105 protein-coding genes (1 of these 105 only partly in view) are annotated in these 112,527 nt (G+C 71.7%); 61 read left to right on the forward strand and 44 right to left on the reverse strand.

The annotated features are described in order from the left end of the window. The 5 genes from FLW16_RS28080 to FLW16_RS28100 all read left to right on the forward strand — a co-directional run. The coding region (locus FLW16_RS28080) for an AAA family ATPase (protein ID WP_142563143.1) at nt 1-606 on the forward strand (606 nt) is incomplete at its 5' end. 9 nt (nt 607-615) lie between these two features. Next, nucleotides 616-1,200, forward strand: a complete 585-nt coding sequence (locus FLW16_RS28085) for a hypothetical protein (RefSeq protein ID WP_142563144.1) — start codon at nt 616-618, stop codon at nt 1,198-1,200. A 160-nt stretch (nt 1,201-1,360) separates the two neighbouring features. Next, nucleotides 1,361-2,446, forward strand: coding sequence for an S-(hydroxymethyl)mycothiol dehydrogenase (locus FLW16_RS28090; protein WP_142563145.1), 1,086 nt, complete (start codon nt 1,361-1,363; stop codon nt 2,444-2,446). Nucleotides 2,447-2,582: 136 nt separating this feature from the next. Further along, nucleotides 2,583-3,674, forward strand: coding sequence for an aromatic ring-hydroxylating dioxygenase subunit alpha (locus FLW16_RS28095; RefSeq protein WP_221891332.1), 1,092 nt, complete (start codon nt 2,583-2,585; stop codon nt 3,672-3,674). An 18-nt stretch (nt 3,675-3,692) separates the two neighbouring features. Continuing rightward, the gene (locus FLW16_RS28100; protein WP_142563147.1) at nt 3,693-6,026 is read left to right on the forward strand and encodes an FdhF/YdeP family oxidoreductase; all 2,334 of its coding nucleotides are present in this window, start codon (nt 3,693-3,695) and stop codon (nt 6,024-6,026) included. On the opposite strand, the gene FLW16_RS28105 is transcribed toward FLW16_RS28100, so the two are convergent. Together FLW16_RS28105 and purU are read right to left on the reverse strand one after the other, a co-directional pair. After that, a complete protein-coding gene (locus FLW16_RS28105) occupies nt 6,004-6,792 on the reverse strand; it encodes an IclR family transcriptional regulator (RefSeq protein ID WP_221891325.1) in 789 nt (262 codons plus the stop codon). The genes FLW16_RS28100 and FLW16_RS28105 overlap by 23 nt on opposite strands. A 108-nt stretch (nt 6,793-6,900) precedes the next feature. Then, complete coding sequence (purU, locus tag FLW16_RS28110) at nt 6,901-7,767, reverse strand: formyltetrahydrofolate deformylase (RefSeq protein ID WP_142563148.1); 867 nt, start codon at nt 7,765-7,767, stop codon at nt 6,901-6,903. 109 nt (nt 7,768-7,876) lie between these two features. Between purU and FLW16_RS28115 the strand changes: the two genes are divergently transcribed. The 11 genes from FLW16_RS28115 (at nt 7,877) to panD (ending at nt 22,674) form a co-directional block, all read left to right on the forward strand. Beyond that, complete coding sequence (locus FLW16_RS28115) at nt 7,877-8,659, forward strand: IclR family transcriptional regulator (protein ID WP_142563149.1); 783 nt, start codon at nt 7,877-7,879, stop codon at nt 8,657-8,659. 447 nt (nt 8,660-9,106) lie between these two features. Next, nucleotides 9,107-10,192 carry a glycine betaine/L-proline ABC transporter ATP-binding protein gene (locus tag FLW16_RS28125; RefSeq protein ID WP_142563151.1) on the forward strand — a complete coding sequence of 362 codons (1,086 nt, stop codon included), beginning with the start codon at nt 9,107-9,109 and terminating at the stop codon, nt 10,190-10,192. Beyond that, nucleotides 10,192-12,171: a proline/glycine betaine ABC transporter permease gene (locus FLW16_RS28130; protein WP_142563152.1), complete on the forward strand. Its 1,980-nt coding sequence runs from the start codon at nt 10,192-10,194 to the stop codon at nt 12,169-12,171. The genes FLW16_RS28125 and FLW16_RS28130 overlap by 1 nt, the downstream gene beginning before the upstream one ends. A 34-nt stretch (nt 12,172-12,205) precedes the next feature. After that, nucleotides 12,206-13,177 (forward strand): ABC transporter substrate-binding protein, encoded by a 972-nt coding sequence (locus FLW16_RS28135; protein ID WP_221891326.1) that lies wholly within the window; start codon nt 12,206-12,208, stop codon nt 13,175-13,177. Between the two features lie 261 nt (nt 13,178-13,438). Beyond that, on the forward strand, nt 13,439-15,877 hold the full coding sequence (locus FLW16_RS28140) for an FAD-dependent oxidoreductase (RefSeq protein ID WP_142563154.1): 2,439 nt from the start codon (nt 13,439-13,441) through the stop codon (nt 15,875-15,877). 23 nt (nt 15,878-15,900) lie between these two features. Then, on the forward strand, nt 15,901-17,178 hold the full coding sequence (gene glyA, locus FLW16_RS28145) for a serine hydroxymethyltransferase (protein ID WP_142563155.1): 1,278 nt from the start codon (nt 15,901-15,903) through the stop codon (nt 17,176-17,178). Beyond that, nucleotides 17,175-18,407 carry a sarcosine oxidase subunit beta family protein gene (locus tag FLW16_RS28150; protein WP_142563156.1) on the forward strand — a complete coding sequence of 411 codons (1,233 nt, stop codon included), beginning with the start codon at nt 17,175-17,177 and terminating at the stop codon, nt 18,405-18,407. Before glyA ends, FLW16_RS28150 begins: the two co-directional genes overlap by 4 nt. A 16-nt stretch (nt 18,408-18,423) precedes the next feature. After that, nucleotides 18,424-18,702 (forward strand): sarcosine oxidase subunit delta, encoded by a 279-nt coding sequence (locus tag FLW16_RS44655; RefSeq protein WP_220506537.1) that lies wholly within the window; start codon nt 18,424-18,426, stop codon nt 18,700-18,702. Further along, nucleotides 18,699-21,524 carry a 2Fe-2S iron-sulfur cluster-binding protein gene (locus FLW16_RS28155; protein WP_221891327.1) on the forward strand — a complete coding sequence of 942 codons (2,826 nt, stop codon included), beginning with the start codon at nt 18,699-18,701 and terminating at the stop codon, nt 21,522-21,524. The genes FLW16_RS44655 and FLW16_RS28155 overlap by 4 nt, the downstream gene beginning before the upstream one ends. Then, nucleotides 21,517-22,095 carry a sarcosine oxidase subunit gamma gene (locus tag FLW16_RS28160; protein WP_142563157.1) on the forward strand — a complete coding sequence of 193 codons (579 nt, stop codon included), beginning with the start codon at nt 21,517-21,519 and terminating at the stop codon, nt 22,093-22,095. Before FLW16_RS28155 ends, FLW16_RS28160 begins: the two co-directional genes overlap by 8 nt. 153 nt (nt 22,096-22,248) lie before the next feature. Continuing rightward, nucleotides 22,249-22,674, forward strand: a complete 426-nt coding sequence (panD, locus tag FLW16_RS28165; RefSeq protein ID WP_142563158.1) for an aspartate 1-decarboxylase — start codon at nt 22,249-22,251, stop codon at nt 22,672-22,674. A gap of 69 nt (nt 22,675-22,743) precedes the next feature. Here the strand turns inward: panD and FLW16_RS28170 are convergent, their stop codons facing one another. Further along, nucleotides 22,744-23,166 (reverse strand): DoxX family protein, encoded by a 423-nt coding sequence (locus FLW16_RS28170; protein ID WP_142563159.1) that lies wholly within the window; start codon nt 23,164-23,166, stop codon nt 22,744-22,746. A gap of 82 nt (nt 23,167-23,248) precedes the next feature. Here FLW16_RS28170 and FLW16_RS28175 point away from each other — a divergent pair, with 82 nt between their 5' ends. The 14 genes from FLW16_RS28175 to FLW16_RS28240 all read left to right on the forward strand — a co-directional run bounded on the left by FLW16_RS28175 (nt 23,249) and on the right by FLW16_RS28240 (nt 38,813). Beyond that, nucleotides 23,249-24,133 (forward strand): sigma-70 family RNA polymerase sigma factor, encoded by an 885-nt coding sequence (locus tag FLW16_RS28175; protein ID WP_142563160.1) that lies wholly within the window; start codon nt 23,249-23,251, stop codon nt 24,131-24,133. An 83-nt stretch (nt 24,134-24,216) separates the two neighbouring features. Further along, on the forward strand, nt 24,217-25,989 hold the full coding sequence (locus FLW16_RS28180) for an aldehyde ferredoxin oxidoreductase C-terminal domain-containing protein (protein WP_185949622.1): 1,773 nt from the start codon (nt 24,217-24,219) through the stop codon (nt 25,987-25,989). 159 nt (nt 25,990-26,148) lie between these two features. Next, entirely contained in the window at nt 26,149-27,198 is a 1,050-nt protein-coding gene (locus FLW16_RS28185; RefSeq protein ID WP_142563162.1) for a serine protease, read from the forward strand. Between the two features lie 255 nt (nt 27,199-27,453). After that, nucleotides 27,454-28,212: an SDR family NAD(P)-dependent oxidoreductase gene (locus tag FLW16_RS28190; protein ID WP_142563163.1), complete on the forward strand. Its 759-nt coding sequence runs from the start codon at nt 27,454-27,456 to the stop codon at nt 28,210-28,212. 2 nt (nt 28,213-28,214) lie between these two features. Next, on the forward strand, nt 28,215-29,585 hold the full coding sequence (locus FLW16_RS28195; RefSeq protein WP_221891328.1) for a lyase family protein: 1,371 nt from the start codon (nt 28,215-28,217) through the stop codon (nt 29,583-29,585). Further along, nucleotides 29,582-30,529 (forward strand): thiamine pyrophosphate-dependent dehydrogenase E1 component subunit alpha, encoded by a 948-nt coding sequence (locus FLW16_RS28200; protein ID WP_142563164.1) that lies wholly within the window; start codon nt 29,582-29,584, stop codon nt 30,527-30,529. Before FLW16_RS28195 ends, FLW16_RS28200 begins: the two co-directional genes overlap by 4 nt. After that, entirely contained in the window at nt 30,522-31,505 is a 984-nt protein-coding gene (locus FLW16_RS28205) for an alpha-ketoacid dehydrogenase subunit beta (RefSeq protein ID WP_142563165.1), read from the forward strand. The genes FLW16_RS28200 and FLW16_RS28205 overlap by 8 nt, the downstream gene beginning before the upstream one ends. A gap of 78 nt (nt 31,506-31,583) precedes the next feature. Continuing rightward, on the forward strand, nt 31,584-32,567 hold the full coding sequence (locus tag FLW16_RS28210) for a sugar ABC transporter substrate-binding protein (protein ID WP_142563166.1): 984 nt from the start codon (nt 31,584-31,586) through the stop codon (nt 32,565-32,567). Further along, nucleotides 32,561-34,072: a sugar ABC transporter ATP-binding protein gene (locus FLW16_RS28215; protein ID WP_142563167.1), complete on the forward strand. Its 1,512-nt coding sequence runs from the start codon at nt 32,561-32,563 to the stop codon at nt 34,070-34,072. Before FLW16_RS28210 ends, FLW16_RS28215 begins: the two co-directional genes overlap by 7 nt. Continuing rightward, nucleotides 34,062-35,357 carry an ABC transporter permease gene (locus FLW16_RS28220; protein WP_142563168.1) on the forward strand — a complete coding sequence of 432 codons (1,296 nt, stop codon included), beginning with the start codon at nt 34,062-34,064 and terminating at the stop codon, nt 35,355-35,357. The genes FLW16_RS28215 and FLW16_RS28220 overlap by 11 nt, the downstream gene beginning before the upstream one ends. Beyond that, a complete protein-coding gene (locus tag FLW16_RS28225; protein ID WP_142563169.1) occupies nt 35,354-35,818 on the forward strand; it encodes a VOC family protein in 465 nt (154 codons plus the stop codon). The genes FLW16_RS28220 and FLW16_RS28225 overlap by 4 nt, the downstream gene beginning before the upstream one ends. Before the next feature lie 49 nt (nt 35,819-35,867). Continuing rightward, nucleotides 35,868-36,710, forward strand: coding sequence for an amidohydrolase (locus FLW16_RS28230; protein WP_142563170.1), 843 nt, complete (start codon nt 35,868-35,870; stop codon nt 36,708-36,710). A 1-nt stretch (nt 36,711) separates the two neighbouring features. Beyond that, nucleotides 36,712-37,797: a Gfo/Idh/MocA family protein gene (locus FLW16_RS28235; protein ID WP_142563171.1), complete on the forward strand. Its 1,086-nt coding sequence runs from the start codon at nt 36,712-36,714 to the stop codon at nt 37,795-37,797. Further along, entirely contained in the window at nt 37,794-38,813 is a 1,020-nt protein-coding gene (locus FLW16_RS28240) for a LacI family DNA-binding transcriptional regulator (RefSeq protein ID WP_142563172.1), read from the forward strand. The genes FLW16_RS28235 and FLW16_RS28240 overlap by 4 nt, the downstream gene beginning before the upstream one ends. A 55-nt stretch (nt 38,814-38,868) precedes the next feature. Here FLW16_RS28240 and FLW16_RS28245 read toward each other — a convergent pair whose 3' ends face one another. The 8 genes from FLW16_RS28245 to FLW16_RS28280 form a co-directional block, all read right to left on the reverse strand. Then, entirely contained in the window at nt 38,869-39,624 is a 756-nt protein-coding gene (locus tag FLW16_RS28245) for a ribonuclease HII (protein ID WP_142563173.1), read from the reverse strand. 68 nt (nt 39,625-39,692) lie between these two features. Beyond that, nucleotides 39,693-41,117, reverse strand: coding sequence for a cellulose binding domain-containing protein (locus tag FLW16_RS28250; protein WP_142563174.1), 1,425 nt, complete (start codon nt 41,115-41,117; stop codon nt 39,693-39,695). A 63-nt stretch (nt 41,118-41,180) separates the two neighbouring features. Then, nucleotides 41,181-43,919 (reverse strand): glycoside hydrolase family 9 protein, encoded by a 2,739-nt coding sequence (locus FLW16_RS28255; protein WP_142563175.1) that lies wholly within the window; start codon nt 43,917-43,919, stop codon nt 41,181-41,183. A 13-nt stretch (nt 43,920-43,932) separates the two neighbouring features. Further along, nucleotides 43,933-46,395, reverse strand: a complete 2,463-nt coding sequence (locus FLW16_RS28260) for a glycoside hydrolase family 9 protein (protein WP_142563176.1) — start codon at nt 46,393-46,395, stop codon at nt 43,933-43,935. Between the two features lie 265 nt (nt 46,396-46,660). After that, entirely contained in the window at nt 46,661-47,104 is a 444-nt protein-coding gene (locus FLW16_RS28265; protein ID WP_142563177.1) for a DoxX family protein, read from the reverse strand. Between the two features lie 556 nt (nt 47,105-47,660). Beyond that, nucleotides 47,661-48,557, reverse strand: coding sequence for a LysR family transcriptional regulator (locus FLW16_RS28270; protein WP_185949623.1), 897 nt, complete (start codon nt 48,555-48,557; stop codon nt 47,661-47,663). 17 nt (nt 48,558-48,574) lie between these two features. Further along, complete coding sequence (locus FLW16_RS28275) at nt 48,575-49,012, reverse strand: ester cyclase (RefSeq protein WP_142563179.1); 438 nt, start codon at nt 49,010-49,012, stop codon at nt 48,575-48,577. Between the two features lie 91 nt (nt 49,013-49,103). Then, nucleotides 49,104-49,925 (reverse strand): SAM-dependent methyltransferase, encoded by an 822-nt coding sequence (locus tag FLW16_RS28280; protein WP_142563180.1) that lies wholly within the window; start codon nt 49,923-49,925, stop codon nt 49,104-49,106. A gap of 116 nt (nt 49,926-50,041) precedes the next feature. Between FLW16_RS28280 and FLW16_RS28285 the strand changes: the two genes are divergently transcribed. From FLW16_RS28285 to FLW16_RS28295, 3 genes are all read left to right on the forward strand, one after another. Then, entirely contained in the window at nt 50,042-50,947 is a 906-nt protein-coding gene (locus tag FLW16_RS28285; RefSeq protein WP_142563181.1) for a MerR family transcriptional regulator, read from the forward strand. A 159-nt stretch (nt 50,948-51,106) separates the two neighbouring features. Further along, nucleotides 51,107-51,655 carry an NADPH-dependent FMN reductase gene (locus tag FLW16_RS28290; protein WP_142563182.1) on the forward strand — a complete coding sequence of 183 codons (549 nt, stop codon included), beginning with the start codon at nt 51,107-51,109 and terminating at the stop codon, nt 51,653-51,655. A gap of 213 nt (nt 51,656-51,868) precedes the next feature. Further along, complete coding sequence (locus FLW16_RS28295; RefSeq protein ID WP_260615649.1) at nt 51,869-53,290, forward strand: MFS transporter; 1,422 nt, start codon at nt 51,869-51,871, stop codon at nt 53,288-53,290. Nucleotides 53,291-53,299: 9 nt separating this feature from the next. Here the strand turns inward: FLW16_RS28295 and FLW16_RS28300 are convergent, their stop codons facing one another. Next, nucleotides 53,300-53,728, reverse strand: a complete 429-nt coding sequence (locus FLW16_RS28300) for a MerR family transcriptional regulator (RefSeq protein WP_142563183.1) — start codon at nt 53,726-53,728, stop codon at nt 53,300-53,302. A 28-nt stretch (nt 53,729-53,756) separates the two neighbouring features. Between FLW16_RS28300 and FLW16_RS28305 the strand changes: the two genes are divergently transcribed. The 3 genes from FLW16_RS28305 to FLW16_RS28315 all read left to right on the forward strand — a co-directional run bounded on the left by FLW16_RS28305 (nt 53,757) and on the right by FLW16_RS28315 (nt 55,526). Continuing rightward, on the forward strand, nt 53,757-54,497 hold the full coding sequence (locus FLW16_RS28305) for a methyltransferase domain-containing protein (RefSeq protein ID WP_142563184.1): 741 nt from the start codon (nt 53,757-53,759) through the stop codon (nt 54,495-54,497). A 147-nt stretch (nt 54,498-54,644) separates the two neighbouring features. Further along, a complete protein-coding gene (locus FLW16_RS28310) occupies nt 54,645-54,986 on the forward strand; it encodes an MmcQ/YjbR family DNA-binding protein (RefSeq protein ID WP_185949625.1) in 342 nt (113 codons plus the stop codon). Between the two features lie 150 nt (nt 54,987-55,136). Next, nucleotides 55,137-55,526 (forward strand): DUF6247 family protein, encoded by a 390-nt coding sequence (locus FLW16_RS28315; protein ID WP_142563185.1) that lies wholly within the window; start codon nt 55,137-55,139, stop codon nt 55,524-55,526. Nucleotides 55,527-56,057: 531 nt separating this feature from the next. On the opposite strand, the gene FLW16_RS28320 is transcribed toward FLW16_RS28315, so the two are convergent. Further along, nucleotides 56,058-56,858, reverse strand: a complete 801-nt coding sequence (locus FLW16_RS28320) for an SDR family NAD(P)-dependent oxidoreductase (RefSeq protein WP_142563186.1) — start codon at nt 56,856-56,858, stop codon at nt 56,058-56,060. A gap of 85 nt (nt 56,859-56,943) precedes the next feature. Between FLW16_RS28320 and FLW16_RS28325 the strand changes: the two genes are divergently transcribed. Then, nucleotides 56,944-57,795, forward strand: a complete 852-nt coding sequence (locus tag FLW16_RS28325; protein ID WP_142563187.1) for a helix-turn-helix transcriptional regulator — start codon at nt 56,944-56,946, stop codon at nt 57,793-57,795. Between the two features lie 108 nt (nt 57,796-57,903). After that, on the forward strand, nt 57,904-60,117 hold the full coding sequence (gene metE, locus FLW16_RS28330) for a 5-methyltetrahydropteroyltriglutamate--homocysteine S-methyltransferase (protein WP_142563188.1): 2,214 nt from the start codon (nt 57,904-57,906) through the stop codon (nt 60,115-60,117). A 53-nt stretch (nt 60,118-60,170) separates the two neighbouring features. Here the strand turns inward: metE and FLW16_RS43945 are convergent, their stop codons facing one another. The 3 genes from FLW16_RS43945 to FLW16_RS28340 form a co-directional block, all read right to left on the reverse strand. Next, nucleotides 60,171-60,317, reverse strand: a complete 147-nt coding sequence (locus FLW16_RS43945; protein ID WP_185949626.1) for a hypothetical protein — start codon at nt 60,315-60,317, stop codon at nt 60,171-60,173. Nucleotides 60,318-60,456: 139 nt separating this feature from the next. After that, nucleotides 60,457-61,131 (reverse strand): response regulator transcription factor, encoded by a 675-nt coding sequence (locus FLW16_RS28335; protein ID WP_185949627.1) that lies wholly within the window; start codon nt 61,129-61,131, stop codon nt 60,457-60,459. After that, a complete protein-coding gene (locus FLW16_RS28340; protein WP_142563189.1) occupies nt 61,128-62,513 on the reverse strand; it encodes a sensor histidine kinase in 1,386 nt (461 codons plus the stop codon). The genes FLW16_RS28335 and FLW16_RS28340 overlap by 4 nt, the downstream gene beginning before the upstream one ends. Before the next feature lie 95 nt (nt 62,514-62,608). On the opposite strand from FLW16_RS28340, the gene FLW16_RS28345 reads away from it, so the two are divergent. After that, nucleotides 62,609-63,718 (forward strand): carboxymuconolactone decarboxylase family protein, encoded by a 1,110-nt coding sequence (locus FLW16_RS28345; RefSeq protein ID WP_260615651.1) that lies wholly within the window; start codon nt 62,609-62,611, stop codon nt 63,716-63,718. Nucleotides 63,719-63,731: 13 nt separating this feature from the next. Here the strand turns inward: FLW16_RS28345 and FLW16_RS28350 are convergent, their stop codons facing one another. Continuing rightward, nucleotides 63,732-64,667 (reverse strand): AraC family transcriptional regulator, encoded by a 936-nt coding sequence (locus tag FLW16_RS28350; protein ID WP_142563190.1) that lies wholly within the window; start codon nt 64,665-64,667, stop codon nt 63,732-63,734. A gap of 145 nt (nt 64,668-64,812) precedes the next feature. On the opposite strand from FLW16_RS28350, the gene FLW16_RS28355 reads away from it, so the two are divergent. After that, the gene (locus FLW16_RS28355; RefSeq protein ID WP_142563191.1) at nt 64,813-65,370 is read left to right on the forward strand and encodes an NADPH-dependent FMN reductase; all 558 of its coding nucleotides are present in this window, start codon (nt 64,813-64,815) and stop codon (nt 65,368-65,370) included. 27 nt (nt 65,371-65,397) lie between these two features. On the opposite strand, the gene FLW16_RS28360 is transcribed toward FLW16_RS28355, so the two are convergent. The 3 genes from FLW16_RS28360 to FLW16_RS28370 all read right to left on the reverse strand — a co-directional run bounded on the left by FLW16_RS28360 (nt 65,398) and on the right by FLW16_RS28370 (nt 68,159). Then, complete coding sequence (locus FLW16_RS28360) at nt 65,398-66,180, reverse strand: PhzF family phenazine biosynthesis protein (RefSeq protein WP_142563192.1); 783 nt, start codon at nt 66,178-66,180, stop codon at nt 65,398-65,400. Between the two features lie 11 nt (nt 66,181-66,191). Continuing rightward, complete coding sequence (locus FLW16_RS28365) at nt 66,192-67,310, reverse strand: acetate/propionate family kinase (RefSeq protein WP_142563193.1); 1,119 nt, start codon at nt 67,308-67,310, stop codon at nt 66,192-66,194. An 84-nt stretch (nt 67,311-67,394) separates the two neighbouring features. Then, on the reverse strand, nt 67,395-68,159 hold the full coding sequence (locus FLW16_RS28370) for a trans-aconitate 2-methyltransferase (protein WP_142563194.1): 765 nt from the start codon (nt 68,157-68,159) through the stop codon (nt 67,395-67,397). A 98-nt stretch (nt 68,160-68,257) separates the two neighbouring features. Here FLW16_RS28370 and FLW16_RS28375 point away from each other — a divergent pair, with 98 nt between their 5' ends. Together FLW16_RS28375 and FLW16_RS28380 are read left to right on the forward strand one after the other, a co-directional pair. Next, nucleotides 68,258-68,800 carry a CGNR zinc finger domain-containing protein gene (locus FLW16_RS28375; protein ID WP_260615653.1) on the forward strand — a complete coding sequence of 181 codons (543 nt, stop codon included), beginning with the start codon at nt 68,258-68,260 and terminating at the stop codon, nt 68,798-68,800. Between the two features lie 92 nt (nt 68,801-68,892). After that, a complete protein-coding gene (locus FLW16_RS28380; RefSeq protein WP_142563196.1) occupies nt 68,893-69,642 on the forward strand; it encodes an SDR family NAD(P)-dependent oxidoreductase in 750 nt (249 codons plus the stop codon). A 71-nt stretch (nt 69,643-69,713) separates the two neighbouring features. Here the strand turns inward: FLW16_RS28380 and FLW16_RS28385 are convergent, their stop codons facing one another. After that, nucleotides 69,714-70,448 carry a PP2C family serine/threonine-protein phosphatase gene (locus FLW16_RS28385; RefSeq protein ID WP_142563197.1) on the reverse strand — a complete coding sequence of 245 codons (735 nt, stop codon included), beginning with the start codon at nt 70,446-70,448 and terminating at the stop codon, nt 69,714-69,716. 58 nt (nt 70,449-70,506) lie between these two features. On the opposite strand from FLW16_RS28385, the gene FLW16_RS28390 reads away from it, so the two are divergent. Both FLW16_RS28390 and FLW16_RS28395 read left to right on the forward strand, forming a co-directional pair. After that, nucleotides 70,507-72,606 (forward strand): N-6 DNA methylase, encoded by a 2,100-nt coding sequence (locus FLW16_RS28390; RefSeq protein WP_142563198.1) that lies wholly within the window; start codon nt 70,507-70,509, stop codon nt 72,604-72,606. Between the two features lie 110 nt (nt 72,607-72,716). Next, the gene (locus tag FLW16_RS28395; protein WP_142563199.1) at nt 72,717-73,619 is read left to right on the forward strand and encodes a serine/threonine-protein kinase; all 903 of its coding nucleotides are present in this window, start codon (nt 72,717-72,719) and stop codon (nt 73,617-73,619) included. A gap of 18 nt (nt 73,620-73,637) precedes the next feature. Here FLW16_RS28395 and FLW16_RS28400 read toward each other — a convergent pair whose 3' ends face one another. The 14 genes from FLW16_RS28400 to FLW16_RS28460 form a co-directional block, all read right to left on the reverse strand. Beyond that, nucleotides 73,638-74,681: a DUF2293 domain-containing protein gene (locus FLW16_RS28400; protein WP_142563200.1), complete on the reverse strand. Its 1,044-nt coding sequence runs from the start codon at nt 74,679-74,681 to the stop codon at nt 73,638-73,640. Between the two features lie 15 nt (nt 74,682-74,696). Beyond that, complete coding sequence (gene rodA / locus FLW16_RS28405; protein ID WP_142563201.1) at nt 74,697-75,863, reverse strand: rod shape-determining protein RodA; 1,167 nt, start codon at nt 75,861-75,863, stop codon at nt 74,697-74,699. A 46-nt stretch (nt 75,864-75,909) separates the two neighbouring features. Further along, entirely contained in the window at nt 75,910-77,937 is a 2,028-nt protein-coding gene (mrdA, locus tag FLW16_RS28410; RefSeq protein WP_260615655.1) for a penicillin-binding protein 2, read from the reverse strand. A 61-nt stretch (nt 77,938-77,998) separates the two neighbouring features. Then, nucleotides 77,999-78,580, reverse strand: a complete 582-nt coding sequence (locus FLW16_RS28415; protein ID WP_142563202.1) for a hypothetical protein — start codon at nt 78,578-78,580, stop codon at nt 77,999-78,001. After that, complete coding sequence (gene mreC, locus FLW16_RS28420) at nt 78,580-79,440, reverse strand: rod shape-determining protein MreC (RefSeq protein ID WP_142563203.1); 861 nt, start codon at nt 79,438-79,440, stop codon at nt 78,580-78,582. The genes FLW16_RS28415 and mreC overlap by 1 nt, the downstream gene beginning before the upstream one ends. Beyond that, on the reverse strand, nt 79,437-80,471 hold the full coding sequence (locus tag FLW16_RS28425; protein ID WP_260615657.1) for a rod shape-determining protein: 1,035 nt from the start codon (nt 80,469-80,471) through the stop codon (nt 79,437-79,439). The genes mreC and FLW16_RS28425 overlap by 4 nt, the downstream gene beginning before the upstream one ends. Nucleotides 80,472-80,567: 96 nt before the next feature. Further along, a complete protein-coding gene (locus FLW16_RS28430) occupies nt 80,568-81,674 on the reverse strand; it encodes a class A beta-lactamase-related serine hydrolase (RefSeq protein ID WP_221891330.1) in 1,107 nt (368 codons plus the stop codon). A 73-nt stretch (nt 81,675-81,747) separates the two neighbouring features. Then, the gene (gene speB, locus FLW16_RS28435; protein WP_142563204.1) at nt 81,748-82,761 is read right to left on the reverse strand and encodes an agmatinase; all 1,014 of its coding nucleotides are present in this window, start codon (nt 82,759-82,761) and stop codon (nt 81,748-81,750) included. 45 nt (nt 82,762-82,806) lie between these two features. Further along, nucleotides 82,807-84,390 (reverse strand): PH domain-containing protein, encoded by a 1,584-nt coding sequence (locus FLW16_RS28440; protein ID WP_142563205.1) that lies wholly within the window; start codon nt 84,388-84,390, stop codon nt 82,807-82,809. Next, nucleotides 84,387-84,890, reverse strand: a complete 504-nt coding sequence (locus tag FLW16_RS28445; protein ID WP_142563206.1) for a PH domain-containing protein — start codon at nt 84,888-84,890, stop codon at nt 84,387-84,389. The genes FLW16_RS28440 and FLW16_RS28445 overlap by 4 nt, the downstream gene beginning before the upstream one ends. Nucleotides 84,891-84,986: 96 nt before the next feature. Further along, nucleotides 84,987-85,826 carry an LLM class flavin-dependent oxidoreductase gene (locus FLW16_RS28450; RefSeq protein ID WP_142563207.1) on the reverse strand — a complete coding sequence of 280 codons (840 nt, stop codon included), beginning with the start codon at nt 85,824-85,826 and terminating at the stop codon, nt 84,987-84,989. Nucleotides 85,827-85,988: 162 nt separating this feature from the next. Beyond that, nucleotides 85,989-86,120, reverse strand: coding sequence for a hypothetical protein (locus FLW16_RS45420; RefSeq protein WP_256863183.1), 132 nt, complete (start codon nt 86,118-86,120; stop codon nt 85,989-85,991). 128 nt (nt 86,121-86,248) lie between these two features. Continuing rightward, nucleotides 86,249-87,688 carry an MFS transporter gene (locus FLW16_RS28455; RefSeq protein ID WP_185949629.1) on the reverse strand — a complete coding sequence of 480 codons (1,440 nt, stop codon included), beginning with the start codon at nt 87,686-87,688 and terminating at the stop codon, nt 86,249-86,251. A gap of 103 nt (nt 87,689-87,791) precedes the next feature. Further along, complete coding sequence (locus FLW16_RS28460; RefSeq protein ID WP_142563208.1) at nt 87,792-88,235, reverse strand: ATP-binding protein; 444 nt, start codon at nt 88,233-88,235, stop codon at nt 87,792-87,794. Nucleotides 88,236-88,386: 151 nt separating this feature from the next. Between FLW16_RS28460 and FLW16_RS28465 the strand changes: the two genes are divergently transcribed. The 5 genes from FLW16_RS28465 to FLW16_RS28480 all read left to right on the forward strand — a co-directional run bounded on the left by FLW16_RS28465 (nt 88,387) and on the right by FLW16_RS28480 (nt 90,200). Continuing rightward, nucleotides 88,387-89,238 carry a helix-turn-helix transcriptional regulator gene (locus FLW16_RS28465; RefSeq protein WP_142563209.1) on the forward strand — a complete coding sequence of 284 codons (852 nt, stop codon included), beginning with the start codon at nt 88,387-88,389 and terminating at the stop codon, nt 89,236-89,238. Then, nucleotides 89,235-89,456 (forward strand): DUF397 domain-containing protein, encoded by a 222-nt coding sequence (locus FLW16_RS28470; RefSeq protein WP_142563210.1) that lies wholly within the window; start codon nt 89,235-89,237, stop codon nt 89,454-89,456. Before FLW16_RS28465 ends, FLW16_RS28470 begins: the two co-directional genes overlap by 4 nt. Before the next feature lie 119 nt (nt 89,457-89,575). After that, nucleotides 89,576-89,722 carry a hypothetical protein gene (locus FLW16_RS43950; protein WP_159454895.1) on the forward strand — a complete coding sequence of 49 codons (147 nt, stop codon included), beginning with the start codon at nt 89,576-89,578 and terminating at the stop codon, nt 89,720-89,722. Between the two features lie 12 nt (nt 89,723-89,734). Next, nucleotides 89,735-89,962 carry a DUF6158 family protein gene (locus FLW16_RS28475; protein ID WP_142563211.1) on the forward strand — a complete coding sequence of 76 codons (228 nt, stop codon included), beginning with the start codon at nt 89,735-89,737 and terminating at the stop codon, nt 89,960-89,962. Further along, entirely contained in the window at nt 89,955-90,200 is a 246-nt protein-coding gene (locus tag FLW16_RS28480; protein WP_142563212.1) for a helix-turn-helix domain-containing protein, read from the forward strand. The genes FLW16_RS28475 and FLW16_RS28480 overlap by 8 nt, the downstream gene beginning before the upstream one ends. Nucleotides 90,201-90,650: 450 nt before the next feature. Here the strand turns inward: FLW16_RS28480 and FLW16_RS28485 are convergent, their stop codons facing one another. Further along, on the reverse strand, nt 90,651-91,022 hold the full coding sequence (locus FLW16_RS28485; RefSeq protein WP_139575795.1) for a hypothetical protein: 372 nt from the start codon (nt 91,020-91,022) through the stop codon (nt 90,651-90,653). A gap of 130 nt (nt 91,023-91,152) precedes the next feature. Between FLW16_RS28485 and FLW16_RS28490 the strand changes: the two genes are divergently transcribed. Next, nucleotides 91,153-92,145: a LacI family DNA-binding transcriptional regulator gene (locus FLW16_RS28490; protein WP_142563213.1), complete on the forward strand. Its 993-nt coding sequence runs from the start codon at nt 91,153-91,155 to the stop codon at nt 92,143-92,145. Nucleotides 92,146-92,226: 81 nt separating this feature from the next. Here FLW16_RS28490 and FLW16_RS28495 read toward each other — a convergent pair whose 3' ends face one another. Further along, a complete protein-coding gene (locus tag FLW16_RS28495) occupies nt 92,227-95,067 on the reverse strand; it encodes a discoidin domain-containing protein (RefSeq protein ID WP_142563214.1) in 2,841 nt (946 codons plus the stop codon). A gap of 355 nt (nt 95,068-95,422) precedes the next feature. Here FLW16_RS28495 and FLW16_RS28500 point away from each other — a divergent pair, with 355 nt between their 5' ends. The 6 genes from FLW16_RS28500 (at nt 95,423) to FLW16_RS28525 (ending at nt 103,910) form a co-directional block, all read left to right on the forward strand. Then, nucleotides 95,423-96,433: a LacI family DNA-binding transcriptional regulator gene (locus FLW16_RS28500; RefSeq protein WP_142563215.1), complete on the forward strand. Its 1,011-nt coding sequence runs from the start codon at nt 95,423-95,425 to the stop codon at nt 96,431-96,433. Between the two features lie 503 nt (nt 96,434-96,936). Continuing rightward, nucleotides 96,937-98,316 (forward strand): extracellular solute-binding protein, encoded by a 1,380-nt coding sequence (locus tag FLW16_RS28505; protein ID WP_142563216.1) that lies wholly within the window; start codon nt 96,937-96,939, stop codon nt 98,314-98,316. A 99-nt stretch (nt 98,317-98,415) separates the two neighbouring features. Further along, nucleotides 98,416-99,339 (forward strand): carbohydrate ABC transporter permease, encoded by a 924-nt coding sequence (locus FLW16_RS28510; protein WP_142563217.1) that lies wholly within the window; start codon nt 98,416-98,418, stop codon nt 99,337-99,339. Nucleotides 99,340-99,350: 11 nt separating this feature from the next. Then, nucleotides 99,351-100,328, forward strand: a complete 978-nt coding sequence (locus FLW16_RS28515) for a carbohydrate ABC transporter permease (RefSeq protein ID WP_142563218.1) — start codon at nt 99,351-99,353, stop codon at nt 100,326-100,328. 40 nt (nt 100,329-100,368) lie between these two features. Further along, nucleotides 100,369-101,937 carry a glycoside hydrolase family 13 protein gene (locus tag FLW16_RS28520; RefSeq protein WP_142563219.1) on the forward strand — a complete coding sequence of 523 codons (1,569 nt, stop codon included), beginning with the start codon at nt 100,369-100,371 and terminating at the stop codon, nt 101,935-101,937. Next, complete coding sequence (locus FLW16_RS28525; protein WP_142563220.1) at nt 101,934-103,910, forward strand: glycosyl hydrolase family 28-related protein; 1,977 nt, start codon at nt 101,934-101,936, stop codon at nt 103,908-103,910. Before FLW16_RS28520 ends, FLW16_RS28525 begins: the two co-directional genes overlap by 4 nt. 72 nt (nt 103,911-103,982) lie before the next feature. Here FLW16_RS28525 and FLW16_RS28530 read toward each other — a convergent pair whose 3' ends face one another. The 3 genes from FLW16_RS28530 to FLW16_RS28540 all read right to left on the reverse strand — a co-directional run bounded on the left by FLW16_RS28530 (nt 103,983) and on the right by FLW16_RS28540 (nt 105,445). Beyond that, the gene (locus FLW16_RS28530) at nt 103,983-104,186 is read right to left on the reverse strand and encodes a DUF397 domain-containing protein (RefSeq protein WP_142563221.1); all 204 of its coding nucleotides are present in this window, start codon (nt 104,184-104,186) and stop codon (nt 103,983-103,985) included. A gap of 124 nt (nt 104,187-104,310) precedes the next feature. Beyond that, on the reverse strand, nt 104,311-104,526 hold the full coding sequence (locus FLW16_RS28535) for a DUF397 domain-containing protein (protein WP_142563222.1): 216 nt from the start codon (nt 104,524-104,526) through the stop codon (nt 104,311-104,313). Nucleotides 104,527-104,545: 19 nt separating this feature from the next. Further along, complete coding sequence (locus FLW16_RS28540; protein WP_142563223.1) at nt 104,546-105,445, reverse strand: helix-turn-helix transcriptional regulator; 900 nt, start codon at nt 105,443-105,445, stop codon at nt 104,546-104,548. 362 nt (nt 105,446-105,807) lie between these two features. Between FLW16_RS28540 and FLW16_RS28545 the strand changes: the two genes are divergently transcribed. After that, nucleotides 105,808-106,086, forward strand: coding sequence for a hypothetical protein (locus FLW16_RS28545; protein WP_142563224.1), 279 nt, complete (start codon nt 105,808-105,810; stop codon nt 106,084-106,086). Beyond that, nucleotides 106,083-106,676: a hypothetical protein gene (locus FLW16_RS28550; protein WP_142563225.1), complete on the forward strand. Its 594-nt coding sequence runs from the start codon at nt 106,083-106,085 to the stop codon at nt 106,674-106,676. The genes FLW16_RS28545 and FLW16_RS28550 overlap by 4 nt, the downstream gene beginning before the upstream one ends. Before the next feature lie 27 nt (nt 106,677-106,703). On the opposite strand, the gene mscL is transcribed toward FLW16_RS28550, so the two are convergent. Further along, nucleotides 106,704-107,132: a large conductance mechanosensitive channel protein MscL gene (gene mscL, locus FLW16_RS28555; RefSeq protein ID WP_142563226.1), complete on the reverse strand. Its 429-nt coding sequence runs from the start codon at nt 107,130-107,132 to the stop codon at nt 106,704-106,706. 160 nt (nt 107,133-107,292) lie between these two features. Between mscL and FLW16_RS28560 the strand changes: the two genes are divergently transcribed. Next, the gene (locus tag FLW16_RS28560) at nt 107,293-107,883 is read left to right on the forward strand and encodes a class I SAM-dependent methyltransferase (protein WP_142563227.1); all 591 of its coding nucleotides are present in this window, start codon (nt 107,293-107,295) and stop codon (nt 107,881-107,883) included. A gap of 152 nt (nt 107,884-108,035) precedes the next feature. Here FLW16_RS28560 and FLW16_RS28565 read toward each other — a convergent pair whose 3' ends face one another. Together FLW16_RS28565 and FLW16_RS28570 are read right to left on the reverse strand one after the other, a co-directional pair. Further along, the gene (locus FLW16_RS28565) at nt 108,036-109,508 is read right to left on the reverse strand and encodes a serine/threonine-protein kinase (RefSeq protein WP_142563228.1); all 1,473 of its coding nucleotides are present in this window, start codon (nt 109,506-109,508) and stop codon (nt 108,036-108,038) included. After that, complete coding sequence (locus tag FLW16_RS28570) at nt 109,495-110,499, reverse strand: LacI family DNA-binding transcriptional regulator (RefSeq protein WP_030510556.1); 1,005 nt, start codon at nt 110,497-110,499, stop codon at nt 109,495-109,497. Before FLW16_RS28570 ends, FLW16_RS28565 begins: the two co-directional genes overlap by 14 nt. Before the next feature lie 435 nt (nt 110,500-110,934). Between FLW16_RS28570 and FLW16_RS28575 the strand changes: the two genes are divergently transcribed. Then, the gene (locus FLW16_RS28575) at nt 110,935-111,591 is read left to right on the forward strand and encodes a DUF305 domain-containing protein (RefSeq protein ID WP_142563229.1); all 657 of its coding nucleotides are present in this window, start codon (nt 110,935-110,937) and stop codon (nt 111,589-111,591) included. A gap of 27 nt (nt 111,592-111,618) precedes the next feature. Here FLW16_RS28575 and FLW16_RS28580 read toward each other — a convergent pair whose 3' ends face one another. Then, a complete protein-coding gene (locus tag FLW16_RS28580) occupies nt 111,619-112,260 on the reverse strand; it encodes a hypothetical protein (RefSeq protein ID WP_142563230.1) in 642 nt (213 codons plus the stop codon). A gap of 156 nt (nt 112,261-112,416) precedes the next feature. Here FLW16_RS28580 and FLW16_RS28585 point away from each other — a divergent pair, with 156 nt between their 5' ends. Further along, nucleotides 112,417-112,527: the beginning of a response regulator transcription factor gene (locus tag FLW16_RS28585; protein WP_142563231.1), read on the forward strand. 573 nt of this gene lie beyond the right edge of the window; the window shows 111 of its 684 coding nt (coding positions 1-111); it begins with the start codon at nt 112,417-112,419; its stop codon lies off the right edge, out of view.

Genomic DNA, 112,527 nt, shown 5'->3' on the forward strand with positions numbered 1-112,527 from the left:
ATCTTCAACTCGCTGCTGCAGATCCTGGAGGACGGTCGCCTGACCGACGCCCAGGGCCGGGTGGTGGACTTCAAGAACACCGTCATCATCATGACGACCAACCTCGGCACCCGGGACATCTCCAAGGCGGTGGGGCTGGGCTTCGCGAAGTCCAACGACGAGGAGAGCACCTACGAGCGGATGAAGGTCAAGGTGCAGGAGGAGCTCAAGCAGCACTTCCGGCCGGAGTTCCTCAACCGCGTCGACGACATCGTGGTCTTCCACCAGCTCACGCCCAAGGAGATCATCCAGATCGTGGACCTGATGCTCGCCCAGGTGGCCGAGCGGCTCAAGGACCGCGACATGGGCCTGGAGGTGTCTCCGGCGGCCAAGCAGGTGCTGGCCGACCGCGGGTACGACCCGGTGATGGGCGCCCGTCCGCTGCGCCGTACGATCCAGCGGGAGCTGGAGGACACGCTGTCGGAGAAGATCCTCTACGGCGAGCTGCGGCCCGGCCAGGTCGTCAAGATCGACATCGAGGGCGAGGGCGACGCCGCGAAGTTCACCTTCACCGGCGAAACCGCGCCCGCCGTCGCCGCGCCGACCACCGCCGCGTCGAACGGCTGATCCCGGCGTATGGCCGGCCAGCAGGCGTTCTGGATCGACGGCCGATCCGACCGGGAGCGCGTCCGCTACAGCGGCGTCAGCCACTACTCGGAGCGTGTGTGGGAGAACATCGGCGAGTTCGAGGGGGTGTGGGGTGACATCGCCCCGGTCGCGTTCGCGTGCGCGGCCTGGCGGATCGCCACCCCGCCCCTGACCTCGCCGGGGTTCGTGCGCTGGCACCGGCGGATCCTGTCCGCCTCCTGCGAGCGCAACACCTGGGACGGGTCGCTGACGGCGCGCGTCACGATCGTCTCTCCGCCGCCGGCCGCGCTGACGGTGTCGCGTGACTGGTGGCGCGACCGCGGCTGGCGGGACTGGCCGGAGATCTTCGGCCAGTTCGTCGAGCCCGCCGAGCAGGACCTCGCGAAGGTTCCCTATCTGCGTCCGACCCTGCTCGTGGACGCCCCGGTGCCGCTGGACGACCTGCCCGCCGCGCCGGACGGGCCCGCCCACGACCTGGCAGAGACGGCGCACCGCGCCCTCGCCGTCCTCGTACGGGAGCTGAACGACCTGCTCTCCCCGGTCGTCACCCAACTGGAGCAGGGCCTGCGCTGACCGGCACCGGCAGGCCGCCGCGTGCCGCCTGACCGGGAGGGGACAACCCTCACTTCACCCCTTGACAGTGGCCCTGCACGGCCTCAGTCTGTTGCGCATAGTGCTATGTGTTTCGTCTTGCACAACTAACGCACGCCGACTGATCGAGGGAAAGAGAGACATGGCGCACGAAGTCCGCGGGGTCGTCGCGAGGGGCAAGGGACAGCCGGTCAGCCTGGAGACCGTCGTCGTCCCCGACCCCGGCCCGGGTGAGGCACTCGTGGCGGTGCAGGCCTGCGGGGTGTGCCACACCGACCTGCACTACCGCGAGGGCGGCATCAACGACGACTTCCCGTTCCTCCTCGGGCACGAGGCGGCCGGTGTGGTCGAGGCCGTCGGCGAGGGGGTGACCGACGTCGCCCCCGGCGACTTCGTCATCCTCAACTGGCGCGCGGTCTGCGGCGCCTGCCGCGCCTGCCTGCGCGGACGCCCGCAGTACTGCTTCGCCACCCACAACGCCACCCAGAAGATGACGCTGGCCGACGGCACCCCGCTGTCCCCGGCGCTCGGGATCGGCGCGTTCGCCGACAAGACGCTCGTCGCGGCCGGCCAGTGCACCAAGGTCGACCCGAGCGCGTCGCCGGTCGCGGTCGGCCTGCTCGGCTGCGGGATCATGGCGGGGCTCGGCGCGGCCATCAACACCGGCGGGGTGACCCGCGGCGACTCGGTCGCCGTCATCGGCTGCGGCGGCGTGGGCGACGCGGCCGTCGCGGGCGCGCACCTGGCCGGCGCGACCACGATCATCGCGGTGGACGTGGACGACACCAAGCTCGAATGGGCCCGCCGTTTCGGCGCCACGCACACCGTGAACTCCCGCGAGACCGACGCGGTGGAGGCCGTCCGCGAGCTGACCGGCGGGTTCGGCGCCGACGTCGTGATCGAGGCGGTCGGGCGTCCGGAGACGTACAAGCAGGCCTTCTACGCCCGCGACCTGGCCGGGACCGTCGTGCTCGTCGGCGTGCCGACGCCGGAGATGACGCTGGAACTGCCGCTGCTCGACGTCTTCGGCCGCGGTGGCGCGCTCAAGTCCTCCTGGTATGGCGACTGCCTGCCCAGCCGCGACTTCCCCATGCTCGTGTCTCTCTACCAGCAGGGCAGGCTCGACCTGGACGCGTTCGTCACCGAGACGATCGCGATCGAGGACGTCGAGGCGGCCTTCGAGAAGATGCACCGCGGCGAGGTGCTGCGCTCCGTCGTGGTGCTCTGATCGCTCTCGACACCGGCCGGCTCTCCGGCGTGACCGGCTTCCCCTGACCATCTCAGATCCGCGACGCGCTACGCACGATCACTGTGCACGACCACCAGGAGCCCAAGTGAGCACCACGAGCCTGCCCCCCAGCCTGATGGCCACGCTGCCGGGCGAGCACTACACCGATCCCCAGGTCTTCGCGTTGGAGCAGAAGCACATCTTCGAGTCGATGTGGTTCTGCGCGGTCCGGGCCGCCGACCTGCCCAAGCCCGGGGCGTTCAAGACGGTCCAGGTCGGCACGGAGAGCATCCTGATCACGAGGGCGCGGGACAACTCCATCCGCGCGTTCTACAACGTCTGCCGCCACCGCGGCGCCCGGATCTGCACGGAGGACTCCGGCGAGGTCAAGCGGGCCTTCCAGTGCCCCTACCACGCCTGGACGTACGACCTGGAGGGCAAGCTCATCGCCGCCCCCAACCTCACCAAGATGCCTGACCTCGACCGGGTCGAATACGGCCTGGTCAACGTGGCGGTGCGGGAGTGGCTGGGCTACGTGTGGGTCTGCCTGGCAGACGAGCCGCCCTCGTTCGAGGACACGGTGCTCGGCGAGGTGCGCACGCGCCTCGGCGACGTGGCCTCCCTCGACAACTACGACGTCGCCAACCTGGCGCTCGGCCGCCGGATCGTGTACGACGTTAAGGCGAACTGGAAGCTCATCGTCGAGAACTTTATGGAGTGCTACCACTGCGCGACCATCCACCCCGAGCTGACCGAGGTGCTGCCGGAGTTCGCCGACGGCTACGCGGCGCAGTACTACGTGGGCCACGGCGCCCTGTTCGGCGAGGAGATCCAGGGGTTCACGGTCGACGGCTCCGAGGGGCTCGACCGCATCCCGACGATCAGCGAGGATCAGGACCGGCGCTACTACGCGATCACGATCAAGCCGCAGGTGTTCGTCAACATGGTGCCCGACCATGTGATCATCCACCGGATGTTCCCGCTGGCCGTCGACCGCACGGTGGTGGAGTGCGACTGGCTCTACCTGCCGGAGGTCGTGGCCTCGGGCAAGGACATCAGCCGGTCGGTGGAGCTGTTCCACCGGGTGAACGAGCAGGACTTCGACGCCTGCGAGCGCACCCAGCCCTCGATGAGCTCCCGCACGTACGCCAAGGGCGGCGTGCTGGTGCCGAGCGAGCACCACATCGGCCTGTTCCATGATTGGGTGCGTGGCAGGCTCGGCGAGTGAGTTCGGAGGAGATGCGGCGTGACACGTGAGGCCCCTCGGGAGGACGTCGGAGACGAACGTCTGGAGATCCGCCCGCCCAAGACCTGGGCGGGCGGGATCCCGGCGGTCGGCCACGCGCTCGGCACTGCGTACCGGCAGATGGGCGCGGGGCGGACGGTGCTGACCCTGCTGCGGGTCAACCAGAAGTCCGGCTTCGACTGCCCGGGATGCGCCTGGCCCGAGGGCGACGGCCACCGCAGTCCCGCCGAGTTCTGCGAGAACGGCGCGAAGGCGGTGGCCGAGGAGGCGACGGTCCGCAGGGTCACCCGCGGCTTCTTCGCCGAGCATCCGGTGGACGAGCTGGCCCGGCGCAGCGACTACTGGCTGGGCCAGCAGGGCCGGCTCACCGAGCCGATGTACAAGCCGGCGGGCTCGGACCACTACGAGCCGATCTCGTGGGAGGACGCCTTCGGCGTCGTCGCGCGCGAACTGCGCGCGCTCGGCCACCCCGGACAGGCCGTCTTCTACACCTCCGGCCGCACCTCCAACGAGGCCGCCTTCGCCTACCAGCTTCTCGTCCGCCGTTTCGGCACCAACAACCTGCCCGACTGCTCCAACATGTGCCACGAGTCGAGCGGCTCGGCGCTGACCGAGACGCTCGGCATCGGCAAGGGGACGGTGCTGCTGGAGGACCTGCACCGGGCCGACCTCGTCTTCGTGGTCGGCCAGAACCCCGGCACCAACCACCCGCGCATGCTCACCGCGCTGGAGCGCGCGAAGCGCAACGGGGCGCGGATCGTGGCGGTCAACCCGCTGCCGGAGGCGGGGCTGATGCGCTTTCGCAACCCGCAGCGGCCGTCCGGAGTCGTGGGCGGCGGCACGGCGCTGTCCGACCGGTTCCTGCAGATCCGCCTCGGCGGCGACCTGGCGCTGTTCCAGGCGCTGTCGCTGCTCCTGCTGGAGGCCGAGGACGCCGCGCCCGGCACGGTGGTGGACCGCGAGTTCGTCGAGGCGCACACGCACGGGTTCGACGCCTGGGCCGAGCACGTGCGCGGGCTCGACTGGACCGAGGTGCTGGAGGCGACCGGGCTGACCCGCGCCGAGATCGAGGAGACGGCCCGCGACGTGCTGGCCGCCCGCTCGGTCGTGGTCTGCTGGGCCATGGGCCTCACCCAGCACCGCAAGTCGGTCCCGACGATCAGGGAGGTCGTCAACTTCCTGCTGCTGCGCGGCAACGTGGGGCGGCCCGGCGCGGGCGTGTGTCCCGTACGCGGGCACTCCAACGTGCAGGGCGACCGGACGATGGGCATCTACGAGAAGCCCAAACCGGAGTTCCTCGACGCGTTGGAGAAGGAGTTCGGCTTCCCGCCGCCGCGCGAGCACGGCCACGACACCGTGGAGGCCATCCGCGCCATGCGCGACGGGGATGCCAGGGTGTTCTTCGCCATGGGCGGCAACTTCGTGTCCGCGACGCCGGACACCGCCGCGACGGAGGCGGCCCTGCGGCGCTGCCGGCTCACCGTGCAGGTGTCGACCAAGCTGAACCGGTCGCACGCCGTGTGCGGCGAGCAGGCGCTCATCCTGCCCGCGCTCGGCCGCACCGAGCGGGACGTCCAGGCCGGCGGCGAGCAGTTCGTCACGGTCGAGGACTCGATGGGCGCGGTGCACGCCTCGCGCGGTCGGCTGCGCCCGGCGTCGGACGCGCTGCTGTCCGAGGTGGCCATCGTGTGCCGGCTGGCCCGTGAGCTGTTCGGCGACGACCCGCACGTGCCGTGGGCCGAGTTCGAGGCCGGGTACGACGCGATCAGGGAGCGCATCGAGCGGGTGGTGCCCGGGTTCGGCGACTTCAACGCGAGAGTGCGCAGGCCGGGCGGCTTCCTGCTGCCGAACGCGCCGCGCGACGAGCGCCGCTTCCCCACGGCCACGGGAAAGGCGAACTTCACGGTCAACCCGCTGGAGGTGCTGCGCGTGCCCCCGGGCCGCCTCCTGCTGCAGACCGTGCGCAGCCACGACCAGTACAACACCACGATCTACGGGCTGAACGACCGCTACCGCGGCATCGCCAACGGGCGGCGGGTGGTGTTCGTCCACCCCGACGACCTGGCCGAGCGCGGTCTCGCCGACGGCGACATGCTCGACCTCATCAGCGAGTGGCCGGACGGTGAGCGCGTGGCCGAGGGGTTCCGGGCCGTCGCCTATCCGACGGCGCGGGGCTGCTGCGCGGCCTACTTCCCGGAGACCAACGTGCTGGTGCCCCTGGACTCGGTGGCGGAGACGTCCAACACGCCCACGTCCAAGAGCGTCGTCGTACGGCTGCGCCGTGCGGCGGAAAGCGCGGCCGAGGCGACGGCTAACCGCCCAGGCGGTGACTGATCTCCTCGGCTCCCTTGACGAGGGCGGGGGCCAGCGCGCGCATGCGGCTCTCGCTGAACCGGTAGGCGGGCCCTGACGCGCTGACCGCCGCCACGACCTCCCCGCCGAAGGAGCGGACGGGGGCGGCGAGCGCGTTCAGGCCCACCTCGAGCTCCTCCAGCGTCAGTGCGTAGCCGCGCTCGCGCACCTCCGCCAGCTCGCGCTCCAGGTCCTCCACCGAGGTCACCGTGTTCGGCGTGTAGCGCTGGAGGCCGGCGGCGCGCAGCAGGTCGTCGCGGCGCTGCCGGTCCACGTGTGCCAGCAGGACCTTGCCGCTCGACGTCGCGTGCAGGGGCGTGAGCTGACCCACCCAGTTGTAGGCGGTGACGGCGGAGGGGCCGCGCACCTGGTCGAGGTTGACCGCGTAGTGCGAACGCAGGACGGCGATGTTCACCGTCTCGCCGATCTCCTCCGCCAGGCGCTGGCAGACGGGCCTGCTCTGCTGGGTGACGTCCATCCGCATGGAGACGCTGCCGGCGAGGCGGACGAGCCCGAAGCCGAGGCGATACTTGCCTCGGTCCTCGGTCTGCTCCACGAGCCCGCGGGCCTCCAGGGCGCCCAGCAGGCGGAACGCGGTCGACTTGTGGACCTCGATCTCGGCGGCGATCTCGGTGACCCCGGCCTCCCCGCGGCCGGCGAGGATCTCCATGATGCTGATCGCCCGGTCCACGGACTGCACGCCGCCGCCGTTGGCCTCGGCCCTGGCGGCGGAAGCGTCGTTGCTCATAGCGGGACTGTAGCGCTTGACGCAACGCTGAGCTGGGGCGTCATGCGATTCCCAGGGAGATCCCACGTTCGCGTCGTACACCGAATAATCGGCCTCAAAGAGGCGACGTCAGCGGAAGACGACGGTGCGGTCGCCGTTGAGGAGCACGCGGTTCTCGCTGTGCCAGCGTACGGCCCTGGCCAGCACCTGCGCCTCCACGTCGCGGCCCACGGTGACGAGCTCGCCCGGGTCGAGCGAGTGGTCCACGCGCGCCACGTCCTGCTCGATGATCGGTCCCTCGTCGAGGTCGGCGGTGACGTAGTGCGCGGTCGCGCCGATCAGCTTGACGCCGCGCTCGTGCGCCTGGTGGTACGGCTTGGCGCCCTTGAACCCTGGCAGGAACGAGTGGTGGATGTTGATCGCCCGGCCCTCCAGGCGCTTGCACATGTCGTCGCTCAGGATCTGCATGTAGCGGGCGAGCACGACCAGATCGGTGTCGAACTCCTCGGCCAGCTCAAGGATCCGCTGCTCGGCCTCGGGCTTGGTGCCGGGCGTGACGGGCACGTGGTGGAACGGCACGCCGTAGAACTCGGCCAGCGGTTCGAGGTCTCGGTGGTTGGAGACGATCGCGGGGATCTCGACGTTCAGCGCGCCGACCCGCTGGCGGTAGAGCAGGTCGTTCACGCAGTGGCCGAACTTCGAGACGAGCACGAGGGTCCTCGTCGGCGTCACGGCGTCCTTGAGCTGCCAGGTCATGTGGAAGGAGTCGCCGACGTAGGAGAAGCCGCGGCGCAGCTCCTCGATGTCGCCGCGGCCCTCGGGCACCGCGAAGTGGACCCGCATGAAGAAGTGGCCGTTCGTCCGGTCGTTGAACTCCTGGCTCTGCAGGATGTCGCCCGCGTGCTGGACGAGGAAGCCGCTCACCGCGTAGACGATCCCCGGCCGGTCGACGCAGGAGAACGTGAGGACGAACTCGCGACCCGGGCGAGCGGACATGGAGCCTCCTGAGTGCGCCATACGCAACATGGTGACGTATACGCAACAGAGTGACCCGTCGGGTGGGACAGGTCAAGAGCTTGATGCGTAATCCGCGTAGAGTTGTGCCATGAGCAACGGGTCGGGTGACGGGGCGGCCGTACAGTCCGTCGACCGCGCGCTCACCATCCTGAAGTTGCTCGCCCGGGACGGCGAGCTCGGCGTCAGCGAGCTCGCGGCCAGCCTCGGCGTGCACAGGTCCACCGCGTTCCGCCTGGTGGCGACGCTGGAGAGCCACGATCTGGTCGAGCAGGACAGCGAGCGCGGCAGATATCGGCTCGGCGTGGGCATGGTCAGGCTCGCCGGGGCGACCAGTGCCCGGCTCGACCTGGTGCGCGAGAGCCGCGCCGTCACGCCGGCGCTCGCCCGAGCGGTGGGGGAGACCGTCAACGTGGCCGTCCTCGCCGATCGGGAGGCCCTGTACGTCGACCAGGTCGCCGGGCCGTCGGCGCTCCAGCTGCACCACTGGGTGGGCCAGCGGATCCCCCTGCACGCCACGTCGAACGGCAAGGTGCTGCTCGCGCACGCGCCCGCCGCGCTGTGCGAGGAGGTGATCGCGGCCGGGCTGCCCGTCCTCGCCGTCCGGACCGTCACCGATCCCGGCCGGCTGCGTGCGGAACTCGCCGAGGTGCGCCTCCGCGGGTACGCGACGGCGGTGGACGAACTGGAGGACGGCCTGAGCGCGGTCGCGGCGCCCGTCCTCGGCGCGGACGGTTCCGTCATCGCCTCGCTCAGCGCGTCAGGCCCCACCTTCCGGATGCCCGAAACGGCGATCGCCGCGGTAGCCGAGCAGGTCATGGCGGCAGCCCGAGAGGTATCTGCCCGAATGGGATGGTTTGGGGCGGGAGTGTAAAAAAGGCGAAGAAGCCTTGACTGTTCGCGAGTGCCGGGTCGATTCTGTTCCTCGATAAGCAAACAGGTGCGTAATACGCAACTACTGCGCGCTTGCTTTGTCGTGGCGACCGGAAGGCACTGCCTGTGGCAGACCTCTTCATCGGTGGCGCCTGGATCGACGCTGTCGCAGGCGAACGCCGTACGACCAGACGCCCGGCCCACTGCGCGGCCGAGGCGGGGATGCAGGCGGTCGCGGGCGCCCACGAGGACTCCACCCGGCCAGAACGGCCTGGACGAGTGCCGCGAGCGCGTCTGGCAGAACACCGATCCCCGTCCCCGGCACCGGTCCCGGCCGCGCGACGAGCCCCCAGACGAGCCCCCAGACGAGCGGCACGACGAGCGGCACGACGAGCGGCACGACAAGCGGCGTGACGAGCAGGGCGACGACCAAGGAGTGCGAGGTGTCATGACCGTACCCTCAGTGGCCGAGCAGGAGAGGCCGGCGACCGCGCCGGGCGGTGACAGACCCACGGTCCTCGACGTACGCGGCCTGTGGAAGGTCTTCGGGCAGCGGGCCGACCGCGTCGTCGGCACGCCGCTGGCCACGCTCGACCGTGCCGAGCTGAAACGGACGACCGGGTGCGTGGCCGCGGTGCGGGACGTCTCCTTCTCGGTGTGCCGGGGTGAGGTCTTCGTCGTCATGGGCCTGTCGGGTTCGGGCAAGTCGACGCTCGTACGCTGCCTGAACCGGCTGGTCGAGCCGACGGCGGGCGAGGTCCTGCTCGACGGTGAGGACGTGCTCGGCTACGCCGGCCGGCGGCTGCGCGAGCTGCGCCGTCACCGCTTCGGGATGGTGTTCCAGCACTTCGGCCTGCTGCCGCACCGGCGGGTCCTCGACAACGTGGCCTTCGGCCTGGAGATCAGGGGCGTGAAGAAGGCCGACCGCCTCGCCCGGGCGCGGGAGGTGCTCGAACTGGTGGGCCTCGCCGGGTTCGAGGGCTCCTACCCCGACCAGCTCTCCGGCGGCATGCAGCAGCGGGTCGGCCTGGCCCGGGCTCTCGCTGTGGACCCGGAGGTGCTGTTCTTCGACGAGCCGTTCTCCGCGCTCGACCCGCTGATCAGGCGCGAGATGCAGAACGAGGTCATCCGCCTGCACCACGAGGTGGGCAAGACCATGATCTTCATCACCCACGATCTCAGCGAGGCGCTCAAACTCGGCGACCGCATCCTCATCATGCGCGACGGCGAACTCGTGCAGACGGGCACACCGGACGAGGTGGTCGGCGCTCCGGCCGACGACTACGTGCGCGACTTCGTCAGCGACGTGCCCCGCTCCGACGTGCTCACGCTGCGCTGGATCATGCGGGACGCCGCCCCCGACGACCCTCTCGACGGGCCGGAGCTGAGCCCGGACACCGTCATCCGCGACGCGGCGCGCACCGTCCTGTCCGCCGGGCGCCCGGTCAAGGTGGTGGGCGACGGCGAACTGCTCGGCGTGGTCACCACGGCGGAGGTGCTCGAAGTCATCGCCGGCGACGGCGGGCAGAGCTGATGGTGGCGCTCAGCGCGCCGGTGACGCGCCGGTTCCCCGCCCGGTCGTACGTCACGGGCGCCGTGGTCGTCGCCTGGATCGTGCTGTGGGTGTTCCTGAACGGCCGCGACACCCTCCCGCTGGGCGGCGCGCAGCTCACGCCCCTGCACACCCGGCTCGGCGAGGCCGCCGACGCGATCGACGCGAACCGCGACAGCAACCCGCTGTTCCTGTACTTCGTCAACTACATCCGGCTCTTCCTCGACGCCGCGGTGACGTTCGTGCAGGCGCTGATCAGCCGGCCGTCCTTCGGGCGTCCCGTGCCGCTCGTCGGCTGGCTCGGGGTGACCGGCCTCGCCACCGCGATCGCCTACCTCTACGGCAACCGCAAGGTCGCCGTGCTGACGGCGGCCGGGTTCGCGTCGTTCGGCCTGCTCGGGCTGTGGGAGGAGAGCATGGACACGCTCGCCCTCACCCTGACGGCCGTCGCGCTGTCGCTCGCGGTCGGCATCCCCCTCGGCATCTGGGCCGGGCTCAGCGACCGGTTCAACCGGATCGTCACGCCGGTGCTGGACTTCATGCAGACCATGCCGACGTTCGTCTACCTGGCGCCGCTCACGCTCTTCTTCCTGATCGGGCCGGCCAGCGCCACCGTCGCGACGATGATCTACGCGATCCCGCCCGCGATCCGGCTCACCGCGCACGGCATCAGGCAGACCCCGCCGGCGACGCTGGAGGCCGCCGACTCCCTCGGCGTCACGGGCGGCCAGTCGCTGCGCAAGGTGCGGCTGCCGCTGGCCAAGCGGACGATCGTCGTCGGGATCAACCAGACCATCATGGCGGCCCTGTCCATGGCGACGATCGCCGCCCTGATCGACGCGCCCGGCCTCGGCAAGACCGTGCTCAAGGCGCTGCAGACGCTCGACGTGGGCACCGCGTTCAACGCCGGGCTGGCCATCGTGATCATGGCGATCGTGCTCGACCGGGTGACCTCGGCCGCCGGCCGCCGCGTGGAGACCGCCCATCGCACCGGGCGTTCGAGCCGGTCACTGCTGCGGCGGGTGGAGACCGCGGTGACCGTGGCCGTCGCCGCCGTGCTCGTCTACCTCTCCTACACCTACGTCTGGGCCGCGGAGTTCCCTGGCGACGCCGACCTCGGCTCGTACGTCCGGCGCGGCGCCGACGCCGCGAGCGGCTGGGCCCAGGACACGCTGGTCGCGTACACGAACGGGTTGAAGAACCTCATCACCTACGCCCTGCTCAACCCGTTCGAGGCGCTGCTCGGCGGGTCGCCGTGGTGGCTGGTCGCCCTGGTGGCGGCCGCCCTCGCGCTGCTGGTCGCGGGCGTGCGCGCGGCGCTCACCGCCGCGGTGGGCTGCGCGCTGCTCGTCGCGCTCGGCCTGTGGCACGACAGCATGGTCACGCTGGCCTCCACGCTGGTCGCGACCCTCCTCGTGATGGCACTCGGGGTGGTCCTCGGGGTGTGGATGGGGCGCAGCGACCGGGCCGACCGCGTGCTGCGGCCGGTGCTCGACGCCGGCCAGACCATGCCGGCGTTCGTCTACCTGGTGCCGATCCTCGGGCTGTTCGGCGCCACCCGGTTCACCGCCATCATCGCGGCCGTCGTGTTCGCCGCGCCGGTGTCGGTGAAGCTGGTCGCCGAGGGGGTGCGCGGGGTGCCGCAGACCGTCGTGGAGGCGGCCACCGCGGGCGGCGCCGGGACCTGGCAGCTCATCTCCAAGGTGCAGCTGCCCATGGCCCGCGCCGCGATCACGCTCGCGGCCAGCCAGGGCCTCGTCTACGTGCTGTCGATGGTCGTCGTCGGCGGCCTCGTCGGCGCGGGGGCGCTGGGCTACGACGTCGTCGCCGGTTTCTCCCAGTATCAGTTGCGCGGCAAGGGCCTGGCCGCCGGCCTCGCGATCGTCGTGCTCGGAATCATGCTCGACCGGATCATGCGGGCCGCCGCCGCGCGGGCCGGGAGTTCGCCGTCTTCCCGGTGAACCCGCACCACCCCTCAGGAGGACCATCGTGGCAGTGACAAGGAACTATGGGCCGCGCGCGCTCGCGCTCGTGGCCGGCGCAGGACTCCTGCTCTCCGGCTGCGGAGGCGCGAAGGTCGGGGAGACGCAGGCGGCGTCCGGGGGCAAGGGCGGCTGCGGCACCGTGAACCTGGCCGTCAACCCGTGGGTCGGCTACGAGGCCAACGCCGCCGTGATCGCGTACGTGGCGGAGAAGGACCTGGGGTGCACGGTCGTCAAGAAGGACCTCAAGGAGGAGGTCGCCTGGCAGGGCTTCGGCACCGGCGAGGTGGACGCCATCGTGGAGAACTGGGGCCACGACGACCTGAAGAAGAAGTACATCGACGGACAGAAGACCGCCGTGCCGGCGGGCGTGACCGGCAACAAGGGCGTCATCGGCTGGTTCGTGCCGCCGTGGATGGCGGAGAAGTACCCCGACATCACCGACTGGAAGAACCTCGACAAGTACGCCGGCCTGTTCAAGACCTCCGAGTCGGGCGGCAAGGGGCAGTTGCTCGACGGCGACCCCAGCTACGTCACCAACGACGAGGCGCTGGTCAAGAACCTCGGCCTGAACTACAAGGTGGTCTACGCGGGCAGCGAGGCCGCCCTCATCACGGCCTTCCGGCAGGCGGAGAAGCAGAAGACGCCGCTGCTCGGGTACTTCTACGATCCGCAGTGGTTCATGTCCGAGGTGAAGCTGGTCAAGGTGAACCTGCCGGAGTGGAAGGACGGCTGCGACGCGGACGCCGAGAAGGTGGCCTGCGACTACCCGGTCTACGACCTCGACAAGATCGTGAGCGAGAAGTTCGCCGACTCCGGCAGCCCGGCCTACCAGCTCGTCAAGAACTTCACCTGGACGAACGACGACCAGAACGTCGTGGCCAAGTACATCTCCGAGGACAAGATGTCCGCCGAGGACGCGGCAGCCAAATGGGTCAAGGACAACCCCGACAAGGTGAAGGCCTGGCTGCCGTCGCAGGGCTGAGCCCCGAGCCCCCGGCACCCCTTGTGCGGCTGATCCTCTCCGGGACCCTCCCCGCCCGGGAGAGGCGCCGTCGCCGGAGGTCCCGGCCGTGTCCGGGACCTCACCCCAGTGCCCGGCGCCGATCTTCCCCCTGATCGGCGCCGGGCACGGTTTTGTCCTGTTTTTGGTGCTTGACACCCGCAATACGACGCGTCACGCTTGTTGCGTTAAACGCATAACGTTGCGAATTACGCAACAATATATGCAACAACGGAGGTGGGAATGACGGGCCCGCGCGTCGTCATCATCGGAGCAGGCGTCGTCGGTGCGGCGCTCGCCGACGAACTGTCGGTCCGGGGCTGGACGGACGTCACCGTGGTCGATCAGGGCCCGGTGCCCGCGACCGGGGGCTCCTCCTCGCACGCCCCGGGACTGGTCTTCCAGATCAACGGGTCGAAGACCATGACCGAGATGGCGCGCTACACCGTCGAGAAGCTCTGCTCGCTCGACCTCGACGGCGAGCCCTGTTTCCTCCAGGTCGGCGGGCTCGAGGTCGCGACCACCCCGGAGCGGCTCGCCGAGCTGCACCGGCGGCACGGCTGGGCCACGTCCTGGGGCGTCGAGTCGCGCCTGCTCACCCCCGCCGAGTGCGCCGAGCACCACCCCCTGGTCGACCCCGGCGCCGTCCTCGGCGGCCTGCTCATCCCCACCGACGGCCTCGCCAAGGCCGTACGCGCGGTCGACGCCCAGCTGCGGCTGGCGCGGTCGCGTGGCGTGCGGGTGCTGGAGCGGCACGAGGTGCTCGACATCCGCACCGAGGACGGCCGGGTGGCGGGCGTGGTGACCGACCAGGGCGAGATCCCCGCGGACGTCGTGGTCTGCTGCGCCGGCATCTGGGGCCCGAAGGTCGCCGGGATGGTCGGCATGCCGCTGCCGCTGACCCCGCTCGCGCACCAGCTCGCCTGGACCGGCCAGGTGCCCGACCTCGCGGGGCGCGAGGAGGAGGCGACGCTGCCGATCCTGCGCCACCAGGACGCCGACCTCTACTACCGCCAGCGGTTCGACGGCATCGGCATCGGCTACTACGGCCACCGGCCGATGCCGGTCAGCCCCGAGGACCTGCTGTCCGTGGACGAGGCCGAGGTCATGCCGTCTGTCCTCACGTTCACGCCGGAGGACTTCGAGGACGCCTGGACCGAGACTCAGCGGCTGCTGCCCGGCACCCGCGCGGCGAAGATCGACGAGGGCATCAACGGACTGTTCTCCTTCACCCAGGACCACATGCCCCTCATGGGCGAGTCCCCCGAGGTGAAGGGCTTCTGGGTCGCCGAGGCGGTCTGGGTGACCCACTCCGCCGGCGTCGGCAAGGCGATGGCCGAATGGCTGGTCGACGGCCACTGCACTTCGTTTGATCTGCACGAGTGCGACGTCAACCGGTTCGAGCCGCACCAGCTCGCGCCCGAGTATGTGCTGGCCCGCGACTGTCAGAACTTCGTCGAGGTCTACGACATCATCCACCCGCTCCAGCCGATGGAGGAGCCGCGGCCGGTGCGCCTCAGCCCCTTCCACACCCGGCAGCGCGAGCTGGACGCCTTCTTCCTGGAGGCCGTCGGCTACGAGCGGCCGCAGTGGTACGGCGCCAACGCCCGCCTGCTTGAGGGCCGCGACATCCCCACGCCCAACGACTGGGCGGCGCGCTACTGGTCGCCGATCGTCGGCGCGGAGGCCCAGGCGTCCCGCGAGTCCGTCGCGCTGTACGACATGACCGCGCTGAAGCGGCTGGAGGTCGCGGGTCCCGGTGCCCTCGCCTTCCTCCAGCGGCTGACGACCGGCCAGATGGACAAGTCGGTCGGCTCGGTGACCTACTGCCTGCTGCTCGACGAGGACGGCGGCATCCGCAGCGACGTGACCGTCGCCCGGCTGGGCCGCGACGTCTTCCAGGTCGGCGCCAACGGCAACCTCGACCTCGACTGGTTCCACCGCCACCTGCCCGCGGACGGCTCGGTCATGGTCCGCGACATCACGGCCGGCACCTGCTGTCTCGGCGTCTGGGGCCCCCGCGCCCGCGACCTCGTCCAGCCGCTGACCGACGCCGACTTCTCCAACCAGGGCTTCCGCTACTTCCGGGCGAAGAAGGCGTACATCGGCACCGTGCCGGTCACCGCGCTGCGGCTGTCGTACATCGGCGAGCTGGGCTGGGAGCTCTACACCACCGCCGACCTGGGCGCCAAGCTGTGGGACACGCTCTGGGAGGCCGGGCAGCAGCACGGCATCCTCGCCGGTGGGCGCGGCGCCTTCGCGAGCCTGCGGCTGGAGAAGGGCTACCGGTCCTTCGGCACCGACATGACCTTCGAGCACGACCCGTACGAGGCCGGGCTCGGGTTCGCGGTGAAGACGGACAAGGGCGACTTCATCGGCCGCGAGGCGCTGGAGCGGCGCAAGGAGAACGTGCGCCGTCGCCTCACCTGCCTGACCGTCGACGACCCCACGCAGGTGGTCATGGGCAGGGAGCCGGTCTACGACGGCGACACGAGCGTCGGCTACGTCACCAGCGCGGCCTTCGGCTACACGATCGGCAAGGGCATCGCCTACGCCTGGCTGCCCGCCGAGCTCGCGACCCCGGGACGGACGCTGGAGATCGGCTACTTCGACCGGCGGGTGACCGCCGTGGTCGCCGAGGAGCCCCTGTTCGACCCCGCCATGGAACGGCTGCGCAGCTAGTGGCACCCGAAAGGACTGAAGAAGTGCACGAATCGGTGCTGAACGCGCCGCTCGCCGAAGCCGACCCGGAGGTCGCGGCGGCGATCGGCGCGGAGACGGAACGCCAGCGGTCCACGCTGGAGATGATCGCGTCGGAGAACTTCGCGCCCGTCTCGGTCATGCAGGCCCAGGGGTCGGTGCTGACGAACAAGTACGCCGAGGGCTACCCCGGCAGGCGCTACTACGGCGGCTGCGAGCACGTCGACGTGATCGAGCAGCTGGCGATCGACCGGGTGAAGGCGCTGTTCGGCGCGGAGGCCGCCAACGTGCAGCCCCACTCGGGGGCGCAGGCCAACGCGGCGGCCATGTCCGCGCTGCTGGAGCCGGGCGACACGATCCTCGGCCTCGACCTCGCGCACGGCGGCCACCTCACCCACGGCATGCGGATCAACTTCTCCGGCCGGCTCTACAACGTCGTTGCCTACCACGTCCGTGAGAGCGACAGCCTCATGGACATGGACGAGGTCGAGCGGCTCGCCCGCGAGCACCGGCCCAAACTGATCGTCGCGGGCTGGTCGGCCTACCCCCGCCATCTCGACTTCGCCGCCTTCCGGCGCATCGCCGACGAGGTCGGTGCCTACCTCATGGTCGACATGGCGCACTTCGCCGGGCTGGTCGCGGCGGGGCTGCACCCGTCGCCCGTCCCGCACGCGCACGTCGTCACCACGACCACCCACAAGACGCTCGGCGGGCCCAGGGGCGGCGTGATCCTGTCCACCGCGGACCTGGCCAAGAAGTTCAACTCGTCGGTGTTCCCGGGCCAGCAGGGCGGCCCGCTGGAGCACGTCATCGCGGCCAAGGCCGTCGCGTTCAAGATCGCGGCGGGGGAGTGGTTCCGCGACCGGCAGCGCCGCACGCTGGAGGGCGCGCGGATCCTCGCCGACCGGCTGCTCGCCCCCGACGCCGCCGAGGCGGGCGTACGGGTGCTGTCCGGCGGGACGGACGTCCACCTGGTGCTGGTGGACCTGCGCGAATCCGAGCTGGACGGCCGTCAGGCCGAGGACCGGCTCCACGAGGCCGGGATCACGGTCAACCGCAACGCGGTGCCGTTCGACCCGCGGCCTCCGATGGTCACCTCGGGGCTGCGGATCGGCACCCCGGCCCTGGCCACCCGCGGCTTCGCCCGCCCCGAGTTCGAGGAGGTCTCCGACGTGATCGCCCAGGTGCTGCGTCCCGGCGCGGACCTGACGGCGCTGCGCGCCCGGGTCGAGGCCCTCGCCGCCAAGCACCCGCTCTACCCGGGTCTCGGTGAGGGGCGATGAGCCCCCGTACGCCGGGCGCGGATCTGCCCGACCATCCCGACCGGCTTTGGCGATCGGCCGAGCCGAAGCGCGCGTACGACGTGGTCGTCGTCGGCGGCGGCGGCCACGGCCTGGCCACGGCCTACTACCTGGCCAAGAACCACGGGATCACCGACGTCGCGGTGCTGGAGCGCGGCTGGCTCGCGGGCGGCAACATGGCCCGCAACACCACGATCATCCGGTCGAACTACCTGTGGGACGAGAGCGCGGGCATCTACGAGCACGCGCTGAAGCTGTGGGAGGGGCTGGAGGAGGACCTCGGCTACCCGCTGCTGTTCAGCCAGCGCGGCGTGCTCAACCTCGCGCACAGCCTGCAGGACGTGCGTGACAGCGTGCGCCGGGTCAACGCCAACCGGCTCAACGGTGTGGACGCCGAGTGGCTGACGCCGGAGCAGGTCAAGGAGGTCTGCCCGATCGTCGACATCTCCCCGGACGTGCGTTATCCGGTGCTCGGCGGCACCTACCAGCCCCGGGCCGGCATCGCGAAGCACGACTACGTGGCGTGGGGCTACGCGAAGGCGGCGGCCGACCTCGGGGTCGACATGATCGAGCACTGCGAGGTGACCGGCCTCGACGTGCGCGACGGCCGGGTGACCGGCGTCCAGACCACCCGCGGCCCGATCGCGGCCAAGAAGGTCGCGCTCGCCGCCGCCGGGCACTCCTCGGTCGTCGCCGGGTACGCCGGGGTGTCGCTGCCGCTGCAGAGCCACCCGCTGCAGGCGCTGGTGTCGGAGCTGCTGGAGCCGGTGCACCCCACCGTGGTCATGTCCAACGCGGTCCACGTCTACGTGAGCCAGGCGCACAAGGGCGAGCTGGTCATGGGCGCGGGCATCGACGCCGCGAACTCCTACCGCCAGCGCGGCGCGTTCCACATCATCGAGCGGCAGATGTCGGCCGCGCTGGAGCTGTTCCCGGTCTTCGCGCGGGCGCACGTGCTGCGGACCTGGGGCGGCGTGGTGGACGTGACCCCCGACGCCTCGCCCGTCGTCGGTCTCACCCCCGTCGAGGACCTGTACGTCAACTGCGGCTGGGGCACCGGCGGGTTCAAGGCCACTCCGGGCGTCGGCTGGTGCTACGCCCACACCGTGGCCACCGGCGAGCCCCACCCGCTCAACGCGCCCTTCTCCCTCGACCGGTTCACCACCGGCAAGCTCGTCGACGAGCACGGCGCCGCCGCCGTCGCCCACTGATTGTCTCGGAGTGCCAATGCTGCTGATTCCCTGCCCGTGGTGCGGGCCGCGGGACGAGGCCGAGTTCCACTACGGGGGGCAGGCCCACGTCGCCTATCCGGAGGACCCGGCCGCCCTCTCCGACGAGGAGTGGGCCCGCTACCTGTTCTTCCGCGACAACCCCAAGGGCCTGTTCGCGGAGCGGTGGAGCCACACCGCCGGGTGCCGCCGCTGGTTCAACGCCGTACGCGACACCGCCACCAACGAGATCCACGCCGTCTACCGGGCGGGCGAGCCGCGGCCGGTGACCGCATGAGCCCGCAACCGTACCGCCGCGAGGGAGCGAGCGGGCGCGTGCTGCGCTTCCGGTTCGACGGCCGCGAGTACGAGGGCCTGGAGGGCGACACGCTGGCCTCGGCGCTGCTCGCCAACGGCGTGCGCGCGGTGGCGAGCAGCATCAGGTTCGGCCGTCCGCGCGGCGTGTACGCCGCGGGCTGCGAGGAGCCGAACGCGCTCGTCCAGATCGAGGAGCCCTTCCCCGAGCCCATGCTCCAGGCGACGACCGTCGAGCTGTACGACGGCCTGGTCGCCACGGGCCTGCCGGGACAGGGCAGGCTGGCCGACCGGCCCGACCCGGCCCGCTACGACGCCGTGCACGCGCACTGCGACGTGCTCGTGGTCGGGGCGGGACCGGCCGGCATCGCCGCCGCGGGCGTGGCCGCGCGGGCCGGCGCGCGGGTGATCCTCGCCGACGAGCGGCCCGAGCCGGGCGGCAGCCTGCTCGGCACGGCCGAGACGCTCGACGGCAGGCCGGGCCGTGAATGGGCGGCCGAGGAGGTGGCCGCGCTGGCCGCCCTGCCGGAGGTGCGCGTGCTGCGCCGCACCACGGTCCTCGGCCACTACGACGACAACTACGTCATCGCGGTGGAACGCCGGACGAACCACCTGGGCGCCCAGGCGCCCGCCGGCGTGGCGCGCGAGCGCGTCTGGCGGATCCGGGCCAGGCGCGTGGTGCTGGCGACGGGCGGCCACGAGCGGTTCGTCGCCTTCGCTGGAAACGACCTGCCCGGCGTGATGCTGGCCGGCGCGGCCCGCACGTACGCGAACCACTACCGCGTCCTGCCCGGGCGCCGGGCGGTCGTGTTCACCACCAACGACAGCGCGTACGCCGCGGCGCTCGACCTCGCCGGCGCCGGCGTCGAGATCGCCGCGATCGCCGACGTGAGGCAGGCACCCGGCGAGGCGTGGGCCGCCCGCTGCGCCGAGCGCGGCATCGAGGTCCTGACCGGCCACGTGGTCACCGCGGCGAAGGGCGAGGGCGAGGTCTCCTCGGTCGAGATCACTGCGCGTGCGGGTGGCGGCGTGCGGGAGATTCCCGCCGACCTGCTGCTCGTGTCGGGCGGCTGGACGCCGGTGGTGCACCTGTTCAGCCAGGCCGGGGGCACGCTGCGGCACGACGAGGAGCTGGGCGCGTTCACGCCCGGCGAGACCCGTCAGGCGGTGGAGGCAGCCGGGTTCGCCAAGGGGGTCCGCACGCTGCGGGCCTGCCTGGAGGACGGCGCCGAGGCGGGCCGCCGCGCGCTGGCCGCCGCCGGTTTCACCGCACTGTCCGAGATCGATGTGCCGACTGCCGGGGAGGAGCCCGCCGCCGCGCCCGCCGAGCACCTGTGGCTCGTCGAGGCTGACGATTACGGCACGCACTTCGTGGACCTGCAGCGGGACGTCACCGTGGCGGAGGTCCTGCGCGCGACCGGCGCGGGGCTCACCTCGGTGGAGCACGTCAAGCGCTACACCACCGCCGGCACGGCCCACGACCAGGGCAAGACGTCCGGGCTGCTGACCGGCGGCGTCGTGGCGCACGCGCTCGGCGTCGACGTCGCCGAACTGGGGACCACGACGTTCCGCGCGCCGTACACGCCGGTCTCGTTCGCCGCGCTGGCGGGCCGCGACCGGGGGCCGCTGCACGACCCGGTGCGCGTCACCGCCATGCACGAGTGGCACGTGGCGCGCGGGGCGCTGTTCGAGAACGTCGGACAGTGGAAGCGGCCCTGGTACTACGCGCAGCCGGGTGAGGACATGGAGGCCGCCGTGCTGCGCGAGTGCCGGGCGGCACGCGAGGACGTGGCCGCGATGGACGCCTCCACGCTCGGGAAGATCGACGTGGTCGGACCCGACGCGGGCGTGTTCCTCGACCGGCTCTACACGAACATGATGAGCACGCTCAAGGTCGGCTCCATCCGCTACGGCGTGATGTGCCGCCCCGACGGCATGGTCTTCGACGACGGCACCGTCATCCGCCTGGCGGACGACCGCTTCCTCGTCACCACGACCACCGGCAACGCGGCGGCGGTGCTCGACTGGATGGAGGAGTGGCTGCAGACCGAGTGGCCGGACCTGCGGGTCTGCTGCACCTCGGTCACCGAGCAGTGGGCGACCGTGGCGCTCGTCGGGCCGCGTTCCCGCGAGGTGCTGGCGCGGCTCGCGCCCGGCCTCGCGGTGGACAACGACAGCTTCCCGTTCATGACGTGGCGGGACGCCGAGGTGGCCGGGATCGAGGCGCGGGTCTGCCGGATCAGCTTCTCCGGCGAGCTGGCCTACGAGATCAACGTGTCCTCCTGGTTCGGGCTCGCCCTGTGGGAGGCGGTCATGGCGTCCGGCGAGGTCACGCCGTACGGCACCGAGACCATGCACGTGCTGCGCGCCGAAAAGGGGTTCCCGATCGTCGGCCAGGACACCGACGGCACGGTCACCCCGCAGGACCTCGGCATGGAGTGGATCGTGTCGAAGAAGAAGGCCGACTTCGTCGGCAAGCGGTCCTTCGCCCGGGCGGACACCTCCCGGTCCGACCGCAAACACCTGGTCGGCCTGCTGCCCGAGGCCCCCGGCGTGCTGCTGCCCGAGGGCGCCCACCTCGTGGAGACCTCGGCGCTGCCCGAGTCGCCGGTGCCGACGCTCGGGTTCGTCACCTCCAGCTACCGCAGCGCCGCGCTGGGCCGTACGTTCGCGCTCGCGCTGGTGAGCGGCGGGCGCGAACGGGTCGGCGAGCGGTTGTACGCCCCGGTCGGGGACGACCTGGTGCCCGTGACCGTGACCTCCCACGTCCTGTACGACCCGGAAGGAGCACGCCGCGATGGCTGAGCGCAGGAGTCCGGCCGCGGCGTACGCGGCCAGGTTCGAGGCGGCGAGCGCGGGCGGCGGCCTGCGCCTGGCCGAGATCCCCTTCCTGACCCACGTGAACGTCCGGGTCGATCCCAAGAGCCCGGCGGCGGAGCGGATCGGCACCGCGATCGGCGTGCGGCTGCCGCTGGAGCCCGGCACCGCCGTGAGCGGCGGCGACCTGACCGTGCTGTGGCTGGGGCCCGACGAGTGGCTGGTGACGGGCCCCGACGGTGCCGCCCCCGGGCTGCTGGAGCGTCTCACCGAGGCGGCGGACGGCGAGCACGTCTCGATCGTCGACGTGTCGGCGCAGCGCACCACCCTGGTGGTCGCCGGAGACCGGGCGCGGGACGTGCTGGCCCATGGCTGCGCGCTGGACCTGCACCCCCGCGTGTTCGGCCCTGGCCGGTGCGCCCAGACGATGCTGGCCAGGGCGGGAGTCGTCCTGGTCGCCGGTGAGGACGGCTTCCGCCTGCTGGTCCGCTCGTCCTTCGCGGCGTACGTCGCGGAGTGGCTGCTCGACGCGTCCGTCGAGTACGTGGCCGGCGGCTAGGCGACTGCTCACGATCCGCATCGGCCCGTCGGGTTCGCACCTCGCCGGGCCGATGCGCGCCGTCGTGCAAGGCTGACGGCCGGGTATTCCGGGGCGTGACATACCATCGAGGACGCTCGTGAGGAGGGCCGTCCATACCCCGGGTGGGAGATCATGTTCCGCACGCTGATGAAGTCGAAGATCCACCGCGCCACCGTCACGCAGGCCGATCTGCACTACGTCGGCTCGGTGACGATCGACGCGGACCTGATGGCCGAGGCCGACCTCGTCGAGGGTGAGAAGGTCGACATCGTCGACATCGACAACGGCAACCGGCTGTCCACGTACGTCATCGAAGGTCCGGCGGGCTCCGGGGTGATCGGCATCAACGGCGCCGCCGCCCGTCTCATCTCGGTCGGCGACCTCGTGATCATCATCGCGTACGCGCTGGTCGCCGAGGAGGAGGTCAAGGCGCTCAAGCCGCGCGTCGTCTTCGTCGACAAGGACAACAAGCCGCTGCACGTGGGCTCCGACCCCGCCGCCGTACCCGACGGCATGGGCCTGACCCCCGGCGACCTCACCCCACCCGCCACGTCCTGACCCACCCGTCGCCGCCCAGGCAAGCCGGCCCGCATGTGAGGACGGGGCGCCGCTCGCGGACTCGGCTTGTCACCGCGCAGTGAGGTGGTGTGCGCGGCGGCTGGAGGGCCGTAGCGCCCAGGACACCGCGGTCAGTGCGGTCAAGACGGCCAGCAGCCCCACCTCGCCGAGGTCGTAGCCGGTGACCAGGTGGGAGGCGACGGCCCCCGTATAGGTGAAGAAGGCGCCCGCGTAAGCCCATTCCTTGAGCAACACGCGACGCGGAATGAGCAGGGCGAGCGCGCCGAGCACCTTCCAGGTCCCCAGCAGCACCAGGAAGTAGTCCGGATAGCCCAGGTGCGTCACCAGGGCATGGACGTATGGAAGCCGCACGATGTCCCAGACGCCGCCGACTCCCAGTTCGGCCGCCACCGCCGCGGTTGCCAGCCAGTAGCCGGCCGATCTCAAACGCCCGGGCCCGCAGCGCCGGGCGATGACTGAAATCGGTGCCATGGGATACTCCTTCCGTTCCTGTCACATCCCGGCGGAGCGCCGGTTCATCACTACGAACCCCCGGGGCGGAAGGATGTGACGAATGGATCACGCCGACTGGCTGGCGACGCGCTTCGAGCAGCAACGGCCCCATCTGCGTGCGGTCGCCTACCGGATGCTCGGCTCGTTCACAGAGGCGGACGACGCGGTGCAGAACGCATGGCTACGTCTCAGCGGCGCCGACACCACCGATGTGGACAACCTCGCCGGGTGGCTCACCACCGTCGTCGCCCGGGAGTGCCTCAAAATGCTGCGCACCCGCCGATGTCACCGTGAGGAGCCCCTGAGCGACATCGCGATCGAGTCGTCCGCCGACGGCTGCGACGTCAGCGATCCCGAAGCCGAAGCCCTGCTCGCCGACGCGGTCGGTCCCGCACTGATGGTCGTGCTCGACAGGCTCTCTCCCGCCGAGCGGCTCGCCTTCGTCCTGCACGACATCTTCGCCGTGCCCTTCGACGAGATCGCTCCCATCCTGGAACGCTCTCCCGCAGCCACCCGCCAGCTCGCCAGCCGCGCCCGCAGGCGGGTCCGAGGCGCGACACCCTCTCGGCAGGTCGATCTCGCCCGCCAGCGCCGGGTCGTTGTGGCCTTCCTCGCCGCGCTCCGAGAAGGCGACTTCGACGGGCTCCTCGCCGTGCTCGACCCCGATGTCCTGCTCCGGGACAGCGGCGCCGGGTTCCCTCCCGGCGCCCCGGCGCTGATGCGAGGCGCGCGGGCTGTCGGCGCCCACGCGCTCACCTTCTCGCGGGGTGCCCGGTTCGTACGGCTCGCAGTGGTGAACGGAGCCGTGGGTCTCGCCATCGTCCCGCAAGGACGACTTGTCGGGGCACTCGGCTTCACCTTCAAGGAGGACAAGGTCGCCGAAATCGAAATGATCTCCGACCTCGAACTCCTTCGGCACGTCGACCTGGCGGCTCTCGACCGTTGACCGCCATGGCCGGGGCTGATGCTCCGCGATGAGGGCGAGTAGGTTATCCGCCACAATCGCCCTATTTGTGAGGAGTGTCACTCGTGCCCTTCGTCGTCGATCTCACCGACGGGTCCGTCGAGCGGGAGGACCGGTCCGCCGAGACCGGCCACTTCGGCGGGTCGATCCTCGGCCTGCGGCTGCTGACCGAGCGCACCCCCGCCGGGCTCGACCCGTACGATCCCCGGGCCCTGCTGTACGTCGCGGCCGGGATCCTCGGCGGGGTGGCCGCGCCGGGGCTCGCGAAGGCGGTGTTCCTGGCCAAGTCGCCGCTGACCGGGGTGGCGGGGGAGGCCCACGCGCTCGGGCCGTTCGCGGCCGGGATCCGCGGCGCGGGCGCCAAGGCGCTGGCGATCACCGGCCGGGCGCAGCGGCTGTCATACCTGCTGGTCGAGGACGGCCGGATCAGCGTCCACCCGGCCGAGGAACTGGGTGGCCTCGGCACCGCCGCCACCACGGACGCGCTGCGCGCGCGGCACGGCGAGGGCGCGCACGTCGCCGCCATCGGGCCGGCGGGGGAGAGGCTGGTCCGCTACGCGAGCGTGGTGACCGACTACGCCTACCCCGCGGCCCGGTACGGCCTCGGCGCGGTGCTGGGCGCAAAGAACCTCAAGGCGATCGTCTGCGTGGGGGACGCCCCGGCCGCCGTGGCCGACCCGCGCGCCCTGGCGGAGATCGAGGCCTTCTACCGCGCCGCGATGCCCCGCAACGCGCTCGCGGCCTGGCAGCACGCCGGTCCGGGGTTCGGCGCCTGGACGGGGGAGCCGCCCGCGCCCGGCTACCTGAGCGTGCGGAACTTCTCCCACACCGGCGACGGCGGGCTGCGGGTTCCGTCCCCGGCCGACTACGACGGGCTCGCGGTGGCCACGAGCGGGTGCTGCCCCGGCTGCCCGACCGACTGCCTCAAGACGTACGCGCCGCTCGGCGTGCCGGAGAGCAGAACGGGAGGGCTCGGCCAGGAGGCGTTCGCGTCCCTGGGCTGGAACCTCGGCGTCGACGATACCGGCGCGGTGCTCGCGCTGAACGCCCTGTGCAACGACCTCGGCCTCGACCAGGTCTCCTTCGGCGGCACGGCCGCCTTCGCGATGGAGTGCGCGGCCCGCGGCCTGCTCACGGAAGGGCCCTCCTTCGGCGACGCGGCGGCGGTGACGGCGCTCGCCCGCGACGTCGCGACCAGGAGCGGAGCGCTCGGCGACCTGCTCGCCGAGGGCTCGGCCCGAGCGGCGGGCAAACTCGGGGCCGAGCCGTACGCGATGACCGTGAAGGGCGCCGAGGTGCCGTGTTTCGACCCGCGGGTGCAGCCGGGCCTCGGGCTTGGTTACGCCGCCGCGCCGGGCGGGCCGCGCTACGACGCGCTGGAGCACGACCTGGACTTCGAACCCGGAGGCGCGCTCGCCTACTGCCTGCCCGAGGCGGCGCGGATCGGCGCCGAGCCCGCTCCGGTCGGCCTGCTCGACGCCGGACGCGGGCGGCGCACGGCGCGCCTGCTGCGCCTGTGGAGCGCCCTCGACGCGTGGAACATCTGCCTGTTCGCCTCGTCGCCGACCAGGCCCTTGACGCTCGACCACCTGACGGCGCTGGTCACGGCCGTCTCCGGGGCCGGGTGCACGCTGGACGACCTGCTCGCGGCGGGCGCCGCGCGGCTCGACCTGATGCGTGCGTACGCGCTGCGCGAGGGCGGCGGGCCCGACGAGCTGCCGGCCCGGTTCCACGACGAGCCGGTCACGGCCGGGCCGTACGCCGGGGCGCGGCTGGCCCGCGAGGACTTCGCGCGGGCGCTCGACGCCTTCCACGCCGAACTCGGCTGGCGCGCCTGACTGAAAATCGCCGACATCGGACGGTATGGTCGGAAATTTTCTTCACAGGATTTAGGGGCAGCGTTATGATCTTCCGTCTTGTCGGCCGCGCTGATCAGCTGGCCGTTGCTTGTGCCGATGGGGCCCTCGACGGACCCCGTGATTGATGGGAGATCGACCATGAGGCGCGCACTGGCCGCGTTAGGCATCGGCGTGGGTCTGCTGGGATCCGCCGTCGTCTCCGCTCCGGCTCAGGCCGCGAGCGCCGTGATGGCCCCTCTGGCCTCCACCGTGCCGGACGCTCAGCAGGTCGCGGCGTTCTGGCTCGCCGACGCGGGCGCGAACCTGAAGAGCGCCACGCCGTACGCCGTGCAGACCGTGGTCCATGGGGAACGCACCTCCGCCGGCGTCGTTCCGGACGGCAAGCCCGGCCTGGTCGCGCCGTCCCAGGACGTGCTCGTGAAGAAGGTGAAAACGCCCGTGACCTCGGGCAAGGTGTTCTTCGTCGGCGCCGACGGTCAGCCGCACTGGTGCACGGGTACCGCTGTGGTGTCGGCCTACCGCAACCTCGTCGCCACGGCCGGTCACTGCGCGTTCGACACCGAGGGTGCCGCCGGCACGCTCGGCGGGCTCGGCAAGTGGGTCTTCGTGCCCGGCTACTCGGGCGGCAAGACCCCGGAGGTCCTGTACGTCGGAAGGCAGGCCGCCACCCATTTCGACTTCGACGTGTACCGGGACTACGACCGCGACGCCGCTTTCGTGACCGTGTTCAACGGCGTCGTCTCGTCGTCCTCCGGCGTGCTGACCGACAGCGGGCGGCTGGGCGACAACGTCGGCGGGCAGGGCCTCGCCTACAACCAGCCGACGGCCTCCTCGGTCGACGTCTTCGGCTACCCGGCCGGTCCCAACCCCGACGGAACCCGGCCCTACACCGGCCAGACCCTCGAACGGTCCACCGGGTCGACATTCGCCGTGGGGCTCCTCGACCTCCCCGCCGACCAGCCCGTCGGCGTCGACTCCCCGTTCACCGGTGAGGGCTCACTCGGCTCCTCGTGGCTGTACCGGTACAGCGACGACACCCGCACCGGTTACCTCGCCGGCATCACGATCAGCGTCTCCGACACCGACGGCGACAACCGCTACGACGCCAGCGTTTCCCCGTACTTCGACGGCGAGATGTACAGGGTCTACTCCGAGAGCACCGCGCTCCAGACCGGCTCGATCGCGTAGCCGACCGGCCAGTACCCGCCCCCGCCGCGCCTGCCCATCCTGGGTGCGACGGGGGCCTTTTCATTCGTGACACTCCCGTTAATCACGCAAGAAAAACGATTGACCAACCTCTTGTCCGGTTTGTGAGGCCGCTGCTATGGTCTGGTCAATCGTTTGACGAGCGCGGCGGACGGGCGGCGTACGAGGCCCGCCCCGATCCCGCCGCACGGCCACCGGGACGCGACCGGGACACAGAACCAAGGGAGACCATCGGGGATGGCAGTCACTATCGACCTGAGCGGGCGCACGGCGCTCGTGACCGGGGGAGCGGGAGGGCTCGGCGTCGCATGCGCCCGGGCGCTCGCCGACGCCGGCGCGAGCGTCGTGCTGTCCGACCTGGAGGGGCCGCGGCTGGCCGAGGCCGCGGCCGCCGTCGGGGCGGAGGCACGCGCGGCCGACATCGCCGACGCCGGCCAGGCCAGGGCGCTGGTGGACGGCCTCGACCGCATCGACGTCCTGGTGAACTGTGCCGGCATCATGCGGACGACCCCGCTGCTCGACGTCGAGGCGGACGAGTGGCGCAGGATCGTCGACGTCAACCTGAACGGCACGTTCTGGCTCACCCAGGCGGCCGGGCGGCGCATGGTGGAGCAGGGGAGCGGGTCGATCGTCACCCTGGCCTCGGTCGCCGCCCGGTCGGGACGGCCGAACGCGGCGCACTACTCGGCCACCAAGACGGCCCTGCTGTCGCTGACGAAGTCGGCGGCGCTCGCGCTCGCCCCGGTGCGCGTCAACGCGGTCTGCCCCGGGGTCATCCTCACCCGCATGTGGGACGAGATCATGGCCGACCGCGACGAGCGCTTCGGCCCCGACGCCGGCGCCCGGTATCTCCAGGAGGTGAGCGACCGGTCGCCGCTGGGGCGGCCCGGCCGGCCCGAGGAGATCGCCGCGGCGGTGCTGTTCCTGGTCAGCGACCTCGCCTCGTTCGTCACCGGCCAGGCGCTCAACGTCGACGGCGGACTGGAGATGGACTGACCATGCAGACCTTCAAGCTCCTGCCGGAGCTGTTCGGCGACGCCGGGATGGCGACGATCTTCTCGGCCGAGCGGACCGTGCTCGCCTGGCTGCGGGTCGAGGCCGCCCTCGCGCAGGCGCAGGCCGACGCGGGCGTGATCACCGCCGCCGACGCCGAGGCCATCACCGGCGCCTGCGTGCTGGACAACGTCGACGTCGAGCGCCTGTGGCGGGAGGCGGTGAACGTCGGCTACCCGATCCTGCCGCTGGTCCGCATGATCGCCGCGGCGCTGCCCGAGGGGCCGAACGGCCGCGTCCACTACGGCGCGACCACCCAGGACATCATGGACAGCGGCGTGGCGCTGCAGATGGGCGAGGCTCTGGACCGGCTCGCCGCGCTGCTCGGCGCGTTCGGGGACACTCTCGCCCGGATGGTCGAGGTGCACGCGGGCACCGTGATCGCCGCCCGCACCCACGCCCAGCAGGCCGTGCCCACGACGTTCGGGGCGAAGCTCGCGGTGCTGCTGGCGGAGCTCACCCGTCAGCGTGAGCGGGTGAGGGCGGCCGGGCGCCGGGTCCGCGTCGTCTCGCTCTTCGGCGCCGGAGGCACCTCCGCCGCCATGGGCGAGCAGGCGGCCCAGGTCAGGAAGGGCATGGCCGTACGGCTCGGCCTCGCGGCCGCCGACGTGCCCTGGCACGTGGCCCGTGACGGCATCGCCGAGTTCGGCGTCGCGTGCGCGAGCGTGGCGGCCACCGCCGCCCGGTTCGCCCGCGAGGTGGTGGACCTGTCCCGCACCGAGGTCGGCGAGGTGCGCGAGGCGGGCGGGCACCACCGCGGCGCTTCGTCGACGATGCCGCAGAAGGCCAACCCGATCGGCTGCGAGGCCGTCATCGGCATGTCGGCCACTGCCGGTGCGCTCAGCTCGGCCCTGTTCCGGGCGATGGAGGCCGGCCACGAGCGGGCCGCGGGCGAGTGGCAGATCGAGTGGTACGCCGTCCCGCTGCTGGCCGAGCTGGCCGCCGGCGCGCTCGCCACGGCCGCCGAGGTGGCCGAGGGGCTGCGTGTCTTCCCCGACGCCATGCGGGCCAACCTCGACGCGGAGGGCGGGCTCATCATGGCGGAGGCGTACATGATGCGCCTGGCCCCGGCGCTCGGCCGGGAGCGGGCGCACGACCTCGTCTACCAGGCGGCGCACGAGGCGCGGGCCCGGCGCGGCGCGCTGGCCGACACGCTGCGCGAGGTGGCCGGTCCCGACGACCTGGCCACGCTCGGCGCGCTGCCGCTGCCCCCCGAGTCGTATGTCGGCGACGCCGAGGCGGTCTGCGTGGCCGCGCTCGCGGGATGGCGCGGCGAGGCGACCATGGACCACGACAACGAGGAGTCCGGCGAATGAGCGAGCGACGGCTTGCGGATCTGCTGGCGATGTGGCGCGTGCGCGCCTTCGAGGAAAAGGTGCGGGAGCTGCGCCTTGCGGGGCCGATCGTCGGGTCCGTCCACCTGTGCATCGGGCAGGAGGCGATCCCTGTCGGCGCCTGCGACGTGCTGGAGCCCGAGGACGCGCTGTTCGCGACCTACCGGGGACACGGCTGGGCCCTCGCCAGGGGCGTCCCCGCCGAGCGGATGTTCGCCGAGCTGCTCGGCCGGGAGACCGGCGTCAACGGCGGCAGAGGAGGATCGGCCTACTTCACCGCCGCGGAGTACGGCTTCCACGGGGAGAACTCGATCGTCGGCGCGGGCGCCCCGATCGCCTGCGGCGCGGCGCTGGCCGGCCGCTACGACGGCTCCAACCGGGCCGCGGTCACCGTGTTCGGCGACGGCGCGATGAACCAGGGCGCGGTGCACGAGGCGATAAACTTCGCCGCCGCCTTCTCCCTGCCCGTGGTCTTCGTCTGCGAGAACAATCGCTACTCCGAGCTGACCCCGATCGCCGACATGGTCCGCACGAGCAGGCTCGCCGACCGCGCGGCGGCGTACGGCATGCCGGGCTACCGCATCGACGGCAACGACGTGGAGGCCGTCCGCTTCCACGTGCGCGACGCCCTGGAGGTCGCCAAGGAGAACGGCGGCCCGACGCTGCTGGAGTGCATGACCGAGCGCATCGTCGGCCACTACATCGGCGACGCGGAGAACTACCGCAAGCCGGGCGAGATGGACCGGATCACGGCACGGGAGCCGATCGCCCGGCTGCGCGCGGGCCTGCTCGCCGACGGGGTGCCGGCCGCCGAGATCGACGCGGTCGAGGCCCGTGCGAGAGCCGAGATCGAGACCGCCGCCGCGGCGGCGCTGGCCGCGCCGTTCGCCGACCCCGCGACCGCGAGGGAGCACCTGTATGCCTGAGACCCGGAAACTGAACTACGGCGAGGCCGTCAACGCCGCGCTGCACCGCCTCATGGCGGAGTTGCCCGAGACCCTCGTGTACGGCGAGGACGTCGGCCTCCCCGGAGGCGTGTTCGGCGTCACACGCGGGCTGCGCAAGCAGTTCGGCGACCGGGCCTTCGACACGCCGATCAGCGAGTCGGCCATCCTGGGCAGCGCTGTGGGCGCGGCCATGATGGGCCGCCGCCCGATCGTCGAGATCATGTGGGCCGACTTCTCGCTGGTGGCGCTCGACCAGATCGTGAACCAGGCGGCCAACGTCCGCTACGTCTCCGGCGGCCGGTTGACGGCGCCGATGACGATCCGCACCCAGCAGGGCAACGCCCCCGGCGCGTGCGCCCAGCACTCGCAGTGTCTCGAGGCGCTGTTCCTGCACGTCCCCGGGCTGCGGGTGTGCATGCCCTCCACGCCGCAGGACGCCTACGACCTGCTCGTGACCGCCGTGCACTGCGACGACCCGGTTCTCGTCATCGAGAACAGGACCCTCTACTTCGGCGCCAAGGAGGAGGTGATGGTCGGCGGCCTGGTCCAGCCCATGGGCGGGGCGCGGGTGCGCCGGCACGGCTCCGACGTCACGGTGGTCACCTGGGGCGCGATGACCGCGCGGGTGCTCGACGCCGCCGATGCGCTGGCCGCCGACGGCATCGAGGTGGAGGTGCTGGAGACGCCCTGGCTCAACCCGTTCGACACCGAGGCCGTGCTCGCGAGCGCCGGCCGTACGGGCAGGCTCGCGGTGGTCCACGAGGCCAACGTGACCGGCGGGTTCGGGGCCGAGGTCGTGGCGCGGGTCGCCGGGGCGGGCGTCCCGCTGCTGGCGCCGCCCGTCCGGGTGGGGGCGCCCGATGTCCGGATGCCGGCCGCGCCGATCCTGGCGCAGGCGCTGCTGCCGGACGCCGATCGCATCGCGGGGGAGGTGCGAGCGCTCGTGAAGGGCTGACGCCCTTGAGCGAGCACGTCATCACATGTCATCACCTGAATTGAGCAAACGATTGACCTCCCCTGAGCAGGAGAAACAATGAAGAAGGCACTCTTCGTCGCGGCCGCCCTGGCGGTCGGCGCGACGGCCTGCGGCGGCTCCGGCGGCGACGGCGCCACCCAGGCCGCCTCGGAGAAGAAGGAATACACGATCGGTGTCTCCAACCTCGGCCTGAGCTTCCCGTTCCCCTCCGCCATCGGCAAGGGCATCAAGGACGAGGCCGCCAAGCTCGGCGTGAAGATCACCGAGCTGGACGCCCAGGGCAAGGCGGACAAGCAGAGCAACGACGTGCAGGACCTCATCGCACAGCAGCCGGACGGCGTGCTGCTGCTGCCCGTGGACTCCGGCGTCGCCCAGGGCCTCGCCGACAAGCTCAAGGCGTCGAACATCCCGACCGTGGCCGTCGCGTCCCAGGTCGGCGATCCCAAGACCCGTCAGCTCAAGGACGTCTACCCCGGCCTGGTCGCGCTCGTCACGCAGGACGAGCCCGCCGCGGGGGGCAAGGCCGGCGAGATCGCCGCGCAGATCCTTCCCGAGGGCGGCAAGATGGCCGTGGTCGAGGGTGCGGCGGGCTTCGCCGAGGTCGTGCTGCGTTACCAGGACTTCCCGAAGGCCGCCGAGGCGAAGGGCGCGAAGTTCGAGGTCGTGGCCCGCCAGCCCGGTGACTGGGTGCAGGACAAGGCCCAGTCGGCCTGCCAGAACATGCTCGCCTCCAACCCCGACGTCAAGCTGTTCTACGCCGAGTCGGACGACATGGCGGTCGGCTGCGCCAAGGCCGTGAAGTCGGCCAACTCCACCGCGAAGATCGTGGGCATCGGCGGCAGCAAGCTCGGCGTCGACGCCGTCACCTCCGGCGACATCGCCGGCACCGTCTGCTTCAAGCCCGAGGACCTCGGCAAGCTCGCCCTCGACACGCTGTACAAGCACCTGACCGGCGAGCAGAAGCAGGACGCCGCCTTCGTGACGTACGACACCCCGGCCATCACGAAGGACAACGTCGCCGACTGCACGCCGCAATGGTAGACACCCCGCTGCTGTCCCTCGAGGGCGTCGGCAAGTCGTTCCCCAACGGCACCGTCGCCCTCCGGGGGGCACGGCTCACGGTCCTCCCCGGCAGCGTGCACGGCCTGGTCGGGGCCAACGGCGCGGGCAAGTCCACGATGATCAAGATCATCGCCGGGGCGCACGCGCCGACGTCGGGCACGGTCCGCTGGATGGGCGAAAAGGTCGTCTGGCGCGACCCCGGCGCGGCCAGGAAGGCCGGCGTCGCCACGATCATGCAGCACGTCCCGCTCGCGCCCACGCTGACCGTGCTGGAGAACGTCTTCCTCGGCGCCCCCGGACCGTGGCGGCTGCCGCGCGCCCGCCGCCGGGAGTTCGACCGGCTGCTCGAGCGGGTGCACTACGAGATCGACCCGGACGCCGAGGTGGCCGGCCTGGCCATCGGCGAGCGGCAGATGGTCGCCATCCTGCAGGCGCTCGCCATCGGCGCGAACCTCGTCGTCATGGACGAGCCCACCGCCTCGCTGGCCGAGGGCGAGCGCCAGGTGGTGTTCGACGTGGTGCGCAGGCTGTCGGCGCAGGGCACCGCCTTCCTCTATGTGTCGCACTTCCTCGACGAGGTGCTGTCGCTCACCGACCGGGTGACCGTGCTGCGGGACGGCACCGTGGTGGAGGAGGGCCCGACCGCCGCCTACGACGAGGACCGGCTGGTGCAGGCCATCGTCGGGCGGGACCTGCTCGCGGCCGAGCGCCGCGCCCCGGCCCCCGTCGCCGCCGACGCCCCGGTGGCCCTCGCCGTACGGAACCTCAGCTCACCGGCCGGGGTGCGCGACGTGTCGTTCGAGGTGCGCCGCGGCGAGGTGGTCGGCATCGCGGGCCTGCTCGGCTCCGGCCGGTCGGAGATCCTGCACGCGGTGTACGGCGCGGACTCCCGAGCCCGGGGCGAGGTGCTGGTGGACGGCCGTCCCGTGCGGCGCGGTCCCCGGGCGGCGGTCGCCGCCGGGATGGCCCTCGTCCCCGAGGACCGCAACGCGCAGGGGATCGTGGGCGCGTTCCCCATCTGGAAGAACATCTCCCTGCCCGACCTCGCGTCGCTGTCGTCGGCGCGGGCGCTGCCCCGGGAGGCGGCCGAGGCCGAGCGTGCCGAGCGGGCCATCCGCGACCTCGGCATCGTCTGTCCCGGCCCCGAGGCGCTGGTCACCGAGCTGTCCGGCGGCAACGCGCAGAAGGTCGTGTTCGGCAAGTGGCTGTACGGCGGGGCCCGGGTGTTCATGCTCGACGAGCCCACGGCCGGCGTCGACGTCGGGGCGAAGGCCGACATCCTCGACCTGGTCCGCAGGTTCGCCGCCGAGGGCGGCGCCGTGCTCGTGGTGAGCAGCGAGTTCGAGGAGATCCTCGCGGTGGCGACGCGCGTGCTCGTCGTCCGCGAGGGCCGGGTCGTCGCGGAGCGACCGGCGCACGAGACATCCGAGGAGGAGTTGCTGATGCTGGCCAACGGATTCGGAGGTGCGCACGATGCCGCCTGAGAGCGCGGAGGGCACCGGCGGAGGCACCGTGGGAGGCGCCGTGGGAGGCGCGGCGCGCGGGAAGACGCTCGGCGCGCGCGCCGCCGCCGCGCTGCGCCCCGGCAACGCGGGCGTCGTCTACGCCCTCGTGCTGATCGTGGCCGTGCTGACGCTGCTGTCGAGCCAGATGGGGCGGCCGAGCTACCTGTCGCCGACCAACGTCATCAACATCCTGGACCAGTCGTCGCTGGTCGCGATCCTCGCGGTGTTCACGACCGTGGTGCTGATCAGCGGCAACTTCGACCTGTCCATCGCGTCGGTGTCCGCCTTCGGCGCGGCGATGGCGCTCAGCCTGGTCGGCTCGCTCGGCCTGCCGCTGGCGCTGGCCGTCGCGCTGGCCGCCGGGCTCGTCTGCGGCGCGGTGAACGGCCTGATCGTGCAACTGGTCGGCATCAACGCGTTCATCGTGACGCTGGGCACGATGACGGCCGTACGCGGCCTGGTGCTGATCCTGACCGACGGCCGCACGATCACGGCGAAGGACCCGGAGTCGCAGCGCGCGCTGATCGCGCTGCAGTCGGGCTACTGGACGGTGCCGCACATCCTGGCGATCCTCGGAGTGGCGGCGCTGGTCGTCGGCGCCGTGGTGGCGCTGCTCGCCCGCCGCTCCGGAGGCGGTCCGGTCAAGGGTGCGGTCATCGCGGCGGTCGGGCTGGTCGTGGCCGTGCTCGACCCCGTGCTCGGCTTCGAGCTGCGGCTCAGCAAGCCCACCTACTACCTGATCGTCATCGCCGGCGTCACCTGGGCCGTGCTGCGCTACACGGTGATCGGCCGCCGCCTGTACGCCGTGGGCAGCAACGCGGAGGCGGCCCGGCTGTCCGGCATCAACGTGAACCGCTACCGGATCGGCGCGTTCCTGCTGAACGGGCTCGGCTCGGGCTTCGTCGGCGTGCTGTTCGCCGCGAAGCTGCTGGCCATCAACCCCACCGGCCTGCAGGGCACGGAGCTGACCGTGCTCGCCGCGGCCATCCTCGGCGGCACCTCGCTGTTCGGCGGTTTCGGCAGCGTGCTGAAGTCCGTCGTCGGCGCGCTCATCCTGTTCACGCTCGACAACGGCTTCAACGTGCTCAACCTGGGCGCCAACTACCAGGGCGTCATCGTCGGCACGGTCGTCATCGTCGCCGCGGCCATCTACACGATCGCCGGCCGCCAGCGGCAGGTCCGCAGGGTGCGCGACTCGGGAGCCGCACCGCAACCGCCCGAGGAGTCCGGCGTGGAGCCGGAGAGACAGGAGTCGCTGCGATGAGAGGCGTCTGGCACTTCTCGTTCACGGTCGCCGACCTCGACAGGTCCGTCGCCTTCTACCGCGACCTGCTCGGGTTCACCCTCGTGCACCGGCAGGACCAGGACAACGACTACACCCGCAGGCTCGTGGGCTACCCCGACGCGGTGCTGCGCATCGCCCAGCTTGCCGTGCCGGGCCAGCCCCGGGGCGTGTCCACCCACGACCTGGAGCTGGTGGAGTACGTACGGCCGCGGGGGGAGGCACGCGACCCGTCCCGGCACCTGCCCGGCGCGGCGCACCTCGCGCTCACGGTCGAGGACGCGCTCGCCGAGCACGCGCGGCTGTCGGCGGCCGGGGTACGGTTCGTCTCGCCGCCCAACGCCATCACGGCGGGGATCAACGCGGGCGGCTACGCCTGCTACTTCCTCGACCCCGACGACATCACGCTGGAGCTGGTCCAGCCGCCGTTGACAGGCCGCTGACCCGCGTCTAGCTTGTGCAGGCTCAACCGATTGATCATGAGGAGGGCGGATGCCCGTCATCGATGCGCATCAGCATCTCTGGAACCTGGAAACCGGTTCCTACCCCTGGCTGACGCCCGAGGCCGGGCCGATCTACCGCACCTTCGAGCCGGAGGAGCTGATCCCGCAACTCGCCGAGGCCGGGGTCGATCACACGGTGCTCGTCCAGGCGATGGACTCCTTCGCCGACACCGACGCGATGCTCGCACAGGCCGACGCGTACGACTTCGTGGCGGCCGTGGTCGGCTGGGTGCCGCTGGAGCGGCCGGACGAGGCGGCGCAGGCGCTGGAGCGCTACCGTCTGCATCCGAAGTTCGCCGGAGTCCGCCACCTCATCCACGACGACCCCGACCCCGACTGGCTGCTCCGCGACGCGGTGATCGAGGGCCTGGGGGTGCTCGCCGAGGCGGGCCTGCCGTTCGACGTGGTCGCGGTGCTGCCCCGCCACCTGGAGCACGTGCCGGTGCTGGCCGAGCGGATCCCCGGGCTGCGGATGGTGATCGACCACCTGGCCAAGCCGCCCATCAAGGACAAGGGCTGGGAGCCGTGGGCGGGCCTGATCGCCCGCGCCGCCGAATATCCCCAGGTGTACGCCAAGGTGTCGGGCCTCAACACCGCCGCCGACCCGGAGAGCTGGACGGCCGACGACCTGCGGCCGTACGTGGACCACGCGATGGAGCTGTTCGGTCCCGAGCGGCTGATGTTCGGCGGCGACTGGCCCGTCTCGATCCTCGCCGGCGACTACGCCACGGTGTGGCGCGAGACGAACGTGCTGCTCGCCGGCCTGTCCGAGGCCGACCGCGCGGCCGTGCTCGGCGGCACGGCCGCCCGTTTCTACCGAATCGAGGTGTGACGTGCTGGACGTCTTCGCGCCGATCGCGGCCGCCGCCGACCTGGCGATCCCCGAGGCGCACCGGCTGCCGATCGCGGTCGTGGGCGCCGGGGCGATCGTCGACGTGGCCCACCTGCCGGCCTACCGGAAGGCCGGGCTGGAGATCGCCGGGATCTTCGACCTGAACGCGGAGCGGGCCCGCGAGGTCGCCGGACGGCACGGTGTGCCCCGCGTGTACGGCTCGCTGGAGGAACTGCTCGCCGACGAGCGGGTGGCCGTGGTGGACATCGCGGTGGCGCCGAACGCGCAGCCCGGCATCGCGAGGGCCTCGCTGGAGGCCGGCAAGCACCTGCTCTGTCAGAAGCCGTTCGCGCCCGACCTCGCTACCGGGCGGGAGATCGTCGCCCTGGCCGCCGATCGCGGGCTGAAGGTGGCGGTCAACCAGCAGTTGCGCTTCGACGAGGGCATCGCCGCCGCCCGCGCCATGGTCCGGGAGGGCTGGATCGGTGAACCGACGGCCATGACGTTCACCGTGAACATCTTCACCGACTGGAGCGCCTGGGACTGGCTCGTCTCCACCGACCGGCTGGAGATCGTCTACCACTCCATCCACTATCTGGACGCCATCCGCTCGATCCTCGGCGACCCCGAGAAGGTGTTCTGCACCGGCAGCCGTACGGCGGGGCAGGCCGCCAAGGGCGAGACCCGCACGATGAGCGTGCTGGTCTACCCGGGCGACGTGCGGGCGCTGGTCCACGCCCACCACGAGAACCGCACCGGCGACTACGAGGCGGCGTTCCGCATCGACGGCACCGAGGGCGCGATCAGGGGCACCCTCGGGCTGCTGTACGACTACCCGCACGGCCGCCCGGACACCCTGGAGGTCAGCAGCCGCGTGCTGCCCACCGACGGCTGGCTGCCCTACCCGGTGACCACCCGGTGGCTGCCGGACGCGGTCGCGGGGCCGATGGGGTCGCTGCTGGCGGCGATCGCCGATGGCGGGGAGCCGGAGACCGCGGCAGCCGACAACCTGGGCACACTCCGTCTCATGGAGGCGCTGTACCAGTCGATGGAGACCGGCGAGAGCCGGCGTCCGGGGGCGTTGTGAAGCGCGCCCGGGTGACGCTCGCCGACGTCGCCGCGCTGGCGAAGGTCGACCGTGCCGTGGTCTCGCGGGTCGTCAACAACGATCCCGCGCTCAGCATCCGGCCGGAGACGCGTGAGCGGGTGCTGGCCGCGGTGGCGCAGCTCGGCTATCGCCCCAACGCCGCGGCCCGCAGCCTGCGCACGGCCCGCGCGCACATGTTCGGCCTGTTCCTGCCCGACTTCGCCAACCCCGTGTACGCGGAGATCATCAAGGGCGCCGAGGCGGCGGCGGCCGGTCTCGGCTGCGTGCTGGTGACGGGCAGCTCCACCGGGGCCGGACTCGGCGGCTACATGGACCTGCTCGGCCAGGGCCGCATCGACGGCCTGCTGCTGGCCGGGGCCGAGGGGGAGTCGGAGCTGCTCGCGCAGCTCGACCGGATGGCCGTGCCGTGGATCATGCTCAACCGCAGGAGCCCGGCGGTCAAGCGTTACGTCATCCTCGACGACGAGCGGGCCGCCCGGCTCGCGGTCGAGCACCTCGTGGGGCTCGGGCACCGCAGGATCGCCCATCTGGCCGGTCCCGAGGGCGCCGACACCGCGCTGCGCAGGTCGGCGGGGTGGCGCGCGGCCATGCGCGACGCGGGCCTGCCCGACGGCCCGATCGTCGCGGCCGACTACACCCCGGCGGGCGGGGCCGCGGCGATGGCCGCGCTGCTCGCCGGCCCCGAGCCGCCGACCGCCGTCTTCGTGGCCAACGTCGCCTCCGCGATCGGCGCGATGGAGTCCGTACGGGAGGCGGGGCTGGACATCCCCCGCGACGTCTCGATGGTGGCGGTGCACGACCTCGACCTGGCGAGCTACCTCGCGCCACCGCTCACGACGGTCCGCATGCCGCTCGCCGAGCTGGGCCGTAGGGGTGTCGAACTGCTCGGCAGCCTCAAGCCGGACGACAGCGTGGCCGAGGTGCTCGACGGCCCCATAGAGCTGATCGCCCGCCGCTCCACCGCCCCGCCGGTCGGCGGGGGTCCGGGCGGCTGATCGTCAGCACCTGAGCGCCCCGCCGAGCGGCGTAGGGACGCTCGGCGGGGATGCGTCAGAGGAGGGTCATCTGGCCGGAGCCGGCGAGGGGATCGCGGTGCTTGCGCAGGTGCCGCCACTGGGGGAGGTCGTCGAGGTACGACCACGACAGCCGGTGGTGCGGGGTCGGCCCCGTCTCCGCCAGAGCCTGCTGGTGGACGGGGGAGGGGTAGCCCGCGTTCGCGGCGAAGCCGTACGCCGGGTGCTCCTCGCCGATTTCCGCCATCAGGCGGTCGCGGTGCACCTTGGCCAGCACCGATGCGGCTGCCACCGACACCGAGCGCTGGTCGGCCTTGACCTCGCACCGCACCCGCCACGGCCGGCCGAGGAAGTCGTGCGCGCCGTCGAGGAGCACCACGTCGGGCCGCAACGGCAGGGCCTCCAACGCTCGGCACGCGGCCCGGCGCAGCGCCTCGGTCATGCCGACCTCGTCGATCTCCTCCGGGCTCGACTCGCCGTACGCGTGGCAGGTGAGCCAGCCCGGCAGGACCGCCGCGAACGCCTCGCGCTGGGCCGGGCCGAGCAGTTTGGAGTCGGTCAGGCGGACCGTGCGCTCCCCGCGTCCCGGCAGCTCGGGTGGTGGGCCGAAGGCGGTGACGGCGGCGCAGACCACCACAGGTCCCGCCCACGCGCCGCGGCCGACCTCGTCCACACCCGCGACGTGGACCGCACCGGCGGCGCGCAGCTCGTCCTCGATCTCGTATCCGGCCGCCCGGCGTGGCGGTGCGGCGAGTGCAGCGCCGGGTTCGAGCCCGGGCAACGCGTCGGTCATCCCGCCATCATCCCAGTCACCGGCAGCCGGCGCGTCTGTGAGAGGACGGCCGGGCCGCCGGGTCCGGGTCAGGAGCAGGCGGTGCCGTTGAGGGTGAAGGCGGCCGGTTTGGGGTTGCTGCCGGTGTAGGCGCCGTTGAAGCCGAGGTACAGCGACTGGCCCGGCTTGAGCGTCTTGTTCCATTCGTAGTTCTCGGCCGTGACACCGGTGCCGGACTGGGTCCAGACGGCCGACCATCCGTTGGTGACACGCTGGGAGGCGAGCGGGAAGCCGAAGCCGAGCCTCCACCCTTCGACGGCGGCCGTGCCGGTGTTGGTGATCGTGACGGTGGCGGTGAACCCGCCGTCCCAGGTGGTGGTCGCATACGTCACCCTGCAGCCGAGTGGGGACGACGACGGGCTGGGCGAGGACGTTCCGCCGGGCTGCGCGACGGCCGTGTACGGCGCCGAGGGGTTGCTCAGGTTGCCGGCGGCGTCGCGGGCGACGACCTGGAAGGTGTACGGCTTGCCTCCTTCGAGGCCCGAGACGATGTCACGGGGCATGCCGTTCTCGCCCTCGTAGGCGTAGCCGTGGTCGGTCCGCCGGAACAGGTCGTACTTGGGCGGGACCCCGCTGTCGTCGCCGACGGTGTACCAGGCGAGGAAGACTCCGCCGGGTATGTCCATCCCGGTCACGGAGGTCAGCCCGGTCGGGGTGCCGGGCGGCGTCGTGTCCGTCCCGGGGCTCGGGCTGGCGGCGGGCGGCTCGACCATGGCCCGCTGGCGGACCAGGTCGGAGGGTGCGCTGAGGTTGCCTGCGGCGTCCTTCGCCACGACGTAGAACAGGTAGTCACGGCCCGGAGTGAGGCCCACGATCGCGAGGACCTTGTCGTCGGCCAGCGCGGAGACCTGGGCCGGCACCTTGCTGAAGGCGCCGTCGATCCAGGCGTACACGTCGTAGCCGGAGACCGCCACATCGTCCGTCGAGCGGGTCCAGGTCAGGCCGGCCGCTCCGTTGATGTAGACGCTGTAGGGCCCCAGCCCCTCCGGGCGGGTCGGCGGGGTCCGGTCGATCGGGGACGGGCTGGGCGGGGGACCGGACGGCGACATGCCGCTGAGGTAGTTCGCGTTCGCCGTCACCTCGTTGGACGGCGGGCCGGCGTTCCCGGCCGCGTCCCTGGCGATCACCCGGAACGTGTACGACTGCCCAAGGGTGAGGCCGCTGACGATGGAACCGGTGCCGGTCGTCGTTCGGAAGGCCGTGAAGACGCCGTCCTGCTTGATCTGGACGTCGTAGCCGGTCACCCCGACGTCGTCGGTAGCGGCGCCCCAGCACAGCGACACGCCGACGCCGAGGCCCGACCCGGGCGCGCCGGGCAGCGGGCATTGGAACAGCGTTCCCGGCACGCTGGGCGGGCTGGTGTCCGCGGTGCCGGCGGCAGGCGCGGCGGACGCGGCGAGCGCGAGGCCGGCGCCCAGGATCACTGAGACCGGACGGAGACCCTTGACGGGCATGTGGTTCACCTTTCCGATTGGGGCGGCCCGGCGCGCCGGGGGACGCACCGGGCCGTCGGGGGATCAGGAGCAGGTGGTGCCGTTGAGGGTGAAGGCGGTGGGCTTGGGGTTGGCGCCGGTGTAGGTGCCGTTGAAGCCGATCTGGACGGACTGCCCGGGGGCGATGGTCTTGTTCCAGTCGAGGCTGGCGGCGGTGACGTTCGCTCCGGTCTGGGTCCAGGTGGCCGACCAGCCGGGCAGGGTGATCTTCTGGGTGCCGGGGAAGGCGAACTTCAGCGTCCAGCCGTTGATCGCGGTCGTGCCGGTGTTGGCGATGGTCACGGTCGCGGTGAAGCCGCCGCCCCAGTCGCTCGTGCCATAGGTCACCGTGCATCCGCCACCTGCCGACGGAGACGGCGACGGCGACGGGCTGGGCGAGGGGGACGGGCTCGGTGAGACCGGCGGGCTGGGCGACGGGCTGGGCAGGCCGGACTGGGCGGTCGCGGTGAGCGTCGCCGAGGGCTGGCTGGTGTTGCCGGCCGCGTCCCTGGCCACGACGTAGAACGTGTAGCCGGTTCCGGCCACCAGCTTGTCCGCGACGTACAGCGTGGACGTGGACGAGCCGATCTTCGTGAAGCCCGAGCCCTGCTTCATGTAGACGTCGTAGCCGGCGACCCCGGTGTCGTCGGTCGAGGCCGTCCAGCACATCGGGACGGCGTTGACGAAGTCCGCCCCGCAGACCCGCAGCCCGGTGGGCGCGCTCGGCGGCGTGGTGTCCACCGAAGGCGAGGACGACGGCGAGGGTGAAGGCGACGGGGACGGAGAAGGGGACGGGGAGGGCGAGGGGGACGGGCTGGGCGTGCCGCCGGGCGGCGTTCCCCACACCAGCGTGTTCCCGTCGTACACCGGCACGTGCGACGAGGCCGACGTCGACCAGTCGTTGGCCGGGTCCCAGGTCGCGCCGTTCGGCACCGAGATCCGCAGTTGCGTGCCGCGCCGGTAGAGCTGGGCGTCGCCGGGGTAGATGGGCTTGCCCGTGCAGTCCACCTCGGCGTAGTAGGTGCGGTCCTGCGCGAGTGCCGGTCCGGTCACGGCACAGCCGTTGCCGTCTCCGCCGGTCACCTTCACCTGGGAGATGGAAGTGGAGCCGTCGAGCGTGAAGTAGTAGCGCGCCTTGCCCGACTGGAGGACGCGCGGCGGCCAGTTCGACGTGTTGGTGATGGTGACGGTCAGCGAGGTGCCGTCCACACCGCTGTAGACGTTGCCGGTCGAGGCGGTGATCTCGTCGTACTTCTGCTCAGGGGCGGGGAAGCCCGCCACCGGTGTCCCGCCGTACTCCTTGGCGAACCGCGCGAGCACGTTGGTGATGCCGGAGTTGTAGTCGATCGCCACCTCGTTGCGGACGTAGTCCGTGCGGCTGTCGGTGTAGGCGTCGGTCTGGTCCGGGCCGCCGGCGAGCGCGCCGTACAGGACGTGCAGGTTCGGGCCGGTGGTGTCGCTCATGTAGCCGAGATACTGGCCACTGGCCGCCCGGTGGTGGACGTGCGTCGGCGGGTTGGTCCCGAAGCCGACCATGTAGCTGGAGTGGCGGGGATTGTCCCCGAGGGCGTAGTCGACCTGCCGCTTGGCGAAGTCGTGGTAGCGGGCGTAGAGCGGGTCGCCGGAGCCGAGATGGTCGGCGTAGACGAGGGCCACCCACGCGGTGTTCAGCGCCATGCGCAGCGACGCCCAGTTGAAGATGTACGCCAGGCCGCCCGGGGTGACCGGTCCCTTCTTGCCCTTGTATCCAGTGGTCCAGTAGTCGAGGTAGCGCTGGACGTCGTCCTTGTATCGCTGCTCGCCCGTCAGCGTGGCCATCAGCGCGTAGACGCCGTACTCCTTGTCGTTCCAGCCGAGGCCGAAGGTGTAGGCGGGGACGGTGGTTCCGCCCGCGCCCTGGCCCACGTCGGGCTCGCTGCCCATCTTCGGGTAGAACTCGCGGGCCTTGTCCAGGTAGCTCCCGGTGCCGGTGGCCCGGTAGAGCCACACGGCCGCCCAGGCCAGTTCGTCCCAGTACATCTTGGTCGCGCCCGGGTGGTCGGAACCGCCCTCCCAGGTCGAGTTGTAGTAGCCGGAGATGCCCGGCACGCAACTCGTGTACGCCGTGTCCTGACCGTTGGAGCCCTTGGTCGTGTCGGCGAACGTGAACAGTTGCCTGGCGTGCGTCAGCAGCGTGTCGGCGTACGCCGGGTCGGCCGGACGGAAGGCCATCGAGGAGGCCGCCATGGCCGCCGCCGTCTCGGCGACGACGTCGGTCCCCTTGCACGTCGGCGTGATCTTGTAGACCGGCCGCGACATGCCCTTGATGTCGATCACCTCGGGTGGTCCCCAGTACGCGTGGTCCACGCTGCCGTCGCCCACCTGGACGTACAACGTCTCCGGATCGGGATGGGCGGCGATCAGGTAGTCGGTGGCCCACTTGAGGTTGTTCAGCATGGGCGTGAGCTGGGTCCCGTAGCCGGTGCGGTTCTCGACCAGCCCCCAGGCCAGCATGGTCGTGGTGAACGCCATCGGGAAGCCGAACTTGACGTGGTCGCCCGCGTCGTACCAGCCGCCGGACAGGTCCACCCCGGCGGCCTTTCCGTCGTTCAGCGTGCGGTCGCCGCGCCACTCCACCCGGCTCCAGGCGGGCTTCCTGCCCGACTGCTGCGCCTCGTAGAAGTAGATCGACTTTTGCAGGGCCTCGGCGTAGTCGTACGAGCTCGCCGCTTGGGCGGGCGCCGGGCCCGGGACGAGCAGGGCGGCCAGTACGGCGGCCACCGCGCCCAGGGACAGGAGTCTCATGGATGGCCTCGTCTCAGGAGCAGGTGGTGCCGTTGAGGGTGAAGGCGGTGGGTTTGGGGTTGCTGCCGGTGTAGGTGCCCTGGAAGCCGATCTGGGTGGACTGGCCGGGGTTGATGGTCTTGTTCCAGTCGAGGTTGGCGGCGGTGACGTTGGTGCCGGTCTGGGTCCAGGTGGCCGACCAGCCGGGTGGGCTGATCTTCTGGGTGCCGGGGAAGGCGAACTTCAGGGTCCAGCCGTTGATCGTGGTGGTGCCGGTGTTGGCGATCGTGACGGTCGCGGTGAACCCGCCGCCCCAGTCGTTGGTCGCGTACGTCACCGTGCACCTGCCACCGGCCGACGGAGACGGCGACGGAGACGGAGACGGGCTGGGCGAGGGGGACGGGCTCGGCGATACCGACGGGCTGGGGGACGGTGAGGCCGAAGGGGACGCCGAGGGCGATGCGGACGGCGACGGCGATGGTGACGCGGACGGGGAGACGCTGGGGCTGGGCGACGGCTCGGCGCCGGGCGGCGTGCCCCAGATGAGGCGGCCGTCGTTGCCGTACAGGGTCATGTGGTCCGCGCCCTTGGCCGACCAGTCGTTGGACGGGTCCCACGTCGCGCCGTCGGCGACGCCGATGCGGAGCTGCACCTCGCGGCGGTACTCCGACTGGCCGCCGGGGAAGATGAGCGTCCCGGTGCAGTCGACCTCTGCGTAGTAGGTGCGCCCCTCCAGCAGGTGCGGCCCGGTGGGCTGCTTGCACTGCGTGTAGGACGTGCTCACCGTGACCTGGCTCGCCGTCGTCGAGCCGTCCAGGGTGAAGTAGTAGCGGAACTTCGCCTTGTCCAGCACGGTCGCCGGCCAGGCCGACTTGTTGATGACGAACGTCTTGGCCGCCGTCTCCCGCGTCGTGTGGGTGATCGCCGGCTCCAGATAGAACTCCGGGCCGTCGGGCGTCTCACGGGGCAGCGTGGCCAGGGGCGAGCCGCCGTACTTGCCGTAGAGGGCGGCCAGCGAGCTGGTGATGCCGGAGTTGTAGTCGAGGGAGACCTCGTTCTTGACGTAGTCGCCCCGGCTGTCGGCGTAGGCGTCGGCGCCGTCCGGGCCGCCGACCAGCGCGCCGTACAGGACGTGCCTGCTGACGGCGGGCTCGCCGTCGGGACCGGCGTTGGTCCAGGAGCCGTGCGCGCCGCGGTGGTGCGGGTTGCGCGGCGGGTTGGTCCCGAAGCCGATCATGTAGCTGGAGTGCCGGGGATTGTCGCCGAGCGCGTAGTCGATCTGCCGTTTGCCGAAGTCGTGGTAGCGCGCGTAGAGCGGGTCGCCCGAGCCGAGGAAGTCGGCGTACTTCATCGCGACGAAGGCCGTGTTGGCGGCCATGCGCAGCGAGGCCCAGTAGAAGATGTACGCCAGGCCGCCGGGCGTGATCGTGCCCTTCTTGCCCTTGTATCCGACGGTCCAGTAATCCAGGTAGCGCTGGACGTCGTCCTTGTACCTCTGCTCGCCGGTCAGCTCGGCCATCTGCTCGTAGACGGCGTACTGCTTGTCGTTCCAGCCGAAGCCGAAGTTGAAGACCGGCACCTGCTGCCCGTTGCTGCCCGGGTCCTCCTGGCTGCCCATCTTCGGGTAGAACTCGCGCGCCCGGTCGAGGTAGCTCGCGGTGCCGGTGGCCCGGTAGAGCCAGACGGAGGCCCAGGCCAGCTCGTCCCAGTACATCTTCGTGGCGCCCTCGACCTGCCCGCCCTCGCCTGTGGAGTTGTAGAACCCCTGCGCGGCGCTGACGCAGTTCACGTACGCCGTGTCGCGGCCGTTCGTCCCCTTGGTCGTGTCGGCGAACGTGAACAGTTGCCTGGCGTGGGTGAGCAGCGTGTCGGCGTACGCCGGGTCGGTCGGCCGGAAGACGATCGACGAGGCGGCCATCGCGGCGGCGGTCTCGGCGGCGACGTCGGTGCCCGGGCACGACGCGGTGATCTTGTAGACCGGCCGCTTGTGGCCCTTGGCCTCGACGGTCTCCGGCGCTCCCCAGTAGGAGTGGTCCTCACCGCCGTCACCGACCTGGACGTACAGGACGTTCGGCTCGGGGTGGGCGTGGATGAAGTAGTCGCCCGCCTGCCGGAGCGTGTTCAGCAGATACGGCAACTGGCCCGAGCGTTCGTAGGACGCCCGGTAGTCCGCGCCGCCCCAGGCCAGGGTGGTGGTCATGGCCGCCATCGGGAAGCCGAACTTCACGTGGTCGCCCGCGTCGTAGAAGCCGCCCGACAGGTCCACCCCGGCGGACTTGCCGTCGTTGACGGTCGAGTCGGCCCGCCAGGTCACCCGGTTGCCGGACGGGAGGTGCCCCGACTCCTGCGCCTCGTAGAACAGGAACGACTTCTGCAGCGCCTCGCCGTAATTGAAGGAGGCGGCCGCAACGGGGGTGGAGGTCGAGGTGACGGCCAGCAGGGCGCCGGCCAGTGCGGTCGCCGTGCTCGCGCTCAGCAGCCGTCGCGGTAGTCGCATCACGTGCCCCTCGGAAAGGACGACGGGCCGGCCCCGCCGTGCGGGGCCGCCCCGGAAACGGGCGGGACGATCTCGGGAGGGCTCCCGCCCGGATCGTGCGTACGCGAGGTGGCGCGATCCAAGCACGCTCCGGTCACGGAGCGGTACGTCCAGGTCAGGACGGCCGAGGGCGCGTCGCGGAGCTGAAACTTTCACCCCGCCGCCCGCCGCCCGCCGCCCGCCGCCCGCCTGTTGGCAGGGCGCGGCAGGCGGCGGCGCGGTGTGGCTACGCCTGTGCCGGCGCGGGCGCGTACGTTTCGACCTCGTGGTGCCGCATCCGGTGGATCAGCGTGTCCAGCGCCCAGGCGCCGGGCCCGAAGACCGCGATGAGGAAGAACGACCAGCAGAACATGGCCGCCGCCTCGCCGCCGTTCCGGATCGGGAACAGGCCCTGCGGCGCGTGGACCGTGAAGTACGCGTACGCCATCGAGCCGGAGCACAACAGCGCGCTGACCCGGGTGAACAGCCCGGCGAGAACGAGCGTCCCGAAGATCAGCTGGATGGCCGCCGCCCACCAGCCCGGCCACGTGCCGAACGCCATGGCGTGACCGGTGCCGCGGGCGCCGCCCAGCACGCCGAAGATCGTCGCCGCGCCGTGGCAGACGAACAGCAGTCCCGTCACGATGCGGAAAAGCGAGAGGACTGGTCCCTGAATCTGGTCCGTTTTCATGTGATCACCTTCTTGTCGTGCCTGCCGGACGGACCGCGCCGCATGCGTGCGGACGCGAGCCGGGCCGGCCGATGGGAACGCGCCGGAAAGCCGATATCCGGCGGAAGGGAAACGGGAAACCACGGCCGTCGCCTATTCGCAGTCATGGCAAAGTAAATCGGCCGTCATTTCCTGCGTTCCGTGGCTCACATTGTCGGCGAATTGGACGTCCGGCGGCGTGAAGCCGCGCGGATGTGCGAGCAAAAGACCCAGAACCGCTGGTAAAAGCCCGAAATGAGCAGCATCGTCGCTGGCGGCTTCGGCGGTTCACCCGTGGGCCACGTGGCCGCTCCCGGCTTATTCTGCGGCGAATACGCGCAGGGCGGCGTAGCCCCAAGAATGCTCACAGAAGTACCCATAGTCAAGAGTTCAAGTAATCCTCCGTCAGGAAATGGCGACACCGTGTCGGCAAATCCGTGACGTAACCCCGGTCACCTGCCGATTCTCCGGAGATGTGGACGGTCCCGCTCCGGCAGGCGGCGTGAAACTTTCTCGCGTCACCGCCGGGAACCGCGGGCTACCTCGTCCAGAGGCACTCCTGCGCCGTCCGCACGAGTGCCATCAACCCGGCCGACAGCCGTTCGCCCCGCCACGCGAGCGCGTACGTCAGGCGAAGGTCGCCCGCGTCCAGGGGGACGAAGGCGACGTCGTCCCTGCGGACGGACGTGACGACCAGGGAGGGTGTGGGCAGCAGGCCGACCCCGGCCGCGACCAGGTCGAGCGCGGCGGCGAAGTCGTCGATCTCGTCGGCCACCACGTGCTGCCGGTGCGGCCCGACGCGGGCGGCGAGCCGTGCCCACATCCCGCCGGGCGGGCGTTCGCGCGGCAGCAGGACGCGGTGCCGCGCGAGCCGTTCGGGCTGCAGGCGGGGCAGGCCGGCGAGCGGGTCCCCGACCGGCACGGCCAGATGCCCGACGGGCACGTGGAAACGGGCGGCGGTGGTCAGCTCCCGCGGGAAGGGGGCGGCGAGGATCGCCGCCGTCACCTCGCCGGCGGCGAGGGCCGCGACGGCGGCGGCCCGGCCGGCCGGGCGCAACTCCACCTCGGCCGGGGGATCACGGCGGGCCATCCGGCGGGCGATCCGCGCCGCGAGGCCGCCGGCCGGCGGGGGATAGGCCAGGCGGACACCGGCGCCCTCCGGCGCGGCGAGCCGACTCGCCTCGGCCGAGAAGGCGGCCGCCGACTCCAGCAACGCCTCGGCGTACGGCAGCAGCCTCTTGCCGGCCGGCGACAGGTGGACCTCCCGGCTGGTCCGCTCGAACAGGCGGACTCCGAGCGCGCGCTCGAGACGGCCGACGGCCTGGCTCGCGGCGGGCTGGGAGACGCCCAGTTCGGCGGCGGCGCGGGAGAAGCTGAGGTGCCGGGCGACGAGGGCGAAGCAGCCGATGTCGCGCAGCGGCGGGCCGGAGTCCACGCTCCAGTATGGGGAGATCAGGCGGTCCTGCGCAGACGCAGGTCGCAGCCCGTCTGCCGGTAGAACGCCAACTGGTCGTAGTAGACCCGCCCGCTGGCGAACACGCCGTCGTCGCCCATCGTGTAGGCGCCCGCCGCCGGCAAGACCACGCGGCGGCCGGTGCCCATGACCTCCGTGCCGCCCGGCAGCAGCAGCATCCCGGTGTGGGTGCCGCTGAACGTCCACTCCGTGATGATGGTGTCGTCGAGGACGGCCGATGCGGTGATCTCGTTGTGCATGTCGGGAAACGCCGTGAAGAGCTGCCGGAAGTACCAGCCGATCTGCTCGTGACCCTCCATCACGCCGGCGGGCGTGACGAAGACGGCCCCCGTGGTGAAGCAGCGGAGCACCCGCTCCTCGTCCTGGGAGCTGATCGCGTCCGTGAGCGCGTCGAGCAGCGCGCCGATCTCAGCCATGCGCCTCCCGTCCCCGTCCTGGAACTCCTACCCGCGGCGACGGGCGGCGACGCAGGCGTGCGTCGGGCAGGCGTGGGGGCGCGTCGGTGGGTCAGCCCTTGCGGGCGATTCCGCACAGCGCGTCGACCTCGGACGCCTCCCCGAACTGGCTGGGATCGGGCCGCCACCGCGACACCGACACCACCCCCGGCTCCAGCAGCGTGAGGCCGTCGAAGAAGCGCGCGATCTGCCCCGGCGTCCGCAGCCGGTAGGGGTCGCCGCCCTCGGCGCGGATGCGCTCCGCCTCGTCGGCCGCCTCGGGCAGGACGACCTTCGTGCCGTCCTCGAACACCAGGTGGCTGCCGGACGGCAGGGCGTCCATGAGCCGGCGCACGATCGCGTACGCCTCCTCGTCGTCGAGCACCTGACCCATGATCCCCAGCAGCATGAGCGCCACCGGCTCGCCGAAGTCGAGCGTCTTCGACGCGGCCTTCACGATCTCGTCCGGTTCGCGTACGTCGGCCTCGATGTAGTCGGTCACGCCGGGCGGGCTGCTGGTCAGCAGGGCGTTCGCGTGCACCAGCACGAGGGGGTCGTTGTCGACGTACACGACCCGGGACTCCGGCGCCACCCGCTGCGCCACCTGGTGGGTGTTGTCGGCGGTCGGCAGACCGGTCCCGATGTCGAGGAACTGCCGGATGCCCACCTCGCCGGCCAGGTGCCGTACGGCCCGGCCGAGGAAGCCCCGCGACTGCCGGGCGATGTCGACGATGCCGGGGTACGCCTGCCGGATCTGCTCGCCGAGTTCCCGGTCGACGGTGAAGTGGTCCTTGCCGCCCAGGAAGTAGTTCCAGATGCGTGCCGAGTGCGGCACGCTCGTGTCGAGCTTGGGACGGTGCTCCTCGCCGGGGCCGTCCGCCGAGCCTTCGCTCACCTGGTCCTCCTGCGGTCACGTGATCAAGCCCCACCTTAGAGACTCGCGGGCCCGCGGCATAGCCGTGAGAACCGGCTCTTGAGTCTCCAGCCGGTGGAGAGACCAGACTCGGTGTCATGGACGACGAGGGGCTGTTCACCATCGGGTGGCTCTCCCGCCGCACCGGGATGCCGGTGCGCACGATCCGGTACTGGTCGGACGTCGGCGCGCTGCCGCCCGCGGAGCGGAGCGAGGGAGGCTACCGCCTCTACGACGCCGGCGCCGTGGCCAGGCTGGAGCTCATCAGGACGCTGCGGGATCTCGGTCTCGGCCTGGACGACGTACGGCGGGTGCTGGAGCGGAAGGTCACCCTGGCCGACGTCGCCGCCGTCCATGTGGACGCACTGGACGCGCAGATCCGCACCCTGCGGATCCGGCGCGCGGTGCTCTGCACCGTCGCGAGGCGGCGGTCCGGCACGGAGGAGACGAAACTGTTGAACGATCTGGCACGGCTGTCCGCCGAGGAACGGCGGCGCGTCATCGAGAACTTCGTGGACGAGGTCTTCGGCGGCCTGGACGCCGATCCGGAGCTCAGGAACCGGCTGCGGCACACCGAGATCGGCCTGCCCGACGACCCCACGCCCGAGCAGGTGGACGCCTGGGTGGAGCTCGCCGAACTCGTGCGCGACCCGGACTTCCGGCGGCGGATGCGCGACATGGTGGAGCACAACACGCGGAACCGCGCGGGGCAGGAGCCGGGGGCCTTCATGTGGTTCGCGAAGAAGGTCGTCTGGCAGGTCGGTCAGGCCCGGGAGAACGGGGTGCGCCCCGACTCGCCCGAGGCCGCCGAGGTCGTCGGCCGGCTGCTCGGCGACATGGACGCCGACGGCCGGGCGGCCGTCAGGGAGCGCCTGGAGGCCGGCCTGTTCGCCGAGGCCGAGCGCTACCGGCATCTCATGGCCGTGATCAACGGCCGGGAGCCGAAGCCGTCCCACGCGGACGACTTCGCCTGGCTCCTCGCCGCACTTCGCGCCCACCCCTGACGTCCGGAGCGAGGAACCCCGATCACGACCGTTCGCCCAGGCCGGTGCGACGGCACGCCGGAGCGCGGCGAGCATGTCTTCGCGGTGCGGCCCCTCGCGCGACGGGTGCGGAAGAGCGGCCTGTACATTGCGGTCGTCGATCAGGAAGGGGCGGCCCTCATGGGTGAGTCGCGTCAGGCGGTGCGCGTGCTGCTCGTCTCAGGGAGCACCCGGGGCTCCTCGACCAACACCGCGGCATTGCGGACCGCCGTCCTGGCGGCGCCGGACGAGGTGGAGGTCGTGCTGTACGAAGGGCTGGCCGACCTGCCCGCCTTCACCCCCGACGAGGATCCCGGGCGGCCGCATCCCGCGGTGCGGGTGCTGCGCGAGCGGATCACCGCGGCCGACGCCGTGGTGTTCAGCACGCCCGAGTACGCCGGAGCCCTGCCGGGCAGCTTCAAGAACCTGCTCGACTGGACGGTGGGCGGCGGCGAGCTCAACCGCAAGCCGGTGGCCTGGATCAACGTCGCCGCTCCGGGGCGGGGGGACGCCGCCTACGCGGAGCTGGCGAAGGTCCTGGGCTACGTGGACGCCGAGGTCGTTGACGAGTGCTGCGTGCGCCTGCCGGTCGCCAGGGACGCGGTCGGGGCGGACGGATCGGTCGCCGACCCGGAGTTCCGCGCCCGGCTCACCGATGTGCTCGCAACGCTCGCGCTCCACGCCCGATAGTCCCCGGTCGAGGTGGCGGAGGGCGGCCGGTCACCCCATCCGGACAAACGCCTCACGCATCTGATCCGGCTTCTCGGCCGACTCGGCTCACCGCCTCTCCGCCGCCTCCCGGCGCACGCGCGCAAGCCGCTTCAGGCGGCCGGGCAGCCGCCGTGGAACCGGTCCCCGCCACGCTTCGGCTTCGGCCGAAGTCATCTCGGGCAACGATGACGTATGCCGTCGACGAGAACCTCCCCGACCATCCCCGGCCCCGACCCGGCCGCGGCACGCAGGAGACGCCGGACGATCCTCGTCGTGATGTGCGCCGGCATGTTCCTCGTGCAACTGGATGTGACCGTCGTCAACGTCGCCCTGCCGCACATCGGCTCGGACCTCCGCACCGGCCTGCCCGGCATGCAGTGGGTCGTCGACTCCTACACCGTCGTCCTCGCCGCCTGCCTGCTCGCCGCCGGCGTCGTGGGAGACCGGCTGGGACACCGTGCCGTCGCCGTCGCCGGGCTCGCCCTCTTCGGCGCCGCCTCCCTGCTGTGCGGCCTCGCCACCGGCGTCGGCACGCTGGTCGCGGCCCGCGCCCTGCAGGGCTTCGCCGCCGCGCTGCTGCTGCCCAGCACCCTGGCCGTGGTCAACACGACCTTTCCGGAACGCGCAGAGCAGGCCCGCGCCCTCGGTGTCTGGGCGGGGGTGTCCGCCCTGGCGCTGCCCTGCGGCCCGGTGCTCGGCGGCCTGCTCGTCACCCTCGCCGGCTGGCGCTCGGTCTTCCTCGTCAACCTGCCCGTCGTCGCGGCCGCCATCGTGCTCACCCTCCGCCGCGTCGGCAGGGACGAGCCCGCACCCGACCGGCGGCTGGACGTCCCGGGCGTGCTCGCCGCGGCTGTCGCCCTGCTCGCCCTCACCTACTGCGCCATCGCGTACGGCCACTCGGGCGTCTCCGCCCAGATGGCGGGGGCCGCGGTGGTCGCCGTGCTCGGCGCGGCCGCCCTGGCCTGGTGGGAGCGCCGGGCTCCCGAGCCACTCTTCCCGCCGTCCGTCCTCGGCGGCTCCCGCTTCGTCGGCGCCAACGCCGTCGCCGCCCTGATGAACTTCGTCGGGATCGGCTTCGTCTTCGTCGTCACCCTGTATCTCCAGGGTGTCCGCCACCACGACGCCCTGTCCGCCGGCGTCATGCTGCTGCCGCTGTTCGCCCCCCTCGCACTGTGCGCGCCGATCACCGGGCGGCTCGCCGCCCGCTACGGGCCCCGGTTCCCGATGCTGGGCGGGCTGCTGCTCGGCGCGGCCGGCGCCGCCTGCCTGTCGCTGGTCACCCCCACCGGCCCCTACGCGGCGCTCCTCCCCGCGCTCCTCGGACTCGGCTTCGGCATGGGCCTGCTCACCGCGTCCGTGGTCGCGGCGGCGCTGCGTGCCGGGCCCCCCTCCCGCCCCGGCCTGTCCTCGGGCGTCAACAACACCGCCCGGCAGGCGGGCGGCGCGCTCGGCGTCGCCGTCCTCGGCGCCATCGTGCAGGACCCCGCCGACGCCGTGAGGTTCACCGCCGGCCTGCGATGGGCGGGTGGCCTGTCGGCCCTGCTGTGGATCGCCGCGATCGTCATCACCCTCCGTACGGTGCCGGGCCAGGAGGACCGGGACGCCGCCGGATGACCGTTCCCGTCATCGGGTGCCGGTCAGCGGCGCGGGAGCCGGCAGGCCGATCCGTTCCCGTACGGCCCGCTGGAAGTGCGCGCAGCCGGTGACGTCGTCGTGGTCGCAGCCCAGCGCGCATTCGACCACCTCCAACGCCGCCCGGGCCTGCTCGATGCGCCGCCGGAGCTCGGCCTGCCGGCGGCGGAGGATCTCACGCCGCTCGGACGCCGCGCGGGTGGCGATCATCTCGCGGATCTCGTCGAGGCCGAGCCCGGCCTCCTTCGCCCGCAGGATCACGGCCACCCGGAAGAGGTCGTCGGGGCCGTAACGGCGCCGGTCGCCCGCGACCCGGGCGGGTGTCAGCAGTCCCACCGACTCCCAATGCCGCAGGACGTGCGTCGCGAGGCCGAACCGGGCGGCCGCCTCGCCGATGCCGATGGTCGCGCTTGACTTCATGTCGACATTAAGTCGGACGCTGTCCTCCATGTCGAACAACACCCTCATCGCACTTCTCGACCGCGTCGACAGGCATCCGGGCCAGGTGGCGCTGCGCGCCCGCTCGTACGAACTTCTCGGCCTGGCCGCCGGGAGCCGTGTGGCGGACGTCGGCTGCGGCGCCGGAACGGCCGTCGGGGAGATGACCGCCCTGGGCGCGGAGCCGATCGGCCTGGACGTGGACGGGCAGATGATCGAGGTCGCCCGGGCCCGGCACCCCGGCCTGGAGTTCCGCCGGGCGGACGCCTGCGACCTGCCGTTCTGGGACGGCGAGCTGGCCGGTTATCGGGCCGACAAGGTCTACCACGCCCTGGCCGATCCGGCGCGGGCGGCGGCCGAGGCATGGCGGGTGCTCGCCCCGGGCGGGCGGATCGTGCTGGTGGGGCAGGACTGGGACACGTTCGTGATCGATTCGGACGACCCCGCTCTCACCCGGGTCATGGTGCGGGCGAGAGCGGACGCCGTTCCCAGCCCGCACGCGGCCCGCCGGCACCGCAACCTCCTGCTCGACGCGGGCTTCGCGGACGTCACCGCCGAGGTCCGCACGGGTGTCTTCACGGACGGCTCGCTCCTGCCGATGGTCACCGGTCTCGCCGAGGGAGCGTACGCGGCGGGGGCGGTCACCCGGCGGCAGGCCGACGACTGGATCGCGGAGCAGGCCGGCCGCGCGCGACGGGGCAGGCTGTTCCTCGCCGTGCCCATGTTCCTGGCCGCCGCCCGCCGCCCGTGAGCGTACGGCCTGGGTGGCACCCGTCCGCTGTGTGTGCGGCGGCATCGGGCGGAATGTCGGTGGCCGGGGCTACCGTTCGTCCGTGACGATGTTCGATGTTTCCTTGCCGGCTGCCGTGGGAGCCGTCCGCGTCGAAGGCGGCGCCTGATGGTCACGGCCGACGATGTGCGGCGGGTCGCGCTGACACTGCCCCGCACCGAAGAAGCACTGGTGCGCGACCACGTGAAGTTCCGGGTCAGGGGCATCGTCTACGCCTCCGTCTCCCCGGACGAGACCCTGATGGGCTTCGCGTTCCCCAAGGAGGAGCGGGCGGCCCTCGTGGCCTCAGAGCCGGAGAAGTTCCTCATGCCGCTTCCCTCGGACGAGCGCTACCAGTGGGTCCGGGTCAGGATGGCGGCCATCGACGAGACCGAGATGCGGGAGCTCGTCGTCGACGCCTGGCGCATGGTCGTGCCCAAACGGGTGGCCGCCGCGTACGACGCGAGCTGACCGCAGACCCCCGTCGTCGAGCCGCGCATCGAGTGAGGTGGCGACCCGCAGCCCCATGCCCTCCTCATGTGGTGCCCACTCCGCCGGCCTACGACGGCTAAGCTCGATGGGAGGTATCTCGAACCGCTCGACGAGCCGGGGTACCCACAAGTGCGAGAAGGTAGCGGCATCACGGCCGAGCCGCACGATCTGATCGGCGTTCGGACGCCCGAACAGATCGTGGAGTCCCTGAAGGGCGATCGGACTCCGCGCAACATTCGTGCGTGCCTTCCTCCGGCCGATCGTGAGTACTTCGACAGGGACTACCGGCAGGCTATGGCCAAGGCCACCGATGAACTGGACCTCGCTCCGGTGAACGCCCTGCTCGCTCATTGGTGGCACATGGCCAGGATGAAGGCGATCGGGGAGTATGAAACGGTCCTGAATCACGGCGCTCGCGTCCAAGAGCAGATCGAACGTGGCGAATATGTCCAGGGGAAACCGTTGCGGGAGGTTCTGGCCGAACGAGCATCCGAGCTCGGTGTGGAACTTGACCTCTAGATGTACACGGTCGGTAAGAGCAAGCAAGTAGACGAGCAGATCGCCGCTCTTCCCGCGGAGGCGCTCGCGGCGTTCCACGAGGTGACTGTGTTTCTTCAAGTCGCGCCGTGGAACGGCCACTCCCTTGTCAGTGCACGGCCAGACGCCCCAATGCGGACGCGAACGTTCGGCGACGGCGGTTATGGCATGGTCACCTACCCTGATCGTTGAGTACCGGCGCCTGGTCGAGATCCTTCACGTGACCTGGTACGGCTGACCACTGCAGGCATCCGGCTTCTTCGTTCGCGAGCAGGATGGCATGCGACGCGATGCGGGGCACACGCGGGGGAAAGCGGCGCGGCAGCGGGTCGAGGTCCGCCCGCGCCTCTGCCGAGAAGCGGCACGACGCCGCATGCGGGCAGTACGGCCGGAGCCTGATCCATAAGCACCGTCGATGAATGCGCGCGGGACGGACGAGGGGACGGAGCACTGCGGGCGAATCCGGTGGCCGGGACGGCAGACCCGGACCCCGCAAGGGATTCCCTTCCCGGCTCAGACCCGGGCGCCGCCGTCGACCCGCAGGACGGCGCCGGTCACGAAGGAGGAGCGGTCGCTCAGCAGCCAGGCCGCGGCCTCGGCGATCTCGGCCGGGTCGGCCCCGCGGCGCAGCGGTGTCTGCGCCGTGAGCCGTTCCTGGAGACCGGGGGACTCCGCCTCCCAGGCACGGATCATCTCGGTGAGCGTGTTGCCGGGAGCGATGGCGTTGACGCGGATGCCCTCGGGTCCGTAGGTGACGGCGGCCGACTCGGTGAGGCTGTTGACCGCCCGTTTCATCGCACCGTAGGCCGGTAGCTCCGGGTTGCCTCCCCAACTGCCGACGGACGAGTTGTTGACGATGGCGCCCGTGCCCGCGGTGGCCCGAATCGCCTCCACCTCGGCGACCATGGCCAGCCAGACGCCCTTGAGGTTCACGGCGTAGACGCGGTCGAATTCGGCCTCCGGTATGCGGTCCATCGGGCCGGGCTGCTGGCCGATCGCTCCGTTGTTGAAGGCGACGTCGAGCCGGCCGTACAGGTCCACCGCGCGGCTCACGGCGGCCCGCACGCTCGCCGCGTCGGCCAGGTCGCACACCACGTGGTCCGCGGTGCCGCCCGCCTCCCGGATCTCCCCGGTCACCGCCTTCAGCTCGGCCTCCGTCCGGGCCGCGAGCAGCACTCGGGCGCCCTCCCGGGCGAACAGCCGCGCCGCCGCGGCTCCGATACCGCGTCCGGCGCCGCTGATGAAGGCGACCTTGCCGGCCAGCAGACCCGCAGCGGCGGGGGCAGGTGTGTCATGGGTCGGTGTGTTGTCCATGGCAGTGAGCCTGCCTCGCGGGGCATGGCTCATCCAGGTACCGGTGATACCTGGACAGCCTCCGTGACCTGGGCACACTGGAGGTGTGAACCGACGAGAACTGGCCGACTTCCTGCGCAGCAGGCGCGAGCGGATCAGCCCTGCCGACGTGGGGCTGCCCGCAGGGCCCAGGCGCCGCACCCCGGGGCTGCGGCGTGAGGAGGCGGCGCAGCTGGCGTTCATCTCGACCGAGTACTACACGCGGCTGGAACAGGCCCGCGGTCCGCGCCCGTCGCGCGAGGTGCTGGCCGGGCTGGCCCGGGCCCTGCGCCTGTCGGACGCCGAGCGCGCCCACCTCCACCACCTCGCCGGTGCCCCGCCCGCCCCGCCGCCGGGGCCCTCGCGCGAGGTGCGGCAGAGCATCCTGGACCTGCTGGCGAGGCTGCCGCAGGCCGCCGCGTTCGTGACGTCCGCGACGCTCGAGGTGCTCGCGTGGAACGAGCTGGCGGCCGCCCTCATGGAGGACTTCTCGGCCTTGTCCCGGCGCGACCGCAACCTGGTGCGCCGCGTGTTCCTCGGCCCGCACCGCGAGGGACGGCGGTTGTACGGGGTCTCCGACGCCGACGACTTCGCCCGGCACGCGGCCCGGCGCCTGCGTGCCGCCGCCGGCCGCTACCCCGACGCGCCCGAGGTGACCGGACTGGTGGACGAACTCCTTGCGAAGAGCCCGGAGTTCGCGCGGCTGTGGGCCTCCCACGACGTGGAGGACGGGTCCACGCTGTGCAAGACCTTCCGGCACCCGATGGTCGGCCCGATCACCGTCAACTGCGACGTCCTCGACATCGCCGACCGCGATCAGCAGGTGGTGATCTACACGGCCGTCCCTGGTTCGCCGTCCGACGAGGCGCTGCGGCTGCTGGCGGTCATCGGCACACAGCGCATGGACGCCCCCCGTTGAACATGCACAGCGTCGAGCCGATCCATAAGCGTCGTCAATAGATCCACGGGTGCGGGACGGGACGAGGGGAGGATGCGGGACGTCCTGTTCGACGCATGAGGAGTGGTGATGACGACGTCTTTTCCCGCATCGACCGTGCTGGGGTATCCGCGGATCGGGCCGGATCGCGAGTTGAAGCGGGCGCTGGAGTCGTACTGGGAGGGGCGGTCCAGCCGGGCGGACCTGGAGGAGACCGCGCGGCGGTTGCGTGAGGACACCTGGCGGCGGCTCGCCGCGCTCGGCCTGGAGGGCCTGCCGTCGAACACGTTCTCCTACTACGACCAGGTGCTCGACACGGCGGTGCTGCTGGGCGCGGTGCCCGGGCGTTACCGGCACGACGACGACCTGGCGACCTACTTCGCGATGGCCCGGGGCGCCGAGGGAACCGCCCCGCTTCGCATGACGAAGTGGTTCGACACCAACTACCACTACATCGTTCCCGAGATCGGCCCGGACACGGTCTTCTCCCTCGACGCCGCCAAGCCGCTGGCGGAGGTGCGGGAGGCCCGCGCCCTGGGGCTGGAGACCCGGCCGGTGCTGGTCGGGCCGGTGACGTTCCTGCTGCTGTCGCAGGCCACACCGGACAGTCCTGACGGCTTCGTCCCGCTCGACCGGCTGGACGACGTCGTCGAGGTGTACGCGCTCCTGCTGGCCGAGCTGGCCGCGGAGGGCGTCGGCTGGGTGCAGCTGGACGAGCCCGCCCTGGTCGCCGACCGCACCGCCGCGGAGCTGGCCGCGGTCGAGGCGGCGTACGGACGGCTGGGACGGCTGGAGCACAGGCCCGCGCTGCTGGTCGCCTCCTATTTCGGGGATCTTGGCGACGCGCTGCCCGTGCTGGCCGGAACGCCGGTCGAGGCCGTCGGCCTGGACCTCGTCCGGGGCACGGCCCACGGCGTGGACGCCCTGGCCGGCAAGACGGTCGTCGCCGGCGTGGTGTCGGGCCGGGACGTGTGGCGCACCGACCGGGACCGCGCGCTGGCCACGCTGCACGCCGCGCGGGAGCGCGCCGGGCGGGTCGTGGTGAGCACGTCGTGCTCGCTCCTCCACGTGCCCTACGACGTGGAACGGGAGACCGGCCTCGATCCCGCGCTGCTGCGGCGGCTGGCGTTCGCCGAGCAGAAGGTCGCCGAGGTGGTCGAACTGGCGGCTCTGCTCGCCGCCACGCCCGGTCGTCCCCTGCCCGGACACCCCGCCGCGCACGAACGTCCGCACACCTCCCGGGTCCGGACGGCGCAGGGCCGCGCCCCCTACGCCGTACGGGCCGTGGCGCAGGCCGAGCATCTGAAGCTGCCGCTTCTCCCGGTCACCACGATCGGCTCCTTCCCCCAGACGGGCGAGCTGCGCCGGGCCCGGGCTGCCCTGGCGGCCGGGCAGATCGGCGAGGCGGCCTACGAGAGCATGGTCCGCGCGGAGATCGAGCAGGTCGTCGCGCTGCAGGAGCGGCTGGGGCTGGACGTCCTCGTCCACGGCGAGCCCGAGCGCAACGACATGGTGCAGTATTTCGCCGAGCACCTCGACGGCTTCGCCGTCACCCGGCACGGCTGGGTCCAGTCGTACGGCTCGCGCTGCACCCGCCCGCCCATCCTGCACGGCGACGTGCGGCGGCCGGAGCCGATCACCGTCCGCTGGGCGCGGTACGCCCAGTCGCTGACGAGCAAGCCGGTCAAGGGCATGCTCACCGGCCCGGTGACGATCGTGGCGTGGTCGTTCGTCCGCGACGACCTGCCGCTGCGCGAGGTGGTGTTCCAGGTCGCCGACGCCGTACGGGAGGAGGTGGGCGACCTGGAGGAGGCGGGCATCCGCGTCATCCAGGTCGACGAGCCCGCGCTGCGCGAGCTGGTGCCGCTGCGGCGCGCCGACCAGGCCGCCTATCTGGAGTGGGCCGTCGCGGCCTACCGGTGGGCCACCTCCGGTGCGCGCGAGCACACGCAGATCCATACACACCTGTGCTATTCGGACGCCGACGAGATCCTCGCCGCGATCGACGGCCTCGACGCCGACGTCACGAGCATCGAGTCGGCGCGCTCGCGGGGGCGCCTGCTCGGCGCGGTCGGCGCCTTCCCCAGGGGCTTGGGGCCGGGCGTGTACGACATCCACTCGCCGCGCGTGCCGGGCGCCGACGAGGTGGAGCACCTGCTCACCGAGGCGCTGCGGACGGTGCCCGCCGAGCGGTTGTGGGTCAACCCCGACTGCGGGCTGAAGACCCGCTCGTACGAGCAGGTCGAGGCGGCGCTCGCCAACGTGGTCGAGGCGGCGGCCCGCCTGCGCGAGCGCCACGCCTGAGCGCCGCGCCCGAACGGTGCGGCGACGGACGGCACGCCGGCCTGGAACGGCGTCTACGGGCCGACGCTGACCAGGACGGCGTCGCGGGGATCCCCGGCCAGGCCGCGCACCGCGATGGGAGCGGCCGGGTCGCCCAGCGCGACCTCCACGTGCCGGCGGACCCACGTGCCCTTCGCCAGCGCGTCGCCGAACCGGCCCACCCGGATCAGGCCGAGCGTGTCGTCCCGCGTCTCGTCGGGGACGCGCGCGAGGAAGACGGCCGCGCCGGATCCTTCACCACCGGGTCCTTCACCACCGGGTCCTTCACCACGGGGTCCCTCGACGCCGGCGGGCAGCGGGTCAGCCGCGCTTGGGCGAACTCCGGGGGACCACCAGGCCGGACTCGTAGGCGAAGACGACGAGCTGGGCACGGTCCCGCGCGCCGAGCTTGGTCATCGCCCTGCTCACGTGGGTCTTGGCGGTGAACGGGCTGATCACCATGTGCGCGGCGATCTCCTCGTTGGTGAGGCCGTGCGCGACCAGGGCGACGACCTCCCGTTCGCGGTTGGTGAGCTCCTCGAGAGCGGCCGTCGGCAGGGCGTCGGGCGGGCGGGAGACGTACTCGCTGATGAGCGTCCGGGTGACCGCCGGGGACAGCAGGGCGTCGCCGCGCGCCGCGACCCTGATCGCCTGGAGAAGCTCCACCGGCTCGGTGTCCTTGAGCAGGAAGCCGCTCGCGCCCGCACGCAGCGCGTCGAACACGTAGCGGTCGAGCCCGTAGTTGGTCAGGATCACCACCCGGGTGGCGGCCAGGCGGGGATCGGCGGCGATGCGGCGGGTCGTCTCGATGCCGTCCATCACCGGCATCTGGATGTCCACGAGCGCGACGTCGGGGACGTGCCGCTCGGCCAGCGCCAGGCCCTGGCTGCCGTCGCCCGCCTCGCCGACCACCTCCACGCCGTCCTCGGCGTCGAGCAGCGCCTTGAATCCGGCCCGGATGAGCGCCTGGTCGTCCACCAGCAGCACCCTGATCACGCCGCTCCCTCCGTGGCAGGCAAGGGCAGCTCGGCGTGGATGGTGAATCCGCCGTCCGCCCCCGGACCGGTCTGGAGCCGCCCGCCGAGCGCGGACACCCGCTCCCGCATGCCGGTGAGCCCCACGCCCGCACGAACCGCTTCGGGCCGGACCACGCCGCCCGTCTCGGAGGTCCCGTCCGTTCCGTGTCGTGGTGTCGCCGCGGCGGGCAGACCCCCGCCGTCGTCCTCGACGCGTACGACGAGGGCGTCGGGCAGGTAGCGGACCTGCACGGACGCCGAGGCGGGGCCCGCGTGCCGCGCCACGTTGGTGAGCGACTCCTGCACGATCCGGTAGGCGGCCAGGTCGACCTCGGGCGGCAGAGCGCGGGGCGTGCCGCTGATCGCCAGCGTGGCCGGCACGCCCGCCGACCGCGCCCGCTCGACCAGCTCGCCGATCCTGTCGGCCCGGGCCGTGCCGGGCGCGTCGTCGGGGCCGGGTTCGCGCAGCACCTCCAGCGTCGCGCGCAGCTCCCGCATGGCGTCCGCGCTCGCGTCCTGGATCGCCAGCAGCGCGGCCGGCACGTCGTCGCCCCGCTTGCGCGCCAGATGGACGGCCACGCCGGCCTGCACCTTGATGATCGAGATGCTGTGGGTGAGCGAGTCGTGCAGTTCCCTGGCGATGCGCAGCCGCTCCTCGCCTGCGCGGCGCAGCGCGACCTCCTCGCGGGTGCGCTCGGCCTCGACGGCGCGTTGCTCGGCCTGGCGCAGGTACGCCCGCCGCTGCCGGGAGACGACCCCCGCCACGTTGGCGGCGACGAACCAGCCGACCAGCAGGCCGACCCGGTCGACCACCTCGCGCGGGGTCCGCGCGCCGAGGTCCGACAGCTCCACCAGCAGGACACCGGTGAGGTAGGCGGCGCTGACCGACGCCGCCCACAAGCGCCGGCCCGCGGTGGCCGCGGAGAAGACGGTCATCAGGAGGGGGAAGGCGGTCGCGGTCTCGGGATGCACCCGCAGGGCGTAGGCCAGCATGCAGGCCGCGGCGACGACGAGCGCCGTCACGGGCGCCGTCCGCCGCGCCGCCAGGGCGGCGGACCCGCCCACCAGGAGCAGGTAGCCCGCCACCCCCAGCTGCGCGGGGCCGCTCGGCGAGCCCGGAAGCAGGGTGGCGACCGCGAGCAGCACCGCCACCACAGCCGCGATCGCGGCATCCGCGGCGTAGAACCGGGGACGGCGGGGCCCGGCCTCCGCCCGGTCGTCGGAGAGGGCCGGCCCGTCAGGGAAGGCCAACAGGTCCGCGAACGCCCGCGGGCGGGGCGACGCCGGTGCGCCCACGGTCACCGGTGAGCCGGGGGACGCCAATGGGCTGGGGGACGCCTGCCGTCCGCGATCGCCGTCCATGTCAGAAGGGTAGACCCCGCCCGTTTCGCGCCGCCTCCTCCCGGCGGACCGATCCCGCACTACTCCCGCCGTAGTACGGCCGCCGCCTCGCAGCCGTGCCGGGAGCGGCTCGGAACGCCTTCCGCCGTACGACGACGGGGGCGGCCACGCTCGGCAGGATCGGTCCGCATGACAGCACGACCGATGAGGAGGCCGAGATGCCGACGCCGTACCGCTATGTGACCCCGGTGCCCACGGAGGCGGCGACCGGGCTGATCGCCCAGGTCTACGCCCAGATCGCCAGTGATTTCGGCATGGCCCGCATGCCGCTGTTCCTGACGTTGTCCCCGGCTCCCGAGGTGCTCGCTCCCACATGGGCGATGCTGCGTGAGTCGCTGCTCGCCGGGCAGGCCCCGAGGGCGGCCAAGGAGGTCGTCGCCACCGGGGTCTCCCTCGCCAACAAGTGCCCGTTCTGCGTCGACGCGCACACCGTGCTCCTGCACGCGACCGGCGAGCACGAGCTGGCCGAGACCGTCGCGCGCGGGGACAAGCCGTCCGATCCTGAGCACGCCCGGCTGCTCGCCTGGGCCACCGGCACGGCCACGTCCGGGCAGGCGCCGCCGTGCCCGGACGGTCACGCGGCCGAGTACATCGGCACGGCCCTCGCCTTCCACTTCATCAACCGGATGGTGTCGTCGCTGCTGACCGACGACCTCCTGCCCGCCGGCCTGCAGCGGTCCCGGCTCGTACGCGGCCTGGGCGGCAGGGCCCTAGCCAGGACGGTACGCCGCAGGCTGCCGCAGGGCGAGGCGCTGCCGCTGCTGCGTGGGCTGCCGTCGGGCCCGGTGCCGGCGTGGGCGGCGGGCACCCCGGCCGGGACCGCGTTCGCCGCGCTGCGGGCCGCGGCGGGGGAGGGAGTCCATCTGCTGGGCGACACGGCCAGGGAGGCGGTTGTGGAGGCCGTCGCGGACTGGGACGGCGACCACCCTTCGCTGTCCGGCTGGCCGTCCGGTCCGCTGGCGGACGTCGCACCCGCACAGCGCCCGGCGGCCAAGCTCGCCCTGCTGGCCGCCCTCGCGCCCTATCGGGTGACCGACGCCGACGTCGCCGCATGGCGGGAGGCCGGGGGCGGCCGGTCCGACGCCGACCTCGTGCGGCTGCTGGCGTTCGGGGCGATCACCGCCGTCCGCCGGATCGAGGCCGCCCTCGCCGTGCCGGCCTCCTGACATCGGGCGGCTCTCAGGAGGCGGGGACGCAGACCGCGCGGCGGTATCTGCCCGGGGAGATCCCGTGCTCGCGTTTGAACGCGTTCCCGAACGCGAACTCCGAGCCGTACCCGACCCGCCTGGCCACCTCCGCCACGGAAGCGTCCGTCTCCTGCAGCAGGCGGGCGGCCGTGGACAGCCGCCACCAGGTGAGATAGGCCAGGGGCGGCTTGCCGACCAGGTCGGTGAAGCGGCGGGAGAACGCGGCCCGGGACAGGCCGGCGCGCTCGCCGAGCGACTGGACGGTCCACGAGTGGGCGGGGTCGCGATGAATGGCGTCGAGGGCGGCGCTGACGGCCGGGTCGGCGAGGGCGGCGGCCCATCCAGAGTGGGAGCAATAGGATCCCTCGGCCTCGAACCAGGCCCGCAGGATGTAGAGCTGAAGGATGTCGAGCAGGGACGAGACCACGGTGTCCGCGCCCAGGCGGGGGCCTTCGATCTCCCGGGTGAGCAGGTCCACCGCGGCGCGCAGCTCGGGATGACGGCCGAGCCGGGCGGGCAGGTGGATCACGGCCGGCAGTGACCGCAGGCTGGGGTGGGTCCTGGCGTGGTCGAGCCGATACCCGCAGCAGAGTGTGACCGTCTCGGCCCCGGAGCCGCCGAAGGCGGCCGAACCGATCATGCCGGCGTCTCGGTAGGGGTCGCAGACGGGCTCGGCCAGGGGAGTCTCGAGGCTGTCGGCCAGGGCGTACCCGTCACCCTGAGGGAGGAACACCACGTCTCCCATGCTCAGGGCGACGGGCTCTCCCTCGGACGGGAGGAACCAGCAGGACCCGCGCAGAACCACCTGGAAGGTCGCCGAGCCGGGCTCCGCGGGGAAGCGCTGTCCCCAAGGGGCCCGCCAGGAGACGCGCGCGGAGCGCGGACGGCCTGTACGCATGATGGCGATGACGTCGCTCAGGACATCCATGCGGAAAGTCTAGGCGGCAAGACTCTCGCGTATAAATGCCATATCTACACGCATTGGTCTTCTCTCGGCCGCTTCCTAGAGTTGTCGTCACACGCCGCGGGCCCCGGCGCCGAATCCCCCTCCTCCAGGGAAAGAGACCACTCGCATGATCAAAGTAGGTGTCATCATCGGCAGCACCCGCCCCGGCCGCAACGGCGCGGCGGTCGCCCGCTGGGTTCACGACCTGGCCGTCAAGCGCGGCGACGCCGAGTACGAACTGGTCGACCTCGAGGACTACGCGCTGCCGCACCTCGACGAGCCGCTGCCCGCGGCGGCCGGGCAGTACGAGCATGCCCACACCAGGAGGTGGTCGCAGGCGGTCGCCGCCCTCGACGCGTTCGTCTTCGTGACCCCCGAGTACAACCGCTCGACCTCGGGCGCCCTCAAGACCGCGATCGACTTCCTGTATGCGGAATGGGCGAACAAGGCCGCCGGGTTCGTCGGCTACGGCGTGGACGGCGGCGCACGCGCCATCGAGCACCTGCGCCAGATTCTCGCCACGGCCAGCGTGGCGGGCGTGGCGCCGCAGGTCACGCTCTCCATCCGCGACGACTTCGAGAACTTCTCCGATTTCCGGCCCGCTGCCCGGCACGAGGATTCCGTGCGGCTGATGCTCGACGACGTCGTCTCATGGGCGCAGGCCCTGCGGACCGTCAGGGTCTGACGAGCGGACGACCGCGGGCGGCGGAGGTCAGACCTCCAGCTCGCCGGACCATATGGTCACGGCGTGGCCGGCGAGTTCGACGCGGTCACCGCGCAGGGTCGTGCGCACGGTCCCGCCGCGCCGCGACACCTGCTCTCCGACGAGCGCGTCCCGGCCGAGCCTGCCCGACCAGTGCGGCGCGAGCACGCAGTGGGCCGAACCGGTGACCGGGTCCTCCGGCACGCCCACCCTGGGGCCGAAGAACCGGGAGACGTAGTCGGCGGAGGTGCCCTCGCCGGACGCCGTCACGATGACCCCCCGGGCCTCGACCTCGGCCAGCCGCGCCATGTCGGGGTCGGCGGCCCGGACGTCCTCGGCCGAACCGACCTCGACCAGCAGGTCGAACTCGCTGCGGCCGGTCCACACCGGCGTGACGCCGAGAGCCTCTACAAGGCCGTCGGGCGGCGGGCACGGCGCGGCCTGCTTCGCCGGGAAGTCCATCGCGATCAGCTCGCCGTCCGCCTGCTCGGTCGCGAGCACGCCGCTCTTCGTGTCGAACTCCAGCCGCCCCGACTCCCCCTGGGAGTAGAGGACGTGCGCGGTGGCCAGGGTGGCGTGCCCGCACAGGGCGACCTCGACCGCGGGGGTGAACCAGCGCAGCGACCGCGGCCCCTCGTCCCGCTCCAGCACGAAGGCCGTCTCCGAATGGCGCATCTCGGCGGCCACCGCCTGCATCCACTCGTCCGGAACGATCTCGTCGAGGAGGCAGACCGCGGCGGGATTGCCCCGGAACGGCCGGTCGGTGAAGGAGTCCACGGTGAAGATGCGCATGTCTGCGGATTCTACGGTCGCCCGCCTTCACCAGCGGGACGGGCGAGCGCGGCGAGGGTCTCCCGGGCGACCTGGAGCTCCTCGCGGGGCCGTACGACGAGGACCGGCAGGCGCGCGCCCGGCGGGCTGACTACGCGATCCCGGTCCACGTCGGTCACGGCGGGCGGCTCGACGCCGAGGAGCGACAGCCTGCCGCACACGGCCTTGCGCACCTCGGGCTGGTCCCAGCCGATCTCGCCGGTGAACACGAGCGCGTCGAGCCGGTCGAGGGCGGCGGTCGAGGCGGCGATCTCCCGGCTAACCCGGTAGGCGAACACGTCGAGCGCCAGGGCGGCGGCCTCCCCGGACGAGGCGACCAGGTCGCGGGTGTCGCCGGACAGGCCGCCGGAGAGCCCGAGCAGGCCGGAGTCGTGCTCCAGCCCGTCGCGCAGCTCCTCCAGCGTGAGGCGTGAGCCCGACAGCAGCCACAGGAGCATGCCGGGATCGACGCTGCCGGAACGCTTGCTCATGGGCACGCCCTCCAACGGCGTGAACCCCATCGAGGTGTCCACACTGCGGCCGTCGCGCACGGCGCAGACCGAGCAGCCGCCGCCGAGATGCGTGAGGACCAGGTCGACCTCTCCGGCCGGGCGGGAGAGCAGTTCGGCCGCCCGGTGGGTCGCCCACGCGTACGACAGCCCGTGGAATCCGTAGCGGCGCAGGCCCCACCGGCGCCGCCACTCGGCGGGCAGGGCGTAGGTCGCGGCGGCGGCGGGCAGCCCGGCGTGGAAGGCGGTGTCGGGACACAGCACGTGCGGCACGGACGGCAGCACCCGCCGGGCCGCCTCGACCAGCGCGAGCGCGGGCGGCACGTGCAGTGGCGCGAGGTCGGCGTATTCGCGCACGGCCCGCACCACGTCGTCGTCGGCGACCGCCGGCGCGCGGACGGCCTCGCCGCCGTGGACGAGCCGGTGACCGACGGCGGTCACCTCGGCGCCCGCCTCGGACAGGAAGTCCGACAGCGTACGCTCGGCCGTGGCGGGGTCCGGGCTGTGCTCGCTGTGCTCGGTGCGCAGCACGCGGCCGTCCCGCACCAGATGCAGCTGGAGGCTGCTGGAACCCGCGTTGACGGTGAGCACGGTCGGTGTCATGGCGTCCGTCTTTCCGGCGACCCGGCGGGCAAACCCCGGCAGGCCGCCGGACAGAGCGGTCGGGGAGATCGCGGGCCGGGGAGATTACGGACGCACGGCGCAGAGCAGGCGGTTGTCGCCGCGCTGCCACAGCGTCCCGATCTCGGCGAAGCCCGCCGCGCGGAGGGCCTCGACGTGGGTGGACAGGTGGAGCGACTCCGAGCCGTGGTGTGCCGCGGTGGCCGGCCGGGGCGCCGCGACACCGGCGAGCTCGGGGTCGGCGGCGATCGCGTCCCACCACTGGCGCCAGTCCTCGGGACGGCCGCCGGCGAAGCGCCGCCGCTCCTCGCTCTCGTGGACGGCCCGCTCCAGCCGCGCCAGCGCCGGAGTCGTGTCCTCGGAGCTGAAGTGGTCGCCGTTGAGGAACAGCCCGCCCGGGCGCAGCACGGTCGCGAGCTCGGCGTACACGGCGCGCAGGTCGTGCTCGGCCAGCCAGTGCAACGCGGTCGTGCTCACCGCCGCGTCCGCCGGGCGGTCGAGGCCGAGCGCCCGGCTCCATCCCGGTTCGCGCAGGTCCAGGTCGGCGAGGCGCAGGCCGTCGCGGTCGCCGTACGCCGCCCTGGCGAGCGACAGCAACAGAGGATCGGCGTCGACGGCGACGATCCTGGCCTGGGGAAGGCGGTCCAGCAGGCGGGCCGACAGCGAGCCGGGGCCGCAACCGAGGTCGATCACCAGGGGATCCGGGCGGCCCACGCCGGCCTCGACGGCGTCGATCAGCGCGGTGAAGCGCTCCTCCCGGTCGGGCAGGTAGCCCTCCTGCTGGCGGTCCCAGCGGTCGATCCACCGGGTGGCCACGTCGAACGTGAGCATGCCGTCTCCTTGTAACTGGCGTGTATGCTTTCGGCAGTTACAACGTAGAACGCAAAGGCGTAACTGGTCAAGTGAATTTCAACAGTCACACTGATGGTGTGGTGGCGGTCGCCGTCGGCCTGGTCAACGCGCTGACCGAAGGCGAGGCGCGGGGCCGGTCGTACGAGCCGCCGACGGGAGAGGCGCGGGCCGCCGTGATCGCCGACGTCCTCGCGACCGGCGACAGGCGGGCGCCCCAGGTCACCGAAGCGGAGGCGGGTGCGCTCGCCGAGGTCGCGGGGCGGCTGCGCGGCGTGTTCGAGGCGGTGACGCGAGGCGACGTGGACGCGGCGGCGCTCACCGTGAACGGACTGCTGGCGGAGACCGACGCGCGCCCGCACCTCGACCGGCACGATGGGGAGCCCTGGCACCTGCACTTCCACGGCGCGGGCGGCACCCTGGCCGGAAACTACGCGGCCAGTTGCGCGACCGGCCTCGCCGTGGTGCTCGGCAGCGAGCTGCACGACCGGCTCGGCGTGTGCACCGCGCCGCACTGCGACCGTGTGTACGTGGACACCTCCCGCAACGGCACCCGCCGCTTCTGCTCCACGGCCTGCCAGAACCGGGTCAAGACGGCCGCGTTCCGGGCGCGCGGCGCCTGACCGCTCCGCCGCGCGCCCCGCCCGAACAGCGCCGAACGCCAGGTCCGATCGCCGCAGGACCTCCGGGCGCCGTTGTCGGCATGCTCGACACCATGAACGAGATCAACGACATGAACGGCAAGGCGGCCCTGGTCACCGGGGGCGGCAGGGGAATCGGCGCTGCGGTCGTCCTCAAGCTGGCCGAGCGCGGCGCGGACGTGGCGCTGACCTACGAGCGCGACGAGGACAGCGCGGCCGCCGTGGCCGAGAAGGTGAAGGGGATGGGCCGGCGGGCGCTGGTCATCCGTGCCGACAACGGCGACGCCGCGGCGGTCGCCGCGGCCGTGGACGAGGCCGCCGCGGAGTTCGGCCGGCTCGACGTCCTCGTGAACAACGCGGCGGTCTTCCACGTCGCGCCGATCGAGGACCTGGGGCCGGACGAGGTCGACCGTACGCTCGCGGCCAACGTGCGCGGGCCGTTCCTGGCCGCGCGGGCGGCGGCGGGCCACATGGCCGAGGGCGGCCGGATCATCACGATCGGGAGCAACGTCGCCGAGCGGACCGTCTTCCCGGGCTTCGCCCTGTATGCCATGAGCAAGACGGCCATGACCGGAATGACCAAGGGGCTCGCCCGCGACCTCGGGCCGCGCGGCATCACCGTCAACCTCGTCAACCCGGGCCCGACCGACACCGCCTCGAACCCGGCGGACAGCCCCATGGCCGACACGGTCCGGGGACTGACGGTCCTCGGCCGCTACGCGGAGCCGGACGACATCGCCGAGACCGTGGCCCACCTGGCGGGCGACGGCGGGCGCTACGTCACCGGCGCGACGATCAACGTCGACGGCGGCTGGGCCGTCTGACGTCCGCCCGGGCGCACCGCCCGGGCGAGGGCCCGGCCCGCCGGCCGCCGCGGGACGGGGGAGACGGGATGTCAGGCGTCGTCGGCTTCGACGTCGGCGACCACGCACGAGATGTTGTCGGGTCCGCCGCCCTCGTTGGCCAGCTCGATGAGCCGGTGGACCGTCTCCTGCGGATCGGCCACGGTGGTGAGCACGTGGTGCAGCGCCTCGGGTTCGAGCACGGAGGTGAGCCCGTCGGAGCACAGCAGGTAGCGGTCGCCCGGGAACGCCTCGCGCAGCGACAGGTCGGGCTCGGCCAGGCCGCTCGTCTCCAGCGCCCGCAGCAGCAGGGAACGGCGCGGATGGCGGGCGGCCTGGTCGGGGCTCATACGCCCGTCGTCCACCAGCGACTGCACCAGCGTGTGGTCGCGCGTGATCTGGTAGAGCGCGCCGTCACGCAGCATGTACGCCCGCGAGTCGCCCACATGGGCCAGGGCGAACTTCCCCTGCCCGTCCCACAGCATCGCGGTGACCGTGGTGCCCATCCGTTCGAGTGCCGGGTCCTGCGCGGCGAGGTCCCCCAGGCGCTGCCCCGCCTCCCGTACGGCGTCCGCGAGGGCGGCCGCGGGGTCGGCGGGAGCCGGACCGTCCTCCAGCCTGGCCAGCGTCGCGATGACGGCCGCACTGGCGACCTCGCCGTGTCCGTGTCCGCCCATCCCGTCGGCGATGGCGAGCAGGCGCTCGCCGGCGTGCACCGAATCCTCGTTGTTGGCACGCGAGCGCCCGACGTCAGACCCAGCGGCGTACCGAATACGGTTGTGCGTCATGGTTTTGAGTAAACCATTGGTTGAGTCACTTCACAAGCACAGTGCTAGGCTCGTGTTCATGAGCCACGACGCCCAGGCGGACAACACGGCGGACACGACGGCACGCCCGGCCGCCGCCGCGAGCCCGCTCGAGGCCGCCGTCGAAGCGGCGGTCGAAGCGACCGTGAACGCGGGCGACATCGCCCGGCTCGCCGACGTCGGCAGGGCCGCGGTCAGCAACTGGCGCCGCCGGTACGAGGACTTCCCCCAACCGGTCGGAGGTACCGCCTCCAGCCCGCTTTTCTCGCTTCCCGAGGTGGAGGCGTGGCTGCGCAGGAACGGCAAGTCGTTCGAGGTGTCCCAGGGCGACCGCGTCTGGCAGCGGCTGCGCGCGTCGGCCGACGACCTGCGCCTCGGCGAGGTGCTGGGGGAGGTCGGGGCGTTCCTGCTCTACACGCTCCGCGATCCCGACGGCTGGAAGCGGCTGTCCGCCGCCCCCGACTTCGCCGTACGGCTCCCGCGCGTGGTGGCCGAGACGACCGCCGACCTGCCCCCGCGCGCGGGGGACGCGACGCCGGTCGAGCCCGGCCTGCTCCGGCTGGTCGCAGGGATGGCCGAGCGGAACGGCGCGGCCGCCACGTTCGAGTTCCTCTGCGAGCGGTACGCCGAGGCGCACAGCCGCAGGCTGGCGCTGACCCGGCCGGACGTGGCCGCACTGATGACCCGGCTGGCCTGCCCAGGGGCGCGCACGGTGCTCGACCCGGCGTGCGGCATGGGCACGCTCCTGCTGCACGCGGCCGGGGCCGCTGGGGCGGGAGACGAGGTGCGGCTGCTCGGCCAGGACGCCAACGAGACGGTCGCGCTGCTCGCGGCGCTGCGGCTGCTGCTGCGCGGGCGGGACGCCCGGGTCGTTCTCGGGGACGCGCTGCGGCACGACGCGTTCCCTCCGGACCGGCCGATGGACGGGCTCGGGGACGCGCTCGCGGACGCGGTGGTGTGCGACCCGCCGTTCAACGAGCGGGCCTGGGGCCACGAGGACCTCATCGGCGATCCGCGCTGGCAGTACGGCATGCCTCCGCGGGGTGAGCCGGAGCTGGCCTGGGTGCAGCACTGCCTCGCCCACGTGCGGCCCGGCGGGTTTGTGGCCGTCCTGATGCCGGCCGCCGCCGCGAGCCGCCGCCCGGGACGCCGCATCCGGGCGAACCTGCTGCGGACGGGCGCGCTGCGCGCGGTCTTCACGCTGGCGCCCGGGGGCCCCGACCTGTGGCTGCTGCGCCGTCCCGAGCCCGGGGAGCGGCAGCCCGGCGCGATCCTGGTGGCCGACGCGGGAGACGACCCGGCCTCCGCCGAGGCGGTCTGGCGGGCCCACCTCGCGAAGACCGAGCTCCCGCTCGGTGGCCGCACGGTCAGGATCATCGACATCCTCGACGACGAGGTGGACGTGAGCCCGGCGCGGCACCTGTCACCCCGGGTCGACACGCGGGGCTTTCCCGCGGACCGGGAGCGCTTCCGGGAGGCGATCGCGGCGCTGGCCGACGACGTGCCCGACCTGGAGGTGCTCACCGGCGGCGCGGCGGGCTGGGACGCGTCGTGGGCGACCGTGGCCGAGATGGCCAGGTCCGGGCTGGTCTCCATCAGGCACTCGACGCTGCGGGCGCTGCCCGCCGATGCTTCCGACGGCGAGACGTCCGAGGGCGGGCTGTCCGAGGGCGGGGCGCCCGATGGTGGTGGGGTGCCCGTGCTGACGGCCGACGACGTCGCGGCCGGGACGGCGCCGTCGCGGCGGATCCCGCGTGCCCCCGGCCTGGTCGCCGTACGCCCGGGAGACGTCGTGGCGTCGGCCGTCACCGCCCGGGTGGTCGCGGGGGAGGGGGCGGTCCTGGGCCCCCATCTCAGCCTTTTCCGCGTCGATCCAGGCAAGGTGGATCCCGAGTTCCTCGCCGGGTTCCTGCGCTACGCGGCGGGCGGCGGCCGGCCGCATCTGGGCAGCAGCCGCGTGGAGGCCCGCCGGGCCCGCGTCCCCCAGCTTCCCCTGGGCGTCCAGCGGACGTACGGCACGGCCTTCCGGCGGCTGCTCGCGCTGGAGGACGGCCTGCGCGAGGCGGCCGCCGTGGGTGAGGCGCTCGCGCGGCTCGGCGTCGAGGGGCTGATCGACGGACGCCTCCGCCCTCGTGGGTGACGCGGTCGGCAGCTCCCCAGCTGAGAGAGTCCTGTCCACCCGGCCGCTGAGCCCGAGCATCGCGGACGAATCCGGTAGCTTTTTCCCCGATAGGCCGACGGGAGGGGCGCATGGTCATCGGCGACCGGTATGAGCTGGACGACCTCCCCCTGGGGCAGGGCGGCATGGGCGCCGTGTACGGCGGGCACGACCGGCGGCTCGACCGCAAGGTGGCGGTGAAGTTCCTGCGGCTGCCCGACGGCCCGGACGAGGAGTTGCAGCGCCGCTTCATCCGCGAGGCGCGGATCCTCGCGAAGCTCGATCACCCGGGCGCGCCCGTGCTGTACGACTTCGGCACCTACGAGCAGCGGCTCTTCCAGGTCATGCAGTTCATCGAGGGCGTGACGGTGGCCGACCTGCTGAGCGAGCACGGCCCGCTGCCGGTGCCGTGGGCCGCGGCGATCGCCGCCCAGGCGTGCGCCGTGCTGACCGCCGCCCACGAGCTGTCGATCTGCCACCGCGACCTCAAGCCGACCAACCTCATGCTCTGCCCGGACGGCAGCGTGAAGCTGCTCGATTTCGGGCTCGCCATGCTGCGCGAGGCGGACGTCGCGGGGTTGACGGCGCAGTTCACCCGGATCGGGCAGATCCTGGGCACTCCGGCGTACATGTCCCCCGAGCAGATCCAGCGGGGTGTCGCCGGGCCGAAGAGCGACCTGTACTCCCTCGGCTGCGTGCTGCACGAGATGCTGACCGGCAACCAGCTGTTCACCGGGCCCACGGAGTACGCCGTGTTCGACAAGCAGGTGAAGGAGCAGCCGCCCCGGGTGCCGGGGGTCCCCGCCGAGCTGGACGGCCTCATCGCCGAACTCCTGGAGAAGGAGCCGGACAACCGGCCGCCCGACGCGCACGCGCTGTTCGAGCGGCTGCAGCCGTTCGCGGTCGACCTGCCCCCGCTGCCCGGCTTCCTCAACCCGTCGTCGGTCGCCAGCCCCGGGCGCATGTACGCCCAGATGGTCGGCCGCGTCCGCTGAAGGGTCCGCCGGAAGCGCTCACGCGCGCCAGGCCGTCAGGACCTCCTCGACCCGGGGACGGATCCGCTCGCGGGCCGTCATCCGCGGTGTCCCGGCCATCAGCAGCTCGTCGTAGTCGGTGTCCAGGTGGCGCACGCTCGCGATCACGGCGAGCGTGATGGCGTTCTCGTCCAGCATGCGGGCGGCGGCGGTGCGGCCCACCCGCCCGCTGCCGCGTACGGCGGCGTGCGCGGCGATGGCCTCGGCCCGCTCGGCCGGGCAGCGGGGGAACAGGCGGCGGATCTGCGCCGCCATCCTCGTCTGGAACTCGGCGTCCTCATCGGCGCGGCGCTCGCGGTCGCGTTCGCGGCGGCGCAGCCGCGCCTCCTCGTCGGCCAGGCACTGCTCCTCGGCCCGCGTCAGCGCCTCCTCCTCGACCAGGACGCCGAGCCGCTCGTATCTCTTGCGCCGCCGGTTGAAGCGGACCACCACGGCCGACAGGCCGCTCTCCTTCTTGGCGCGGCGGCTCAGCGCCGCGTTTCCCGCCGGGAGGAAACACAGGTGGTCCATGTCGGCGCAGGTCAGGCAGTGCGGCCGGTCGTCCTCCATGATCAGGTAAGGTCCGGTGTCCCCGCACCCGGCGCAGGTCCACGCCTCCGGCGACGCCACGGCCACGAGGTCGGGGGCCTTGCTGTGCCGTTCGGTGATCTGCCGCCGCCGCGCCTCGCTCAGCTCCGGTGAGAGCCAGTGGACGCGGAAGGCGCGCTCCAGGTCCTCGTCGCCCGCCGCCGTGAAGCGCAGCGGCCGCCGGTCGCGGGTGCCCGCCGTGTACGCCGCCTCGCTCTCCACCAGGTCGCGGGACAGGGCCCAGGCGCGCAGATGCGACAGGGCCTCGGCCATCCGGCCGGTGTCCACCGCGGCCAGCCGTTCCAGGCTGTCGGCGCGGCCCTGCCGCCAGGTCTCCACATGGCGGTCGTGCAGCCACCGCAGGCCGGTGAGGACGTCGATCGGGGTCACGTACTTGCGGGTGGCCAGGGCGATCTCCGCCGCCTGGGCCACCCGTCCGCCGAGCTTGCTGCGCATTCCTCCAAGACTGCCCTATGCCGGGGTGCGCGTACGCCGGTTCACGGCGGCCAGCAGCCCCACGGCCGCCAGGCTGGAGATCGTGGCCGACCCGCCGTACGACACGAACGGCAGCGGCAGGCCCGCGACCGGCAGCAGGCCCATGGTCATCCCCACGTTCACGAACGTCTGGAACGCCAGCCAGCACACCACCCCGCCGGCCACCGCCCTGCCGAACGGCGAGGGGCTCTTGGCCGCGATCCACAGGCCGCGCCACAGCAGGGCGAGCATCAGCAGGATCACGCAGGAGGCGCCGAGGAAGCCGAGCTCCTCGCCCGCGACCGTGAAGATGAAGTCGGTGTGCTGCTCCGGCACGAAATGGCCCGCCGTCTGCTCGCCGTGGAACAGGCCCTTGCCGAGCAGGCCCCCGGAGCCGATCGCGATCCTGGCCTGGGTGGCGTTGTAGCCCATGCCCATCGGGTCGGCGTCCGGGTCGGCCAGCACCATCAGGCGCTGGAGCTGGTAGGGCCGGATGAGGTCGAGCCGCCACACCAGGAGCAGCCCGGCGGCCCCGGCGGCGGCGAACGCCGCGAACCACCTCTTGGGCGCGCCGGACACCACGATCATCCCGGTGGTCAGCACCAGGAAGACGAGCGCGGTGCCGTGGTCGGGCTGCAGCGCGATCAGCCCGACCGGCAGCGCGGCGAGGCCCAGGGCGAGCAGCACGGCCCCGGCGCCCGGCCTGCGCTCGCCGTCGCGCGGCTCGCCCAGCGCCGTCGCGAGCGCGAGCACCGTGGCCGCCTTGGCGAACTCCGACGGCTGGAACTGCAGCCCGTCGCCGAGCACGATCCAGGCGTGCGATCCGTTGATCGTGCGGCCCAGCGGGGTCAGCACGGCGACCAGCCCGGCCAGCCCGAGCAGGTACAGCACCGGGACGTAGGCCCGCAGCACCCGCAGGTCGATCCGCGAGACGGCCCACATGAGCACGAAGCCGATGCCCACGCTGAGCGCCTGCCGCTGCGGCAGCGTCGAGCCCGGCTCGTTGCGGGTGGCCGACCATACGAGCAGCAGCCCGATCGCCGACAAGGCCGCCGCGGGCAGCACCAGCCCCCAGGCGGGGAAGAAGGCGAGGCGCGCCCACGCCCTGCGCCTGGTCGCCCGGCTCGCCGGCAGCCGTAAGGACAGGGGACCGAGCGCCGTCATCGCGCGCCTCCAACCAGCTGAGCCGTGTCCGTCTGATCCGTGCCTGTCATCGCGCGCCACCCGCCTGGGCGAACGCGACCGGAGGCAGGGAGGCGGACCGCGTCCCCCTGTCGTCCTTCTTGTGCTTCTTGCTCTTCTTGTCGTGCTTCTTTCCGTCGTGCTTCTTCGCGTGATGGGTGAGGGCGGCGATGCCCTCCCAGATCTCCCTGGCGGCGGGGGCCGCCGTTGTCCCGCCCGTGCCGCCCTGCGAGACGACGACCACCACGACATACTTGGGCTTCTTCACCGGGCCGAAGGAGGCGAACCACGAGGTGTCCTGCCTGCCGTACGCCTCGGCGGTGCCGGTCTTCCCCGCGACCGGCAGGCGCGTGAACCGGTAGCCCTCGAACGCGCCCGCGGCCGTGCCGGTGCGCGGCACGCCGGCGAGCGAGTCGCGGATGAACCGCAGCGTCTTGCGCGAGGCGTCGATCTTCCCCACGACCGGCGGGGTGATCGTGCGGACCACGGTGCCGTCGGGGCGCACGACCTGCTTGCCGATCCTGGGGCTGAAGACCGTGCCGCCGTTGGCGAGCGCGGCGTACCCACGGGCGAGCTGGAGCGGCGTCACCAGCACGTCGCCCTGGCCGATCGAGAAGTTGGCCGCGTCGCCGGCCCACCAGACCCCGCCGGAGCGGCAGTTGTCGGCGGCGAGCGCCTTGAGGTAGGCCGCCCGCCTGCGGTCGGACATCTCCGGATAGCCGGTCTTGGCGCGGCGGCAGGAGTCCGCCTTGGTCCGCTCCCAGTTGGCCCTCTTCCAGGCGCGGTCGGGCACCCTTCCCTGAGCCTCGTGGGGCAGGTCGACGCCGGTGGGGGTGCCGAACCCGAACTCCCTGGCCATCGCCTGCATCGGGTCCTTGGGGTGTTCGACCGGCTTGAGCCCTCCGTCGCGCTGCCACAGCTTCTCCGCGAAACGGTAGAAGATCGTGTCGCAGGACACCACCAGGGCCCGGTGCATGTCCATCCGGCCCAGTTCGGCGCTCTCGAAGTTGTGGAACACCCGGCCGCCGATCTTGTAACCGCCCGGGCAGTCGTAGGAGGCCCGCAGCGAGTAGCCCGCCTTCGCCGCCGCGGCCGTCGAGGTCACCTTCCAGGTGGAGCCCGGCGGCCACTGCCCCTGCACGGCGGCGCTGACCAGCGGCAGGTCTTCGTAGTCGTGCTGGGAGATGCCCCCGGTCCACACGCCCGGGTCGTAGGTGGGATAGTCGGCGATCGCCGTCACCCGCCCGGTCTTCGCCTCCAGCACCACCGCCGCGCCGCTGTCGGCGGGCTCGCCCCGCTTGCGCGCGGCGGTCACGGCCCGGGCCAGCGCCCGTTCTGCCACCTCCTGGATGCGCGCGTCGATGCTGGTCACCAGCGTGTCCCCGGCCACGGCGGCCTCCTCGCGGATCAGGCCGGTGACCTTGCCCGTGCTGTCCACCGCCACCTCCCTGATTCCGGTGCGCCCGGCCAGCTCGCGGTCGTACTGCGCTTCGAGGCCGTCGCGGCCGATCAGCTCCGGGCCGCCCTCGGGGTCGTCGGGGGAGGGCGGCTGCAGGTAGCCGAGCACGTGCGCCGCGGCCGAGCCGAGCGGGTAGGTCCTGACCGGCCGCAACGCGGTGCTGACGCCGGGGAACTCGTCCTGCCGCTCCGCGATCCACAGCGCCGTGCGCACGCTCACGTCGTCCGCGACGACGATCGGCTGGTACGGCGAGCCGGGCCAGCACGGCCGGGGCACGCCCGCGGCGCACAGCCGGGCCCGGTCGGCGATCTCCTGGTAGGGCCGGCCCAGGGCCCGGGCGAGCCGGGTCAGCACGTCCTTCCCGCCGTCGGGCTGGTGGATGAGGGCCATGTAGTCCACCGACACCTGCGGTTTGGTCTCGTTGGCCACCAGCGCCCGGCCGCGTACGTCGAGGATCCGCCCCCGCACCGGAGGCAGGACGACCGAGCGCGCCCGGGACTCCGTGGCCGCCTTGACGTACGACGGGCCGGTGACGATCTGGAGGAACCACAGCCGCCCGAGCAGGGTCAGCATGAGCGCGGTCACCACCACGAACACGAGCGCGAGGCGGCCCTGGGGTCGGTTACGACCCCCTTTCAGAGGGCGCTGCCTGCCGCTCCTACGCAAGCCGCCTCCCCCGCGCGTACGGATCACGTGAACCGTCCCGTGATCTCGGCACCCGCCCGAACGACCGGCGCCGAGGCAGCAGGGCGAGCGCCGCCGCCGCGAGCGCGGCCAGGCCGACGGTCCAGGCGACGGCGCCGGGCGCGAGGGCCGTGCCCCACGGCGTGCCGTCGAGCAGGGCCGCGAGCACGCCCCCGGCGAGCGTCGCGCCCAGGGCCACGGCGGCGGCGACGGCGGCGCGCCGTCCGGCCGTGCCGTCCGCGGCGACCCGTGCGCACACCCACCCGGCAAGGCACATGACGAGGGCGAGCCGTCCTATGGTGTGGTCGGCGGGCGGCGCGACGTCGGCGGCCAGGCCCGCGGCGAATCCCAGGAACGCGCCCGCTCCTCCCCCCGCCGCGCCCCGCTCCGGCAGACCCCTGCCCTCCGGCCCGGGCCGCAGATGCGGCGCGAGCGCGATGACGGCGACCAGCACGATGTCGGGGTGGCCGCCGGGCAGCGACAGCCCGTTGACCACGGCGACCTGCAGCACCGGTGCGACGAGGACGACGAGCACGGACAGGACGACCGCCTTCATCACGCCCCCTTCGCCTTCTTCGAGCCGCTCTTCGCGGCGTCCGCGCCCCCGGCTTCGTCCCCAGCCTCGTCCTCGGCCTTGGTCGCGCCCTTGCCGGCGGAGGCGTCCACCGCCGCGCCGTCCGGCTGCGGTCCCAGCACCACGGTGACGAGGTCGAGCGCGGAGAACCGGGCGAAGGGACGCACGAGCGCGGTCCTGGTCAGCGCGTCCGGCGCGGGCTCGACCGTGACCACCGTGCCGATCGGCACGTCCGGCACGTACGGCCGCATGTCGCGCGAGCCCAGCGTCACCACCCGGTCGCCGGGCTTCACCTCGGCGGAGGGGTTGAGCAGGCTCAGCCGCAGCAGACCGCGCTCGGGGACGCCGGTCACCAGGCCGACCTCCCGCGAGCCCTCGAGCCGGGCCCCGATCGAGGCGCCGGAGGCCGTGGCGAGCTGGACCGTCGCCGTGCCGGGACCGGACCGCAGGATCCGGCCGACCAGCCCGTCGCCGTCGAACACGGTCATGTCGCGGTCCACGCCGCCGTCGGAGCCGGTGTCGACGGTGACCGTGCCGTCCCGGCCGAATCCGATGACGTGGGCCGACGCGACCCGGTAGCCGTCCGCCTGAGCGGGGGACGGGATCGTGCGGCGGGCGGCCAGCAGGTCGGCGCGCAGCCGGGCGTTCTCCCGTTCGAGCTCCTCCAGGCGCCGCTCGCCCGACGCCCAGCGGACGCCGGCGGACGCCGCGTCCTCCAGTCCGCCGTACACGGCCGACCCGAACGCACGCAGCGGTTCGAGCGGGGTGACGGTGTCGGCTGCGATCAGGGCGGCGGAGACGAGCGCCAGCAGCGCGGGCGCCCGGCGACCGGCGGCCCTCATCGACGCGTTTCGGGGAGGAACACGTCCTGCATGTCGTCGAAGCGCTCGACGCACCGGCCCGCGCCCAGCACCACCGACTGGAGCGGCTGGTCGACGAGGTGGATCGGCATGCCGATGGCCTTTTCGAGCCGTTCGGCAAGCCCGTCGAGCAGCGCGCCGCCGCCGGTCAGCACGATGCCGTTGTCGATCAGGTCGCCCGCCAGCTCGGCCGGGCACTGGTCCAGTGTGTTCTGCACGGCGTCGACGATCGTCTGGACCTGGTCTTCGATCGCCTCCCTGACCTGCGCCCGGTTGATCGTCGCGGTCTTGGGCAGGCCGGTCACGAGGTCGCGGCCCCGGATCGGCAGCGGTGTGGTGTCGTCGCCGCCCGGCCGTGCGCTGCCCAGCTTGATCTTGATGTGCTCGGCCGTGCGCTCCCCGAGCATCAGGGAGTGCTCCTTCTTGACGTAGTTGACGATCGCCTCGTCGAGCTCGTCGCCGCCGACCCGCACGGACTTCGACACGACCACCCCGCCGAGCGAGACGATCGCGACCTCCGTCGTGCCGCCGCCGATGTCCACCACCATGTTGCCGGTCGTGTCGCCCACGTTGAGTCCCGCGCCGATCGCCGCGGCCATCGGCTCCTCGATGATGTGGACGCGGCGGGCGCCCGCCTCGTACGCCGCCTCCCTGACCGCGCGCTGCTCGACGCTCGTGGTGCCGCTCGGCACGGCGACGACGACCCGGGGCTTGGCCAGGTAGCGGTTCTTGTGCGCCACCTGGATGAAGTGCCGCAGCATGCGCTCGGCCGCGTCGAGGTCGGCGATCACGCCGTCCTTGAGCGGGCGCAGCGTGGCGATGTGGGGCGGGGTCCGCCCGATCATCTCCTTCGCCGCGGTCCCGACCGCCACGATCCTGTCCGTGTGCAGGTTGATCGCCACCACCGACGGCTCGTCGAGGACGACGCCCTTCTTGCGTACGTACACGAGCGTGTTGGCCGTGCCGAGATCGACCGCCATGTCCCGGCCGAGCAATCCCCACGGGAAACCCATCGCCGACCAGCTTTCAGAGAGGAGGGAGAGCACGCGTGATCGCTGCCCGGCGGCCCCGCCTCTAAACAGAACGGTCCCTCCCGTGTGAACCGACCGCTAGGCGACGCTGAGATAGAGGTCTCGCGCCAGCTTCGTCACCCGCTCGGCCGATTGCGTGAAGGACGCCCCCGAGGGCTGCAGGGTGAGCACCACCATGATCAGCCGGTCGCCGATCACGCCAGTAGTGTGGAGGACCGGACGGCCGAAATCAACCGGGTTGCCGCCCATTGTGACCGCCCCGATACGGTATGACGCCGCCCTCGCTCGCGTGCATTTGACGGGAGGAACCGCGCCATACCCGGACCAGCCCTGCTTGATCGCCCAGGGCCGGGGAACGGCGCGGGGGATGCCGAAGAACTGGTCGAAACCGTCGCGGGCGCACTGGGACGCCTTACGCAGGTTGCCGAGGACGAAGTCGCGGACGCGGGGCTCGGCCCGCCGCAGCAGATACCGGTAGACGAGCGCGATGTCGGCCGCGCTGATGGCGGTGTAGCCCCAGAAGCCGGGTTTGGCGGCGGGTGGCGGGGAGGTTTCGGTCAGCCCGATCCTGCGCGCCATCCGTCGCACGATCTCGCCCTGGCCGCCGCGCCGCCACAGGGCCGTCGCCGCGTCGTCGTCGCTGCCGCGGAGCATGGGCGTCAGCAGCGCCATGTCCCTGGCCGGAACCGTCCCCCTGTGCCGTTCCAGATAGTCGGCGGCGATGAGGATCTTCACCACCGACGCCGACCGGAACCGATGGTGCGCCTGCCTCTGGGCGACCGTCTTGCCCGTGGTCACGTCGACCACGGCGTACCCCGCCGTCACCCCGGCCGGCACCCTCACGGGCTTCGTGGGGGACCGGACCGGGCGGGCGGCCCCATCGGACGCGTCCCTGGTCGCCGGCCCGCTCGCCCCTGCCGTCGCCCCTGCCGCCGCGCCGCCGTCGGCGGGGCCGGCCGAAACGCCGGTCGGATCGGAACCGGTCGGATCGGAGCCGGTCGGATCGGAGCCGGTCGGATCGGAATCGGCGGGATCGGAGGAGGCCGGCTTGGAGGAGGGCGCTGTCGCCCGCGCCGCCGTCGTCCCTGCCGGACCCGCGCCGCGGCCGTCCGCCGCGCAGCCGGTCAGGAGCGCAGGGAGCGCGGCGGCGACGGCCAGGCCGGCGGCGGTTCTCGATCGCGTCATCCGACCATGCCTACCAGATCGGCTCCCGCCCGTGGACGGAAATGTCCGGCACGGGCCGGTTTCTCGAGGCGGGTCAGCGGCCGTCGAGGAGGGGCTGCGCGGGGTCCCAGCGGGTGCCGTCGGCGGCGTCCCTGCGGCGGCGGGCGATCGCCGACAGCGCCTCCAGCACGACCCGGTTGCCCAGGTAGGCCGTGATGTCCGCGTGGTCGTACGGCGGGGCCACCTCGACGATCTCCAGGCCGACGACGGGCAGCTCGTAACAGGTCCTGCGTACGGCGTCGAGGAGCTGGCGGGCCGACAGGCCGCCCGGCTCGGGCGTGCCGGTGCCCGGCGCGTGGCCCGGGTCGCAGACGTCCACGTCGACCGACAGGTAGACCCCGTCGCAGTCGTCGAGCGCGATCGCGTACGCCTCGGTGAGGCACTCGTCGAGGCCCCTGGTGACGATCTCGGTCATCTCGTACGACCGCATGCGCTGCCCGGCCATCCAGCCGAGGATCTCCGGCCCCGGCCAGTAGCCGCGCAGGCCGATCTGCAGGAAGCGGTCGCCCCGGATGGCCCCCGACTCGATGAGCCGCCGCATCGGCTGCCCGTGGCCGTGCAGGTGGCCGAACTCGATGTCGCCGGTGTCGGCGTGCGCGTCGAAGTGGAGCATCGAGACCCGGCCGAAGCCGTGGTGGCGGGCCACGCCGGTCGCGTCGGGCAGGGCGATCGTGTGGTCGCCGCCGAGGACGACGGGGATCGCCCCGGAGGCCGCGATCCTGGCGACCGCGTCCTCGATCGCGCGCAGGCTGCCCTCGATGTCCCCGGCGTAGGTCTCCACGTCCCCGGCGTCCAGCACCCGCAGGTCCTTGAGGGCGTCCACGCGCAGCGCCAGGCTCGGGCGGGAGCCGTCGTGGGGGAGGTAGCAGGTCTGGCGGATGGCGTTCGGGCCGAAGCGCGCGCCCGGGCGGTGCGAGGTGCCGCCGTCGAACGGCGCGCCCAGGATGACGACGTCGGCGTCCGCGTAGCCGGCCGGGTCGTCGAGGTCGCACCGCTCGACGCCGAGGAACGTGATGTCGGGGCCGAACATCTGGCCGTAACGGGACAATCCAACTCCTGAGATCAAACCGGTCTAATCGGGCATCACATGCTATTAGCTGACATGCTGCGCCTCGACGAGGAACGGGTCGAGCAGGCCGGGGGTGCCCGCGGCGGCCAGGCGCAGCGCCTCGGCCAGGTCCACGTCGCGCACCTGGTAGCCCTGCTTGCCCGCCGCCGTGGTCGCCGTCAGCGTCGCCAGGCGGGCCCGGCGCTGGAAGAACGACCGCTCGATGTTCCAGCCGATGACGCCGTCGCACTCCAGCGCCACCCGGCGGCGTGCGAGCGAGCCCCAGCGGGTGACCAGATAGCCGGACGTCAGAGCGTGGCCGAGCGAGCGGTAGCGGTCGGCGGCCAGCAGGGCGGTCAGCGGCAGCAGGGCGGCGGTGGTGAGCCACGTCCACGAGGGCAGCCCGGCCCACCACCACAGCGCGAGCAGCGCGGCCAGCACCAGCGCGTGCACGCCGTACGCCCGGGTGAACCTGCGGCGCAGCGCGGCCGGGCCGTGCGTGGTCAGGCCCGCGGTGACCGGCGAGGCTTCGGGGATGGCGGACGCGCGGGGAAGCACGAGCCGGGCCACCGACACGGCGTCCGCGCGCGGCGCGGGCGGCAGCAGCATCGAGCCGCCGCGCTGGGAGCCCTGCGCCGACCGCAGCCCGGTCGTCACCGCGGACAGGCGGGCCCCGCGTACGGCCCGCAGCAGCAGCGGCTCGCTCACCTCGACCCCGCGCAGCCGCCGTTCCTCGATGGTGGTGGCCCGGGTGGTCAGCAGCCCCCGGGTCACGTGGAGGGTGCCCTCGGCGTGCCGGGTCAGCCGGAAGTTGCCGAAGGCCAGGACGTAGCCGAGCGTGGAGGCGACGCTCACGAACACCACCAGCACGAGCACCACCGTCGCGATCTCCAGCGGGAGCGACATCGCGGTGAACCACCGCAAGGTCTCCTGGACGGGCCCGACCCTGCCGAGGTCGACGTTGCCCTCCGAGACCAGGCGGGACACGAAGCCTGCGACGACGCCCACGGTGACGAGCCCGGACATCGTGAACGGCCCGAACCTCACCCACTCGGGACGCATCCGCGCGAGTTCGGTCTCCGCGGCCGGTGTGCTCCCGGCCGGGGGCGCCACGGGGGCGGCCGTGGGGGACGCCGTGGGTGACGCCGTGGCGGCGACAGCGGCGGCGGGGGAGCGATGCAGCAGCTCCACGCGCAGGCGGGCGGCCTCGGCGGCGGTCAGCGCGTCGAGCTTGAGCCTGCCCTCGTGCCTGCGCTCAGACGTGCCCGTTCCCACCTCCACCCGGGCCAGGCCGAGCACGCGGTGCAGCACGTGGGAGGTGACGTCCACCGTGCGGACCCGGTCGCGGGGCACGGTCACCACCTTGCGGGTCAGCAGGCCGCGGCGGACCTGCACGTGCTCGGGGGTGATGCGGTAGGTCGTGGTGAACCAGCGGAGCATGCCGAGCACGACCATGAGGGCGACGCCCGCGACGCTCCACAGGTGCCCCTTCCCGCCGCTGCTCGACCCCGCCACCAGCAGGCCGAGCAGCGCCGGGGCGGCCCGTACGACCTCCTGGAACGGGTGGATCACCAGCATGCGCGGGCTCAGCCGCCGCCAGGTCGAGGTCGTCTCGATGACGTCGATCATGTCGCGTCGCCCGCCGTCGCCTGCGCGGTCGCGGTGAGCTCGGCGACCAGGCGCTGGGCCGTGTCCCGGCCGAGGCCGCTGATCTTGATCGGGCCGGCGGCGGAGGCGGTGGTGACGGTGACGTTGGCCAGGCGGAAGATCTGCTCCAGAGGGCCGCGCTCGCTGTCCACGGTCTGGATGCGGGAGACGGGCGCGACGCGCCACTCCTGCTTGAACCAGCCCGACTGGGTGAAGACGGCCCCGGACGTGGCCTCCCAGCGGTGCACCCGATAACGCCACTGCGGCATCACCGTGACGTGCGCCACCGCGACGACGGCGGTGACGACGAGACCGGCCACGTGCGCGGTGACGGGCAGGGCGCTCCCGTCGCGGTCGGCCACGAGCCAGACCACCTGGGCGGCGAGGAGCACCAGCCAGCCGAGGGCGGCCCGCGCGGCCCAGTACCAGACGGCGGTACGGCTCACGCGGTGCTGGGGGGATCGAAGGGTCGGGGTGTCCACGCCTCAACTCTGCCCGATCGTCGGCGTCCCGGCGTAGTGGGGTCCATCCCGGTTCTCCCGGGACAAATGTCATGTCCCCGGGCGCCGTACGGCGGGTCAGAGGGCGGACAGCAGCGTGTGGACGTGGGAGAGCGGGTCGGCGCCCACAGGACGGACGGCGACCGTGGACACGCCCGCCTCCCACAGCGCTCTGACCTGCGTGGACGCCTCCTCAGGCGAACCCGCCGCCATGACGACCTCCTCCGGAGCCACCTGCAGGAACCCCGCCTGCTCCTCCGCCGCCCGCCGCATGGCCCCGCGCGCGTCGTCGCCGACGTAGAGGTGGACGAACGCCACCACCTCGTGATCGCCGGTCGCGCCGATCCCGTCGATCATCGACCGCAACCGCTCAGGGGCGAGACCCTCGGGAAGGATGGTGCCCTGGGCCACCCGCCCCGACAGGGCCAGCGAGCGCGGGTTCACCACTCCGGCGAGGACGGGCGGCGGCTCGGCGGGCGGGTGGACGAGGCGGACGCCGTCCAGGCTCACCTCGCGTCCGTGCAGGGTGACGGTCTCGCCGCGCAGCAGCGCCCGTACGGATGTGATCGTCTCCTCCAGCAGCGACAGCGGCGACGCGGCGGCGGCGCCCACCTGACGCATCCACGCCTGCACGCCGTGCCCGATCCCCGCGGCCAGCCGCCCGGGGTGGAGGCGGGCCAGGTTGGCCAGCTCCATCGCCAGCAGCATCGGGTTGCGCAGGGGCGCCGGAGTGATGCCGATGCCGACGCGCAGGCGCGAGGTCGCGGCCAGTGCCGTGGCGGCCGAGGAGATCGCGCCCGTCCAGCCGAGGTCTTCCACCACCCACAGGTCGGAGACCGCCGTGCCGTCGAGTTCCCTGGCGAACGACGGAAGCGACTCCGGCGGCAGATCGCGGTCGAAGACGACTCCAAGCCTCACGGGCGGCCCTCCAGAACAAGCGAGATCGGCTCTATGGCCTTCCGAGTATCCAGGACTGAGGGAGGCGTCGCATACGGGGGCGGGAGGTGAAGGGGGGTGAGGGAGGAGGGCCGGGCCACGGTGGGCCCGGCCCGGATCATGGTGGCACCGGCCGTGCGGCCGTCACTCGCTCGCGCCCTCGGCAGGGCGGTTGGCCTTCTTCGCCTGCTTCGCCGAGCGGGCTTCCTTGATGGCCGTCCTCTTCGCCTTGCCGGTGGACTTCGCGGGCTTCTTCTTCTGAGCGTCGTCAGCCATGATTCCCCCGAATGAACGAGGATGCGCCTTATGTGCGCATCTGAGGGGGTTGATACCCAGGAGAGCGCTGAGACACCCGGCCGGTACGGCTCGTGCCCTGAAGGTGTGAGCCGTACCGGTGCGTCCGGTCAGACCATCTGGTGCTGCTCGGCGCTGAGCGGGGCGGCGATGTCCTCCAGCGAACGCCGGGCCGCCTCCACACCCATGAACCACTGCACCAGCCCGGCCGCCATCATCAGGACGGCGCCGATGACGTAACCGACCACGACGTTGCCGACGACCCCGCTCTCCACCAGGCGGCCGAACAGCACGGGCCCGATGATGCCGCCGAGCCCGGTGCCGACCGCGTAGAACAGCGCGATCGCCAGGGCCCTGGTCTCCATCGGGAAGATCTCCGAGACCGTCAGGTAGGCGCTGCTCGCCCCCGCGGAAGCGAAGAAGAACACCACCATCCAGCAGGCCGTGAGGGTCACCGGGGTCAGCACGTGCGCGTCGAACAGCGCGGCGGTGCCCAGCAGGAGCAGGCCCGACAGCACGTAGCTGCCCGCGATCATGGTCCGGCGACCGACCGTGTCGAAGAACCGGCCGAGCAGGACCGGGCCGAGGAAGTTCCCGATCGCGATCGGGACGAGGTACCACGGCGTGCTGCCGTCCGGCACCTTGAAGAACTTCGACAGCACCAGCGCGTACGTGAAGAAGATCGAGTTGTACAGGAACGCCTGACCGATGAACAGCGACAGGCCGACGGTCGTGCGCTTGGGATAGCGGCGCAGCAGCGTGGCCGCCACCTCCGACAGCGGGGTGTGCGTCCGCTGGTTGATCCTGATCTCCCCGTGCGCCGGTTCGAGCGTCTTGCCGCTCTCCTCGCGGACCTTCGTCTCGATGTCCCGCACGATCTCCTCGGCCTCTTCACCGCGGCCGTGGATGAACAGCCAGCGCGGACTCTCGGGCACGGTCCTGCGGACCAGCAGGATCGCCACGCCGAGGACGGCGCCCAGGCCGAACAGCAGGCGCCAGCCGAGACCGGCCGGCAGCAGGCTCGTGTCGAGCGCCGGGATCGCGATGAGCGCGCCGAGCGCGGTGCCGAGCCAGAAGGAGCCGTTCACCACCAGGTCGACCGTGCCGCGCACGCGGGCCGGGATGAGCTCGTCGATCGCCGAGTTGATCGCCGCGTACTCGCCCCCGATGCCGGCGCCGGTGAAGAACCGGCACAGGTAGAAGTACCAGGCGTCGTGCGAGAACGCCGTGGCCACGGTGGCGGCCAGGTAGAGGGCGAGCGTCACCAGGAAGAGCTTCTTGCGCCCGAACCGGTCCGTCAGGTGGCCGAAGAAGAGAGCGCCGAGGCAGGCTCCCGCGACGTACACGCCGGCGGCTATTCCGACCTCGCTGTCGGTGAGTCCCAGCCCGCTGCCCGGGTCCGTGATCCGGGGGCCGATGACCCCGACGATGGTCACTTCGAGCCCGTCGAGGATCCAGACGGTGCCGAGTCCGATGAGCACGAGCCAGTGCCAACGGGCCCAGGGGAGCCGATCCAGCCGCGCGGGAATGTCGGTGCTTATTTGCGCCATATCGTCCCCTTCTCCGGAAGATATGGCGCCCGTCTACCCCGGATCCGGCCAGAAATTCGTTGTGCTTCTCACCGGTCTCCGCCGTGACGGTGCGGACCGGCGTTCAGGCCGTCCTCGTGCTCTCGCTTTCCACGCCCCTGGGCGCCGGTACGGCGGCGTCGTGCCCGAGCTCGAACCACACGCAGACCCCGGTGCGGCTGGCCGACACGCCCCACCGGCGGGTGAACAGATCCACGAGGTGGACGCCGCGGCCCGGCGTCAACTCGGGAGACGTCCAGCACCCGCACCCCTGTGTCGACAGCGTGACGCGGACCGCGGCGGGCGTGGCCAGGACCGAGACCCCGTATCCCGGCGGGCGTCCGCAGGAGGCGGCGTGCCGGAGCGACTCGGCGACCAGCTCGCCGATCAGTTGCACGGCGTCGTCACGGCAGGCGTGGCCGTCGCCGAGACGGCGCGCCACGAACCGCCGGGCGGCCCGCACCTGGGACGGGTCTCCCGAGAAGGGGCGTGAGATCGCGATTCTCCCCGAGAGGTTGAGAATTGTCATCCCGTGATAACTCCCTGTGCACCCGTCTGCGGATGGCGATTCGAGGTCCGTGCAAGACTTCGTTCATCCTGCACTTTGCAAAACGGCTACGCAATATGGCGAATGCACGATTGCATAGTTTCCTTTTGCGGCGAAAGGGAGAGTTCGGTTCATGAGGGGAGTGGGCGGCCCAACGGTCCGGCTTCGCCGGCTTTCCGGTGAGCTGACGCGTCTGCGGCGTGAGGCCGGGTTCGTCCGCGAGGAGGTCGCGCGACGGCTCGGCATGGCGGTCTCCACCGTCTACCGGATCGAGGCCGGCCACACCCGCCCGCACACCCGGACCATCCGCGACCTGCTCGACCTCTACGGCGTCGAGGGCTCGGAGCGGGACGCGCTGATCGCGCTGGCCAGGGACGCCGCCCGGCGGGGATGGTGGCGCGCCTACGACGACGTCCTGCCGGGGCCGTACGTCGGACTGGAGGCCGAGGCGTCGTCGGTGCGCAACTACGAGCCGCTGCTGGTCCCCGGGCTGCTGCAGACCGAGGACTACGCCCGCGCGGTCATCGGCGCCGCCCTGGTCAAGGACCCGGCGGAGATCGAGCGGCGGGCGGCCGCCCGCATGGAGCGCCAGCGGCGCCTGACCGGGCCCGCCCCACTGGAGCTGTGGGCCGTCCTCGACGAGGCGGCGCTGCGCAGACCCGTGGGCGGCCCGCCCGTGATGGCCGAGCAGCTGCGCAGGCTGCGGGAGATGGCCGTCCAGCCGAACGTCACCGTGCAGGTGCTGCCCTTCGACGCGGGCGCCTACCTCGGGATGGGCAACTCGACGGCGATCCTGGCCTTCCCCGATCCAGGCGACGCCGACGTGGTGCTGCTGGAGAACATGAGCGGCGAGCTCTACCTGGAGGATCCGGCGGAGGTTCGCGGGTACGTCCAGGTCTTCGATCATCTTCGTGCCGCCGCGCTCGGCCCGGAGAAGTCCATGGAAATGATCATTTCGGTCGAGAAGGAGATGGCAGGACGATGAGGGGACTCGTACCGGCGGACGACCTGGCGTGCGCGGTCTGGCGCAAGGCGGCGCGCTCGAACACCGTCGGCAACCAGTGTGTGGAGGTCGCGCGCCTGCGCGACGGCGTCGCCGTGCGCGACTCGAAGGATCCCCAGGGGCCGCGGCTGATGTTCACCCCCGGCGAGTGGGAGGCGTTCATCGACGGCGTCAAGGGCGGGGAGTTCGACCTGTCCTGAAACCTCCCGTCCCCGTACGGCCCGTCTCCGTCGTGGATGGAGCGGGCCGTACGGCATTCGGGGGCGGCGCGGTGCGCCGGTCCGGAATGGCGGGCGCTCCACCGGGCAGGAGACCTGGCATGCGAAGGGAAGACGACCGATACATCGATACCGAGGATGAGCCGGATATCGCCGGTGAGTGGACTCCGTCCGCCACCGATCCGCCCAACGCGGAGCCGGACGACAAGAACCCCGACGAACGCTGGGACAAGCCGACAGAGGTGTGAGGGAGGACCGTCATGACCATGGGAGTCGACCCGCGGGACCTGAGCGACGAGGACCTGATCCGCGAGTTGCGCCACCTGCACGAGACCCGGTCGGAGACCTTCTTCCACGGGTCGGACGACGCGCTGGAGCGTCACACCTCGCGGACGCAGGAGCTGGAAGGCGAATACCTCGAACGCTACCCGGACCGGCAGGTCGATCCGGAGCGGCTGCGTGAGGGGGCGAGACAGCGCAGTGCCTGACGAGGAGAGCCTGGAAGACGTCCAGGAGATGACGGCGGCGGACATGACGGTCTACGAGGCCGTCGCCGCCCTGAACACGAAGGAACGGCCCGCGACCGTCGCCGAGGTCGCCGCGATGACCGGTCTTCCCGAGGACGACGTACGGCGGTGCCTCGACAGCCTGGCCAAGGGCGGCAGGCTGGTGCCCAAGGGGGACGCCTACACCCTCGGCACCCACGACTGGGGGCTCGAATACTGACGGCGGGGTGGGGAAGAACCGCGCTCCCGCCCGGCCGGGCGGGGACGTGAAAGCGGTGCCTTGGCCGGGCGGGAACGTGAAAGCGATGTCTTGGCCGGGCTGGATGCGCCGGCGCTCATCAAAGGCCGGCTTTGGCTCACCGACCATGAGGGTGGGCAGCGCTCAGAGCCTGCTGTGGTTCGTCCGCGCTCCATCGGCTTTGGGTTGCCCGAGCTGGACGCGCTTGACTGGTTGGCGCCCCACCGTGCTTTGCCGGGACTGGGTCGTTGGCGCCGCGCTGGTTTCGCGCTCACGGGCGGGCGGGTGCTCCGGCCGGCCGTGATAGTCGCGGTCCGGTGAGCCTCGGGAGCGGCCATCGCGGGCGCGGTGGTACCTGGCACGGTCTTACGCCGGCCTCCGCACCCGCCCGCCCCCGGCGCTCGGCGCCGGCGGCGAGGCGGGCCGCGGAGGTCAGGAGCAGGCGGAGGCGAGCTGCTGCGTCGCCTGGGTGGCCTTCTGCCCGAACTCGGCGAGCTTGGTCGCGGAGGCCGGGTCCGACAGGTCGATCTTGAAGGACGCCCACGAGTCGGCCATGCCGGCGAGCGCCACCTTCAGGTCGCCGTCCGCCTTGCCGGACAGGTCCTTGAGCTGCGCGGCCAGGTCGCCGGTCGCGGTGTTGATGCCCTTGATGTCACCGGCCGCGGCGGCGGCCTTGGAGCTGTAGTCGGTGAACGCCTTGGTCGCCTCTTCGCAGACGGCCGTCTGGCTCCCGCTGCAGGCGGCGGTCAGACCGAGAAGGGCGGACGCCGCGACGACGGCGAGGCTGTTCCTGAGGATGTTCATGATGCCTTCCTGGGAGATCTGCAACGCGGCAGACACTAGGAATCACCTCTTTCACAGTGCTTTCAGCCCGCTTGCAAGCGTGTCGTCGAAGATCCTTGGCCCGGCCGCTCCGCGTCGTATGCTTGCCGCCATGACGCGACGGCTTGCGGAGGTTGCGAAGAAGGTCGGGGTCAGCGAAGCCACGGTGAGTCGCGTCCTCAACGGCAAGGCCGGGGTCTCCGAGGCCACCCGGGAGGCCGTGCTGACGGCTCTCGACGTGCTCGGCTACGAGCGGCCCACACAGCTGCGCGGCGAGCGCGCCCGCCTGGTCGGGCTCGTCCTGCCCGAGCTGCAAAACCCGATCTTTCCGGCGTTCGCCGAGGTCGTCGGCGGGGCGCTGGCCCAGCAGGGGTTCACCCCCGTGCTGTGCACGCGTACGGTCGGCGGGATCTCCGAGTCCGACTACGTGGACCTGTTGTTGCAGCAGCAGGTGTCCGGTGTGGTCTTCGCCGGGGGGCTCTACACGCAGACCGGCGTCGTCCACGAGCACTACCTGCGGCTGGTCGAGCGGCGGCTGCCCACCGTGCTGGTCAACGCGGCCGCCGACCACTGGGACTTCCCCCGCGTCTCCTGCGACGACACGATCGCGGTGGAGCAGGCGCTGGGCCACCTGCGGGCGCTCGGCCACCAGCGGATCGGCCTGGTCGTCGGCCCCGCCGACCACATGCCGTCCATACGGAAACTGGAGGCGTTCCGGGCCGCGGGCGGCGAGCTGGTCGAGCACACGATGCACTCGCTGGAGGGCGGCCACGCGGCGGCGCTGAAGCTCGTGCGGCAGGACGTCACCGGGATCATCTGCGGCAGCGACCCGCTGGCCCTCGGGGCCATCCGCGCTGCGCGACGGGCGGGCAAGCGGGTGCCCCAGGACGTGTCGGTCGTCGGGTACGACGACTCCGCGCTCATGACGTGCGTGGACCCTCCACTGACGACGGTGCGTCAGCCGATCGAGGCGATGGGCCGGGCCGCGGTGGAGCTGCTGGTCAGCCAGATCGAGGGCGCCGCGGTCGCGACGGGCGAGCTGTTGTTCGAGCCGGAGCTGGTCGTCCGCTCCTCCACAGGCCGCGTCGGCGTCCCCGTCGCCTGACGGCCTGCTGAGGGGGTCATGCTGTGTGGGGGAGCCCGGAGGAGGAGGCGTCCACTCCTCCTCCGGGCGTCCCGTTCCGGGTTACGAGGCGTACGCCTCGAACTCGGAGATCTGGGCGGCCGGCCAGCCGGTGTTACCGGTGACGTTCAGCCGCAGGTAGCGCCGGGCGGCGGCGGGCACGGCGACGGTGACGGTGTTGCCGGTCGCCGGGTCGAACGTGTAGCCCGCGGGTCCGGCGATCGTGGTGTAGTTCGTGCCGTCCGTGCTGCCGAGGACCGACAGCGTCTGGGTGCGGGCGCCCCAGGCGGTGCTCGGCGGCAGCTTGAGCACCACCCTGCCGACCGTGACGGACGCGCCGAGGTCCACGGTCAGGGTCTGGGGGAAGGCGTTGTTCGCCGACTCCCAGTAGGTGTTCGCGTCGCCGTCCACCACGTTGGCAGGGACGTACGTCTGGGTGCTGCTCGTCGCCGTGACGGCCTTGCCCCGGGCGAGGTTCCCCGTGGGCAGCGGGCTGGGCGACGGGCTGGGGGAGACGCTGGGTGACGGGCTGGGGGTGCCGCCGGTGCCGTACACCTCGAAGGCCGACAACTGCCCGGCGGGCCAGCCGGTGTTGCCGGTGACCGTCACCCGGACGTAGCGGGCGTTCGCGGTAGCGAAGGAGATGCTCGCCGTGTTCCCGGTGGCCGGGTCGAACGTACGGCCCGCCGAGGGGGACAACGTGGTGTAGTTCGTGCCGTCCGTGCTGCCGAGGACCGTCAGCGTCTGGGTGCGGGTGGCCCAGGCCGCGCTGGGCGGCAGCTTGAGCACCACCCGCTGCACCGGGGTCACCGCGCACAGGTCCACGGTGATCGACTGCGGGAAGGCGTTGTTGGCCGACTCCCAGTAGGTGTTCGCGTCGCCGTCCACCACGTTGGCCGGGACGTACGACTGGGTGCTGCTCGTCGCCGTGACCGTCTTGCCCCGGGCGAGGTCGCCGCTGCCGGGGGCGCACGCCGTCGGGCTGGGCGAGGGGGAGGGGGAGGAGGAGGGCGAGGTGGACGGCGACGGGCTCGGGCTGGGGTCGCCGCCGTCGTAGATGTAGTTCGGCGCGGGCCACTGGCCGGTGCAGACGGTGGAGGTCGGGCTCCAGCCGGAGTTGCCCGTGCCGTACGTGGGGGCGAAGCCGGTGCCGACGCAGTTGTGGATCGCGACGCCCGCGCCGATGTGGGCCGCACGGACGCCGGTGAAGCTCGCCTTCGCCGCCGCCTGCGCCTGGATCATGTACGTCCCGGTGCCGTCGATGTTCACGTTCGAGAAGTTGACGGTCTGGGTGCTGCCCTCGATGAACTGGATGGCCTCGTAGGAGCTGTCGACGACGTCGGTGTCGGTCACGTTGATCGTCGCGTTGATCGGCTCGTTGAGGCCGTCGAACCAGATCGCGCCGACGCCGAAGTTCCAGTTGTAGTCGCTGTTGCCGGCCCGGATGAGGGTGTTGCGGGCGACGGCGATCGTGCCCGCGACCGCCGTGCCCTGGCCGGAGTTCACCCCCGGATAGCGGTTGGCGACGTGGATGCCGCCGCCGTTGGTGACCGTGTCGCTCACCACGTTGTCGATGATCTTTATGTCCCGGCCGCCGTACGTCACGATGTTGTTGGCCAGGACCGGCGCGACCACGGTGTTGAACGTGAACGCGTTGTTCACGTTGGCCATCCGGTCGGGCCACATCGCCAGGCCGTCGTCACCGCTGTTGCGGACGAAGGTGTTGGTCACCGTGGAGTTGGTGACACCGGTGTGGAAGTTCACGCCGTCGGCCGTCTGGTCGAGGATGCGGCTGTTCTTCAACGTGAAGTTGTCCATCGGGCCGTCCATCCAGGCCCCGACCTTGGTGTGCTGGAGCCACAGGTTGTCGACCACCGAATTGGTCATCGCGCCCCCGAGGGCGTTGACCTGGTCGTCGTCCACCCGCTCGGTGATGTCGCCGATGATCGCGAAGTCCCGCAGGGTGACGTTGCGGCTCGGCCCGCCCGCCTCGTGGGACCGGATCCCGCCGGTGTAGCCGCCGCCGCTGACGTACTTGCCGTAGACGCCGACGGCCCGGTTGCGCTGGGTGGGATGGCGGCCGGTGAGCACGCTGTACCAGGGCCCGGCGCCGCGCAGCGTGACCCCGTCCACGACCACGTGGTCCCAGAGGGTGTACGTCCCGGCCGGGATGTAGACCTCCTTGCCCTGGGCCTTCCCGGCGTCGACCGCGGCCTGGAAGGCGGCGGTGGAGTCGCTCGTGCCGTTGCGGTCGGCCCCGAAGTCGTCGACCGACAGCGACCCGGCGGGCCGGGGGATCGCGTCCGGCACGAGTTCGAAGTCGGCGAGGTCCACGACGACCCACGGCGCGACCGAGGTGGAGGCCACCTGGATCCTGACCTTGGTCCCCGCCGCCAGCGTCGATCCGAACATCGTCCGGGTCTCGTCGTAGAAGTGGTGCGGCTTGTCGCCGGGCGTGTTGCCGAACGGGTAGCCGCCGTAGAACCAGCCGTACCGGGAGGTGAACTGCAGGTCCTTGAGCTTGGTCCCGTTGATCCTCAGATCGACCGGTGCCGTGATGCCCGTCCCGGCCGCGTTGTCCGGCACGCTGTAGCGCACGGTCATGGCGTTGGCGGGCTTGGGCAGGGTGAACTCGACGTACTCTCCCGGCGCGTCGAGGCGTACGGCCCGGCGGCCGGACGCCTCGGACGGCAGGTGGGTGTAGACGCGGTCCGGGCCGATCTGCTCGCCGTTGGTCGCGGCGGCCTCGGCCTCGATCTCCGTGAACGGCACGGTCGCGCCTCTTCCCGCGACGGAGAAGGGCGACGGCGAGGTCGCGGCCGACGACGTGCCGGGGAACGCCACCACGCTCCCCACAGCGATCAGCGCCCCCGCCACCGCGACGGCGGCTCCGGATCTTCTCATGAGGTTCCTTTCTGCATGCGAGACCCGGGAGATGCGGCGTGGACGCTGAACCGCCACACCTCCGAAGAAGGTGAGTGGCCCACACGATAAGTTGGTGAACATCCTTCTGCAATATTGCGACGAGAAGTCGCAAGATGACATGCGCGTTACGACGACTCATCACCCCAGCCCCGGGCCCTCTGGACCGCTCCGCACATCGGCCGGAGAAGGAGCGGGGCCGCACGGTGCCGATCACGAACGGCGGAGGAGCCCCCTCGACCGCCCTCCGGAGCGAAGCAGTGGTCTGACGTGCTGTTCGTGAGCGCATGCGCAAGTGGATGAAAATGTTTGCGCTTGCTGTCGTATAGTTGCGTCCATGACACGACGGCTTGCGGAAGTGGCCAAGAAGGTGGGCGTGAGCGAGGCGACGGTGAGTCGCGTGCTCAACGGCAAGCCGGGGGTCTCCGACGCCACCAGAGAGGCGGTGCTCACCGCGCTCGACGTGCTGGGATACGAGCGGCCCACCCAGTTGCGCGGCGACCGCGGCCGGCTCGTCGGCCTGGTCCTCCCGGAACTGCAGAACCCGATCTTCCCGGCGTTCGCCGAGGTCGTGGGGGGCGCGCTGGCCCAGCAGGGGTTCACGTCCGTGCTGTGCACCCGGACCGTGGGCGGCGTCTCCGAGTCCGACTACGTGGACCTGCTCCTCCAGCAGCACGTGTCCGGCATGGTCTTCGCCGGCGGCCTGTACGCCCAGGGGGACGCCTCCCACAGCCACTACCGCAGGGTCCTCGAACGCAAGCTGCCGACCGTGCTCGTCAACGCCGCGGTCGAGCATCTCGGGTTCCCGCAGGTGTCGTGCGACGACGTCGCCGCGGCCGAGATCGCGCTCGCCCACCTCATGGCGCTCGGGCACCGCCAGGTCGCGATGCTGCTCGGCCCGCCCGACCACGTGCCGTCCCAGCGCAAGCTCGCCGCGTTCCGCGCGTACGCCGCCGCCAACGGCCTGGAGCTCGGCCCCGACCACGTCGAGCACACGATGTTCTCGCTGGAAGGCGGGCACGCCGCCGCCACACGCATGGTCGCCGCGGGCGTGACCGGCATCATCTGCGCCAGCGACGTGCTCGCCCTCGGCGCGATCAGGGCGGCCCGCCGGGCGGGGCTGTCGGTGCCCGAGGACGTCTCCGTCATCGGTTATGACGACTCGGCGCTGATGAACTGCGTGGACCCGCCGCTCACCACGGTCCGCCAGCCCATCGACGCGATGGGCAGGGCGGCCGTCGAGCTGCTGGTGGCCCAGATCGACGCGGCCGTGGTGCCGGGGGACGAGCTGTTGTTCGAGCCCGAGCTGGTCGTACGCGCCTCGACCGCTCCCGCGCCCCGCTCCTGAATCCCCTGCCTCCGGCCCGCCTCGCCGTCGGCGCGGAGCGCCGGGGGCGGGCGGGTGCGGAGGCCGGCGTAAGACCGTGCCAGGTACCACCGCGCCCGCGATGGCCGCTCCCGAGGCTCACCGGACCGTAACTATCACGGCCGGCCGGAGCACCCGCCCGCCCGTGAGCGCGAAACCAGTGCGGCGCCGACGAACCAGAACAGGCTCATGAACGAGCCCAGCCCCGGTGAGCGTTCGGGTTTCCTGCTCCGTCAATCAGAGCAGAGCACCCGCCCGCCCTTGAGCGCGCTCAGCCCCAGAAGCCCGCTCCTGAGCGCAGCTCGCCGTGGCATGGCAATGACAGACCGATCACTGTCACTTTTTTGCACAGTTAATGACGAACTATTGCTCAGTCCTGCATGCCTCTGTATGTTTCTCGCAACCGAGCGGATCGGGGCGCTCCAGTCGGCCCCGAGCCGCGTGCTTCGACGGGTCGTGGTGCGCGGTTCCAGAAGGGAACGAGGATGAAATCCCACAAGCTCTCGATACTGCTGGTCTCGGGACTTGCCATTGCAGCGGCCGCGGCGTGCGGCACCGACGACAGCGGTAACGGCGGCGACAAGGCCAGCGCTGCGCCCGGCAGCGCCGGGCCGGTGTCGATCTCGGTCAACTGCGAGCCGCCGAAGACGAACAAGGCGGAGCGTGCGACCTTCGAGGAGGACCTGGCGGCCTTCCAGAAGCTGAACCCCAACATCAAGGTCTCGAAGGTCACCGACGCGTTCCCCTGCTACGACCCGCGCACCTTCGAGCCCAAGCTGGCCAGCGGCGAGCTGGAGACGGTGTTCTACGTCAACTTCCCCAACGTGGGCCGCCTGATCGAGAGCGGCCAGGCCGCCGACCTCACGCCGTACGTCAACGAGATCAAGACGTTCGCGGACTACAACAGCTCGATCGACCTGTTCAAGAAGGACGGCAAGGTCTACGGCCTGCCGACCGACGGCTACGGCATGGGCCTCGTCTACAACAAGGAGGTCTTCACCAAGGCCGGTCTCGACCCGAACAACCCGCCCAAGACGTGGGCCGACGTTCAGGCCGCCGCCAAGAAGATCGCGGGGCTCGGCCCCGGCTACGTCGGCTACGGCGAGTACAGCGGCAACAACGTCGGCGGCTGGCACTTCACCGCCTCCATCTACGGCCGCGGCGGATCGGTCATCACCGACGACGGCAAGAAGGCCGCCTTCAACACCCCCGAGGGCAAGGCCGTGCTGGAGAACCTCCACCAGATGCGGTGGGTCGACAACAGCATGGGCTCCCAGCTCTACATCGACTGGCCTGCCCTGATGAAGGCCATGGCCGGCGGCAAGATGGGCATGATGCTGGGCGCGCCCGACGTGCTCATCTCGCTCCGCAACGACTTCGGCGGCAAGTTCGAGAACTACGCCATCACCGCCCAGCCCGAGGCCAAGGCCCTGTTCAACGGCGGCGCCGGCTACATGATCAACCCGAAGGCCACGCCCGAGCAGATCAAGGCCGGCCTCAAGTGGATCGAGTACAAGTTCCTCACCCCCGGTAAGGGACAGTTCGACTACGTGCGGGCCAAGGGCGCGAACCTCACCGTCGGCCAGCCGTACCCCGACCTGTACGGCGCGGACACGCCGTCCGGTCAGGCCGTGAACGACCTGCGCAAGGCGAACGCGAACATCGACGCCTCGCAGTTCGCCGGATGGGTGGAGGGCTCCAAGGGCATCCCGCCGAAGGCGGAGCCGGGGCCGTACGCCCAGGAGATCTACAAGATCCTCGACACTCCGATGTCGGCCGTGCTGACCCGCAAGGACGCGAACATCGACCAGCTCCTGTCCGACGCCGAGTCGAAGGTCAACTCCCTGCTGGCCTCGAAGGGCTGACCGCCCTGATAATCCGGGCCTAACCCGGGGCGCCGCCCGCGGTCGTGAGCTTCGCGCGGCCGGCGCCCCGGCAATCACGTCGAGATCGGATTCACAACGATGACCACAGCGAGCATCCCGGCAGCGGGCGGCCGGCGGCGGCAGCCGACGAAACTGCGGCGCGCCGTGCGGCGCAACGTGACCGCCTACGGCTTCCTGTGCGGCGCTCTGATCTGTTTCGCGTTCTTCTCCTGGTATCCGATGATCCGGGAGGTCATCCTCAGCTTCCAGAAGACCAACTTCGTGGACCCGCCCAAATGGGTGGGGCTGGAGAACTTCCGCACCGTCGTCAACGACCCGGCCTTCGGACCGGCCTGGGTCAACACCGCGCTGTTCACGGTGCTCGCCCTGCTGTGCGGTTACGGGATCCCCTTCGTCACCGCGATCGTCCTGAACGAACTGCGGCACGCCCGTGCCTACCTGCGCTTCGTGGTCTACCTGCCGGTCATGCTGCCGCCCGCGGTGAGCGTCCTGCTGTTCCAGTGGTTCTACAACCCCGACTACGGGCTGTTCAACCAGGTCCTGGACCTGTTCCATCTGCCCGGCCTGCAGTGGCTCAACTCGACGAGCACCGCGCTGATCTCGCTGGTCATCGTCTCCACCTGGATGAACATGGGCAGCGGCACGCTGATCTACCTCGCCGCCCTGCAGACGATCCCGAGCGAGCTGTACGAGGCCGCGGAGCTCGACGGCGCCGGCCTGTTCAAGCGGATCCGGCACGTCACGATCCCGCAGACCAAGCTGATCCTGCTGGTGATGCTGCTGCTCCAGATCGTGGCGACCATGCAGGTCTTCATCGAGCCCTACCTGCTCACCGGCGGCGGCCCCGAGAACGCCACGGTCAGCGTCGTCTACCTCATGTACCAGTACGCCTTCAACTTCGGCAGCCTCAACGCGGGCAACGCGCTCGGCCTGATGCTCATGATCGTGCTCATGGTGTTCTCCGCGATCTACCTGCGCGTCTCGCGCGACAACACGGTGTGAGGGGAGCGACCATGTCCAACACCACGGTCATGCCCGACCGCTCGGCCGGGGCGCCGGCCACCTCCACCCGGCACGAGCGCCGCGGGCAGCGGCGGCCCCGCAAGCCGATGAACACGCAGTTCCGCACCGCGGTCTCGCCGCACCAGCTCAACACGACCCGCGGCCGGATCATCTACTGGATCGTGCTGGTGATCGTGGTGGTGAGCTTCACCGCCGCGTTCGTCTTCCCGCTGTACTGGATGATCACCGGTGCGATGAAGTCCACCGAGGAACTCAACGCGATCCCGCCGACGTTCCTGCCGTCGCACTTCTCCCTGGACGGCTACCTGCAGGCGTGGGACCTGCTGGGCCTCGGCACGCTGCTCGGCAACACGGCCCTGTACGCCGGGGGCGCCTGGCTGCTGACGCTCGCGGTGGACGTCTCGGCGGCCTACGCCCTGTCGAAGCTCCGCCCGGCGCTCGGCAGGGTCGTGCTGGCCCTGATGCTGTCGACGCTGATGATCCCGCCCATGGTCATCATGCTCCCGGCGTACCTGACGGTGAAGGACGTGCCGTTCTTCCACTGGAACCTGCTCAACACGCCGTGGGCGATCTGGCTGCCTGCGGCGGCCAACGGCTTCAACGTCTTCCTGCTCAAGCGGTTCTTCGACTCGATCCCCAGGGAGCTGCTCGAAGCCGCCGAGATCGACGGCGCGTCGCCGGGCCGCATCCTGTGGTCGGTGGTGATCCCGATCTCCCGGCCCATCCTCGGCGTGGTCTCCATCCTCACCGTCGTCAACGTCTGGCGCGACTTCGTCTGGCCCCTGCTGGTCCTGCCGGACAGCGACAAGATGTCGGTGAGCATCGGCATCGCCTCGCTCTCCTCCCAGATGCCGCAGAACGTGCTGGTCGCCTCCCTGGTGATCGCGAGCATCCCGACCATCGTCGTCTTCTTCCTGTTCCAGCGGCACATCATGGCCGGTCTCACCGCCGGCAGCCTCAAGGGCTGACGTCCCGATCTGTCTTCACCCGTAAGGAGTTGTATTCAGCATGCCCGGCAACACCTCGACCCTCGATTGGTGGCGCGGGGCCGCGATCTACCAGGTCTACCTGCGCAGCTTCGCCGACGGGAACGGCGACGGGACGGGCGACCTGGCGGGGCTGCGGTCACGCCTGCCTTACCTGGCGGATCTCGGCGTCGACGCCATCTGGCTGAACCCGTGGTATCCCTCTCCCATGGCCGACGGCGGCTACGACGTCGCCGACTACCGCAGCATCGAGCCGGTCTTCGGCACCCTGGCCGAGGCGGAGAAGCTGATCGAGGAAGCCCACGACCTGGGCATCCGTACGATCGTCGACGTCGTCCCCAACCACGCGTCCGACCAGAACGCCTGGTTCCAGGAGGCCCTGGCGGCCGGTCCCGGTTCGGAGGCCCGGGAGCGGTTCTGGTTCCGCCCCGGCGTCGGCGACGGCCCGCCCAACGGCTGGCAGTCGATCTTCGGCGGCCCGGCGTGGACACAGGTGCCGGACGGCGAGTGGTACCTGCACCTGTTCGCCCCCGAGCAGCCCGACTTCAACTGGAACAACCCGGCCGTACGTCAGGAGTTCCTGGACGTGCTGCGGTTCTGGTTCGACCGGGGCGTGGACGGCGTGCGCATCGACTCCGCGGCCGTGCTCGTCAAGGACCTCGACAGCGTGGAGGAGTCGTACACCGACCACGACGGGGTCCACGAGATCTACCGCGAGTGGCGGCGGGTGTCCGACTCCTACGGCGGGCGGATCCTCATCGGCGAGGTGTGGCTGCCCGACCAGGAGCGGTTCGCCAACTACCTGCGCCCCGACGAGCTCCACACCGCGTTCAACTTCGACTTCCTGTCGAGTGCGTGGGAGCCGGCCGCGCTGCGCGCCAGCATCGACCTGACCCTCGCCACCCACGTGCCGATCGGCGCGCCCGCGACCTGGGTGTTGTCCAACCACGACGTCGCCCGTCCGGTCACCCGCTATGGCCGGGCCGTCACGTCCTGGGACAACGCGGAACGCCGGGACGGCATGCCGTCCGACCTGGAGCTCGGCCGCCGCCGGGCGCGGGCCGCGGCGCTGCTCGCGATGGCGCTGCCCGGGAGCGTCTACGTCTACCAGGGGGAGGAGCTCGGCCTGAACGAGGTCGAGGACATCCCCGAGGAGCTCATCGACGACCCGATGTGGGAGCGTTCCGGCCACACGGTCCGCGGCCGTGACGGCTGCCGGGTGCCGCTGCCGTGGTCGGGCACCGAGCCGCCCTTCGGATACAGCACCGGCGAGCCCTGGCTACCGCAGCCGGCCGGCTGGCGCGACCTCACCGTGGAGGCGCAGGAGGCCGATCCGGGCTCGATGCTCTGCCTCTACCGCTCGGCCCTGCGGCTGCGCCGCGAACTCCTCGGCGACGGCACGCTGACCTGGCTGCCGTACGGGGACGAGGTCATCGCGTTCCGCCGCGATTCCGGCCTGGTCTGCCTGGTCAACCTCGGCGCCGAGCCGGTCGCGCTCCCGGAGACGGGTTCGGTGCTGCTGGCCAGCGGTCCCCTCGACGGCGACCTCCTCCCGTCCGACACCGCGGCCTGGATCATGGAGGCCCGATGAGAATCCTGCTGGTGGCGGCCCTGGCCGCCACCGGGCTCGCGGTCTTACAGGCGCCGGCGTCCGCCTCGGCGAAGCCCCCCGTCGTGACGCGGGCCGCCCTCGACCCGGCGCTCGTCGCCGGGCGCGGGGCCGACGTCGACTTCGCCGAGCAGGAGGCGGAGAACGCGTCGACGAACGGCACGGTCATCGGCCCCGGCCGCGACGCGTACACGCTGCCCGCGGAGGCGTCCGGCCGCAGGGCGGTCAAGCTGACCCCCGGGCAGTACGTCGAGTTCACACTGCCCAAGGCGGCCAACGCGATCACCGTGCGGTACAGCATCCCGGACGCTCCCGGGGGCGGTGGCATCACCGCGCCGCTCGACGTCGCGGTGAACGGCCACAAGCGGGCCACCATGACCCTCACGTCGCAGTACGCCTGGCTCTACAACCAGTATCCGTTCTCCAACGATCCGAACGCCGGGCTGCTGCACCCCGACTGGTGGATCACCGAGTGCTCCTGCGTGCCGAACGCCACCACGCCGGCCCCGGAGATCGCCAAGCCGTACCGCCCGAACCACTTCTACGACGAGCAGCGTCTCCTGCTCGGCCGTACGTACCGGGCGGGCGACACCGTACGGCTGACGGTCCCGGCGGGGAGCAACGCCGCGTGGACGGTCGTCGACCTGCTCGACTCGCACCTCGTCGGTCCGCCGCGCGTCGAGGTCGTCGCCGCGAACGTGCTGGTCTTCGGCGCCGACCCCACCGGCCGGCGCGACTCCGCCGGGGCGATCGACAAGGCCGTCGCCTTCGCCAGACGGGCGCACCTGAAGGTCTACATCCCGCCGGGCACCTACCAGGTGAACCGTCACATCGTCGTGGACGACGTGACGATCACGGGTGCCGGAAGCTGGTACACGACCATCAAGGGCCGCCAGGTCGACCTGGACACCCCGGCCCCGGACGGCTCGGTGCACACCGGCGTCGGCTTCTACGGCAAGGACGCCTCGGCGGGCGGCAGCCGCAACGTCCACCTGTCCGGCTTCGCCATCGAGGGCGACGTCCGCGAGCGGATCGACACCGACCAGGTCAACGGCGTCGGCGGCGCGATGAGCGACTCGACCATCGACGGGCTCTACATCCGCCACACCAAGGTCGGCATGTGGTTCGACGGCCCGATGCGCAACCTCAAGATCACCAACAACGTGGTCGTCGACCAGATCGCGGACGGGCTCAACTTCCACACCGGCGTGACCGGCTCCGTCGTGTCGAACAACTTCTTCCGCAACACCGGTGACGACGCCCTCGCCATGTGGTCGGAGAAGACCGCCGACGCGGGCAACACGTTCGACCACAACACGATCCAGACGCCCGTGCTGGCCAACGGCATCGCGATCTACGGCGGCACGGACAACACGGTCTCGAACAACCTGATCGCCGACCCCATCAGGGAGGGCAGCGCCATCCAGGTCGGCTCCCGGTTCGGCGCAGAACCGTTCGCCGGCAGGCTCCGCATCAACGGCAACACGACCGTACGGGCCGGCACGTTCGAGCTGAACTGGAAGATCGGCCTGGGGGCCATCTGGTTCTACGCCCTGGAGAAGGACATCGACGCCGACATCGAGGTCAGCGGCGACCACTACCTGGACAGCACTTACAACGCGATCATGCTGGTCAGTGAGTGGTCGGTGAAGGACCTGTACGCGATCCCGAAGGTCCGTTTCAGGGACATCCGGGTCGACGGCACGGGCACCTCCGTGGTCAGCGCCCGGGTGAAGGGCTCGGCGTCCTTCCAGAACGTGGACGCCCGCAACGTCGGCGCGGTGGGCGTCAACAACTGCGGGTCCTTCAACTTCCCGCCCACCGGGTCGGAGTTCTCCCTGACCGACCTCGGCGGCAACGACGGCGGCTGGCTCGCTCCCTGGATGCTGCCCAACACCATCACCTGCGACGACCGCCCACCGGTCGTCCCCCCACCCGCCCCGTCTCCCTGGTGACGGAGCACGCGTAGAGACAGAGGGCTTCCCCGGCTCCGGCCGGGGAAGCCCTCGTACGCGTGCCCGTCGACGTCAGGACAGGTCGAACGCGCCGGCCTTGACTCCCTGCAGGAATGCCTGCCATTCCTCGGCGGTGAATGTCAGCACAGGACTGTCATCGCCCTGCTTCCCGTCGCGGACACCGACCCATCCGTCCTGGACGGCGACCTCCACGCAGGTGCCGTTGTTGCATGCCTGGTGCCATTCGACACCGTCGAACGAAGGTCGGCGTGCCATGCACTCTCCCGGAAGCCGTCCACTCGTGGAGTGAGATATCACCCGGAAGCATTGTAATCTATCCGCTTTTTAGGAATCTGTCCTGTTATGCCGGGGCCACGCGCTGCGCTGCCAATCCTCCTGGTCACTGCGACAGGTCGTACGAACCTGCCTTCACGGACGCCACAAAGCGACGCCACTCCTCACGAGAGTAAAACTGCATGCCCTGGGCCGGGTTTTTCGAGTCGCGTATGGCAACCATTCCGTCGAGGACGGCCACCTGTACACAGTTGCCGCCGTTGCATCTCGTGGAGATGCGCCATTGCGATTCCGTTATCGGCGTGTCTGGCCGGAGCTCCATGTGATCCTCTGTCTCTGCGCTATTGTTCTCCCGGAGACAGATGGTCACTGCGGGGCAGCGCAGCACTGAAGTCCGATTTGGCCTTCGCGATTCGCCGGATGGACTCGTTCGGGGACAGCGCGGCCGCACGGATGATCTCGACGGCCTCCCGATATATTTCCAGCTCCGCTGGTTTCTCCAGGTACTCCACCCGGTTGAGCATCTCGACGTAAACGACTTCGGATACCGCCGGGTCCTTCATTCTGAACATCACGAACGGGCCGTCGGCGGACATGTAGGCGCCCACTTCGAACGGAATGACCTGCACGGTCACGTGAGGCGCCTGCGCGAGCCTGAGCACCTGCTCCAACTGGTCCGTCATGATCGAGGCGTCGCCGACCTGCCGGAGTAGGGCGGCCTCGTCGATGAAGGTCCAGTAGCGGGGCGGCTCCTTTTGGGTGAGAAGCAGTTGGCGCTTCATCCGCGCTTCGACCCGCCGCTCCAGAAGCTCCTGGTCGATTCGTGGAAGCAGCCCGCGGATGAGCGCTCTTGCGTACTCCTCCGTCTGGAACAGGCCGGGAATGTAGGCGGTCTGCAGCTCCGTGATGGACACTGCCGCCGCCTCCAGGTCCATATAGACGTAGATGGCGTCGTTGCCGAGATCCCCCCACTCCTGCTTCAGGCCCGGCTGGCGGGACTCCCGCGCGAGCGTCATCAGCTGAGTGACGAGCTTGTCGTCCGAGACACCGTAGATCCGGCACAGATCGCGGACGTCGCGCTGACTCACGCCGCGCTGACCGGTCTCCATACGGCTGATTTTCGCGGGGCTGCAAAGGAGCTCCTGAGCCACCTGATCGACGGTCATGCCGGTCGCGTGCCGCAGCTCTCGGAGACGGCTCGCCAGCTGACGCCGCCGGAGCGTCAGGTTCGTCCCGGCCATAGCGGTCACCTTCTGCGTACGCGTTCTGCGGTGGACCCCGAAAGGTGCAGCGTAGCATCCCGCTGGCAGTTGCCGTGTGAAAACTCCGATGGCAATTGCCAAATGAAGGTTGCCAATGGCAACTGCGGGGAAAGCTATACATAAGCCTCAACGTGGCGGCTGGACCGGCCGGTTCCCGGAGGGAGGCGATGCGCATCGGGGGCCTCGTCTTTCGGCCCCTTTTCCCTGAAACGCGCTGCTGGGCCGATGGTGGCACATCGACCCAGCGCAGACGACCATCCAACCTGCCTGCTCAGCAAAGGGATGATCCCGTGCACTCTAACAACAAGAACATGCGCGCTCCTTCCCTCCCAGGGTTACGGATGCGCATCATCGCCCTCCTCTGGAGGGTGGGCGAGGAGGCGTTCGCCGAGATCGACGCGTTCGCGTGGGTGCAGCGCTGGGAGATCCGGCGCACCTGGCACACGCACACCTACCGCGACACGCGGTTCGACGCGCTCGCCGCCTGCAAGGTCTGCTCCGCGAAGGGGCGGTGCCCCACGGGGCTGCCGTGCCGCCGATGCCGGGGCACCGGGCGGGTCAACCTGCTCGAACCGCCGGCCTCCCGCAGGCCCGAGCGACCCTCGGGCGGCCGGGCATGAGGCACCCCGTCAGGCGGAACCCGCACCTGGTCCTGCGTTTCATCGAGCGGGAGACCTCTCCCGTCGCGCGGCCGGGACCGCTGGTGGTGCTGTGGAGGTGGCGTTACGAGGCGGTGCTGGTGGTGGGAGGGCCGGCGGTCGTGGTCATCGCCGTGCGGACGGCGGGCCCTGCCGTCACGATCGTCACCGGTTCTCTGATCTGCCTGCTCGTACTGCTGTGGCCGCAGGCCCGCCGGGAGGTGGCGGCCCGCTTCTGGTGCGTGGTGACGCCCCACCGCGTACGGAAGGCCTGTGCCGAGGCGTTGATCGTCAACCGCCGGGGCAAGCTGCCCGTGATCCTCCGTACGAGGCCGGAGCCGTTCGGCGAGCGCCTGTGGATGTGGTGCAGGGCGGGGACCAGCCCGAGCGACCTCGAACGGGCCCGGGACATGATCGCCGCCGCGTGCTGGCTGGCCCACGGGGTGCGGATCACCAGGGACCCGCACCGGACGTCGCTCGTCATCGTGGACGTGCTGCGGCGCGCCGGCCGCCCCGTTCCCCAGGAGCCGGCGGAGACCGGGGAGCGGACGCTGACCCGGTTCCGGCCCTGACGAGGAGAGGACGGGCCCGCGGGGAGGTCAGGCAGGGGGCCTCTCTGCGGCGGGGACGGTGGACAGCTCGACCGTGCAGAAGGCGCAGCGCCGGGCGTCGACGGGGATGTCCGACAGGCACTCGGGGCACTGCTTCTTGGTGGCCTCCTTCTTGGTGTCGAAGAGGCTCAGGAAACGGGTCATCGGCAGGACGACCAGCCAGTAGACCACGGCCGCGACGATCAGGAACGTCAGCAGGTGGTTGATGAAGTCGCCGTACTTGAACACGGCGCCGTTGACGGTGAACCTGTAGCTGGAGAAGTCGGGTTGCTTCCCGCCGGTGACGGCCGCGATCAGGGGGGTGATCAGGTCCTGCACGAGGGCCTGGATGAGTCCGCTGAACGTCGCGCCCACGACCACGGCGACGGCGAGCTCCACCAGGTTGCCCCGTAGGAGGAACTTCTTGAATCCGCTCATGGGGCAACGACCTATCCGGTTTTGCCTTTCCTATGCAAGGGCGTGACCCTGGCGGCGGACCCGGAAAGATCGAAAAGGGAAGGGGGAGAAGTTGCCGGAGCGATCGAAAAGCCCCGCCGACGATCCGTTCGGTGGGCGGCGTCCGACCAGTCATGAACGGATGACGGGACTGCCGTGGGACGCGTCGTACCACGACGGTCCCGCGCCTTGGGACATCGAACGGCCGCAGCCGGCGATAGTGCGTCTGGCGTCCGAAGGCGCATTCGCCGGAGCGGTTCTCGACGCGGGCTGCGGGACCGGCGAGAACGCTCTTCACCTCGCCTCGCTGGGGCTGCCGGTTCTGGGCGTCGACGTGGCCGAGACCGCATTGGCGATCGCCCGGGAGAAGGCCGTCGACCGTGGGATACACGTTGAGTTCGCCGCGGCCGACGCCCTCCGCCTGGAGCGTCTGGGGCGCAGGTTCGCGACGGTGCTGGACTGCGGGCTGTTCCACACCTTGGACGGCGACGAGCGATCCGGATACGTGACGAGTCTCGCGTCGGTGACAGAGCACGGCGGCACGCTGTACGTGTTGTGCTTCAGCGACGACGGTCCCGGCACCGGGCCGCATCCCGTGAGCAGGGAAGAGCTGAGAGCGGCGTTCGATCCCGCCAACGGCTGGAATGTCGCCGCCGTCGAACCGGACCGGGTCCGGACGAGGTATCACGATGACGGTGCACCGGCCTGGCTCGCGACGATCAGACGGACCTGAACGCCGGGGATGCTGCCGGGGGCTGGGCGTCGTCGGCCGGCCCCACGGCAGCGGACGATGATTTCGGTCGCGAGGCGAACGCTTAACGGACGCGCTCGGACTTTCGGTCCTGACCGAACTCAACAGAGGGTTGTTCTGGGAGCGCTCCCACTTCAGGTGTCGCTGGCCTGGGTGAGGGCGGCTTCGACCCGGTCGAGCGCGGCCAGCAGTTCCCCCTTCAGCGTGGACGGCAACCGTCCCTCCTGATACCGGACCTCGACCTTGGTGCGTACGGCGGGCAGCCCCTGACCGCTGGCGACGGCGTTGCGCAGCACCTGCTTGAGGTCGAGCGCGACGTCGTCGTCGATGTCGTGGGTGGCCTCGGCGCCGTCCACCAGCAGGTTGAACTGCCGGACCGCGGTGTCGATGCGCGGCGGCGCGGCCGTGGTGGCCAGCGGCAGCGGCGCCACATCGGACTTGCGGGTGACCGAGGTCTTCGGCCGCCTGACGGTGTCCTCGGCGTGCCGGTCCTTCTTGACGGCCTTGACGCTGATCGAGGGGGAGGGGTGGTGCCGGGCCGGCGCTGCCGTGCGTACAGGATCCGCGACGGGCGCGACCGTATGCCGGGGTTCGGCGACGGCTTCGACCCGCGGCGGCGGCGAGGCGGTGGCCTGCGCGTGCGCGGGCGAGGGGCTGGGCAGTACGGCGGCGGCTCCGACCTCCGGGCCGTGCGTCTGGGTGAACCAGAGGATGCCGCCCAGGGCCGCGGCCCCGACGGCGGCGGCGCCCCAGCCGGCCCCGCGTGGTCCTGGCGGCTTCTTCACCGTGGTCAGGGCGGCGGCGACCGCCCGCGCGCTCGGCCGGTCCACGGGGTCGGGGCACAGGCAGCGCCGGCACAGGTCGGCGACCTCCTGCGGCAGGCCCGGCACCCCTTCGGGCGCCGGCGGCGGTCCCTCCCGCCGCGCCGCCTCGATCGCCTCCCAGGTCTTCTCCGGGTAGGGCAGGGAGCCGGTGAGCATCTCGAACAGCAGCACGCCGAGCGCGTAGACGTCCACGGCCGGGTCGGCCGTCGTCCCCTTCAGCCGCTCGGGCGCGACGTACGGCGGCGTGCCGAAGTCGGCGACGAGCTGGTCGTCGGCCTCGCCGATGAACGCGGCGATGCCGAAGTCGAGCAGCTTGGGCCCGTCGTCGGCGAGCAGCACGTTCTCCGGGGTGACGTCCCGGTGGACGATGCCCCGGTCGTGGGCCGCCGCCAGCACCTTCGCCAGCCCGGCGGCGATCTCCACCGACTCGGCCCAGGGCAGCGGGCCCTCGATGATCCGGTCGGCCAGCGACCGGCCCTCCAGCAGGCGCATGACCACGAAGGACGCCAGCCTGCCGCCGTTCGTGACCGTCTCGCCGTAGTCGTAGACCTCGATCGCGTCCGGGTGGATCAGCCGGGCGGTGGCCCTGGCCTCCCGGCGCATGAGTTCCCGTCCGGGGTTGTCGTCGTCGAGCGAGCCGTCCAGCACCTTGATCGCGACCATGCGCTGAAGTGACTGGTCGAAGGCACGCCAGATGACCGACATCCCGCCCGTCGCTATCCGCTCCTGGAGCAGATAACGACGGGTCAGGACGTCGCCTTCTCGAAGCTCAGGCCGATTCACGAACCACCAGTTCCGTGGGCAGCACCGGATTGCCCTTGGGATTGTCCCCGTCCCCGAGTGTCATGAGAAGCAGTCGTGCGGCGAGCGTGGCCATTTCCTCGACGGGCTGCCTGACCGTGGTCAGTGTCGGCGAGGTGTGCCTGGCCACGGGCGCGTCGTCGTATCCGATGACGGCCACGTCGTCCGGCACCTTCCGCCCGGCGCGGCGCAGCGTCTGCATCGCCCCGGCCGCCATCACGTCCGACGCCGCGAACACGGCGTCGAGGTGCGGCGCCCGTTGCAGCAGCCACTGCATGGCGTGCGCGCCCGACGCATGGGTGAAGTCGCCGTACGCCACGGGCATGTCGAGCACACCGGCGTCGCGGAGCGTCTGCCGGAAGCCCTCCAGCCGGTCGCGGGCGGCCGGCAGGGTCGGCGGCCCGGCGATGGTGGCGATGTGCTTGCGGTTGTTGAGCAGCAGGTGCTCGGCCGCCTGCCGTCCGCCGTCACGGTTGTCCATGTCGACGAACGGGAGGTCGATGCCGTCTGGCGGCCGCCCGGCACAGCGCACCGGGACGCCCGAGGCCGCCAGCGTGACCGCGAGGGGGTGCCGCGCGCGTGCGCCGATCAGAAGGACGCCGTCGACGGCGCCCGCGACCAGCGGCGGTGCGGCGATGGAGGCGGTCGCAGGGGTCGCGGTCATCACGACCATCGGGACCCCGTGCGTCGTCAGCACCTCCTCGCAGGCGGACAGGAGCCTGGCGTAGAACGGCTCGGTGAAAAGGCGTGGACTGTGCTCGCAGACGACCGCGGCGATGATCTGCTCGGCCCGCCTGCCCGCGGATCCCCTGGGGGCGCGGCGCCGTACATAGCCCAGACGCGACATCGCGTCGTGGACTTGTCGGCGGGTCGACGTGGTCACGCGTACCGAGCCGGTCAAGACCCGGGAAGCTGTTGCCGGGGAGACGCCGGCTGCGGCGGCTACCTCTGCGAGGGTGGGAAGATCGGCCATCCGGTCTCCTCGGCCCGAAGGTTCACACGGCTTGGGAGCGCTCCCAAGCGAAAGTATCACTGTTTCGCTCGTGTCAACAGAGGTTTCCTCGGTGTGAAACCTTTCGTAGAGTTTCGCTCGGCTTTGGCACAGTTGGAGGCTAGAGCACAGGGGTGATCCAGGGAAGCGAATGGGAATTTTGACACGTGATGCCCAGCTTGTCCGATAATCACCGTAAATATGCCGTAACGCCAAGCGGGGCGGCCGGAGTCGCCGCCCGGCGGTAGGGTCCTGCGGCAAGGGATCACGGACGGATCCGCTCGCGCCCGGCCCCGGGGGCCGTCGCGTCCGTCCGCCAGCCAGAACCGGAAAGGCCCTCCAGTGACGACCACTATCCGCCGGCTTCCCGCTGTGACGGCTCGTGTGACGGCCGCGTTACCGGGAGCGTTAACGGGCGTGCTCGCGACGGCCCTGCTCGCCGGATGCGGCGCGCCGGACCTGGCGGGCGGGGCCGCCTCGCCCGCTCCGGTAGCGGCCTCGCCCGCCACCACCGTCGAGGCGCCCCCCGCTTCGGAGGCTCCGCCGAGCCCCGAGGCCACGCAGAGCCCCGAGTCCGCGCCCAGCGCCACGCCGGACGAGACCGGCGCGGCGAAGCCGCCCGCCGGAGCGACCGCCGCCGACGTGGCGTTCGCCCGGCAGATGGTCCCGCACCACCTCCAGGCCGCGGAGATGGCCAGGCTCGCGCAGACCCACGCCGGCGACCCGTGGGTCAGGGAGTTCGCGGCGAAGGTCGCCGCGGCCCGCGACACCGACATGCGCACGTTCAAGGGCTGGCTCGACATGTGGGGCGCGGAGCCGCTGCCGCCCGACCACGCGATGCCGGGCACGCAGACGCGGGCCGAGATCGAGGCGCTCGCCAAGCTGAACGGCCCGTCCTTCGACCGGAAGTACGTGACGTTGATGATCGAGCACGACAACGGCGCGATCAAGCTCGCCCGGGCCGAGCAGGCCGACGGCGCCTTCGAGGGAGCCAAGGCGCTGGCCGTCGCCACCGCCACGTCGCTGGGCGCCGAGGTCAAGGAGCTCAAGAAGTACCGCGCCCTCCTGGACTGAGTTCCCCTGCCGGACGGCCGGGGCCCCTCAGTTCTCGTACGTGTCGAGCCTGGGCGGCAGGGCGTTCCACGTGCAGAAGGCCGACGACTCATGGGCGTCCCGGAGGAACGCGACGCGCAGCCACTGGTCGGTCTCCCAGACCTTGACCTCGTAGCCGTCGTTCGGGGTCGCCGTCACCACGCGGCAGTCCGTGGAGGTCACCGCGATCGTCGCCCGGCCGCCCTTCAGCGTGAACGTGTGCAGGCTCTCCCCGCCGGCGGCCTTGCGCTGCCGGGCGGTGGGCGAGGACTCCGTCGATCTCGCCGGCCGCGTGGCGCGGACCGGGCGCGGCGCCGGGGAGGTCCGTGTGGTCCGCGCCGGAGCGGCGGTGGGCCGGGAGGGGGACCGGCGGCCGGGCGTCGCGCCGGCGGAGGACGGCTGCCCGGGCGGCTCCTCGGACGGCTCCTCGGGCATGCCGCCGGAGGCTCCGCCGCCCGGGGTGCCCTGCGGAGTGGGGACGGGAATGCCGGGCGAGGCGGACAGGGGCGCGGCGACGGCCACCACGGGAGCGAGGGGCGCCTCGTCCAGGATCGCGCTGCGCAGCACGTCGCGCACGCCGAGCCAGGACACGCCGACGGCGAGCGCGGTGGCCCCGCACCAGGCGATCAAGTAACCGGCGGTCCTTCTCATGTGGCGGCTCACTCTATCCCGTGACCTGAATTGCCGCTCGATCCTTTTCGGTCAACCTCTACGGATTTGTGCATGCCTTAAATAGCCGCAAATCCGCGTGTTTCGGATCGCTCTTCCCGGGACGCCGTACCAACCGGGAGTGTACGTTTCTGCCCCATGGCGACCGTTCTGGTGGTTGAGGACGACGAGTTCGTCCGGTCCGCGATCATCCGCGACCTGACCGGGCGCAGCCACGCGGTCCGCAGCGCGGGCCGGGCGCTCGACGCC

The sequence above is a fragment of the Microbispora sp. KK1-11 genome (genome assembly GCF_006874435.1).
Lineage (GTDB): Bacteria > Actinomycetota > Actinomycetes > Streptosporangiales > Streptosporangiaceae > Microbispora > Microbispora catharanthi.

Bases quoted from the DNA above. Each gene is read 5' to 3' on its own strand.
- FLW16_RS28085 (WP_142563144.1), top strand. From the start codon at position 616: ATGGCCGGCCAGCAGGCGTTCTGGATCGACGGCCGATCCGACCGGGAG.
- FLW16_RS28090 (WP_142563145.1), top strand. From the start codon at position 1,361: ATGGCGCACGAAGTCCGCGGGGTCGTCGCGAGGGGCAAGGGACAGCCG.
- FLW16_RS28095 (WP_221891332.1), top strand. From the start codon at position 2,583: ATGGCCACGCTGCCGGGCGAGCACTACACCGATCCCCAGGTCTTCGCG.
- FLW16_RS28105 (WP_221891325.1), bottom strand. From the start codon at position 6,792: ATGAGCAACGACGCTTCCGCCGCCAGGGCCGAGGCCAACGGCGGCGGC.
- purU (WP_142563148.1), bottom strand. From the start codon at position 7,767: ATGTCCGCTCGCCCGGGTCGCGAGTTCGTCCTCACGTTCTCCTGCGTC.
- FLW16_RS28115 (WP_142563149.1), top strand. From the start codon at position 7,877: ATGAGCAACGGGTCGGGTGACGGGGCGGCCGTACAGTCCGTCGACCGC.
- FLW16_RS28125 (WP_142563151.1), top strand. From the start codon at position 9,107: ATGACCGTACCCTCAGTGGCCGAGCAGGAGAGGCCGGCGACCGCGCCG.
- FLW16_RS28130 (WP_142563152.1), top strand. From the start codon at position 10,192: ATGGTGGCGCTCAGCGCGCCGGTGACGCGCCGGTTCCCCGCCCGGTCG.
- FLW16_RS28140 (WP_142563154.1), top strand. From the start codon at position 13,439: ATGACGGGCCCGCGCGTCGTCATCATCGGAGCAGGCGTCGTCGGTGCG.
- FLW16_RS28150 (WP_142563156.1), top strand. From the start codon at position 17,175: ATGAGCCCCCGTACGCCGGGCGCGGATCTGCCCGACCATCCCGACCGG.
- FLW16_RS44655 (WP_220506537.1), top strand. From the start codon at position 18,424: ATGCTGCTGATTCCCTGCCCGTGGTGCGGGCCGCGGGACGAGGCCGAG.
- FLW16_RS28155 (WP_221891327.1), top strand. From the start codon at position 18,699: ATGAGCCCGCAACCGTACCGCCGCGAGGGAGCGAGCGGGCGCGTGCTG.
- FLW16_RS28160 (WP_142563157.1), top strand. From the start codon at position 21,517: ATGGCTGAGCGCAGGAGTCCGGCCGCGGCGTACGCGGCCAGGTTCGAG.
- panD (WP_142563158.1), top strand. From the start codon at position 22,249: ATGTTCCGCACGCTGATGAAGTCGAAGATCCACCGCGCCACCGTCACG.
- FLW16_RS28170 (WP_142563159.1), bottom strand. From the start codon at position 23,166: ATGGCACCGATTTCAGTCATCGCCCGGCGCTGCGGGCCCGGGCGTTTG.
- FLW16_RS28175 (WP_142563160.1), top strand. From the start codon at position 23,249: ATGGATCACGCCGACTGGCTGGCGACGCGCTTCGAGCAGCAACGGCCC.
- FLW16_RS28185 (WP_142563162.1), top strand. From the start codon at position 26,149: ATGAGGCGCGCACTGGCCGCGTTAGGCATCGGCGTGGGTCTGCTGGGA.
- FLW16_RS28190 (WP_142563163.1), top strand. From the start codon at position 27,454: ATGGCAGTCACTATCGACCTGAGCGGGCGCACGGCGCTCGTGACCGGG.
- FLW16_RS28195 (WP_221891328.1), top strand. From the start codon at position 28,215: ATGCAGACCTTCAAGCTCCTGCCGGAGCTGTTCGGCGACGCCGGGATG.
- FLW16_RS28200 (WP_142563164.1), top strand. From the start codon at position 29,582: ATGAGCGAGCGACGGCTTGCGGATCTGCTGGCGATGTGGCGCGTGCGC.
- FLW16_RS28205 (WP_142563165.1), top strand. From the start codon at position 30,522: ATGCCTGAGACCCGGAAACTGAACTACGGCGAGGCCGTCAACGCCGCG.
- FLW16_RS28210 (WP_142563166.1), top strand. From the start codon at position 31,584: ATGAAGAAGGCACTCTTCGTCGCGGCCGCCCTGGCGGTCGGCGCGACG.
- FLW16_RS28215 (WP_142563167.1), top strand. From the start codon at position 32,561: ATGGTAGACACCCCGCTGCTGTCCCTCGAGGGCGTCGGCAAGTCGTTC.
- FLW16_RS28220 (WP_142563168.1), top strand. From the start codon at position 34,062: ATGCCGCCTGAGAGCGCGGAGGGCACCGGCGGAGGCACCGTGGGAGGC.
- FLW16_RS28225 (WP_142563169.1), top strand. From the start codon at position 35,354: ATGAGAGGCGTCTGGCACTTCTCGTTCACGGTCGCCGACCTCGACAGG.
- FLW16_RS28230 (WP_142563170.1), top strand. From the start codon at position 35,868: ATGCCCGTCATCGATGCGCATCAGCATCTCTGGAACCTGGAAACCGGT.
- FLW16_RS28245 (WP_142563173.1), bottom strand. From the start codon at position 39,624: ATGACCGACGCGTTGCCCGGGCTCGAACCCGGCGCTGCACTCGCCGCA.
- FLW16_RS28250 (WP_142563174.1), bottom strand. From the start codon at position 41,117: ATGCCCGTCAAGGGTCTCCGTCCGGTCTCAGTGATCCTGGGCGCCGGC.
- FLW16_RS28255 (WP_142563175.1), bottom strand. From the start codon at position 43,919: ATGAGACTCCTGTCCCTGGGCGCGGTGGCCGCCGTACTGGCCGCCCTG.
- FLW16_RS28260 (WP_142563176.1), bottom strand. From the start codon at position 46,395: ATGCGACTACCGCGACGGCTGCTGAGCGCGAGCACGGCGACCGCACTG.
- FLW16_RS28265 (WP_142563177.1), bottom strand. From the start codon at position 47,104: ATGAAAACGGACCAGATTCAGGGACCAGTCCTCTCGCTTTTCCGCATC.
- FLW16_RS28275 (WP_142563179.1), bottom strand. From the start codon at position 49,012: ATGGCTGAGATCGGCGCGCTGCTCGACGCGCTCACGGACGCGATCAGC.
- FLW16_RS28285 (WP_142563181.1), top strand. From the start codon at position 50,042: ATGGACGACGAGGGGCTGTTCACCATCGGGTGGCTCTCCCGCCGCACC.
- FLW16_RS28290 (WP_142563182.1), top strand. From the start codon at position 51,107: ATGGGTGAGTCGCGTCAGGCGGTGCGCGTGCTGCTCGTCTCAGGGAGC.
- FLW16_RS28295 (WP_260615649.1), top strand. From the start codon at position 51,869: ATGCCGTCGACGAGAACCTCCCCGACCATCCCCGGCCCCGACCCGGCC.
- FLW16_RS28300 (WP_142563183.1), bottom strand. From the start codon at position 53,728: ATGAAGTCAAGCGCGACCATCGGCATCGGCGAGGCGGCCGCCCGGTTC.
- FLW16_RS28305 (WP_142563184.1), top strand. From the start codon at position 53,757: ATGTCGAACAACACCCTCATCGCACTTCTCGACCGCGTCGACAGGCAT.
- FLW16_RS28310 (WP_185949625.1), top strand. From the start codon at position 54,645: ATGGTCACGGCCGACGATGTGCGGCGGGTCGCGCTGACACTGCCCCGC.
- FLW16_RS28320 (WP_142563186.1), bottom strand. From the start codon at position 56,858: ATGGACAACACACCGACCCATGACACACCTGCCCCCGCCGCTGCGGGT.
- metE (WP_142563188.1), top strand. From the start codon at position 57,904: ATGACGACGTCTTTTCCCGCATCGACCGTGCTGGGGTATCCGCGGATC.
- FLW16_RS28340 (WP_142563189.1), bottom strand. From the start codon at position 62,513: ATGGACGGCGATCGCGGACGGCAGGCGTCCCCCAGCCCATTGGCGTCC.
- FLW16_RS28350 (WP_142563190.1), bottom strand. From the start codon at position 64,667: ATGGATGTCCTGAGCGACGTCATCGCCATCATGCGTACAGGCCGTCCG.
- FLW16_RS28355 (WP_142563191.1), top strand. From the start codon at position 64,813: ATGATCAAAGTAGGTGTCATCATCGGCAGCACCCGCCCCGGCCGCAAC.
- FLW16_RS28360 (WP_142563192.1), bottom strand. From the start codon at position 66,180: ATGCGCATCTTCACCGTGGACTCCTTCACCGACCGGCCGTTCCGGGGC.
- FLW16_RS28365 (WP_142563193.1), bottom strand. From the start codon at position 67,310: ATGACACCGACCGTGCTCACCGTCAACGCGGGTTCCAGCAGCCTCCAG.
- FLW16_RS28370 (WP_142563194.1), bottom strand. From the start codon at position 68,159: ATGCTCACGTTCGACGTGGCCACCCGGTGGATCGACCGCTGGGACCGC.
- FLW16_RS28380 (WP_142563196.1), top strand. From the start codon at position 68,893: ATGAACGAGATCAACGACATGAACGGCAAGGCGGCCCTGGTCACCGGG.
- FLW16_RS28385 (WP_142563197.1), bottom strand. From the start codon at position 70,448: ATGACGCACAACCGTATTCGGTACGCCGCTGGGTCTGACGTCGGGCGC.
- FLW16_RS28390 (WP_142563198.1), top strand. From the start codon at position 70,507: ATGAGCCACGACGCCCAGGCGGACAACACGGCGGACACGACGGCACGC.
- FLW16_RS28395 (WP_142563199.1), top strand. From the start codon at position 72,717: ATGGTCATCGGCGACCGGTATGAGCTGGACGACCTCCCCCTGGGGCAG.
- FLW16_RS28400 (WP_142563200.1), bottom strand. From the start codon at position 74,681: ATGCGCAGCAAGCTCGGCGGACGGGTGGCCCAGGCGGCGGAGATCGCC.
- rodA (WP_142563201.1), bottom strand. From the start codon at position 75,863: ATGACGGCGCTCGGTCCCCTGTCCTTACGGCTGCCGGCGAGCCGGGCG.
- FLW16_RS28415 (WP_142563202.1), bottom strand. From the start codon at position 78,580: ATGAAGGCGGTCGTCCTGTCCGTGCTCGTCGTCCTCGTCGCACCGGTG.
- mreC (WP_142563203.1), bottom strand. From the start codon at position 79,440: ATGAGGGCCGCCGGTCGCCGGGCGCCCGCGCTGCTGGCGCTCGTCTCC.
- FLW16_RS28425 (WP_260615657.1), bottom strand. From the start codon at position 80,471: ATGGGTTTCCCGTGGGGATTGCTCGGCCGGGACATGGCGGTCGATCTC.
- FLW16_RS28430 (WP_221891330.1), bottom strand. From the start codon at position 81,674: ATGACGCGATCGAGAACCGCCGCCGGCCTGGCCGTCGCCGCCGCGCTC.
- FLW16_RS28440 (WP_142563205.1), bottom strand. From the start codon at position 84,390: ATGATCGACGTCATCGAGACGACCTCGACCTGGCGGCGGCTGAGCCCG.
- FLW16_RS45420 (WP_256863183.1), bottom strand. From the start codon at position 86,120: ATGGCTGACGACGCTCAGAAGAAGAAGCCCGCGAAGTCCACCGGCAAG.
- FLW16_RS28455 (WP_185949629.1), bottom strand. From the start codon at position 87,688: ATGGCGCAAATAAGCACCGACATTCCCGCGCGGCTGGATCGGCTCCCC.
- FLW16_RS28460 (WP_142563208.1), bottom strand. From the start codon at position 88,235: ATGACAATTCTCAACCTCTCGGGGAGAATCGCGATCTCACGCCCCTTC.
- FLW16_RS28465 (WP_142563209.1), top strand. From the start codon at position 88,387: ATGAGGGGAGTGGGCGGCCCAACGGTCCGGCTTCGCCGGCTTTCCGGT.
- FLW16_RS28470 (WP_142563210.1), top strand. From the start codon at position 89,235: ATGAGGGGACTCGTACCGGCGGACGACCTGGCGTGCGCGGTCTGGCGC.
- FLW16_RS43950 (WP_159454895.1), top strand. From the start codon at position 89,576: ATGCGAAGGGAAGACGACCGATACATCGATACCGAGGATGAGCCGGAT.
- FLW16_RS28475 (WP_142563211.1), top strand. From the start codon at position 89,735: ATGACCATGGGAGTCGACCCGCGGGACCTGAGCGACGAGGACCTGATC.
- FLW16_RS28485 (WP_139575795.1), bottom strand. From the start codon at position 91,022: ATGAACATCCTCAGGAACAGCCTCGCCGTCGTCGCGGCGTCCGCCCTT.
- FLW16_RS28490 (WP_142563213.1), top strand. From the start codon at position 91,153: ATGACGCGACGGCTTGCGGAGGTTGCGAAGAAGGTCGGGGTCAGCGAA.
- FLW16_RS28495 (WP_142563214.1), bottom strand. From the start codon at position 95,067: ATGAGAAGATCCGGAGCCGCCGTCGCGGTGGCGGGGGCGCTGATCGCT.
- FLW16_RS28500 (WP_142563215.1), top strand. From the start codon at position 95,423: ATGACACGACGGCTTGCGGAAGTGGCCAAGAAGGTGGGCGTGAGCGAG.
- FLW16_RS28505 (WP_142563216.1), top strand. From the start codon at position 96,937: ATGAAATCCCACAAGCTCTCGATACTGCTGGTCTCGGGACTTGCCATT.
- FLW16_RS28510 (WP_142563217.1), top strand. From the start codon at position 98,416: ATGACCACAGCGAGCATCCCGGCAGCGGGCGGCCGGCGGCGGCAGCCG.
- FLW16_RS28515 (WP_142563218.1), top strand. From the start codon at position 99,351: ATGTCCAACACCACGGTCATGCCCGACCGCTCGGCCGGGGCGCCGGCC.
- FLW16_RS28520 (WP_142563219.1), top strand. From the start codon at position 100,369: ATGCCCGGCAACACCTCGACCCTCGATTGGTGGCGCGGGGCCGCGATC.
- FLW16_RS28525 (WP_142563220.1), top strand. From the start codon at position 101,934: ATGAGAATCCTGCTGGTGGCGGCCCTGGCCGCCACCGGGCTCGCGGTC.
- FLW16_RS28530 (WP_142563221.1), bottom strand. From the start codon at position 104,186: ATGGCACGCCGACCTTCGTTCGACGGTGTCGAATGGCACCAGGCATGC.
- FLW16_RS28535 (WP_142563222.1), bottom strand. From the start codon at position 104,526: ATGGAGCTCCGGCCAGACACGCCGATAACGGAATCGCAATGGCGCATC.
- FLW16_RS28540 (WP_142563223.1), bottom strand. From the start codon at position 105,445: ATGGCCGGGACGAACCTGACGCTCCGGCGGCGTCAGCTGGCGAGCCGT.
- FLW16_RS28545 (WP_142563224.1), top strand. From the start codon at position 105,808: ATGCGCATCATCGCCCTCCTCTGGAGGGTGGGCGAGGAGGCGTTCGCC.
- FLW16_RS28550 (WP_142563225.1), top strand. From the start codon at position 106,083: ATGAGGCACCCCGTCAGGCGGAACCCGCACCTGGTCCTGCGTTTCATC.
- mscL (WP_142563226.1), bottom strand. From the start codon at position 107,132: ATGAGCGGATTCAAGAAGTTCCTCCTACGGGGCAACCTGGTGGAGCTC.
- FLW16_RS28560 (WP_142563227.1), top strand. From the start codon at position 107,293: ATGACGGGACTGCCGTGGGACGCGTCGTACCACGACGGTCCCGCGCCT.
- FLW16_RS28570 (WP_030510556.1), bottom strand. From the start codon at position 110,499: ATGGCCGATCTTCCCACCCTCGCAGAGGTAGCCGCCGCAGCCGGCGTC.
- FLW16_RS28580 (WP_142563230.1), bottom strand. From the start codon at position 112,260: ATGAGAAGGACCGCCGGTTACTTGATCGCCTGGTGCGGGGCCACCGCG.